At 49.4% G+C, this 115,343-nt stretch carries 104 protein-coding genes, 4 tRNA genes, 3 rRNA genes and 2 pseudogenes (1 of these 113 only partly in view); 34 read left to right on the forward strand and 79 right to left on the reverse strand.

The genetic code is table 11. The annotated features are described in order from the left end of the window. On the reverse strand, window positions 1-1,075 hold the 5' portion of the coding sequence (gene malZ / locus AC0IXI_RS18880; protein ID WP_413498098.1) for a maltodextrin glucosidase. Its footprint begins 743 nt before the window's first position; only the first 1,075 of its 1,818 coding nucleotides appear in the window; it begins with the start codon at window positions 1,073-1,075; its stop codon lies beyond the left edge, outside the window. Window positions 1,076-1,247: 172 nt separating this feature from the next. On the opposite strand from malZ, the gene AC0IXI_RS18885 reads away from it, so the two are divergent. Beyond that, complete coding sequence (locus AC0IXI_RS18885) at window positions 1,248-1,541, forward strand: YicS family protein (protein ID WP_064556978.1); 294 nt, start codon at window positions 1,248-1,250, stop codon at window positions 1,539-1,541. Window positions 1,542-1,587: 46 nt separating this feature from the next. Here AC0IXI_RS18885 and proY read toward each other — a convergent pair whose 3' ends face one another. From proY to phoB, 4 genes are all read right to left on the reverse strand, one after another. After that, entirely contained in the window at window positions 1,588-2,970 is a 1,383-nt protein-coding gene (gene proY, locus AC0IXI_RS18890) for a proline-specific permease ProY (protein ID WP_134184067.1), read from the reverse strand. 71 nt (window positions 2,971-3,041) lie between these two features. Continuing rightward, window positions 3,042-4,364, reverse strand: coding sequence for a branched-chain amino acid transporter carrier protein BrnQ (brnQ, locus tag AC0IXI_RS18895; RefSeq protein WP_471682938.1), 1,323 nt, complete (start codon window positions 4,362-4,364; stop codon window positions 3,042-3,044). A gap of 418 nt (window positions 4,365-4,782) precedes the next feature. After that, window positions 4,783-6,090, reverse strand: coding sequence for a phosphate regulon sensor histidine kinase PhoR (gene phoR, locus AC0IXI_RS18900; RefSeq protein WP_064516561.1), 1,308 nt, complete (start codon window positions 6,088-6,090; stop codon window positions 4,783-4,785). 22 nt (window positions 6,091-6,112) lie between these two features. Continuing rightward, window positions 6,113-6,802: a phosphate response regulator transcription factor PhoB gene (gene phoB, locus AC0IXI_RS18905; RefSeq protein WP_064516559.1), complete on the reverse strand. Its 690-nt coding sequence runs from the start codon at window positions 6,800-6,802 to the stop codon at window positions 6,113-6,115. A 211-nt stretch (window positions 6,803-7,013) separates the two neighbouring features. On the opposite strand from phoB, the gene sbcD reads away from it, so the two are divergent. Both sbcD and sbcC read left to right on the forward strand, forming a co-directional pair. Beyond that, the gene (gene sbcD / locus AC0IXI_RS18910; protein WP_134184069.1) at window positions 7,014-8,231 is read left to right on the forward strand and encodes an exonuclease subunit SbcD; all 1,218 of its coding nucleotides are present in this window, start codon (window positions 7,014-7,016) and stop codon (window positions 8,229-8,231) included. Then, window positions 8,228-11,383, forward strand: coding sequence for an exonuclease subunit SbcC (gene sbcC, locus AC0IXI_RS18915; RefSeq protein WP_471682939.1), 3,156 nt, complete (start codon window positions 8,228-8,230; stop codon window positions 11,381-11,383). Before sbcD ends, sbcC begins: the two co-directional genes overlap by 4 nt. 58 nt (window positions 11,384-11,441) lie before the next feature. Here sbcC and mak read toward each other — a convergent pair whose 3' ends face one another. Continuing rightward, the gene (mak, locus tag AC0IXI_RS18920; protein WP_064516553.1) at window positions 11,442-12,353 is read right to left on the reverse strand and encodes a fructokinase; all 912 of its coding nucleotides are present in this window, start codon (window positions 12,351-12,353) and stop codon (window positions 11,442-11,444) included. A 125-nt stretch (window positions 12,354-12,478) separates the two neighbouring features. On the opposite strand from mak, the gene rdgC reads away from it, so the two are divergent. Then, window positions 12,479-13,390, forward strand: coding sequence for a recombination-associated protein RdgC (rdgC, locus tag AC0IXI_RS18925; protein ID WP_064516551.1), 912 nt, complete (start codon window positions 12,479-12,481; stop codon window positions 13,388-13,390). Between the two features lie 85 nt (window positions 13,391-13,475). On the opposite strand, the gene ppnP is transcribed toward rdgC, so the two are convergent. From ppnP to AC0IXI_RS18950, 5 genes are all read right to left on the reverse strand, one after another. After that, window positions 13,476-13,769, reverse strand: a complete 294-nt coding sequence (gene ppnP / locus AC0IXI_RS18930; protein WP_034457894.1) for a pyrimidine/purine nucleoside phosphorylase — start codon at window positions 13,767-13,769, stop codon at window positions 13,476-13,478. Between the two features lie 80 nt (window positions 13,770-13,849). Further along, complete coding sequence (locus AC0IXI_RS18935) at window positions 13,850-14,527, reverse strand: AroM family protein (protein WP_134184075.1); 678 nt, start codon at window positions 14,525-14,527, stop codon at window positions 13,850-13,852. A gap of 279 nt (window positions 14,528-14,806) precedes the next feature. Beyond that, complete coding sequence (locus AC0IXI_RS18940) at window positions 14,807-14,998, reverse strand: YaiA family protein (protein ID WP_064516547.1); 192 nt, start codon at window positions 14,996-14,998, stop codon at window positions 14,807-14,809. A 44-nt stretch (window positions 14,999-15,042) separates the two neighbouring features. Further along, window positions 15,043-15,567 carry a shikimate kinase AroL gene (aroL, locus tag AC0IXI_RS18945; protein ID WP_064516545.1) on the reverse strand — a complete coding sequence of 175 codons (525 nt, stop codon included), beginning with the start codon at window positions 15,565-15,567 and terminating at the stop codon, window positions 15,043-15,045. Between the two features lie 79 nt (window positions 15,568-15,646). Further along, window positions 15,647-16,108: a YaiI/YqxD family protein gene (locus AC0IXI_RS18950; protein WP_413498102.1), complete on the reverse strand. Its 462-nt coding sequence runs from the start codon at window positions 16,106-16,108 to the stop codon at window positions 15,647-15,649. Between the two features lie 159 nt (window positions 16,109-16,267). Here AC0IXI_RS18950 and proC point away from each other — a divergent pair, with 159 nt between their 5' ends. Continuing rightward, window positions 16,268-17,077 carry a pyrroline-5-carboxylate reductase gene (gene proC / locus AC0IXI_RS18955; RefSeq protein ID WP_134184079.1) on the forward strand — a complete coding sequence of 270 codons (810 nt, stop codon included), beginning with the start codon at window positions 16,268-16,270 and terminating at the stop codon, window positions 17,075-17,077. A gap of 33 nt (window positions 17,078-17,110) precedes the next feature. On the opposite strand, the gene adrA is transcribed toward proC, so the two are convergent. The 5 genes from adrA to AC0IXI_RS18980 all read right to left on the reverse strand — a co-directional run bounded on the left by adrA (window position 17,111) and on the right by AC0IXI_RS18980 (window position 21,369). Beyond that, complete coding sequence (gene adrA / locus AC0IXI_RS18960) at window positions 17,111-18,223, reverse strand: diguanylate cyclase AdrA (RefSeq protein ID WP_424221261.1); 1,113 nt, start codon at window positions 18,221-18,223, stop codon at window positions 17,111-17,113. A gap of 108 nt (window positions 18,224-18,331) precedes the next feature. After that, window positions 18,332-18,646, reverse strand: coding sequence for a PsiF family protein (locus AC0IXI_RS18965; protein WP_134184083.1), 315 nt, complete (start codon window positions 18,644-18,646; stop codon window positions 18,332-18,334). 244 nt (window positions 18,647-18,890) lie between these two features. Then, on the reverse strand, window positions 18,891-19,151 hold the full coding sequence (iraP, locus tag AC0IXI_RS18970; protein WP_134184085.1) for an anti-adapter protein IraP: 261 nt from the start codon (window positions 19,149-19,151) through the stop codon (window positions 18,891-18,893). A gap of 228 nt (window positions 19,152-19,379) precedes the next feature. Then, window positions 19,380-20,600, reverse strand: a complete 1,221-nt coding sequence (locus AC0IXI_RS18975; RefSeq protein ID WP_064516533.1) for a multidrug efflux MFS transporter — start codon at window positions 20,598-20,600, stop codon at window positions 19,380-19,382. 70 nt (window positions 20,601-20,670) lie between these two features. After that, window positions 20,671-21,369 (reverse strand): extensin-like domain-containing protein, encoded by a 699-nt coding sequence (locus tag AC0IXI_RS18980; protein WP_471682940.1) that lies wholly within the window; start codon window positions 21,367-21,369, stop codon window positions 20,671-20,673. Between the two features lie 133 nt (window positions 21,370-21,502). Between AC0IXI_RS18980 and ddlA the strand changes: the two genes are divergently transcribed. Beyond that, a complete protein-coding gene (gene ddlA, locus AC0IXI_RS18985) occupies window positions 21,503-22,603 on the forward strand; it encodes a D-alanine--D-alanine ligase (RefSeq protein ID WP_422568019.1) in 1,101 nt (366 codons plus the stop codon). A gap of 3 nt (window positions 22,604-22,606) precedes the next feature. Here ddlA and AC0IXI_RS18990 read toward each other — a convergent pair whose 3' ends face one another. Beyond that, complete coding sequence (locus AC0IXI_RS18990; protein ID WP_134184091.1) at window positions 22,607-22,837, reverse strand: DUF2754 family protein; 231 nt, start codon at window positions 22,835-22,837, stop codon at window positions 22,607-22,609. Between the two features lie 272 nt (window positions 22,838-23,109). Here AC0IXI_RS18990 and AC0IXI_RS18995 point away from each other — a divergent pair, with 272 nt between their 5' ends. Continuing rightward, complete coding sequence (locus AC0IXI_RS18995; RefSeq protein WP_064516525.1) at window positions 23,110-23,436, forward strand: DUF2755 family protein; 327 nt, start codon at window positions 23,110-23,112, stop codon at window positions 23,434-23,436. Window positions 23,437-23,524: 88 nt separating this feature from the next. On the opposite strand, the gene AC0IXI_RS19000 is transcribed toward AC0IXI_RS18995, so the two are convergent. Then, the gene (locus AC0IXI_RS19000; RefSeq protein WP_413498107.1) at window positions 23,525-24,634 is read right to left on the reverse strand and encodes a DUF1615 domain-containing protein; all 1,110 of its coding nucleotides are present in this window, start codon (window positions 24,632-24,634) and stop codon (window positions 23,525-23,527) included. Between the two features lie 195 nt (window positions 24,635-24,829). Here AC0IXI_RS19000 and AC0IXI_RS19005 point away from each other — a divergent pair, with 195 nt between their 5' ends. Genes AC0IXI_RS19005 through AC0IXI_RS19015 form a run of 3 tightly spaced genes read left to right on the forward strand, consistent with a single transcriptional unit; the run spans window position 24,830 to window position 28,033 of the window. After that, window positions 24,830-25,285 (forward strand): MarR family transcriptional regulator, encoded by a 456-nt coding sequence (locus AC0IXI_RS19005; RefSeq protein WP_064516519.1) that lies wholly within the window; start codon window positions 24,830-24,832, stop codon window positions 25,283-25,285. Between the two features lie 20 nt (window positions 25,286-25,305). Next, window positions 25,306-26,487 (forward strand): efflux RND transporter periplasmic adaptor subunit, encoded by a 1,182-nt coding sequence (locus AC0IXI_RS19010; protein WP_424221256.1) that lies wholly within the window; start codon window positions 25,306-25,308, stop codon window positions 26,485-26,487. Window positions 26,488-26,497: 10 nt separating this feature from the next. Beyond that, entirely contained in the window at window positions 26,498-28,033 is a 1,536-nt protein-coding gene (locus AC0IXI_RS19015; RefSeq protein WP_424221255.1) for a DHA2 family efflux MFS transporter permease subunit, read from the forward strand. A gap of 36 nt (window positions 28,034-28,069) precedes the next feature. Here the strand turns inward: AC0IXI_RS19015 and sbmA are convergent, their stop codons facing one another. From sbmA to lpxP, 3 genes are all read right to left on the reverse strand, one after another. Beyond that, window positions 28,070-29,287, reverse strand: coding sequence for a peptide antibiotic transporter SbmA (gene sbmA / locus AC0IXI_RS19020; RefSeq protein WP_471682941.1), 1,218 nt, complete (start codon window positions 29,285-29,287; stop codon window positions 28,070-28,072). A gap of 98 nt (window positions 29,288-29,385) precedes the next feature. Further along, a complete protein-coding gene (locus tag AC0IXI_RS19025) occupies window positions 29,386-29,907 on the reverse strand; it encodes an isochorismatase family protein (protein ID WP_471683253.1) in 522 nt (173 codons plus the stop codon). 56 nt (window positions 29,908-29,963) lie between these two features. Beyond that, window positions 29,964-30,890 (reverse strand): kdo(2)-lipid IV(A) palmitoleoyltransferase, encoded by a 927-nt coding sequence (lpxP, locus tag AC0IXI_RS19030; RefSeq protein WP_471682942.1) that lies wholly within the window; start codon window positions 30,888-30,890, stop codon window positions 29,964-29,966. A gap of 396 nt (window positions 30,891-31,286) precedes the next feature. On the opposite strand from lpxP, the gene AC0IXI_RS19035 reads away from it, so the two are divergent. Both AC0IXI_RS19035 and ampH read left to right on the forward strand, forming a co-directional pair. Beyond that, the gene (locus AC0IXI_RS19035) at window positions 31,287-31,574 is read left to right on the forward strand and encodes a hypothetical protein (protein WP_471682943.1); all 288 of its coding nucleotides are present in this window, start codon (window positions 31,287-31,289) and stop codon (window positions 31,572-31,574) included. A gap of 171 nt (window positions 31,575-31,745) precedes the next feature. After that, entirely contained in the window at window positions 31,746-32,903 is a 1,158-nt protein-coding gene (gene ampH, locus AC0IXI_RS19040) for a D-alanyl-D-alanine-carboxypeptidase/endopeptidase AmpH (protein WP_471682944.1), read from the forward strand. A 34-nt stretch (window positions 32,904-32,937) separates the two neighbouring features. Here ampH and AC0IXI_RS19045 read toward each other — a convergent pair whose 3' ends face one another. The 4 genes from AC0IXI_RS19045 to proB form a co-directional block, all read right to left on the reverse strand. After that, window positions 32,938-33,558 carry a helix-turn-helix domain-containing protein gene (locus tag AC0IXI_RS19045; protein ID WP_471682945.1) on the reverse strand — a complete coding sequence of 207 codons (621 nt, stop codon included), beginning with the start codon at window positions 33,556-33,558 and terminating at the stop codon, window positions 32,938-32,940. A gap of 132 nt (window positions 33,559-33,690) precedes the next feature. Then, complete coding sequence (gene ehaB, locus AC0IXI_RS19050; RefSeq protein WP_471682946.1) at window positions 33,691-36,633, reverse strand: autotransporter adhesin EhaB; 2,943 nt, start codon at window positions 36,631-36,633, stop codon at window positions 33,691-33,693. A 501-nt stretch (window positions 36,634-37,134) separates the two neighbouring features. Further along, on the reverse strand, window positions 37,135-38,388 hold the full coding sequence (gene proA, locus AC0IXI_RS19055) for a glutamate-5-semialdehyde dehydrogenase (RefSeq protein ID WP_134184105.1): 1,254 nt from the start codon (window positions 38,386-38,388) through the stop codon (window positions 37,135-37,137). A 10-nt stretch (window positions 38,389-38,398) separates the two neighbouring features. Continuing rightward, complete coding sequence (gene proB, locus AC0IXI_RS19060) at window positions 38,399-39,502, reverse strand: glutamate 5-kinase (protein WP_064516501.1); 1,104 nt, start codon at window positions 39,500-39,502, stop codon at window positions 38,399-38,401. Between the two features lie 295 nt (window positions 39,503-39,797). Between proB and AC0IXI_RS19065 the strand changes: the two genes are divergently transcribed. After that, entirely contained in the window at window positions 39,798-40,898 is a 1,101-nt protein-coding gene (locus tag AC0IXI_RS19065) for a porin (RefSeq protein WP_134184109.1), read from the forward strand. A gap of 46 nt (window positions 40,899-40,944) precedes the next feature. Here the strand turns inward: AC0IXI_RS19065 and crl are convergent, their stop codons facing one another. The 3 genes from crl to gpt all read right to left on the reverse strand — a co-directional run bounded on the left by crl (window position 40,945) and on the right by gpt (window position 43,283). Beyond that, complete coding sequence (gene crl / locus AC0IXI_RS19070) at window positions 40,945-41,346, reverse strand: sigma factor-binding protein Crl (RefSeq protein ID WP_064516497.1); 402 nt, start codon at window positions 41,344-41,346, stop codon at window positions 40,945-40,947. A 57-nt stretch (window positions 41,347-41,403) separates the two neighbouring features. Further along, a complete protein-coding gene (gene frsA / locus AC0IXI_RS19075; protein ID WP_064516494.1) occupies window positions 41,404-42,651 on the reverse strand; it encodes an esterase FrsA in 1,248 nt (415 codons plus the stop codon). A gap of 173 nt (window positions 42,652-42,824) precedes the next feature. Further along, complete coding sequence (gpt, locus tag AC0IXI_RS19080; protein ID WP_034457839.1) at window positions 42,825-43,283, reverse strand: xanthine phosphoribosyltransferase; 459 nt, start codon at window positions 43,281-43,283, stop codon at window positions 42,825-42,827. A 265-nt stretch (window positions 43,284-43,548) separates the two neighbouring features. On the opposite strand from gpt, the gene pepD reads away from it, so the two are divergent. Then, window positions 43,549-45,006: a beta-Ala-His dipeptidase gene (gene pepD, locus AC0IXI_RS19085; RefSeq protein WP_410371896.1), complete on the forward strand. Its 1,458-nt coding sequence runs from the start codon at window positions 43,549-43,551 to the stop codon at window positions 45,004-45,006. Between the two features lie 44 nt (window positions 45,007-45,050). On the opposite strand, the gene dinB is transcribed toward pepD, so the two are convergent. From dinB to AC0IXI_RS19125, 8 genes are all read right to left on the reverse strand, one after another. Beyond that, a complete protein-coding gene (dinB, locus tag AC0IXI_RS19090) occupies window positions 45,051-46,106 on the reverse strand; it encodes a DNA polymerase IV (protein ID WP_471682947.1) in 1,056 nt (351 codons plus the stop codon). Window positions 46,107-46,214: 108 nt separating this feature from the next. After that, window positions 46,215-46,439 carry a (Na+)-NQR maturation NqrM gene (gene nqrM, locus AC0IXI_RS19095; RefSeq protein ID WP_034461602.1) on the reverse strand — a complete coding sequence of 75 codons (225 nt, stop codon included), beginning with the start codon at window positions 46,437-46,439 and terminating at the stop codon, window positions 46,215-46,217. A gap of 11 nt (window positions 46,440-46,450) precedes the next feature. Beyond that, on the reverse strand, window positions 46,451-47,674 hold the full coding sequence (gene nqrF, locus AC0IXI_RS19100; RefSeq protein ID WP_413498129.1) for an NADH:ubiquinone reductase (Na(+)-transporting) subunit F: 1,224 nt from the start codon (window positions 47,672-47,674) through the stop codon (window positions 46,451-46,453). Between the two features lie 12 nt (window positions 47,675-47,686). Further along, entirely contained in the window at window positions 47,687-48,283 is a 597-nt protein-coding gene (gene nqrE, locus AC0IXI_RS19105) for an NADH:ubiquinone reductase (Na(+)-transporting) subunit E (protein WP_034461600.1), read from the reverse strand. A gap of 6 nt (window positions 48,284-48,289) precedes the next feature. Continuing rightward, window positions 48,290-48,928: an NADH:ubiquinone reductase (Na(+)-transporting) subunit D gene (locus AC0IXI_RS19110; protein WP_081908371.1), complete on the reverse strand. Its 639-nt coding sequence runs from the start codon at window positions 48,926-48,928 to the stop codon at window positions 48,290-48,292. Beyond that, window positions 48,921-49,715 (reverse strand): Na(+)-translocating NADH-quinone reductase subunit C, encoded by a 795-nt coding sequence (locus AC0IXI_RS19115; RefSeq protein ID WP_134184122.1) that lies wholly within the window; start codon window positions 49,713-49,715, stop codon window positions 48,921-48,923. The genes AC0IXI_RS19110 and AC0IXI_RS19115 overlap by 8 nt, the downstream gene beginning before the upstream one ends. Next, a complete protein-coding gene (locus tag AC0IXI_RS19120; RefSeq protein WP_134184124.1) occupies window positions 49,708-50,946 on the reverse strand; it encodes an NADH:ubiquinone reductase (Na(+)-transporting) subunit B in 1,239 nt (412 codons plus the stop codon). Before AC0IXI_RS19120 ends, AC0IXI_RS19115 begins: the two co-directional genes overlap by 8 nt. 3 nt (window positions 50,947-50,949) lie before the next feature. Next, on the reverse strand, window positions 50,950-52,293 hold the full coding sequence (locus tag AC0IXI_RS19125) for a Na(+)-translocating NADH-quinone reductase subunit A (protein ID WP_422569802.1): 1,344 nt from the start codon (window positions 52,291-52,293) through the stop codon (window positions 50,950-50,952). Window positions 52,294-52,778: 485 nt separating this feature from the next. Between AC0IXI_RS19125 and dpaA the strand changes: the two genes are divergently transcribed. Beyond that, complete coding sequence (gene dpaA, locus AC0IXI_RS19130) at window positions 52,779-53,516, forward strand: peptidoglycan meso-diaminopimelic acid protein amidase (protein WP_413498131.1); 738 nt, start codon at window positions 52,779-52,781, stop codon at window positions 53,514-53,516. Here the strand turns inward: dpaA and AC0IXI_RS19135 are convergent. Together AC0IXI_RS19135 and lpcA are read right to left on the reverse strand one after the other, a co-directional pair. Then, window positions 53,487-54,254 (reverse strand): class II glutamine amidotransferase, encoded by a 768-nt coding sequence (locus AC0IXI_RS19135; protein WP_034493585.1) that lies wholly within the window; start codon window positions 54,252-54,254, stop codon window positions 53,487-53,489. The two genes, dpaA and AC0IXI_RS19135, sit on opposite strands and share 30 nt — an antisense overlap. A gap of 67 nt (window positions 54,255-54,321) precedes the next feature. Continuing rightward, the gene (gene lpcA, locus AC0IXI_RS19140) at window positions 54,322-54,903 is read right to left on the reverse strand and encodes a D-sedoheptulose 7-phosphate isomerase (protein WP_064516752.1); all 582 of its coding nucleotides are present in this window, start codon (window positions 54,901-54,903) and stop codon (window positions 54,322-54,324) included. A gap of 212 nt (window positions 54,904-55,115) precedes the next feature. Here lpcA and fadE point away from each other — a divergent pair, with 212 nt between their 5' ends. Continuing rightward, complete coding sequence (gene fadE, locus AC0IXI_RS19145) at window positions 55,116-57,560, forward strand: acyl-CoA dehydrogenase FadE (protein WP_471682948.1); 2,445 nt, start codon at window positions 55,116-55,118, stop codon at window positions 57,558-57,560. Window positions 57,561-57,658: 98 nt separating this feature from the next. After that, window positions 57,659-58,426, forward strand: a complete 768-nt coding sequence (locus AC0IXI_RS19150; RefSeq protein ID WP_064516475.1) for an amidohydrolase — start codon at window positions 57,659-57,661, stop codon at window positions 58,424-58,426. Here AC0IXI_RS19150 and uraH read toward each other — a convergent pair. The 4 genes from uraH to AC0IXI_RS19170 form a co-directional block, all read right to left on the reverse strand. After that, on the reverse strand, window positions 58,423-58,755 hold the full coding sequence (gene uraH, locus AC0IXI_RS19155) for a hydroxyisourate hydrolase (RefSeq protein WP_471682949.1): 333 nt from the start codon (window positions 58,753-58,755) through the stop codon (window positions 58,423-58,425). The two genes, AC0IXI_RS19150 and uraH, sit on opposite strands and share 4 nt — an antisense overlap. After that, a complete protein-coding gene (gene hpxK, locus AC0IXI_RS19160) occupies window positions 58,752-60,506 on the reverse strand; it encodes an allantoate amidohydrolase (RefSeq protein ID WP_471682950.1) in 1,755 nt (584 codons plus the stop codon). Before hpxK ends, uraH begins: the two co-directional genes overlap by 4 nt. Next, window positions 60,506-61,747 carry a pyridoxal-phosphate-dependent aminotransferase family protein gene (locus AC0IXI_RS19165; RefSeq protein WP_422569806.1) on the reverse strand — a complete coding sequence of 414 codons (1,242 nt, stop codon included), beginning with the start codon at window positions 61,745-61,747 and terminating at the stop codon, window positions 60,506-60,508. Before AC0IXI_RS19165 ends, hpxK begins: the two co-directional genes overlap by 1 nt. A gap of 213 nt (window positions 61,748-61,960) precedes the next feature. Continuing rightward, window positions 61,961-62,800 carry a MurR/RpiR family transcriptional regulator gene (locus tag AC0IXI_RS19170; protein ID WP_064557636.1) on the reverse strand — a complete coding sequence of 280 codons (840 nt, stop codon included), beginning with the start codon at window positions 62,798-62,800 and terminating at the stop codon, window positions 61,961-61,963. Window positions 62,801-62,916: 116 nt separating this feature from the next. Here AC0IXI_RS19170 and AC0IXI_RS19175 point away from each other — a divergent pair, with 116 nt between their 5' ends. Genes AC0IXI_RS19175 through hpxZ form a run of 4 tightly spaced genes read left to right on the forward strand, consistent with a single transcriptional unit; the run spans window position 62,917 to window position 66,473 of the window. Beyond that, entirely contained in the window at window positions 62,917-64,503 is a 1,587-nt protein-coding gene (locus AC0IXI_RS19175) for a gamma-glutamyltransferase family protein (protein WP_471682951.1), read from the forward strand. A gap of 10 nt (window positions 64,504-64,513) precedes the next feature. Next, window positions 64,514-64,702, forward strand: a complete 189-nt coding sequence (hpxX, locus tag AC0IXI_RS19180) for an oxalurate catabolism protein HpxX (RefSeq protein WP_413498143.1) — start codon at window positions 64,514-64,516, stop codon at window positions 64,700-64,702. Continuing rightward, window positions 64,699-66,084: an AtzE family amidohydrolase gene (locus AC0IXI_RS19185; protein WP_424221245.1), complete on the forward strand. Its 1,386-nt coding sequence runs from the start codon at window positions 64,699-64,701 to the stop codon at window positions 66,082-66,084. Before hpxX ends, AC0IXI_RS19185 begins: the two co-directional genes overlap by 4 nt. Before the next feature lie 5 nt (window positions 66,085-66,089). Beyond that, window positions 66,090-66,473 (forward strand): oxalurate catabolism protein HpxZ, encoded by a 384-nt coding sequence (gene hpxZ, locus AC0IXI_RS19190; protein ID WP_034461580.1) that lies wholly within the window; start codon window positions 66,090-66,092, stop codon window positions 66,471-66,473. Between the two features lie 54 nt (window positions 66,474-66,527). Here hpxZ and puuE read toward each other — a convergent pair whose 3' ends face one another. Next, the gene (gene puuE, locus AC0IXI_RS19195; RefSeq protein ID WP_413498145.1) at window positions 66,528-67,484 is read right to left on the reverse strand and encodes an allantoinase PuuE; all 957 of its coding nucleotides are present in this window, start codon (window positions 67,482-67,484) and stop codon (window positions 66,528-66,530) included. Between the two features lie 31 nt (window positions 67,485-67,515). Further along, entirely contained in the window at window positions 67,516-68,253 is a 738-nt protein-coding gene (gene hpxA, locus AC0IXI_RS19200; RefSeq protein WP_064556887.1) for an allantoin racemase, read from the reverse strand. A 245-nt stretch (window positions 68,254-68,498) separates the two neighbouring features. On the opposite strand from hpxA, the gene AC0IXI_RS19205 reads away from it, so the two are divergent. After that, entirely contained in the window at window positions 68,499-69,992 is a 1,494-nt protein-coding gene (locus tag AC0IXI_RS19205) for an NCS1 family nucleobase:cation symporter-1 (RefSeq protein ID WP_064556885.1), read from the forward strand. 44 nt (window positions 69,993-70,036) lie between these two features. On the opposite strand, the gene AC0IXI_RS19210 is transcribed toward AC0IXI_RS19205, so the two are convergent. Next, a tRNA-Asp gene (locus AC0IXI_RS19210) sits at window positions 70,037-70,113 on the reverse strand. Between the two features lie 133 nt (window positions 70,114-70,246). After that, entirely contained in the window at window positions 70,247-70,978 is a 732-nt protein-coding gene (gene dnaQ, locus AC0IXI_RS19215) for a DNA polymerase III subunit epsilon (RefSeq protein ID WP_134184147.1), read from the reverse strand. Between dnaQ and rnhA the strand changes: the two genes are divergently transcribed. After that, window positions 70,932-71,507: a ribonuclease HI gene (rnhA, locus tag AC0IXI_RS19220; protein ID WP_166671959.1), complete on the forward strand. Its 576-nt coding sequence runs from the start codon at window positions 70,932-70,934 to the stop codon at window positions 71,505-71,507. The genes dnaQ and rnhA overlap by 47 nt on opposite strands. Here the strand turns inward: rnhA and AC0IXI_RS19225 are convergent. Further along, entirely contained in the window at window positions 71,455-72,222 is a 768-nt protein-coding gene (locus AC0IXI_RS19225) for a methyltransferase domain-containing protein (protein WP_471682952.1), read from the reverse strand. The genes rnhA and AC0IXI_RS19225 overlap by 53 nt on opposite strands. Before the next feature lie 36 nt (window positions 72,223-72,258). Between AC0IXI_RS19225 and gloB the strand changes: the two genes are divergently transcribed. Both gloB and mltD read left to right on the forward strand, forming a co-directional pair. Continuing rightward, window positions 72,259-73,014, forward strand: coding sequence for a hydroxyacylglutathione hydrolase (gene gloB, locus AC0IXI_RS19230; RefSeq protein WP_134184151.1), 756 nt, complete (start codon window positions 72,259-72,261; stop codon window positions 73,012-73,014). A gap of 70 nt (window positions 73,015-73,084) precedes the next feature. Continuing rightward, window positions 73,085-74,443: a murein transglycosylase D gene (gene mltD, locus AC0IXI_RS19235; RefSeq protein ID WP_064516404.1), complete on the forward strand. Its 1,359-nt coding sequence runs from the start codon at window positions 73,085-73,087 to the stop codon at window positions 74,441-74,443. Window positions 74,444-74,506: 63 nt separating this feature from the next. Here the strand turns inward: mltD and AC0IXI_RS19240 are convergent, their stop codons facing one another. From AC0IXI_RS19240 to AC0IXI_RS19250, 3 genes are all read right to left on the reverse strand, one after another. After that, window positions 74,507-75,274, reverse strand: coding sequence for a class I SAM-dependent methyltransferase (locus AC0IXI_RS19240; RefSeq protein WP_471682953.1), 768 nt, complete (start codon window positions 75,272-75,274; stop codon window positions 74,507-74,509). 70 nt (window positions 75,275-75,344) lie between these two features. After that, on the reverse strand, window positions 75,345-76,148 hold the full coding sequence (locus AC0IXI_RS19245) for an endonuclease/exonuclease/phosphatase family protein (protein WP_034461607.1): 804 nt from the start codon (window positions 76,146-76,148) through the stop codon (window positions 75,345-75,347). Window positions 76,149-76,298: 150 nt separating this feature from the next. Further along, the gene (locus AC0IXI_RS19250; protein ID WP_064516401.1) at window positions 76,299-77,474 is read right to left on the reverse strand and encodes an MFS transporter; all 1,176 of its coding nucleotides are present in this window, start codon (window positions 77,472-77,474) and stop codon (window positions 76,299-76,301) included. Window positions 77,475-77,578: 104 nt separating this feature from the next. Between AC0IXI_RS19250 and yafC the strand changes: the two are divergent. Further along, window positions 77,579-78,492: pseudogene (gene yafC, locus AC0IXI_RS19255) on the forward strand (DNA-binding transcriptional regulator YafC). On the opposite strand, the gene dkgB reads toward yafC, so the two are convergent. The 8 genes from dkgB to gmhB form a co-directional block, all read right to left on the reverse strand. Beyond that, window positions 78,489-79,292, reverse strand: coding sequence for a 2,5-didehydrogluconate reductase DkgB (gene dkgB, locus AC0IXI_RS19260; protein WP_471682954.1), 804 nt, complete (start codon window positions 79,290-79,292; stop codon window positions 78,489-78,491). The pseudogene yafC and the gene dkgB sit on opposite strands and share 4 nt — an antisense overlap. Before the next feature lie 176 nt (window positions 79,293-79,468). Beyond that, a tRNA-Asp gene (locus tag AC0IXI_RS19265) sits at window positions 79,469-79,545 on the reverse strand. A gap of 63 nt (window positions 79,546-79,608) precedes the next feature. Then, window positions 79,609-79,724: ribosomal RNA gene (rrf, locus tag AC0IXI_RS19270) — 5S ribosomal RNA — on the reverse strand. A 112-nt stretch (window positions 79,725-79,836) separates the two neighbouring features. Next, window positions 79,837-82,745: ribosomal RNA gene (locus AC0IXI_RS19275) — 23S ribosomal RNA — on the reverse strand. Window positions 82,746-82,951: 206 nt separating this feature from the next. Beyond that, window positions 82,952-83,027 (reverse strand) — tRNA-Ala (locus AC0IXI_RS19280). A gap of 113 nt (window positions 83,028-83,140) precedes the next feature. Then, window positions 83,141-83,217: transfer RNA gene (locus AC0IXI_RS19285), tRNA-Ile, on the reverse strand. Between the two features lie 69 nt (window positions 83,218-83,286). Continuing rightward, a 16S ribosomal RNA gene (locus AC0IXI_RS19290) occupies window positions 83,287-84,828 on the reverse strand. The 16S, 23S and 5S rRNA genes sit together here with 3 tRNA genes alongside, the layout of an rRNA operon. A 397-nt stretch (window positions 84,829-85,225) precedes the next feature. Continuing rightward, window positions 85,226-85,792 carry a D-glycero-beta-D-manno-heptose 1,7-bisphosphate 7-phosphatase gene (gene gmhB / locus AC0IXI_RS19295; protein WP_064516372.1) on the reverse strand — a complete coding sequence of 189 codons (567 nt, stop codon included), beginning with the start codon at window positions 85,790-85,792 and terminating at the stop codon, window positions 85,226-85,228. A 190-nt stretch (window positions 85,793-85,982) separates the two neighbouring features. Here gmhB and metN point away from each other — a divergent pair, with 190 nt between their 5' ends. The 6 genes from metN (at window position 85,983) to proS (ending at window position 91,575) form a co-directional block, all read left to right on the forward strand. Then, window positions 85,983-87,014, forward strand: coding sequence for a methionine ABC transporter ATP-binding protein MetN (gene metN / locus AC0IXI_RS19300; RefSeq protein ID WP_064516370.1), 1,032 nt, complete (start codon window positions 85,983-85,985; stop codon window positions 87,012-87,014). After that, window positions 87,007-87,660: a methionine ABC transporter permease MetI gene (locus tag AC0IXI_RS19305; RefSeq protein WP_064516368.1), complete on the forward strand. Its 654-nt coding sequence runs from the start codon at window positions 87,007-87,009 to the stop codon at window positions 87,658-87,660. Before metN ends, AC0IXI_RS19305 begins: the two co-directional genes overlap by 8 nt. A 44-nt stretch (window positions 87,661-87,704) precedes the next feature. Continuing rightward, complete coding sequence (gene metQ, locus AC0IXI_RS19310) at window positions 87,705-88,520, forward strand: methionine ABC transporter substrate-binding lipoprotein MetQ (RefSeq protein ID WP_064516366.1); 816 nt, start codon at window positions 87,705-87,707, stop codon at window positions 88,518-88,520. A 114-nt stretch (window positions 88,521-88,634) separates the two neighbouring features. Further along, the gene (gene rcsF, locus AC0IXI_RS19315) at window positions 88,635-89,039 is read left to right on the forward strand and encodes an Rcs stress response system protein RcsF (RefSeq protein ID WP_064516364.1); all 405 of its coding nucleotides are present in this window, start codon (window positions 88,635-88,637) and stop codon (window positions 89,037-89,039) included. Further along, window positions 89,036-89,743 (forward strand): tRNA (N6-threonylcarbamoyladenosine(37)-N6)-methyltransferase TrmO, encoded by a 708-nt coding sequence (gene tsaA / locus AC0IXI_RS19320; protein WP_134186964.1) that lies wholly within the window; start codon window positions 89,036-89,038, stop codon window positions 89,741-89,743. Before rcsF ends, tsaA begins: the two co-directional genes overlap by 4 nt. A gap of 113 nt (window positions 89,744-89,856) precedes the next feature. Continuing rightward, window positions 89,857-91,575, forward strand: a complete 1,719-nt coding sequence (gene proS, locus AC0IXI_RS19325) for a proline--tRNA ligase (RefSeq protein WP_064516359.1) — start codon at window positions 89,857-89,859, stop codon at window positions 91,573-91,575. 64 nt (window positions 91,576-91,639) lie between these two features. Here the strand turns inward: proS and nlpE are convergent, their stop codons facing one another. The 3 genes from nlpE to AC0IXI_RS19340 are packed head-to-tail and all read right to left on the reverse strand — an operon-like array spanning window position 91,640 to window position 93,335. Further along, the gene (gene nlpE, locus AC0IXI_RS19330; RefSeq protein WP_064516394.1) at window positions 91,640-92,335 is read right to left on the reverse strand and encodes an envelope stress response activation lipoprotein NlpE; all 696 of its coding nucleotides are present in this window, start codon (window positions 92,333-92,335) and stop codon (window positions 91,640-91,642) included. Between the two features lie 38 nt (window positions 92,336-92,373). After that, complete coding sequence (gene arfB / locus AC0IXI_RS19335; RefSeq protein WP_064516357.1) at window positions 92,374-92,793, reverse strand: alternative ribosome rescue aminoacyl-tRNA hydrolase ArfB; 420 nt, start codon at window positions 92,791-92,793, stop codon at window positions 92,374-92,376. Next, window positions 92,793-93,335 carry a YaeQ family protein gene (locus AC0IXI_RS19340; RefSeq protein ID WP_064516355.1) on the reverse strand — a complete coding sequence of 181 codons (543 nt, stop codon included), beginning with the start codon at window positions 93,333-93,335 and terminating at the stop codon, window positions 92,793-92,795. Before AC0IXI_RS19340 ends, arfB begins: the two co-directional genes overlap by 1 nt. Before the next feature lie 204 nt (window positions 93,336-93,539). On the opposite strand from AC0IXI_RS19340, the gene AC0IXI_RS19345 reads away from it, so the two are divergent. Together AC0IXI_RS19345 and rof are read left to right on the forward strand one after the other, a co-directional pair. Continuing rightward, window positions 93,540-93,740 carry a YaeP family protein gene (locus AC0IXI_RS19345; RefSeq protein ID WP_034460828.1) on the forward strand — a complete coding sequence of 67 codons (201 nt, stop codon included), beginning with the start codon at window positions 93,540-93,542 and terminating at the stop codon, window positions 93,738-93,740. Beyond that, the gene (gene rof, locus AC0IXI_RS19350) at window positions 93,727-93,987 is read left to right on the forward strand and encodes a Rho-binding antiterminator (protein ID WP_034460830.1); all 261 of its coding nucleotides are present in this window, start codon (window positions 93,727-93,729) and stop codon (window positions 93,985-93,987) included. The genes AC0IXI_RS19345 and rof overlap by 14 nt, the downstream gene beginning before the upstream one ends. A 48-nt stretch (window positions 93,988-94,035) precedes the next feature. Here the strand turns inward: rof and AC0IXI_RS19355 are convergent, their stop codons facing one another. The 18 genes and pseudogenes from AC0IXI_RS19355 to frr form a co-directional block, all read right to left on the reverse strand. Further along, window positions 94,036-94,347: a c-type cytochrome gene (locus AC0IXI_RS19355; RefSeq protein WP_134186970.1), complete on the reverse strand. Its 312-nt coding sequence runs from the start codon at window positions 94,345-94,347 to the stop codon at window positions 94,036-94,038. Further along, on the reverse strand, window positions 94,347-95,654 hold the full coding sequence (gene tilS, locus AC0IXI_RS19360) for a tRNA lysidine(34) synthetase TilS (protein WP_471682955.1): 1,308 nt from the start codon (window positions 95,652-95,654) through the stop codon (window positions 94,347-94,349). Before tilS ends, AC0IXI_RS19355 begins: the two co-directional genes overlap by 1 nt. Window positions 95,655-95,717: 63 nt before the next feature. Beyond that, window positions 95,718-96,107 carry a VOC family protein gene (locus tag AC0IXI_RS19365; RefSeq protein ID WP_134186974.1) on the reverse strand — a complete coding sequence of 130 codons (390 nt, stop codon included), beginning with the start codon at window positions 96,105-96,107 and terminating at the stop codon, window positions 95,718-95,720. A 56-nt stretch (window positions 96,108-96,163) separates the two neighbouring features. Beyond that, complete coding sequence (locus AC0IXI_RS19370; RefSeq protein WP_064556832.1) at window positions 96,164-98,305, reverse strand: lysine decarboxylase LdcC; 2,142 nt, start codon at window positions 98,303-98,305, stop codon at window positions 96,164-96,166. Between the two features lie 155 nt (window positions 98,306-98,460). Further along, window positions 98,461-99,419 (reverse strand): annotated as a pseudogene (accA, locus tag AC0IXI_RS19375) (acetyl-CoA carboxylase carboxyl transferase subunit alpha). 12 nt (window positions 99,420-99,431) lie between these two features. Further along, window positions 99,432-102,914: a DNA polymerase III subunit alpha gene (gene dnaE / locus AC0IXI_RS19380; RefSeq protein ID WP_471682956.1), complete on the reverse strand. Its 3,483-nt coding sequence runs from the start codon at window positions 102,912-102,914 to the stop codon at window positions 99,432-99,434. Between the two features lie 38 nt (window positions 102,915-102,952). Then, a complete protein-coding gene (gene rnhB, locus AC0IXI_RS19385) occupies window positions 102,953-103,549 on the reverse strand; it encodes a ribonuclease HII (RefSeq protein WP_064516342.1) in 597 nt (198 codons plus the stop codon). Continuing rightward, on the reverse strand, window positions 103,546-104,694 hold the full coding sequence (lpxB, locus tag AC0IXI_RS19390; RefSeq protein WP_413499495.1) for a lipid-A-disaccharide synthase: 1,149 nt from the start codon (window positions 104,692-104,694) through the stop codon (window positions 103,546-103,548). The genes rnhB and lpxB overlap by 4 nt, the downstream gene beginning before the upstream one ends. Further along, window positions 104,695-105,483 (reverse strand): acyl-ACP--UDP-N-acetylglucosamine O-acyltransferase, encoded by a 789-nt coding sequence (lpxA, locus tag AC0IXI_RS19395; RefSeq protein ID WP_064516338.1) that lies wholly within the window; start codon window positions 105,481-105,483, stop codon window positions 104,695-104,697. It lies immediately after the preceding gene. 3 nt (window positions 105,484-105,486) lie between these two features. After that, window positions 105,487-105,942: a 3-hydroxyacyl-ACP dehydratase FabZ gene (gene fabZ, locus AC0IXI_RS19400; RefSeq protein ID WP_064516336.1), complete on the reverse strand. Its 456-nt coding sequence runs from the start codon at window positions 105,940-105,942 to the stop codon at window positions 105,487-105,489. A 116-nt stretch (window positions 105,943-106,058) separates the two neighbouring features. Then, window positions 106,059-107,084 (reverse strand): UDP-3-O-(3-hydroxymyristoyl)glucosamine N-acyltransferase, encoded by a 1,026-nt coding sequence (lpxD, locus tag AC0IXI_RS19405; protein ID WP_154151412.1) that lies wholly within the window; start codon window positions 107,082-107,084, stop codon window positions 106,059-106,061. A 3-nt stretch (window positions 107,085-107,087) separates the two neighbouring features. Further along, on the reverse strand, window positions 107,088-107,588 hold the full coding sequence (skp, locus tag AC0IXI_RS19410; RefSeq protein WP_134186986.1) for a molecular chaperone Skp: 501 nt from the start codon (window positions 107,586-107,588) through the stop codon (window positions 107,088-107,090). Window positions 107,589-107,709: 121 nt separating this feature from the next. Beyond that, window positions 107,710-110,124 carry an outer membrane protein assembly factor BamA gene (gene bamA, locus AC0IXI_RS19415; RefSeq protein ID WP_064516330.1) on the reverse strand — a complete coding sequence of 805 codons (2,415 nt, stop codon included), beginning with the start codon at window positions 110,122-110,124 and terminating at the stop codon, window positions 107,710-107,712. 32 nt (window positions 110,125-110,156) lie between these two features. Then, window positions 110,157-111,509 carry a sigma E protease regulator RseP gene (gene rseP / locus AC0IXI_RS19420; protein ID WP_134186988.1) on the reverse strand — a complete coding sequence of 451 codons (1,353 nt, stop codon included), beginning with the start codon at window positions 111,507-111,509 and terminating at the stop codon, window positions 110,157-110,159. An 11-nt stretch (window positions 111,510-111,520) separates the two neighbouring features. After that, complete coding sequence (gene cdsA / locus AC0IXI_RS19425) at window positions 111,521-112,378, reverse strand: phosphatidate cytidylyltransferase (protein WP_064516326.1); 858 nt, start codon at window positions 112,376-112,378, stop codon at window positions 111,521-111,523. Between the two features lie 18 nt (window positions 112,379-112,396). Continuing rightward, window positions 112,397-113,149, reverse strand: a complete 753-nt coding sequence (ispU, locus tag AC0IXI_RS19430) for a (2E,6E)-farnesyl-diphosphate-specific ditrans,polycis-undecaprenyl-diphosphate synthase (RefSeq protein WP_064516324.1) — start codon at window positions 113,147-113,149, stop codon at window positions 112,397-112,399. A 186-nt stretch (window positions 113,150-113,335) separates the two neighbouring features. Further along, window positions 113,336-114,535, reverse strand: a complete 1,200-nt coding sequence (ispC, locus tag AC0IXI_RS19435; RefSeq protein WP_064516390.1) for a 1-deoxy-D-xylulose-5-phosphate reductoisomerase — start codon at window positions 114,533-114,535, stop codon at window positions 113,336-113,338. A gap of 109 nt (window positions 114,536-114,644) precedes the next feature. Further along, window positions 114,645-115,202: a ribosome recycling factor gene (gene frr / locus AC0IXI_RS19440; RefSeq protein ID WP_471682957.1), complete on the reverse strand. Its 558-nt coding sequence runs from the start codon at window positions 115,200-115,202 to the stop codon at window positions 114,645-114,647. Window positions 115,203-115,343: the final 141 nt, after the last annotated feature.

The following is a 115,343-nucleotide window of genomic DNA, read 5'->3' on the forward strand; positions in this document are numbered from 1 at the left end:
TGGTAATGCCCGTGACATGCAGGAAGTTATTCCTCGCCCCACCAGCCTCACCGAGCATATGCACCACATCAAGCCGCCAGCCGTCGATGCCCCACGGCTCACGTAACCAATGGCGCACAATACTATCTTCCCCCTGGTAAACCTCATCGACCAACGAGGAAGACTGATAATCCAGTTTCGGCAAGCTGGAATAGCCAAGCCAGTCGAGCGCATGCCCCTCTTGGTTATAGCTGTAAAAATCACGCCATGGAGATTGTGGATTGTGGCTCGCCCCCTCTCCATGAGTTTGCTGCCTGTCAAACCACTGATGCGTATCACCACTGTGGTTAAACACGCCGTCCAGCATCAGGCGCATGCCGTATTTCTGAGTATTTTTACGCAGGCGCAAAAAGGCGTGATCGCCGCCGAACTGCACGTCTACGTGACGATAATCCTGAGTATCGTATTTATGTACGCTCGGCGCGGTGAAGATAGGATTGAGATACAGCGCGGTGACACCCAGCTTTTTCAGGTACGACAGGTTTTCGCTAATCCCATCCAGATCGCCGCCATAAAATGTCGATCCGCCGGCATCTCCACTGAGCGGTTCATCCCAATTGCGCAAAATGATGTCGCGTTTTGCCGCATGGTGATAATAAACCTGATCCTGCTCTGGCGTGCGTTGCTCACTACGCGCAAAACGATCGGGGAAAATTTGATAGAAGATCTGATCCTGTACCCATTGCGGGCCGTCATCCGGAAGATCGATCGCAAACTGCTCAAGTCTTGCAGGCGGAATTGATCTCAAACCTTGCGGTGTTAGCCAGCGCTGTTTATCCAACCACAGCAGCTTGAAGCTGTAGCGTCGGCGCGGCTGCCCTTCGGTTAGATCAATCACACCGCGCCATGCCACCACACCTTCTTCCGGAGCCACTTTTTGGCGCGTCATCTGTATTGAGGTTTCTTCATTATCCTTTTCGTAACGCAGAACTACACGTTGCGGTAAATCATCGCCAGAAACCCACAATGTGATGTACAACTTGTCTTTACGTGTTTGTATGAAAGGGGGCACCGGAAGGTGCCATGCATTCAACATAATCGTATCCCCAGAAAATTTATTGCCGCCACCTTGCCACAGCGTAGCTGGCTATCACTCATCGTTGCTATTTTTATTGGGGGATGAAAGCGGGGGATGAGAAATTGAGCCGTTTGCTTAATAAGTTAGCGCTACCTATAGTGAGAATATTCTCACCGTTCAGGAGACCGTTATGTCTATCGTCCGAAATATTACTCTGCTTCTTTGTGTGGTCTGGTCTGCCAATTCTCTGGCAAATTCGGCTTACGAATCTCTGCAGTTTGGCAAATATAAACAACAAATTATCAGCGACTTAAAGAAGGCTTGCCACCCGCAGAAGAAAACATCTGATGAGGTCTGGGCGAATAAAATCCTCTCTAATGAGGATAATAAAGCCTATATCCGTGATGCGAGGATTGCTCTTGAGCGCAATAACGAGAAAAACTACTGGGATGCGATAAGCAAAGTGGAATGCCCGGAGATGTAAGCAGCAAGGTGGATTTCGCTTACGCTAGTCCACCTGACAACGGTGATTAAACTCCGTTGCTGCTTTCGCTTGCGGCGAGTATCTGGCGGCGTTTGAATAGCCAACCGATCAACAGCAAAACTATCCACACACAGCCAACATACAGCGAAATGCGGGTGTCCGGGTGCCAGCCGATAAGCGCGATAATAAACACCAGGAACACTAGCCCGACTGCTGTGGTCGCAACGCCACCCGGAACCGGGAATTTCAGCGCCTTTGTTTGTTCTGGTGAAAGTTTGCGACGGAAAGCGATCTGCGACAGCAAAATCATTATCCATACCCACACGGTGGCAAATGTTGCCAACGACGCAATCACCAGGAAGACGTTTTCCGGAATCAGATAGTTGAGCACTACCGCCAGTAGCAGCGCACAGCACATCACTAATACGGTGACCCACGGAATACCGTTACGTGAGGTTTTGGCGAACACTTTCGGCGCACTACCCTGCTCTGCCATACCATGCAGCATACGGCCTACACCAAATACGTCACTGTTAATGGCAGAAAGCGAGGCGGTGATAACAACAAAGTTCAGAATGCCTGCCGCAGCCGTTATCCCCATATGCTGGAACGTCAACACGAACGGGCTACCTTCCGTCCCAACCTGGTTCCACGGGTAAATCGACATGATGACAAACAGCGTGCCCACATAGAACACCAGAATGCGTAAAGGAACAGAGTTGATCGCACGTGGAATCGACTGCTGCGGGTCTTTCGCTTCACCGGCAGTAATGCCAATGATTTCAATACCGCCGTAAGCAAACATCACCATCTGCAACGACATAATCATGCCTATCCAGCCATTGCTGAAGAAGCCGCCATTGCTCCATAAGTTATGAATACCTGTTGGCTTGCCGCCGTTACCAATACCCCATACGATGATGCCAATGCCGGCAGCAATCATGATAATGATGGTGGCAACCTTGAAGAATGAGAACCAGAACTCCAGCTCGCCGAACACCTTCACGCTCATCAGGTTAATGGCACAAATAATCAGCACCACACTCAATACCCAGACCCAATGGGGCACTGCGGGGAACCAGAGCCCCATATAGATACCGAAGGCGGTAACATCTGCAATCGCCACAATCAGGATCTCAAAACAGTAGGTCCAGCCAGTGATATATCCGGCTAATGGGCCAAGGTTGTCTTGCGCATAACGGGAGAATGAACTGGCTGAAGGGTTATGAACCGACATCTCGCCGAGTGCACGCATAATGATATATGCCGCCACCCCGCCAATGATGTAAGCCAGCAATACACTTGGGCCAGCCATTTTAATTGCGTCTGCCGAGCCATAAAACAGCCCGGTGCCAATTGCCGAACCCAACGCCATAAAGCGTATGTGCCGGGTACTCAAGCCGCGCTTGAGTTTATTAGCGTTTTCCATTGATTCCATACCTGCTTAACAATAAAAAAAACCACGGAGCTAAGCCCCGTGGTTGAACATAATTTTAATTTTTAGTGGGCGGCGGATGCCACCTGTCGCCCTGCGGCGCGGTCCCAAATGATGGCAATAACCACCATGATGACCGTTGGTGCTAGCCATGCCAACCCTTGATCAGCAAGCGGCAAACGCGCCGTCCACGCTGGTAAAATATCACTGATTGCCGAAGCTTTAATCCCATCAAGGATACCGAACAAGGTACTGATGAGCATCGCCGGAGCGATAACGCGAGTTGAATTATGCCACCACGGACGGGTGAAACTCAGTACCACCAGCGCAATACACGGTGGGTAAATTGCCGTCAGCACTGGAATCGAAATCTGAATCAAATGGCTCAGGCCGAGGTTAGAAACCACCATCGAGAACAGGCCAAGGATAAACACCAGCGAGCGGTAAGACAGCGGCAGAAACTGGCTGAAGAACTCAGCACACGCGCAAGTCAGGCCAATCGCCGTTACCATGCACGCGAGGAAAATCAGCGCGGCAAGGAAGAAGCTACCGGCACCACCGAAGGTATGAGCAACATACGCATGCAGAATTGCGGCACCGTTCGCGTTTTGATCGCTAACCAGCGATGCGCTGTCAGAACCCAGGCGGAACAGTGCTAAGTAAATAAGCGTTAAGCCGATACCTGCAATCAGGCCAGCCCAGATGGTATAGCGCGTCAGTAAGCGAGATTCAGTAACGCCACGTGAACGCGCTGCGTTAACAATGACAATCCCAAAGACCAAAGATGCCAGCGTATCCATGGTCAGATAACCATTGACGAAGCCGTTAGAAAACGCCGCATGTTGGTACGCTTCAGTTGCGGTGCTGATACCACCAGCAGGCCACAGAATCGCACCGACTGACAACGCTAACAGCGCGACAATTTTTACCGGAGCCAGCACATGACCAACGGTATCCAACAATTTGCCCGGATACAAAGAGATGGCCATAACAATGGCAAAATAAACCAGGCTGTAGATAAACAGAGCAAGTTCACTGCTGCCAACCAGCGGCGCAATCCCCACTTCGAAGGAGACAGTCGCTGTACGAGGTGTCGCAAACAGTGGTCCAACGGCCAGATAACAAACGGTGGCCAACAGCACACCGGCACGGCGGCCGATTGGCGAGCTCAGGCTATCAATACCACCACCAACACGAGCGATAGCGACAATAGTCAGAACGGGCAGGCCAACTGCGGTGACCAGGAAGCCAAGGGAGGCAATCCAGACATGCTCACCAGCCTGTAAACCCACCATTGGCGGGAAAATGATATTGCCTGCTCCGACAAACAGCGCAAAGGTCATAAAGCCCAGTGCGAGGATGTCTCGAGATTTCAAATGATGAGTCATAAAATTTATACAGCCTGTGGATGTGTGGTGTTGAAAGTTTTGAAAATATTCAAATTTTTATACGGGTTAACTCGGCATAAAAGCGGCAATTGGTAGTTACGACAGCGGAAAATCCTTTCCTGGATCGGTGGAGAAGAATAGTTGTTTGAATTACCACTCAAATCCAGTCGGTCTACCAATTACAGGGGCGCAATTAAAACGCTTATAGCGTTTGAAGGCAAGAAGGGATCCAAAAACCAGATTGATATCCTTAAATTAGCCAGAAAGTTAGAGGATAAGTTTATCCATCAGAAAATATCATGGTCGTTTGTGCGGTCAAATTACAACCAATCGAGGATTATTGATTTACATCTGAGCAAAAAAAACACAGACCAGAAGACTGGCCTGTGGAAAGTTTTTTTGACACAGCCAGAGCAAGCTACTCTGGCTGAACCACTTTTTCGTTAACGATAAGACGCTCAGGCAGTACAAAGGAAAAGGTCGTTCCTTTACCCGGCTGGCTTTCAATATGAAGACGCGCATCATGATGGCTCAAGGCATGTTTCACTATCGCAAGCCCCAGCCCGCTGCCACCGGTTTGCCGTGAACGCGCTTTATCCACGCGGTAGAAACGCTCGGTCAGGCGTGGAATGTGTTCGGCTGAAATGCCCGGTCCCGTGTCCGCAACGCTAAAGCACGCCCCACCCGCAGCCCGTTTCCAGCTCACGGTAATATGTGTGCCATCTGGTGTATGGTTTACGGCGTTATAAACGAGGTTTGAAATCGCACTGCGCAATTGTTCTTCATTACCAAACACTTTTAAAGCCGGATCAATATCAAACTGTAACGTCTGTCTTTGCTGGCTGAGAGTTTGCGCTTCGCGCTCCACCACACGCAACATCAGTGGCACATCAATCTTTTCATTGAGCACCATCGCGGGTGCAGCTTCAATTTTTGACAACGTGAGAAGCTGCTTAACCAGCCCTTCCATACGCGAGGTTTGTTCGCGCATCGTGCCCAACGCTTTCTCGCGCAGCGGGCCTTCAAGGGTTTGATCCTGCATCATCTCCAGATAACCTTGCAGCACCGTTAACGGTGTACGCAGTTCATGGCTGACGTTGGCAAAGAAGTTGCGACGCGCCCCTTCAAGCTGGTGCATCTGAGTCACATCACGCGCCACCAGCAGCCACTGTTCGTCGCTATAAGGCATTACGCGAAATTCCAGATGGCGGCCATTATTGAGTACCAGTGTCAGCGGGCGAGCAAAATCTTTCTGCGACAAATAGCGGGTAAATTCAGGGTAACGCAGCAAGTTAAGGATGTTCTGCCCGTTATCATCCGGCCAGCGCAGTCCCAATAATTGTTGAGCAAGTCCATTACACCAAAAAATCGTCCCTTCTTCGGTGGTCAGTACGACCGCATCGGGCAATGATTCTGCACCGCTACGAAAGCGCTTAATCAAATTGCCTAATTCTTTTCGGCGCTTTTTATTACGCAGTTGCATCTGATGCAGGCCGTACAACAGCGGGTCCCAACTCCCCCGCCCCGGCGGAGGCGTCATGCTACGATCAACCCACAACCACCACGACAGACGTAGCAGATTCCAGAAATGCCAAACCAGCAGCCCAGTGACTGCCAGTAATAAAAACCAAGGTAAATGGCCAAAAATAAGGCCTAAAATGACGGCCGGTATACAACAGAGCACCAGCTCCAGTACCAGCCTTTTCCATGACAACCGTTCCAGCACGCGTCACTCTCCTGATAAGGAATTAAAAGCGGGTTGAGAACCGATAACCCGTACCGCGTACTGTTTGTACCATTCTGTCATGTCCACTATGTTCGAGCGCTTTGCGTAACCGACGAATATGTACGTCAACCGTTCGGTCTTCGACATAAACATTGGTGCCCCATACATGATTGAGCAATTGTTCACGGCTATACACCCGCTCCGGGTGTGTCATAAAGAAGTGCAGTAGCTTAAATTCTGTTGGCCCCATATCCAATGGGTTTTCCCCGGTCATCACGCGATGCGACGACGGGTCTAGAATCAGCCCCTGCATATCGATCACTTCTTCTACCGCCATCGGAGAGATACGGCGCATCACAGCTTTAATACGCGCCACCAACTCTTTCGGAGAAAACGGCTTAGTAATATAGTCATCGGCCCCGACTTCGAGACCTCGCACACGGTCTTCCTCTTCCCCACGCGCAGTCAGCATCATCACCGGTATATCACGCGTCATAGCTTCACGTTTCAGGTGCTTAATAAACTGAATACCGGAGCCGCCTGGCAGCATCCAGTCCAGCAGAATCAGATCGGGGAAAGGTTCGATAAGCAAGTTCACTGCACTGTCATAATCTTCCGCTTCAACTGGCTGAAAACCGTTTTGCTCAAGCACAAAACTGACCATCTCGCGGATTGGAGCTTCATCTTCTACGACCAGAATGCGTTTCGCCATGATTTGTCTTGTCCAGGGAATAATTATTGTTGTTTCAATGCGGTGCCATTATGCGTCAGATTTATGACAGATTTATGAAAAAAATGACTGTTCAGCAACCCATCAATTTCATTTATGACACAGAGACATATGCCGTTTTCGCCTTGCCCCTGCATCTTCAAGGGCGACGTGTATATAATCGGGACTTCATTTTTAAGCCACCGGACAGGTCATGCGCATAATTCACACATCAGACTGGCATCTTGGTCAAAATTTTTATACCAAAAGTCGCGGTCCTGAGCACCAGGCGTTTCTTGAATGGCTGCTCAAAGCTGCCGTTGAAAATGATGTGGATGCCATAATCGTTGCGGGTGATATTTTTGATACCGGCTCACCGCCAAGCTATGCGCGAGAACTGTATAACCGCTTTGTGGTGCAACTCCAGGCGACGGGATGCTCGCTCGTGGTGCTGGCAGGAAACCATGATTCAGTGGCGACGCTCAACGAATCCCGCGAGCTTATGGCCTGCCTGAATACATATGTGATTGCCAGTGCCCGCCATGATGCAAGCCAGCAAGCTATCCGGCTCAATACCAAAAGCGGCCAGGCGGGTGCGATTCTGTGCCCAATCCCGTTTTTGCGCCCACGCGATATTCAAAGCAGCCAGGCGGGGCTGTCCGGCCATGAAAAACAGCGTTCTTTAATGGAAGCCATTAGCGAACATTATCAGCAGTGTTATCGCGCAGCCTGCGATTTGCGCGCTGACGCGAAGCTGCCGATTATCGCCACCGGGCATTTAACGACCGTCGGCGTGACAAAAAGCGATGCAGTGCGTGACATCTATATTGGCACGCTTGATGCCTTCCCGGCGCAGCATTTCCCGAATGCCGATTACATAGCGCTTGGCCATATTCATCGTGCGCAATTAATTGGCGGCACCGAACATATCCGTTACAGCGGTTCACCTATTCCGCTAAGTTTTGACGAAACCGGCAAGACCAAGAGCGTTTATCTGGTTGAGTTTGCCGAGGGTAAACTTCATGAGGTCACCCCACTGACTGTTCCAGTTAGCCAGCCGTTAGCGGTTATCAAAGGCTCGCTGTCTGAAATTGAACAGCAACTAGAACAGTGGCGCGATGCCCCGGCAGAACCCAAAGTGTGGCTGGATATCGAAATCGCCACCGATGAATACCTGCATGATATGCAACGCCATATCCAGCAAATCACCGAAACGCTGCCAGTAGAAGTGGTGTTGCTGCGCCGTAGCCGTGAGCAGCGCGAACGCGTTATCGCCCAGCAGCATAAAGAAACCCTGAGTGAACTCACCGTTGAGGAAGTTTTTGAACGCCGCCTGGTTCAGGAAGAGACCACCGAGGAGCGTGCGCAGCGCTTGCGCACCCTGTTTGCTCAAACCGTTGCCAGTCTGCATGACACGGAGGAACAGGCATGAAAATCCTTAGCCTACGGTTAAAAAACCTCAACTCCCTGAAAGGGGAATGGAAAATTGATTTCACCAGCGAGCCTTTTGCCAGCAACGGATTGTTTGCTATAACCGGGCCAACTGGTGCGGGGAAAACCACGCTGCTCGATGCTATCTGCCTCGCGCTTTATCACAAGACGCCGCGCCTCAATACCGTCTCACAGTCGCAAAATGATCTGATGACTCGCGATACAGCCGAATGTCTGGCGGAAGTGGAGTTTGAAGTAAAAGGTGTTGCCTACCGCGCATTCTGGAGCCAGAACCGGGCACGCAACGCGGTAAACGGCAATCTACAAGCCCCGCGTGTGGAGCTGGCAGAAGTAGCCAGCGGCAAAATAGTCGCCGATAAGGTCAAAGATAAGCTCGAGATCACCGCCAAATTGACCGGGCTGGATTACGACCGCTTTACCCGTTCGATGATGCTATCCCAAGGGCAGTTCGCTGCCTTTTTAAATGCCGATGCCAATGACCGTGCCTCGCTGCTCGAAGAACTGACCGGCACTGAAATTTACGGCACCGTTTCTGCGGCAGTGTTCGAAAATCATAAAAATGTGCGCAGCCAACTTGAGAACCTGCAAGCCCAGGCTGCGGGTGTAGCGTTATTGAGCGAAGAGCAGCGCCAGCAGCTTGCTGAGAGTTTGCAGGCACTTACTACTGAAGAAAAAGTACAGCTTGCAGAACAACTTAAACTCCAGCAACACCAGCAGTGGCTCGGCCTGCTTTCACAGCTCACACAGAAGCATACACAGACCCAACAGGCCTTGAATGCTGCAACCCTCGCAATAACAGAGGCGGCACCGCAGTTAGAAAAACTCACCCGAGCGCAACCCGCAGAAAAACTGCGCCCGGACTGGAAACGGTTACAGGAATTACAAACCACTCTACAAGCCACGCGCATTAAAACTGAGGAAGTGAACACTCGCTTACTTCAGACAAAGGCACGCCGCCAGCAGACACGGCTCGCAGCAGCAAGCCAGGCTGCAAAACTGACTGAAGAGGATACTCAGCTTCAGGATTGGCTGAAAACCCACGGACATTTTCGCTTGTGGGGGGCAGAACTGGCAGGCTGGCGCATGGCTTTCAGCCAGCAACAGCGTGATGCCACTCAGCTACAAACTTTGCAACGAGATATCGATGCCAGCCAGAAAAAACTCGCTCTGCTGCCTGTCATTGAATTGTCTCTTAGCGCAGATGAAGTTAGTGCTCATTTACAGACGACGATTGCCGCGCGCCCTCAGCGCCAGAGGCTTGCAACGCTTCAACCGCAGCTCTCCTCATTACTCAAGCGCAAAGCTCTTCAGCAACAAGAGCTCGCCATTCTTGAGAAACAGATTACCGAAGGCGATGCGCAGCTGGTGCTTAAACGCCAGCAATATAAAGAACGCCGCCAACATGAGAGTGATTTGGAGAAAGTATGCGAATTGGAAAAACGCATTGTCAGCCTGGAAGCTGAACGCGCCCTTTTGCAACCTGAGCAACCTTGCCCACTGTGCGGCTCCACGCAACACCCGGCGGTCGCTGATTACCAGGCGATACAACCAGGTGAAAACCAGCAGCGCCTGGATAAATTAAAACTGGAAGTAGCAAGCCTTGCAGAAGCGGGCTTTGCGATGAAAGGCCAGCTTGATACACAGCGCAAACAACGTGAAAACCTGATTCATACCATCAAGACCCTGGATGAAGAAGAAAACGAGCTGCGCGCTCACTGGCAACAACTGTGCGCCAGCCTGCAATTGGTGCTGGCACCCGAAGATGATATTCAGCACTGGTTCGAAAGTGAGGAGCAGCGCGAACAGCAGCTGCATCAGCTTAGCCAGCGCATTGTGCTGGAAGAACAGCTAACTCAGGCGAAAGTCCAGCATCGTAAACTTGCCGATGAAATTGCAACCCAACGCGAAGCGCTGAACACAGCCCTGGAAAATGTTGGCCTGCAACATCCCGCTCACGGTGAAGAAAATAACTGGCTGGCGCAGCGACAGCAGGAATCGCAACTCTGGCAGCAACGCAGTGAACAGTTACCGCGTTTGCAGCAACAACTGGCAAGCCTTGAGGGTGTGTTAAATGCCTTTATTGACGATGGCACCGTGCCAGCGTTGCTATCCGAAAGCGAACAAATCGCAGCATTACAAAACTGGCACCAGCTGCACAGCGATTGCATTGCCCTGGAAAGCCAATGGCAAACACTGCAACAGCAACTGCAGCAAGAGGAAACTCGTGTTGCTCAGGCAAACGCGCAATTCCTAAGTGCGCTTGCCGCAAGTCCCTTTACCGACGTGGAATCATTCCAGGCGGCGTTGCTGGATGAAAATGAACGCCAGATGCTTGAGCAGAAAAAACAGCAGCTTGAGCAACAACACCAGCAGCAAACCGTGCTCTGCCAGCAGGCTGAGAAAGCGCTAGCGGAGCATACTGCTGCTCGCCCGCAAGCACTGGCGGAAGATACACAGCTGAGCGAGCTGCAAGAACAGTTAGCCCATTGCAACCAGCAGTTGCGCGAGAACACCACTCAGCAAGGCCAGATTCAGCAGCAATTGCGCCACGATGCTGAAAACCGCCAGCGCCAACAAGGGCTGATGCAGGCCATTGTAGAGTGCCAGCAGCAAGTTGAAGACTGGGGTTATCTCAACGCGCTGATTGGATCAAAAGAAGGCGATAAATTCCGTAAGTTTGCCCAAGGGCTGACGCTAGACAACCTGGTATGGCTTGCCAACAACCAGCTCAACCGACTACACGGGCGCTATTTGTTGCAACGCAAAGACAGCGAAGCGCTGGAATTACAAGTGGTGGATACCTGGCAGGCTGATGCGGTGCGTGACACGCGTACACTTTCTGGTGGCGAGAGCTTCCTGGTCAGCCTTGCGCTGGCACTGGCGCTCTCCGATCTGGTGAGCCATAAAACGCGTATCGACTCGCTATTCCTGGATGAAGGCTTTGGCACGCTGGACGCCGAAACGCTGGATACCGCGCTAGATGCGCTGGATACGCTTAATGCCAGTGGAAAAACCATTGGCGTCATCAGCCACGTCGAAGCGATGAAAGAACGCATTCCAGTACAGATTAAGGTGAAGAAGATTAACGGGTTAGGCGTGAGTCGCCTGGCGAAGGAGTTTGCTGTCGGTTGATTTTTGCGGATGACGCTGCGCTTACCCGATCTCCGAGCGCAGCGTCATAGGCCCGCTTTTATTTCTCTAATGGCCACAACCATGCAGCACCACGTACACCGCTGGAATCACCGTGCACCGCTTTACGAATTGGGGTTTCGCACTCGCCACCAAATACCCACGGTTTCACTAGCTGCGGCACCGTTTTGTACAAGCGTTCGTTATTGCTCATCCCACCGCCCAATACAATCACATCGGGATCAAGAATATTGACGATGTGCGCCAGTGATTTTGCGAGACGCATTTCATAACGCGCGATCGCCAGTTCAGCGACCGGATCTTGTTGATCGACTAAATGCATGATCTCATTGCCTTTGAGCTTTTTCCCGCTCAGGCGATGGTAATCGGTGCCAAAGCCGGTACCGGAAATAAAGGTTTCGATGCACCCTTGTTTGCCACAGTAGCAAGGCACTTCCTCGCGAAAACGCAGCTCGTCTTCGTCCATCCAGGGCAATGGGTTGTGCCCCCACTCGCCCGCAGTACCATTGCCACCAATCAAACTGCGGCCGTTAATGGCGATACCTGAGCCACAGCCGGTTCCGATGATCACCGCAAAGACAATCGCTGCCCCTGCTGCTGCACCATCTATGGCTTCGGAAACCGCCAGGCAGTTGGCATCGTTTGCCAAACGCACTTCACGGCTTAGCGCATTGCATAAGTCTTTGTCGAAAGGTTGGCCATTGAGCCAGGTTGAGTTGGCATTTTTTACCACTCGGGTATAGGGCGAGATTGAGCCTGGGATACCAACGCCGACCGTTCCCTTCTCACCAGTGGCCTCTTCAGCCAGGCGAACCAATTCAGCAATGGTGCCAATGGTTTGCTGATAATCATTTTTCGGTGTTGGCAGGCGATGACGGAAAAGTTGTTTACCATCATCCGCCAGTGCGATCACTTCTGTTTTTGTTCCACCTAAGTCGATACCAATGCGCACAGCGATGCCCTCATTTAATTAGTGTTATCAACAGAATAGAAGTGTGGCCCTGTAAAGGCAATGAAACACAGCGGCTGATTCGCTATCATGCCCGCTGCGTTTAACTGACAGTCCGGGAAATAATCATGCTGTGGTTCAAAAATTTAATGGTTTACCGTTTAAGCCGTGACATCACGCTTTCAGCGGATGAGATGGAAAAACAGTTGGCCGCGTTTACTTTCACCCCATGCGGTAGCCAGGATATGGCGAAGACCGGCTGGGTGTCGCCAATGGGTTCGCACAGCGATGCATTAACCCATGTAGCCAACGGGCAGATTGTGATTTGCGCCCGTAAAGAAGAAAAAATTCTCCCGGCTCCGGTGATTAAACAAGAACTGGAAGCGAAGATCAGCCGTCTTGAAGCCGAACAAGCTCGTAAGCTGAAAAAGACCGAGAAAGATTCTCTGAAAGATGAAGTGCTGCACTCTTTACTGCCACGTGCTTTCAGCCGTTTCAACCAAACCATGATGTGGATCGATACCGTCAACGGTTTGATTATGGTCGATTGTGCCAGTGCTAAAAAAGCTGAAGATACGCTGGCACTGCTGCGTAAAAGCCTCGGTTCGCTGCCTGTTGTGCCACTGGCGCTGGAAACCCCTATTGAACTGACGCTGACTGAGTGGGTACGTTCTGGCGACGTGCCTCCGGGCTTTGCGCTGATGGATGAAGCCGAGCTTAAAGCTATTCTTGAAGGCGGTGGTGTAATTCGCTGCAAGCAGCAGGATTTGGTTTGTGATGAGATTGCCGCCCATATCGAAGCCGACAAAGTGGTAACCAAACTGGCTCTCGACTGGCAAGAACGTATTCAGTTTTTGATTGCTGATGACGGTTCGATTAAGCGCCTGAAGTTTGCCGATACGCTGCGCGATCAAAATGAGGATATTGACCGTGAAGATTTCGGTGCTCGTTTTGATGCAGATTTTATTCTGATGACGGGTGAACTGGCGGCGTTGATTAAGAATCTGGTGGAAGCTCTGGGCGGCGAAGCTCAACGCTAATATTTTTCAGAAGATAATGTTTTACCCTAAATAATTCGAGTTGCAGGCAGGCGACACACCTGCAACTTGAAGTATGACGGGTAAATTATTTATCAGCTAAATAACGGCAAAGATACGACGTAGGTTCAGCGACTTGTAAATGGAATTCGCTGTGTCCTGGGACGTGGAACACGGTGCCCGCTGCATAAGTTTTCCACTCGGTTTCACCCGGAAGTAAAACGTGTAATGCACCACTGATGACGGTCATTTCTTCTGGTTGAGCCGTGCCGAAAGTATATTCACCTTCAACCATAACCCCAACACTCGCGCGGCCAGTGCTGCTGCTTGTAAAACCAATAGACTTCACTTTACCGGAAAAGTACTCATTACTTTGAAGCATGACCAGGCCCTTTTTAAAATAGTTGAAAAAACAATATAGAGGGGAACTTGAGAGCCTGTCACGCAAATTATTACCCGCCGTTAAGCGAGCAATTCTGACGCTAAACGCGCAATCAACACGTTCGATAACAATACCGGGACATCTAAGGATTTTTGCAACAAATCGCGATGTTTTTGATGGAATCCAAGGCAGTCCAGCACCAAAACATCTGCACCACTCTCTACCAGTTTCTTCCCTGCATCGATAAGCTCTTGATCAGTTCCATGAACAGGGTTAGCCAGTTCATACAACGGCTCAATGGGTAATAACTCCCATTTTTTGTTCTGATATTTCATCATTTCGGGAACGGGCAGAATGATACCGACCTGGTGCCCATCGACTATTGAAGCCACAAGCGGGGGGATAATTCGCTCAGGCTCCAGCAAAATACCTTTACGCACCGAGAGATTGGCTAAGCGGTGTGTGCTCATCAATAAAATGACATCGAAACCCTGGTTATCCAGCACCTCAATAACACTTTGCAACGCTCGTTCTACTTTCTGCTTCCCCACGTAAGCCAAAACGTTACCGGTTAACAGCGTCAGAAGTTGTTCTTCATCGGGTGACGGTGAAAATTCCTCCATCACTTCGTCATAAGAAAGATTACCTAACAGACTGAAAGTTTTAATTTGTTCTTCAGAAATATGGTCTGTGAGTAGCGGCAGTATTTCACTGACCGGAACGACACCGATGGTGAGAATTGCCAATGTTTGTTTCATGTTTCGTTCCGCCCTTGTCCCATATCAGTCCTTCGCTACTGCACTGGTATCTTTCCTGTGAATGATACTCTGCTGAAGGTCGCTCAATAATTAACCACAAAGCGTAGCAGCATATTTGCAGAGCATCTGCCGGAATATTCAACGAAACGTCAACGACATCTTTACAACATCACGATAATGATTTGTTAACAACAAGATTGAACGAAAGGTGTGATTAATGACCAGGTCATTGAGTTAACTCGAAAAAGAGGGGGTAATCATGGCGTCCATGCCGAGGTATTACGTTTTTTGCGGATCTTCATAACGCCGCTTCGCATCCAGCGCTTCTTTTTCTGTTTCGTGTTCACTAATCAGCGTATCAGGATGTGGATGGTCGGCACGGAGTTGATACCAGGTCACTGTTTGGTCTGTTGCACCTTTTTCAACTGCAACAACACGCGCTTCCCGAGGATATGGAGGATTGCTCGCCATCGCTCTTCCTTTGGTGATGAATGAGCGTTAAGTATAGCCAGGAATCAGCTGGCGCGAGCCGTACGCAGAGCCGTTAGTATTGCCTCGACAATTTCAGCCGGAGGGCGAGTCGCATCAACGACATGGTGTGCAGCCTGGTTGTATAACGCTTCCCGTGCGGCAAGAACTTCAACGATTTCATCGGTGATCGGCCGCCCTGTCAGGGTTGGGCGTTGGCCTTCTTCCGGGAAGGCTTCTAAACGCGAAGCCAGAATTTGCGCCGGTGCGCGCAGGTAGATAACCACGCCATGCTCGCGCATAAACTGCCGGTTACTTTCAGCAAGAACCATACCGCCACCAGTGGCGATAACCGTCCCTGGAGCTGTGACACTTTGCAGTGCGCCCGACTCGCGGCGACGAAAACCTTCCCAGCCTTCTTGCGCCACAATATCGGCAACGCTCATATTGGTGCTTTCTAAAAGGTAGTGGTCGGTATCGACAAAGTTACAGCCCAATGCCTGCGCTAATGCAACACCGACGGTTGTTTTGCCACAACCTCGCGCGCCGACTAAATAAATGGGTTGAGTCATCGGTGGCTAATCCTTAGAAGTCCGCCAAAGGTTGTCATCATACCAGCAAGCTAGTACGTGGAATAGAATTACATCGGTATTAAGCGCTTTTTGAACGTCCAGCGGCAAGCAGCCATTTTTCCAGTTCATTGGCAAACATCTGGCGGTCGCGCTGATTAAGACTATCAGGCCCACCGGTTTGCACTCCACTGGCTCTTAATGTATCCATAAAATCGCGCATCGTCAGGCGCTCACGGATGGTAGCAGGTGTGTAAAGCTCACCGCGAGGATTTAACGCAATCGCCCCCTTTTCCAGCACATCCGCTGCGAGCGGTATATCAGCCGTGACCACTAAGTCACCTTTTTCACAACGGCGCACAATTTCGTTGTCAGCCACATCAAAACCCGTCGCGACTTGCAGGGTACGAATATAGCGTGAAGGTGGGGTTTTCAGCCCCTGATTGGCTACCAGAGTTACCACAATTTGCACACGCTCAGCCGCACGAAACAGCACTTCTTTTATGACTTTTGGACACGCATCGGCATCCACCCAAATTTGCATGACGACTCCTGGTTGTCAGTGGGAATGGGACGATCTTGCCGTGCTTTTCCGTCAATCGCCAACTTTATCTTTGCTTGCTGTTTCGCCTGGACGTAGCGTGAGCGCCTGAAAGCACGGTAAGCTATGCTCATCACACAACTCAAAAGATGGAGTGAGACTTTGGATAAGAAAATTGGATTTATTGGTTGCGGCAACATGGGAAAAGCCATCCTGGGTGGCCTGATAGCCAGTGGACAGGTACTTCCAGGTAATATCTGGGTCTACACACCGTCGCCCGATAAAGTGGAAGCCTTGCGCGACCAGTACGGTATTAATGCGGCGCAAAGTGCGCAGGAAGTGGCGCAGATCGCCGATATCGTCTTCGGCGCAGTTAAGCCAAATGTGATGCTAAAAGTTCTGGGTGAAGTTAATTCCAGCCTGAATAAAGATAGCGTGGTGATTTCAATTGCTGCAGGCGTTACGCTGGATTCGTTGGCTAAAGCATTAGGTCATGACCGCAAAATTATCCGCGCTATGCCTAACACGCCAGCATTAGTGAATGCAGGCATGACCTCAATTACGCCAAACGCTCTGGTTACTTCAGAAGATATTGCCGATGCGGTGAATATTTTCCGCAGCTTCGGGCTTGCCGAAGTCGTCTCTGAAAACATGATCCACCCAGTCGTTGGTGTCAGTGGTTCAGCACCGGCTTATGTCTTTATGTTTATCGAAGCAATGGCTGATGCCGCTGTGCTAGGTGGAATGCCTCGCAAGCAAGCGTATCAATTTGCAGCACAGGCAGTGATGGGTTCGGCCAAAATGGTTCTTGAAACAGGCCAGCATCCTGGTGAGTTGAAAGACATGGTGTGTTCACCGGGCGGTACAACGATTGAAGCGGTAAAAGTTCTGGAAGAGAAAGGGTTCAGAGCCGCAGTGATGGAAGCCGTAGTGAAATGTATGGCCAAATCCGAGCACTTAGGTAAATCATAATTTGTCTGCCCTCTCCTGTAATGGGAGAGGGTTTTAAGCCGCAATATCGGCGACCTCAGTGCGGCTACGTCCCAGATTTTTGGCTTTATATAACGCCACATCGGCCGCTTTTAACCATTCGCGATAATTAACCATACTTTTATCAAACTCCGCCACTCCGACGCTTATGCGCAGCGAAATACGCGGTGCATGAGGTATGCGAAACTCTTCAAGATATTCCCGTACTCGTGCCATCGCCTGTATTGCGCTTTCTTGAGCCGTGCCGGACATAATTACGCCAAACTCGTCCCCACCAAAGCGCCCGATAACATCGGTAATACGCAGAGTCAGTTGCAGATGCTCGGTAAGCGCCAGAATAGCCTCATCCCCCACATCGTGCCCGTATGAGTCATTGATTGATTTAAAGTAATCAATATCAATGAGTAACAAAGTGGCACTACGCTGGTAACGCTGGCAGTTATCATACTCACCATGTAGCAGGTGCTCCCAGTGGCGGCGGTTATATACACCCGTCATGCCATCACGAGTGCTCATGTGCATTAAACGCCGTTTATGTTCGGAGAGTTTGAGAGCAGTTCGGTAACTAACCAGGCCAAAGTAAGTCGGGTAAATCAGCAGGAGTGGCAGGCAAATCCATACTTGTGATGGCATGGTTTGCAGATTGAGCGGTATCTGAGACAAACCCAACGTCAGCAAGCAACTCAGTACAATTACCCCCAAGCCACCGAGGAACAATTTCAATCCGCCACAACCGACGTTGTTCATACACAATATTGCGAGAATTAGCGCTGATGGCAAAGCATTCAACCCCATCACCGCAATCCACACGCCACCCATCAAAGAATCGACCATTAAGTTACGGATTTCAGCTCGGGCGGGATCGGATGCACGATCTGCAGTTTGCCATGCGAAGTGGGGCCAGATAAAACTATAGGCGACCAGTAGCAACCACCACCACCCCGACACTGGTTGCATAACGAGCACCGAGGAAACACAGAAAAAACCGGTCGCTAATCCTATGATTCGAGGGATATAAAGTCGTCGGGCAAATCGTCGCGCGGAGCGATGCCGGTCGTCATCAAGGTACGTTGAGCTATCCATAAATCCCCCAGGAAGCCATCTTCCAGAACTGTATTCATCTTTCATGATAATTAGGAACATTCTGAAATATTTGCCGTAATTATAGAAAGTTTAATCCGGGGGAAAGTATGATTTTATGAGTGAGTCAGCTAACCGACTCACCCATTTAGGCTATCAGGATTGTTTTTTCAGGCAATTACTCATAAATGTTTTTCGTGTATCGCCGGATAATGTTTTTTTGCCTGCTTCAGCATTACAGTCTTTCATTTTCTGCTGCTGCGGCGTCAGACTTTTATCTGCTGGCGCTGACTGACTATTTTTCAGGCAATTGCTCATATACGTTTTACGGGCGTCCCCTTTTAGAGTTTGAGAGGTCGCTTGTTGGTTACACGACGTCATACGTTGCTGCTGCGGCGTCATCGCTTTATCTGCCGCCGCAGCCGACCCCATAACACCCGCCAGTAACACCATTATCAATACAGTTTTCATAGCACCATCCTTTTTATTGTGGTGAATTAATTTTGGTCTGTAGTTGGGAAAATGGCGAACCAGCAGGCCATGTATTGTTCAAGCGGAGCGATAAAGCACCGCATTGGCACCAGGTTTCAGGGGGGATTAAAATGTACCAGGTGAGGTAAGATAGCTGGATGCTGATTGACTTTAGTTATTCTAATTAATAATAAGAAAATAAATAATGTGAAACTCCCACAAGAGAAATCAAGAATAGATCAAATCAAATAGTTGGAGGAGTCAATAATCGCGATAAATATTGTTTAAGCAAACTGGTATCATCAGTAGTCACTGAATCATCAGGTTGAGTTTCATTTAAAGCATCTTCAATATTTGTGATTATTGCTCGTCGTTCGCTGCCCTCCATTCTTTCGAGCATGGCGAAAATCACTATTTCCAGGGCTTCTATCTGTGCAACAAACTCTTTTGACTCTTCTTCTTTTTCAGCGAGTTTAGCCAGTAACTCAGAAATAAGGTTTTTCATAGTTCTAACCGCCAGGGATTTGAAGCATGACGTTAGCATTATGATTTCAGATTTCCTAGAGGGTGCAGTGACTATTTTTATATGACTTGTTAAATATGTGCCGGAGCCCAAAAAATATCATCAGGCAACTATTCCGACACTTAAATGGATGACAACTACTATAGCAATCTCATGACTGCCTATTTTTTGAGCAGGCAATAAAAATAGCTTCCGGATAAATGGAATATATTATGACCCAAGCTGTTTTCTCTGGGCATCTTGTTGGTTTTTACGCCGCAACATTACCGCCAACTGCCAGACATTCAGCAATACAACCAACGCGGTAGCAAGAAATACCCAACGGTAACCCGCCATCGCGGAAACGCCGGCCCCCATAAGCGGCCCAACAACGTTCCCAAGATACATAAAGGACTGATTATACCCAAAAATCCTTCCTGTAACTTGGTCACTGGAATACTTAACCAGCAAAGTTTGAACCGCGGGTAACATCGCGCCATCTGCAAAGCCAAGTAAAAAGCGCAATACAGCCAATTGCAGCGGTGATGTTACCCACGACATAGCAAAAAATAATATCACTGCAAAGATTAGCGTCGCCATTAATACTCTGGCGGTGCCGATTCTGTCTCCCAGCTTGCCTAATCTGGGGGCGGAAATAAGAGCTGATATCCCAGGAACAGCAGCAATAAAACCACTAATGAATGCAATATTATTGCTTTCAGGGGAAAGATGCTTGATGAAAAGGGCAAGTATTGGCCCGACGGAACCATTACAAAGTTGAATGACCATCGTGGTGACGAACAGACTTATCATTAATTTAGGATAAGGTAATGACGCAAACACGGCTTTACCCGATAGCCGATCGGCCTTGCTAATATTGGGACGAGCGCCTTCTTTTATCAGAAATAACGTCACTAAAAAACTTACCATCAACAATGCAGCAGTGACGTAGAAGACCATCCGCAACCCAAGGGTATCAGCCATATATCCACCCAAAAGTGGACCAACAATAACACCACTGATTTGTGCAGTGGAAAGTGTACTTAATGCCCAGCCACTGCGTTCTCTTGGAACCTGGGAAGCCACCAGCGCCATCGCATTTGGAATATACCCAGAAGTTAACCCCATCACTGCGCGCAAAATAAAGAGTTGCCAAACATTAGTGGCAAATGCCTGTAGCAAAATAGCGACCGCCATACCCAGAGAAGCACGCAGCAGCATTAATTTTCGGCCTTTGCGGTCAGCAAGGCTTCCCCACATCGGAGACACAATGGCGGACACCAGAAACGTCACACTAAAGGTCAGACCCGACCACATAGATAACGCTTCGTGAGAAGTCACACCAAGTTGTTCTACATAAAGCGGTAAAAACGGCAGTATTTGGCTAATGGCAAGCCCGGTAAAAAAACAACCGAACCACACCGAGATAATGTTGACCTTCCAGGATTCCATACCGTGCACGCTTTATTAGTGGGATAAAAAGATCAGCTGAATAATGTGAAGTTTATCATACAAATTAATTTTATCGACAAAGCCCGTAGCCTCGCATTCCCATATGAAAATGATTGGCATGAGCAGCGTTATATTCGGGCCCCAACGCATTGCCAAAAAATGAACAACTGTTTTCGAATACCACATGTAGATATTCACGCCCCTTCCCTTTACCTTTCCAGTCTTTCAGGACACTAATTTGTTGCTGATTGGCAAAGCTAAAACCGCTGATATCCAGCGCATCTGCTGTAGCATGCTCACTGCGCCGCGCACCTTCACGATTGTAGATATTTCGACAGGCAAAACTCCCCAGATGGTTAATGCGCGTAAGCTTGCTGCCCATTTCAGCTTGTGCCAGCGGAACGGCGCGTTGATGAATAAACATCGTGCTGCTTAGCGCAAGCGAGCAACTTGCCAGAAAGCTACTGCTAAGCCCTACGCTGCCAAAATCCACCACCCTAACTGCGCCAGTTAGTGGGCAATTACCTTGGGTATCCGCAGAATTGCGGAAATTTATCTGTCCACGCGCCTGCGCCTGCTGCAACAACGCAAGACATGCTTGCGGATCGTTTACCATCTGGCGCAATTTGTAGCGTGTAACCTGCGTTGGTGGATCATCAATTGATAGTGGCGTAAAGGGATTGTACTGCGCAGGCAGGCGCTGATAGAACCAGAACCCCACTGCGGCCATCATGGCTATAACAATCACAATTTTCACTCCGTTCACCATCCTTTCACCTGATTTTGTTTACGGAATAATCATTATAGAAGCCGGTCGGTTTTAAGCGGCAGGAAGCACATGAATCCTCGTTATGAGCGTGGTATGTTGTCCGCCTTTGTACTGTTTAAGGATGGATTTTGGCATGGCAAAACTGCGGGTTGGTATCGTGTTTGGGGGCAAGTCAGCTGAGCACGAAGTATCATTACAGTCGGCGAAAAATATTGTCGACGCCATTGATAAATCAAAGTTTGAAGTCGTGTTATTGGGCATTGATAAACAAGGCCAGTGGCATATCAATGATGCGTCCAACTATCTGTTAAATGCAGAAAACCCGGCATTAATCGCTCTGAATCGCTCAGGGACAAATGTTGCCGTGGTGCCTGGTCAAACAGAAAACCAACTGATTGAATCCTCCTCCGCTGCGTTTTTAGCGCCTGTAGATGTCATTTTCCCGATTGTTCACGGCACGTTGGGCGAAGATGGCTCTTTGCAAGGTATGCTGCGCATGGCTAACCTACCATTCGTTGGCTCCGGTGTGTTGGGTTCAGCCGTAAGCATGGACAAAGATGTCACTAAGCGTCTGTTACGTGACGCCGGTATGAATGTTGCCCCATTTATTACCCTCACCCGTTCAAACCGAAACAAAACCAGCTTTGCCGAAGTCGAAGCAAAACTTGGCCTGCCATTGTTCATTAAACCTGCCAACCAGGGTTCCTCCGTGGGCGTCAGCAAAGTAAATACCGCTGAGCAATATGAAACGGCAGTCACGTTAGCCTTCGAGTTTGACCATAAAGTTGTGGTGGAAACCGGCATTAAAGGCCGTGAGATTGAATGTGCTGTATTGGGTAACGATGAGCCACAAGCGAGTACCTGTGGTGAAGTGGTGGTAAGCAATGATTTCTACTCTTACGACACCAAGTACATTGATGATAAAGGCGCGCAAGTTGTTGTTCCTGCGTCAATCCCGGAAGATATTAACGACAAAATCCGTGAGATTGCAGTACGTGCTTATCAGGCACTGGAATGCAGCGGAATGGCGCGAGTTGACGTATTCCTGACAGCTGATAATGAAGTGATTATCAATGAGATCAACACACTGCCAGGTTTTACTAATATCAGCATGTATCCAAAACTGTGGCAGGCAAGCGGTTTAGATTATCAGACACTGATTACCCGTTTAATTGAACTGGCTCTTGAGCGCCACCTACAAGATTGCGCTCTGAAGAGTTCGATTACTGCCTAAGCCTTACTCTTTCGCCGTCTCCGTATCCTCGGGTTCCGGACGACGGCGAATAATAAACCCAGCCAGCCAGAAACAAATTACCCAGGTCACAAGCCCAACAGCATAATTTTGCCAGCCTTCGGTTTTAAACCCCAGCAAGCCAATCACACCATTCAAAATAAAGATCAAACCAATCGCTACAGCGTAATAGTGCCAGTCACGGCGCATTTTTAAAGAGAGTGTTTTCGCAGACATGGTGCAATCCGTCAGGGCAAAAAGAGGACTTATTGTGGCACAGGCCGTGGCGATAAACCGCACGTTAATACGGGCTAAACAGAATATTGTTACGCAAATTTCACCTAAGTTAAAAATATGTGATCTCAAACATATATTCACAAACCAGGAGCATTCCGCCCGTTAAATTACCAACAATCTGATATTGACAACCCATATGACCTGCCAAACTCAACGCAATTGAAGTAGCAGGCCCCAGCCTGAATCGTTTTACTGTTGCATGGGAGGTCGTGATGGCTGATATGAGTTTGTCGAAACAGGTTGTTCCTGTAATAACCACGATTTCAACAACGAAAGCAGAGGGATCTACCCAGAGTAATCTGGCTTACGCTGTGTTCATTTTGTTCTGCTTTTGGGTCGGTACGCAGATACTGGGTTTGATAGTTCACTCTCCTGGAGTGCTTGAACATCTCGCGCAGGGAAATGATGCGTCGCGTCCGCACATTGAAATGGGATTCGCAGTAAGCACTGTATTTGGTCTGGTGCCATTCCTCGCGGGATGTGCGGTAATCGGTTTGATTAGCCTTGTGCTAAAATTCTACCAACGCCACCATTTTTAAAGGTGTCTTATCCAATGCCGAGTCGAAAACTTCGTTCGTAGGGCGGGTAAGCAAAGCATCACCCGCTTAGCCGCCCTACCAGTCTGACTTACAATTTCATACACGCCGCACGCCGCTCATCAACCCGCTTTGCAAACCATGCTGTCGTCAAATTACGAGTAATTTTCGGACTCTCAAGCGTAATACCCGGCAACATTTCACGCGGCAATTTCTTGCCCACTTTTTTCTCTGCTATCGCATAAACCTGCTGGTATAAGTCCGTTTTCTCAAAATCTATACTGTCACCTTTCTCCAGCGCACGATGAATCTGGCTTTCACTCATATCGAGTTTGCCTGCCAGTTTCCTTACTGCCAACTCAGTGCTGCCTGCTTTATCAGTGTTGTAGAGAATTAAATCGCCATCCAGCGCTAGTTTTACACCGGTAGCCTTACTGACCGCACTCTGGAATGCAGCATTACGACTGGCATACCATCCCGCATTGAAGTCGGCAAAACGATATAGCGGCTGAGTATAATTTGCCGGGTAATTCAGCAAATGATAGGTACCGAACCATAATCCACCACGCCGAGTGAACACTTCCTGGCGCACTGTGCCCTCCATCTTCCACGGGTAACCTGAAGTGTGCTGCTCAGCAAAAGCAATGCTGACTTGCATTGGCCCACCAGTGTGTACCGGGTTCAGATTGCCGAAAAGTTTCTGCCCCATTGGCACCATGTCGATAAAATCATCAAAGATCGCGCTCAGTTGTCCTTCTGTTTTCACATTATCCAGGCGCTCGCTGTAGCTCTTCCCATTTGGCGATTTAATTAATAACGCGGTGTGGACCAGAAAAACCGGGATATGCATTTTCTCAGCGCGACGGTCGATCTCCTTCCAGGCAATTTTGCTCAGATTTGGAACCACCGGGTCAGCAACCAAATTGGATTCCTGCTGTGCCACTGCCAGTACCGAGCAAATATTCTCTTCGCTAGGTGCAATATTCTGGCTCTTGAACGTGACCGCTAAATCTTTCGCCCAACTGTTGCGGTCTTTCATGCTGGCAGGGATTTTTTGCTTCACTACACTTTCAACATCAACAGGTTTTTGGGTTTCCGAAACAGAGGGTGTGCTTTTAGTGGTACACCCCGCCAGGACAAAAATAGCACCAAGGCCGAGGGCAAATAGCCCATGCTGTCTGCTTAAAGTGATTATGGTCATAACGTTCCGTTGTAATTGTTTTCTAAGGCAGGATGAAACAATAGCAGTTCTGCCATCTGCCGTTTATCAGAGATTGACTGATAAATACTGAGGGCCACCGGCTCGCTGACATAAAGTGCGATCTTCTTGACACAAACTTGACACTTGGTTGCCTGGTCAGTAATTTCACATGTAATTACTGACCAGGCAAATATCATGAAAAACAATCCGGGTATTATCGATAACAAATTTCATCTCGGTTTGCTTATCCACCTTGCGAACCAGTTTAAAGACCAGCTTATCAGCCAGTATTTCTCTGGTATGGATATTACCGCCGCACAATTTAAGGTGCTGATTAATATTTATAAAGGTGTCACAAGCCCGGTCGAAATCAGCAAAACTCTGGTGATGGATGCTGGCGCAATGAGCCGCATGGTTGATCGTATGGTCAAACGCGAACTGATCGTTCGCTCCCCAAATCCACAAGATAAGCGCCAGGTGATTCTGGCTCTGACCGACAAAGGCCTGATTATTTGCGACCATTTTCAAAACGAAGCGCTAACCTCAATTATCAGTGACCTCACCGCACGCCTGACGCAGGAAGAATCCCAACAGCTGGTTAAACTCATTACCAAAATGCTGCCGGATGAAATTACTGCGCCACATTGCTAACACCGTATAAAGGCCAAAAGATGGAAACCACCCCAGAAGTGCACGTTCAGCGCTCCAGTAAACGCAAACGTAACTTTATTATTCTTATCCTGATTCTCGTGCTGGCAGCCGCGGGCTGTCTGGCATGGTATTTCTTATATGCTCGTTATTACGAGTCTACCGATGACGCCTATGTAAACGGCAACCAGGTGGCGTTAACGCCACAGATTGGTGGCACAGTGACTCAAGTCACTGCTGACGAAGGAGACTTTGTCGAGAAAGGCCAGCCACTCGTGTTGCTTGACCCAAGCGATACCAAAATTGCACTTCAGCAAGCAGAAGCAAACCTTGCCAATACCGTGCGCCAGGTTCGCGGTTTGTACAGCACGGCTGATAATTACCGCGCTCAGGTCGCAGCAAAACAGGTTGCTCTGCAAACTGCACAAAACGACTATGCGCGCCGCCAGAAAATTTTCTCAACCGGTGCAATTGCGGCTGAAGATCTCTCGCATTATCGCGATGCAGTATCTAGTGCACAAAGTGATTTGGCTGCCGCACAACAAGCGTTACGCACCAACCTTGCGATGGTTGATGACACGGTGATTGATAGCCACCCTGAAATCAAAACCGCAGTGGCGACACTGCGCCAGCGTTATCTTGATAATGCGCGTACCACCATTGTTGCCCCTGTCAGTGGCTATGTTGCGAAACGCGCGGTGCAGTTAGGAATGAGAGTGACCTCCGGTACAACATTACTTGCCATCGTGCCACTGAATGAGGTTTGGGTTGATGCCAACTTCAAAGAAAGCCAAATGAGCACCATGCGCCTTGGGCAAAAAGTAACGCTTAGCGCCGATCTCTACGGCGATGATGTTGAGTACCACGGAACCATTGAAAGTCTGGGAATCGGCACCGGCAGCGCGTTCTCTTTGTTGCCAGCCCAGAACGCCAGCGGTAACTGGATCAAAATCGTTCAGCGTTTACCTGTGCGCATCACGCTTGACCCGCACGATATGCAGAAGCACCCGTTGCGTGTTGGCTTATCGATGAATGCCCGTGTAGATATTCGCAACAATGAAGATGGCCATCTACTGCCACAACAAACCGTTAGCACGCCTCGCTTTACCACCGATGTTTATAAAGACTCGCTGGAAGCGGCAGATAAACTTGTGGCAAAAATCCTTCATGACAACAGCAATGCGGTAGCTTCAAGCGCCCATTAAGAGAGACGTTATGCAAGATAAAGCCGCATTTACGCCTCCCAACATGTGGCTGGCGGTGCTCGCGCTATCGCTGGCGACCTTTATGCAAGTGCTGGACTCCACCATTGCAAACGTGGCGCTGCCGACCATTGCAGGGAACCTTGGTGTAAGTGCCGATCAGGGCACATGGGTTATCACTTCGTTTGCGGTGTGTAACGCCATTGCCTTGCCGCTGACTGGCTGGTTCACACGGCGTTTCGGCCAACTTAAGCTATTTATTGGCTCAGTGGTGATGTTCACCCTCACCTCGTTCCTGTGCGGCTTTGCCCACAGCATGACCGAACTGATTTTCTTCCGCGCGCTGCAAGGTTTTTTCGCCGGACCCATGTTCCCGATGTGCCAGACATTACTTCTGGTTATCTTCCCTTCGAGCAAACGCAGCATGGCGCTGGCGCTGCTGTCGATGGTGACGGTCGTTGCGCCAATCGTGGGGCCGATTACCGGTGGCTGGATAACGGATAACTACTCGTGGCCGTGGATCTTCTATATCAACGTACCGATCGGGATATTTGCTTCGATAGTCGTCTGGACGCAACTGCGTAGCCGTGAAGAAACCACGACTCATTCGCCCATCGACTATATCGGTATCGCTCTGCTCGTCCTCGGTGTTGGGCTATTGCAGGTAGTTCTGGATAAGGGAAACGATCTCGACTGGTTCGCCTCGTCGCACATTATTATCATGTCAACGATCTCAGCTATCTCGTTGGTGTCGTTTGTTATTTGGGAATTGGGTGAGCGTCATCCGATTGTTAACCTGCGTCTGTTCAAGGACCGCAACTTTGCCATCGGTACGATTTCTCTGACGCTGGGCTACGCCGCGTTCTTCGCCATCAACATCATTTTGCCCCAGTGGCTGCAAACGCAGATGGGCTATACGGCTATCTGGGCGGGTCTTGCTGCCGCGCCAATGGGGGTGTTGCCGTTAATGATGACACCGATTATCGGGCGCTACGCCAGCAAGTTCGACTTGCGTATTCTGGCCTCACTATCGTTCCTGACCATGGGGGCTTCGTGTCTTATCCGTGCGCAGTTCAATACCGATGTCGATTTCCGCACCATCGCAGAAGTGCAGCTGTTTATGGGGATTGGCGTAGCCTTCTTCTTTATGCCAATTACCACGATTGTGCTGTCGAACCTGAATGGCGCACAAGTGGCAGAAGGTTCCGGTCTGGCTACCTTCTTCCGCGTGCTGGGTGGTTCTTTTGCGTCATCACTCACGACGTGGATTTGGTCACGCCGTGAAGTGTTCCACCACGCCAATCTGACCGAGAGCGTGTCGATTTATAACCCTTCAGCGGTTGATTATCTGGATAAAATGGGTGGCGCGACGCAGCAGCATCTGGCGTTTGTAGATAAGACCATTGAGCAGCAAGCCTACATGATGTCGACCATCGACTACTTCTGGATTTTAGGTTGGGGGTTTATGGCGCTGATTGTAGTTATCTGGTTCGCACGGCCACCGTTTGTACGTTCGGGCGCACCAAGCGCGCCATCTGTGGGGCATTAAATCAATCTGGCGGGAATACCCGCCAGATTTCTCTTTTTATACCGACTCACCTGCCGCTTCTACCGGAATATCCTGCAACGTGCGCTCAAAGCTGCGCAGACGTTTATAGATAGACATCAGCTCAACTAGCGTGGTCCACGAGCTAATCAAATACTGGAATGAACCACGAACCTGACCAAACACGTTGGTGATTTGCGTCATCAGGCCAAGCGTTATAGTCCCCGCCACAATCGATGGGAAGAGCAGAAACAAGCCGAACACATTATCAACCTGCAAGTAGAGAATACGGGCAATGTTGAAGTACATGTAGTGGAAATAGAGTCGGAAATAGTTTCTGCGCACGCCATCAAACAGCTCTTTTACTGTTGGTGGAGAAGCACGACTTGGGTCATCCTCGCCGTAGACCAGCTCTTTACGATACGCCGCTTCAACACGCTGATTTTTGAACTCAAGCCCTGGCAGTTTAATCCCTACCACAGCCAGCAACCCTGTTCCCAGAAGTGACCAGATAATGGCAGCAATCACCAGACCGTAAGGAATATGCCCAACGATCGGTAAATCTGGAACGTGAGCTGACAGAGTGACTAACACTGGCAGGAAGGCAATTAAGGTCATAATCGCGTTAATAAAGCTGACACCCATATCTTCGAGAGTGGAGGCAAAGCGCATGGTATCTTCCTGCACACGCTGTGCGGCACCTTCGATATGGCGCAGCATCTGCCAGTTATCCATGTAGTATTCGTTCATTGCGGTACGCCAGCGGAAGACATAGTGGCTGACGAAAAAGTTATTCATCACGCCAACAATCACCGCAATCAGTGCAATACCGAGAAATACGCCAACTTCATGATAGAACTGCTCAATAGTCACTTTATGGGGAGAACTGAGCGCAGTCTGGATTAAATCGTAGAATGGGGCATACCACGCATTCACCGCCACCCCTACTTCCACCAGGAACCAGGTCACGAAAATAATCAGCGAGGAGCCAAGAATAGACCAATACTGCCAACGATGCGGGCTGTAGATAAACCAGAATAGTGCAAACATACCCACGCAAAGAGCGTAATAGGCGTAAAACACCAGATAGCCCATCGACCAGAAACGAGCAGCATTGATTGGCACTTCGCCACTTGCGCCAGTGATATGCTCAAGCCAGTTGCCTCCACCAGCCTGCCAGAAAATAACGGCGATCATTGCCCAGATAAAAGCCGATAGGAAAAAAGCTGTCGGGCGTGGGAAAAACGATTTAAACATTACAACACTCCTGAAAACACACTCTTATTGTTATAACTTTCCCGGAAAAATAAGGCTTACTGAATGTTGTATCAAGAGATGTAAGGGTTAGTGCAGCTCTACCACTGTTCGAGGATTTCTGCGGTAGATTTTACCCGCAGGGTATTTCCTGGAATCGTAAAGTTACGCCATACATCGTTGTAATGCTCGATCAACACTTCAGCAAGAGCCGCCGGACGATTTGCTGTGGTATGGGCATCAAGGGCAACAGTCATGGCATATCCGCGACTGGCACCGTTTTTAATAGTAGCGTCCACGCAATAATCAGTGGCACAACCACACACCACAAATTCGTTTATTTTGTGGCGTTGAAGCAGTTCATCAAGTTCCGTGCGATAAAAAGCGTCACAGGCTGTTTTGGTTACATACAGCGCATCAGTTGGCTGTATTAGCTCAGGTAACAAATCAAACGCCGCGCTCCCCTGCTCAAAACCAGGTTCTGTATGCTGGATGAAAATAACTTTTTCTGCGGCATCGATCAGTTGGTTAATACGAGTCGTGCAGGTTTCGCGGTTAAAACGTGGGGCATCAAATACCCCATTTTGCATATCGATAACCATCAGTACACGTTGGGCAGGCATCATTAAGCTCTCAATGAACAAGGAAGTCATGAGCGTAGCATAAGCCTGGTTTTACTTTAAACCGTGTAAAGTTTGGGCTGACCGTCAGGCCGGGTTTTAAAGCGACGATGCAACCAAAGGTACTGTTCTGGCGCACGCATAATTTCATGCTCAATCTTACGGTTCATATACGCCGCTGCGGCTTGTTCATCATCGAGCGGGTAATCATCCATCTCTGGCCCAATAACCAACTGATAACCTGAACCATCAGATTTACGGTACAGAACAATTGTAAGAAGCACGGGCTTCGCCAGACGGGCAATAGTGTAAGTCCCGTTGGTGGTTGCTGCCTGCGGTACAGCGAAGAAGGGTGCAAATGAACTGCCTTTTGGGCCGTAATCCTGGTCAGGTGCAAACCACACCGCTTCACCGGACTTAAGCGCCTTCACCATGCCTTTCAAGTTGCGTCTGTCGATCATGGCTTTATTGGAACGGGAGCGACCGCGAGTTTGCACAAACTCCATCGCTTTATTGTTATGTGGGCGATACATCGCCATCATTGGTCGGCAAAGGCCCATGACGCGGCCACCTAATTCCAGCGACATGAAATGCACGCCAATGGCCAGAACGCCTTTCCCTTTATCACAAGCTGCGGTGATGTGTTCAAGGCCGCTAACATCAAACCATTTCCGAACCCGTGCATCAGACCAAAACCAGGCCATTCCTGTTTCAATCAACCCCATCCCCAACGAGGAGAAATTCTGCTTAACGAGTTCTTCAATTTGCACTTCGCTATAATGTGGGAAGCAAAGTTTGAGATTCTGGCGAGCAATAGAAACCCGGCGTTTAAGAAAACGCATTGATGCCCGACCAATTATGTCACCCATTTTCAGTAATACGGGATATGGCAGTTGCACCCAAAGCCACAAAATAGCCAGACCAAACCAGGTCAGCCAATAGCGGGGGTGAAGGAGATCTTTTCGGAAAAACGGTTTGCTAGACATTTTCTGCTTCTTTATGCGTAATTGGTGTGTATCGCATAAGGAGTTAAATCATTAGCGGTACAGCGAGGTGCCATCACTAAGACGCCATCTGGTAGTAATAGTTGCAGCACAATAATCAATATTCCGCTGATGATACTCATTTTCTGATCAAGCTATGTATAGGAGTTGTCAGTTTTTTTGCGTATTTCCTACAATTGCATCAACACCAGGCGTTACACGCACATTTCAGCTCAAAAAACAGGCAATAAAAGTCTGGTTTTGGTCTTTCTATGGTAAAACGCAACCAATCACTCAGCCATTTCTGATGAATAAATTATAATCTTTTCACCTGTCGCAAACCGATATTTGTGCCAATACTTATTGGGATTTCCCTACATACTTCAGGAACCTGGCCCTATGAAAAAACTAACATTAGCCTTACTTTCAAGCACTCTTTTGTTCGCATCCGCAGGAGCATTTGCCGAAAACCCAGCTACCAGTACCTCAGGTATGCAGGCTGAGAAAGAACAACTCAATAACCCGGGGCATATTATTGATGACTGCCGTGCAGCTGGAAACGAAAACAAAAAAGGCTGTGAATCAGGCCATGAGATGCGCAAAGAGCATAAAGGCAACGAAAAAATGCTGAAAAAAGGCGGCACAACAGACGACGTTATGCAAAAAGACGTACAAAAAACTAACTAATATCATGTGCACCACGGCGACAAGCAGTGGTGCATTACTGAGCGAAAAACTCGTTGAAATAGCGCGTTACGCTTTTTCTTATCACATTCCTCATTTTCCGCGTTTGCGCAGCGCCATAGAGTAGTATAAATACGATCAATATCGCTTCTCTTCGTTTACGGGTTACCTGCGTTGAAAATTCTTCTCCCGCGCCTTGCGGCGCTCGTTATTGCTGCGCTGCCAATTTTGAGCTTTGCACAAACATCTCCCGATCCTGTTTTTGCTTCCGAGATTGCAGACCGTTATGCCAACCATATCTATTACGGCAGCGGAGCTACCGGTATGGCGATGGTAGTGATTGATGGTAATCAGCGCGTTTTCAGAAGTTTTGGTGAAACACGACCCGGAAATAACGTCCGCCCACAGCTTGACTCTGTTATCCGCATTGCGTCGTTGACCAAGCTGATGACCAGTGAGATGTTGGTAAAAATGTTGGATCAGGGAAAAGTTCAGCTTAATGATCCATTAAGCAAATATGCCCCGCCAGGAGCCAGAGTCCCGACATACAATGGTAACCCCATCACTCTTGTTAATCTGGCTACGCATACAAGTGCCTTACCCCGTGAACAACCCGGCGGTGCGGCTCATCGAACTGTGTTTACCTGGCCGACACGCGATCAGCGCTGGGACTGGCTTGCCACTACAAGTTTAAAGAGCTCTCCAGGCACCATCGCTGCTTATTCAAACCTTGCTTTTGACTTGCTGGCTGATGCGTTGTCTCGAGCAGCAGGAAAACCTTATCCCGCTCTGTTCGAAGAACAAATCACACGTCCACTGGGGATGAAAGACACCACGTTCACTCCTTCACCTGACCAGTGCAAACGCCTGATGGTCGCTGAAAAAGGGGCGAGTCCATGCGATAACACTCTCGCGGCAATTGGAAGTGGCGGTGTTTACTCAACGCCTGATGACATGATGCGCTGGATGCAGCAATTCCTGAGCTCTGATTTCCATCGCCGTAATACCCAAGCAGACAGAATGCAGACGCTGATATATCAACGTACCCAGCTGACTAAAGTGATCGGTATGGATGTCCCAGGAAAAGCAGATGCTTTAGGGCTTGGCTGGGTATATATGGCGCCTAAAAATGGCAGACCAGGCATTGTGCAGAAAACCGGTGGTGGTGGCGGCTTTATCACTTACATGGCAATGGTCCCGGAAAGTAATGTCGGCGTGTTTGTCGTTGTTACTCGCTCGCCATTAACTCGCTTCGTGAATATGAGTAACGGTGTGAATGATTTAGTTTCAGAACTCAGTGGGTTTGCCCCACTGACTAGCCCTGCCTCTTAGGTAGTAAAGCAGGTCGGTTCACCGACCTGCTTTTTTAATAGCTAGTCGGTAAGCGATTGACTTTTTTAAGCTTGCCTTTATCCATCTCAATATAATTACCTTTGCGTAGAGCAGATAAAATTTCCGCAATAACTGAGCGTGATATTTTAGTTCTTTTTTGTACAAACGTTATGACACCGGTACGCTCACGTAATTCAGGGCTCCATGAGTCCATAATGAGTAAGGTTGCTCGAATTTGAGAGTACTTTGTTGCGCCAATGAAACGAGCATCGCGGTTTTCAAGACTATGCAGAAGGAAGGTTGTCCAGTGACAAACCGGCTGCCAAAGTTTATTTTTTTCAATGATTTCAAAAGCATGTCTTATAGGAATAGTAAATCCATGACAATCGGTTTGAGTAATTACCCGGTATTTAAACTTAGAGGGCTTTAATATATTCGCCAGACCAATACATGTTGGCGCTGAAATAAGATCCATCAATAGATCATCCATTTCTCGATGTAGTACAATCGCCCCCTCACTAAAAAATAAAATAAGTTGTTCGTTATTTTCATTGAACATGCTTAATTCACTGTCTGCCGGCAAATTGAAGCTCTTACCCGCGTCCACCAACCTGCTGCGAATAGCTTCGAGCTGGGTTAATGGTTTCATATACATATCGATATTCCTTTATCTTAAGAGCCACAAGAAAATGCCTGTCTCTATTCGAGACAGGCATTTATTACTGCTAATTTATTCAGATTAGATATGGTTCATATTATCGTTTGAACCACATTATTCATTATATTATTACCAGATGTATTTAACACCAACATTTGCTGACCAATCCTGATCAACATCGCCACCACCGAGATAGTTAGTGTCAGCATAAGCTGCGAAGTTTTTGGTGAAGCTGAATTGACTACCCAGACCTAAACGTACAGCAGAACCTTCAACGCCATTGTCGATGTCATCACCGTTGACCTTAGCACTGTTGCCGTTTGAATCATCATAGACGTATGCCACTTTAAAGTAAGGAGTCAGAGCTTGATCACCATAGTTGAAGGTGTATCCCGCATCCATACCCAGCTCATAACGCATGCTGTCATATGACTGACTACCCACTTTCATATCATTGCTAAGCTGGTAGTTGTCGCCATCCTGGAACAGACCAGAAATAGAAGCATAAGGAGTCAGGTAACCTTCCTTGCTGAGTTGCATGTCGTAACCCAGTTTCATGCCAAAGCCCCAAGCATCGGAAGAAGCATCACCGCTCACCGCAGCGCCATTGCTCATGGTTGCAGTCAGATCATTGCTGTAATGGCTATAGCTCAACGTAGAATCCAGGAAAATATTGTTCTGGAAACGAGCTGAAGAGTAGATACGAGCAGATTGGCTGTCTTGATCGACATTACCGCTGTTATCGCTAATGCTACCTTTCGCAAAGCCTGCTGCTGCACCGACAGTCCATTTAGCAGAGTTGCCGTCGATCTGCTTATCCAGACCAACCATGATGCCATTAACATCTTGATCGTAGTTCAGCGTACCGTTATCGCCAGAGAAGCCACCGCCGATATAAGTAACCCATGCACCACCTGTATCACCATTTGGTGTATGGCGACCATTCGCCAGACGAGTCGCCAGAGCGTCTTGTTCCAGATTCCAGGTATTAGTGTTAGCTGAAGGGATGCTTAACGCCATATTAGCGTAATCAGTCAAACGATCCTGCTTCAGAACTACAGTATTACCTTTCTGCTCAGCTTGGTAGGTATAGGCACCCAAGTCAGCTTTATTAGCAGCAGAGAAGGTTGCACTGCTGTTATTGTCGTTAACATAGACCAGCTCATTACCTTTATAATCAGCAACAGAACCGGTACCAGTCGCGTTGTCGATACGCACTTTATAGTTACCAGTAGCAGCAGCTACGACGCCACCTACGTTATCAACTTCGTTTTGACCTGCTTCTGTCTGATTTGTGTCATAAGCGTCGCCATTACCAATAATGGTCAGGTGACCATCAGAATTCATAGCGATAATACCGTAGCCGTAGTTAGACTTAGAGGTATCGTTGGTGCGATCATTGCTCAAATCAGCATCAAGCACATAACGGTTACTGTGAATGTCGAACGCACCTGCATGGATGTTGCCTGCACTATCAGTTGTGCTAGTTACGTTCAGTACATCAGTACGGAACGAACTAATATTAGACTGATTAGTTTTCACATCAAAAAGACCATTGTTGGTCACAGTGATTGTGTTTGCATACAAAGCAGCATCAGCCGTAGTCCAGCCCGCAGACACATCACTAGCAAGAGATACTGTACTATTATTGATAGTCAGAGAATCTGTTGCAACATGACCATCTTCACCGATATTCAGAGAAGAACCGCCGGTCAAAGCAATAGAGTCAGAAACCAAGGAAGAATCTACTACATTTACCCGAGAACCGCTGTTGATGCTTAACGTATCAATCAGAGATGCTTTAGTCGTATCCCATTCTGAACCGCCATTCAACGTAACATTGAACAGACCGCTCTGATAAACTTCGTTACCAGCAACGTGACCTTCATTGTATGCAGTATCAGGATTATCGATACCAATAGTTGATGATGGCCACAAGCTGTTAGCTGTGATATCGATCAATCTTTCAGTTGCATCGGTACCTGATGCATAAGTGTCATAAACACCATCGCCATCAGTATCAACCTGATGTACGGACATTGCTGCGCCGACCCATTTGCTACCATTATTCAGGGTAACATCCATACGGTCGGTACCATCCCAGCCGTTAGTATCAACACTGGCATCTGTATCGCGATAAGAATCAGCACCATTTGGGAAGAAGTTCTCATCAAAGTTACTTGAGAAGAGAACATCACCCATCAGCGTGGAATTGCTGAGGTTAACTGTTGTCTGCATGGCATTGTCAACATACGGGCTAGCAATTGCAGAGATCGCAATATCATCACGAGTAGCAGTGTTGCTATAATCACTTGCATTACCGGTATTACCAAACCAGCCAGATGTACCTTCATCTGTCCATGAACCTGAAGTCACGGTAGAATCGGTTACACTAATTGTGTTATTGAACACTTCATCGCTATTTACGCCAGTGCTAACAGTGTTGTCATCAATATCTTCCCACTCATAACCCTGAGTCAGCGTAATACCCGCAATGTGTGAGTTATTTTTAATGGTAAGATCAACTTCCTGATCCAGAGTGATGGCTGTACCCATATTGTATACATCTACAACATGTGAATCTGCTGCATCATTATACGTACCGTTGTAGGTATAGTGTTCGTAGTTGTCATCAATCGTTGAATTATCAATGTTCAATGCCAGACGATCGTAGACATAACCAGTAGTGCGGCCGTCAACACAATCAGTGTTCATACAATCGGAAGTTATCATACCGTGAATGGTACTATTTGCGATTGTCAGACTATTGTTATTGGTGTTGGTAGAAATACCATCGTCCAGGTAATACGTGGAAATAACACCATTTACGGTAGATTTATTGATTACTGGGTAAATATCACCATTGTAAACACTGTCAGTACCATAGTTATTCCAGCCCGCATATCCCTTATAGTAAACACCGTCAGCGAAAGTAGAATCATTATAGTGAACGAAAGTATTATATGTCGTACCTGAGATATCATTACTTGCAGCATGTGCCTGAGAAGCAATTGCCAAAGTGCAGGCTAATGCAAGTTGTGATACAACGAGTTTCTTTTTCCAAGAGTGCATTTGTCATCCCTCCTCAGGGACTAGATCTTATGTTGGTCCATCAATAGTCAATGCAGTAAGTAGTAAACGGTAACCACTAATACATGTAACGTCATTAGTGGCGAAGATTATTATGTGCCGATAGCAAATCGTTCAATTAATTTCTTTAGTAAGTATGAAAAAGGACAAACATGACAAACATGCTGCAAGCATTTATGGCCAGTAATTACTTACATATTAACGACATGCAAAAATAAAAAACAAATCATATATAAAATGAATCAATAAATTTTATTAATATATTATTTAAATGAAGAGAGTTAACATTAGGTTAGCTTGATGTATAATATCGATCACATGTAAATAACTGATGGCTTTTATACGCGGAAGTACAGGATTGAAGAGTAGAGATATTGATTCATTTAATATTCAAATGTGCCAGGTGCATTTAATTTCTGAAAGTGATGGGTAATACATATAAGCTTATAATTTCCAGATTTATATGTATTACCTTTATATCAATTATTCACGAATAGTATCGTCGCCGAACCCTATCCATTTATAAGTCGTTAGTGCTTCAAGACCCATTGGACCACGGGCGTGAAGTTTTTGCGTACTTACAGCCACTTCAGCGCCTAAACCAAACTGGGCGCCGTCGGTGAAACGCGTTGAAGCATTCACGTAAACAGCTGAAGAATCGACTTCATTCACAAAGCGATTCGCGTGGCTTAATGTACGCGTCAGAATTGCATCTGAGTGCTGTGTGCCATGCTGCCGAATGTGATCGATAGCGTCATCGATATCAGCAACAACTTTCACATTCAGATGGAGTGACAACCATTCATCGTCGTAATCTTCTGCTTTCACTGGCAGCACTTCTGCCGGGCCGTTTTGCAAAAGCAGCAACGATTTTTCATCCGCATGTAATGTAACGCCAGATTCTGCCATTTGCTTACTTAAAGCCGGTAGGAAAGTTTCGGCAATTTCTTGATGTACCAGCAAAGTTTCCACCGTATTACAGGTACTTGGGCGTTGTGTTTTCGCGTTTACGATGATTTTCAACACAGGAGTAAACTCCGCACTTTCATCGACAAAAATATGGCAAACACCGATACCACCCGTTATCACAGGAATGGTGGATTGCTCACGGCAAAGTTTATGCAGACCAGCACCACCGCGCGGAATTAACATATCTACGTAGCGATCCATGCGCAGTAACTCGTTCACCAAGGCGCGATCGGGGCTTTCAATCGCCTGAACTGCCGCCCCAGGTAAACCGCACTCCATTAGAGCTTGCTGAATAACTTTTACTGTCGCGGCGTTTGTACGCCATGTTTCTTTACCACCGCGTAAAATCGCTGCATTACCTGTTTTTAGACACAATGAGGCTACATCAACCGTTACGTTAGGGCGGGCCTCATAAATTACCCCTACGACACCTAATGGAACACGGCGACGTTCGAGACGCAGGCCACTATCGAGCAAGCCCCCATCAATCACCTGACCAACAGGATCGGCCAGATTGCAAACCTGGCGAACATCATCTGCGATGCTTTTCAGACGTGAAGGTGTTAGTTGTAGGCGATCGAGCATTGCTTCGCTCAAACCATTGGCTTTTGCTTCAGCTAAATCCTGCTCATTGGCCGTTAAAATACCTTCAGCCTGTTCTTCCAGATAATCTGCAATTCGTTCCAGCGCACGATTTTTTTCGCGACTGGAGAGCAGGGCCATCTGATAAGAAGCCGCTTTAGCGGCTTTGCCCATTTGTTCCAGCATTGCCTGCTCCTTAATTAACAATCATATCATCACGATGAACCGCCACTGGGCCATATTCGTAGCCAAGGATTTCACCGATCTTTTGAGAGTGATGGCCCGCAATACGCCGTAAAGCATCGCTGTTATAGCGGCAAACCCCATGGGCAATATCACGCCCTTCGAGGCTACGAATGCGAATTACTTCTCCACGGGAGAAGTTGCCTGTTACATTTTTGATCCCCTTCGGCAGTAAAGAACTACCTCGTTCAAGAATCGCGGCCAGCGCGCCATCATCAACCGTAATTTCACCGGCTGGTGGTGCACCAAATATCCAGCGCTTACGATTTTCTAATGGGGACTGCTGCGCATGGAAACGTGTTCCGACAGGAGTCCCCGCCATCACATCACCAATAACGCCAGGTTTGCTTCCTGCAGCAATCACAACATCTATGCCAGCGCGGCAGGCAACATCCGCAGCTTGTAATTTAGTACCCATACCGCCGGTCCCAAGCCCGGAAACACTATCACCGGCGATGGCGCGCAGCGCATCATCAATGCCATGGACTTCTTTAATTAATTCAGCGGCTGGATTATTACGTGGGTCAGCAGTAAATAACCCTTGTTGATCTGTCAGCAGGAGCAGCTTATCGGCACCCGCAAGAATAGCGGCCAGCGCAGAAAGGTTATCGTTATCGCCGACTTTGATTTCTGCCGTCGCAACAGCATCGTTTTCATTGATTATAGGTACAATATTGTTGTCCAGCAGCGCTCGCAGGGTATCGCGTGCATTCAGGAAACGTTCGCGATCTTCCATATCGGCCCGCGTGAGCAGCATCTGCCCAACATGAATGCCATAGATAGAAAATAGCTGTTCCCAGAGTTGGATCAGCCTGCTTTGCCCTACGGCGGCCAGTAATTGTTTCGACGCAATAGTTGCGGGGAGCTCGGGGTAGCCCAAATGCTCACGTCCTGCGGCAATCGCCCCAGACGTCACAATAACGATACGGTGCCCGGAGGCATGAAGTTGTGCACATTGGCGCACCAGCTCAACAATATGAGCCCGATTCAGGCGGCGTGAGCCACCGGTTAATACGCTCGTGCCTAGTTTTACCACCAGCGTCTGGCTGTCACTCATGATTCTCTGCCGTGTTAGCGAAATTGGAAATTTAAAATGCCAAATGACGTTGTAACAGGAGTCGTGGTGAATGCCAACTGCCCCGGCACGGAAAACGGTTAACTTCGCGTAAACGATCGATAACCCTAACGGCAAATTTTGACAATTTTATGACAAATATAAATTATTACGTTTATTTAAACTTTCTCTTACCATGTCATAAAACTTTCATCTCAAGGCGATAAAACTCTCTGCGTTTTTTAACGGGATATTTCCCGATTAAATTTTAGCGCGCATACATCATTGGGATGAGAAAATGAAAAAAAGCACACTGGCATTAATGGTATTGGGTTTTCTGGCGTCATCAACTTCTTCGCAGGCAGCGGAAATTTATAATAAAGATGGCAATAAACTCGACCTTTACGGAAAAGTAAAAGCAGAACACTATTTAAGTGATAATAACGCTGTAGATGGCGATCAATCTTATGTCCGTTTGGGGTTTAAAGGCCAGACTCAAATTAACGACCAACTAACTGGTTTCGGGCAGTGGGAATATCAAGTTGCCGCTAACAAAGCCGAAGGTGATGTTAATACAACCAAAACTCGCCTGGCATTTGCTGGGTTAAAAGCGGGTGATATTGGTTCATTTGATTATGGTCGTAACTACGGCGTATTGTACAACATCGCTTCCTACACCGATATGATGCCAGAGTTTGGTGATGATTCTTACACCAAAACCGATAACTTTATGACTGGCCGTGCTAATGGTGTTGCGACCTACCGCAATAACACCTTCTTTGGTCTGGTTGATGGACTGAAACTTTCCCTGCAATATCAAGGGAAAAACGAGAACGATGGCCGTGCAACCAGTAAACAAAACGGTGACGGTTTTGGTACTTCACTATCTTATGACATTGGTGATACTGGCCTGACAGTTGGTGCTGGTTACGCCAACTCCAACCGTACTTTGGCACAGAAAAACCAGGCTTACGGCAAGGGTGACAATGCCGAAGCCTGGACTACCGGCGTTAAATATGACGCGAATAAAGTGTATCTGGCTGCAATGTATGCCGAGACACGTAATATGACGCCAATTTCTGGTACAGCATCAATTAATGGAATAAATAGTAACATTAGTGGCTTTGCAAATAAAAACCAGGCATTCGAAGTTATTGCACAGTATCAATTTGATTTTGGTCTTCGCCCATCACTGGGTTATGTCCAGTCAAAAGCTAAGGATATTGAAGGGATCGGTGATGCCGATCTGGTGAAATATATCGATGTCGCGGCTACTTATTACTTTAACAAAAACATGTCTACTTATGTTGATTACAAAATTAACCAACTCAGTGATGACAATGCATTAAATCTGAATAGTGATGATGTTGTTGCCATCGGTATTGTTTATCAATTCTAATTAGAAAAAGAAAACCCCCATCCTTGATGGGTGGGGGTTTTTTATTTCAGGCCGAAAGCTTTACTGGTTTTTCTGCAAAGTTTTCTGCGGGCACCAAATCCAGACCCAGAGTGCTTAATAACTCGCGCAGCCGCTCATGGAAACCACGCAGTGTTTGCTCAAGTCTTTCATCTACTTCTTTGTCTTTTGCTGCTGTTGCAGTCCACTTACCATCTTTGTCGAACAGACCAAAATGGTATGTATAGGTAAATTGCTTTTCCTGCGCTTCCAGTTCCATCCACCAGCCCCAGAATTCACGTTTTTCTGGTGCAGGCTTCACATTAACGCACACAGCCAGGCAATCGAAGAAGAAACGGTTATCTTCACATTGCTCTTCCCGGATATATGGGCCAAGCGAGGCGAATTTTTTAATCAATCTACTTTTCGGGTGTCCACTCGGTAACGTCATTGCGATCTCCTGTTGTGAAGCAACTGTTTTACCAAATCAATGAAATTTAGCAAATCATTAACGTAATCTCTGCTTGATCCATCCGGTAATTTCTTTCAGCGCTTTGTCAAAGTTGCGATACACCGGGTTAAACGGGATCGCTAGCAACTTACCATCCGCAGATGACGAAGTGATTAAACGAGAGTCTTCTTCAGGGCTGAATGGATCGTTTGCCCAATAACCAGATAACATTGGCGTTGGGCAATGGCGCCCTAGCAGTCCCTGAGTTTTTAATGAATAGCGATTCAACTCCACACGCAAGGCGCTATCTGATGCATCATTCATCCCAAGGCGACTCGCCAGTACATCAATATACATCTCCGGCACTTGTGCCTGACGGGATGCATCGCTCAGTAAGCTATGAACAACAGGTCCAAGGCATGCCACAGCTTTCAAACGTGGTGCTTCAATATATCCCAGCCGTACCGCTACGTTAGCTCCAAACCGGAAGCCAAACGCCGCTACACGAGTGTGATCGACCCACGGAATATTCGGCAACGCCTTCAGAACGTGCTGGTGTAAAAGACTGGAATCCTGAGTCAGTTTCCATTTTGAAGAGAAGCCAACCGATGGCATATCGATGGTCAACATCGCCATACCTTCAGGTGCAAAATATTTATCAAACAAGTTGTAATAATCGCTTTGCAAAGCGTCAAGGCCACCGCAAATTAACACAGTCGGAAATGGCCCCTGCCCTTCTTTTGGAAGGTGTAAGAATCCGGTTATTGTTCCGCCACCAGGAATTGGGAATTCAAGTTCGCGCAAGCCTCCGGAAAGACGCGGAGCCGCTTCTTCATACGCGCGATTTGCCAGAACTTGTGCCTGTTCTGCAAGTTGATCACCTTTCAGATGCGGGTAGGCTGCAATGCTATAAAGATTAGCGGCCTGTAACCAATACTTGCCACTAAGTACCTTGTCTGTTTCCTGGTTAGCTCGCTGTTGCCATTGCATCGCTTGCTTTGACCATTCATAGATCCAGTTCCCACCACGATAGCCAATGACCGTATCAAATAACTCATCATTGGTACGTTCGGCCTGGCAAATGGCAATTCGCGACTGTACTTCGAGGATTTCGAGAGGATCGACACCGCGCCAAACCCAGAGCAGGCGGTTGATCATACGGTACCACTGAGGGGCTGTTGCACCGTCCAGAGCAGACTGAATAACGGGGGCAGCTTGATGCTTAGCGCGCCGAACCAGAGTTGAAGTTTCGGGGTGCTTAAATCGTGGTTTAAACAGGGTTTCGCTAAGATTGGCCTGTGACATCGTTTCTGCCTCCATACAAACGTCAGGAATGAGGCTATTGTACTCTGTCAGCATCCAAATAACACAAACGCCCGGCTATGCCGGGCGTAAATCACTGCAAATACTTAAACTACCAATAACCTAAATCATTTGAGCTGTAGCTAACGCCACTGTGACTCGAAGGATGACGGCTATTAACGACCAGCTAAAGGTGGCACGAACACAACGCCCATATCCCACGGCTGTTCAATCCAGGTATCTTGCGGGATATCGATAACGTAATCATCAACCAAAGGCTGGCCAGCAGGCTTGGCGAAGATAGTGACGAAATGCGCTTTTGGATACATTTCGCGGATAGCAACAGCGGTACCGCCAGTGTCTACCAGGTCATCGATAACGATGAAGCCTTCACCATCACCTTCAGCACGTTTCAACACGGTCAGCTCACGCTGGTTGTCGTGGTCATAGCTGGAGATGCATACGGTATCAACATGACGAATCCCCAGTTCACGTGCCAGCAGTGCGCCAGGAACCAGGCCGCCACGGCTAACAGCAATAATGCCTTTCCACTGTTCAGCAGGAAGCAGACGGCTTGCCAACTTACGCGCGTGAATCTGCAACATGTCCCAGGTGACGATGTATTTTTCGCTCATGTGAAATTATCCCAGCCAGTTATTAACGGCTTAAAAATGTTCAAAGGGGTTTTGGTTGCGCGAGATTATAGAGATCTGACGCACTAAAAACCAGTACTGTAGGCCTGTATCCCTCGTTTTTACGTGCTTTAGGTCGTCACAGCCTTAGTTATAGTGGTATTCTCAGGCCAGCGCACAATGCTTACTTGTGTTGTATTTCATTAAGATCAATCCTGCGCTCTGCGAACCAAAATTGTCAGCAGAGTCGATGTCAAGGAGACTTATCGTGTCTGAACTGTCTCAATTATCTCCGCAGCCGCTGTGGGATATTTTTGCCAAAATCTGTTCTATTCCGCATCCTTCTTATCATGAAGAACAACTCGCGGAACATATTCTGTCCTGGGCAAAAGAAAAAGGCCTGCATGTTGAGCGCGACCAGGTTGGTAATATCCTGATCCGCAAACCTGCAACAGCTGGTATGGAAAACCGTAAAGCGGTCGTCCTGCAAGCTCACCTTGATATGGTGCCGCAGAAAAATAACGACACTGTCCATGATTTCACAAAAGACCCGATTCAGCCGTATATCGACGGCGAGTGGGTTAAAGCGCGCGGCACTACGCTGGGTGCGGATAACGGTATCGGTATGGCATCTGCATTGGCAGTGCTGGCTGATGATTCCGTGTCTCATGGCCCGTTAGAAGTCCTGCTGACAATGACCGAAGAAGCGGGTATGGATGGCGCTTTTGGCCTGCAAGCTGGCTGGTTACAAGCTGATATCCTGATCAACACCGATTCTGAAGAAGAAGGTGAGATCTATATGGGTTGTGCTGGCGGGATTGATTTTATCTCCACGCTGCCACTGCAACGTGAAGCGATTCCAGCAGGTTACGAAACCTACAAGCTGACCATCAAAGGTTTGAAAGGCGGCCACTCTGGCGCTGAAATCCATTTGGGTCTGGGCAATGCAAACAAATTACTGGCGCGTTTCTTGTTCGCTCACGCAGCAGAACTGGATGCTCGTCTGATTGATCTGAACGGCGGTACGCTGCGTAACGCAATCCCTCGTGAAGGTTCAGCTATCCTTGCTGTACCTGCCGATAAAGCTGCACAACTCAAGCAACTGGCAGCGCAGTTCTTGTCAATTCTGCAAAATGAGCTGGGTGCCGTTGAGAAAAACACCACCGTTCTGGTTGAAGCGACCAACACAGACAAATCTGCGCTGACAGTAAAAAGCCGCGAAGCTTTCATTAACTTGCTCAACGCAATGCCGAATGGCGTTATCCGCAATTCCGACGCTGTAAAAGGCGTAGTGGAAACCTCACTGAACGTGGGTGTGGTAACAATGACTGATGAAAGCGCAGAAATCATCTGCCTGATTCGTTCACTGATTGATAGCGGCAAAGATTATGTGGTTGGCATGCTTCACGCACTGGGTCAGCTTGCTGGCGCAGAAAGTGTTGCAAAAGGCAGCTACCCAGGCTGGCAGCCGGATGCAAAATCCCCGGTAATGGCTCTGGTTCGTGAAACTTACGAAAAGCTGTTCAACAAGACGCCAAACATCATGGTTATCCATGCCGGTCTGGAATGTGGTCTGTTCAAGAAGCCTTATCCTGAGATGGATATGGTGTCTATTGGGCCGACCATTACAGGTCCACACTCGCCTGATGAACAAGTTCATATCGCAAGCGTTGGCCAATACTGGATTCTGCTGACTGAGTTACTGAAAGCGATTCCTGTTAAGTAAGCCAAATACGTGTAGATCAAAACCCTTTCATTGAGAGGGTTTTTTTATATTCCCAGAACCAGTTGGCGCTCCAACTGCGGGTCCAATAACGTGACATGCAGCCCCACCAGCCTTACGCCTCGCCCTCCCCGGCGCTCTTCCCATGTTTTCTTCGCCGTTGCGATTAAATCGGCTTTATTTAGCTGCGGCCAGACATGTTCCTGAGTGGTTTGCTGGAAATCATTAAACTTGAGTTTGACTCCCTGACGAGCAATCAATAGATCTGGTTTCACCTTTTTCAGACGTCGCTCAAGCTCCTCGTACAGCTGTTCAATAATGAGTTCGCACTCCTGCCACGTATGAATATCTTCAGCCAGCGTTTTCTCAACGCCGACGGATTTTCGCTGCCGCTCGTTATTTATCTCACGCTCATCAATTCCCTGGCTGCGTTCCCACAACACACGCCCAAACTTTCCAAAACGTTTGAGCAACGAAGCTAAATCTGTGTTCTGCACATCAGCACAGGTGCGTAACCCGAGACTTTCCAGCTTGCCGGCTGTGACTTTACCAACGCCTGGAATTTTGCCGAGCGGCAAGGTTTGCAAAAATGCAGGAATTTCTTCTGGAGTGATGACGTATTGCCCGTCGGGCTTATTAAGGTCTGACGCTATTTTCGCGAGAAATTTGACCGGAGCGATCCCCGCTGAAGCGGTGAGATTAAGTTCATCTGAAATGGTCTGGCGAATTTCTTTCGCCATGAGAGTGGCCGAACCGTGGCAATTAATGCTTGCGGTCACATCCAGATATGCTTCATCCAGAGACAGAGGTTCAATAAGCGTGGTGTAGCGGCTAAATATTTCGCGGATATGGTTGGAAGCTTCTTTATATGCGTCAAAGCGCCCAGGTAAAAGTGTCAGATGCGGGCACAATTTGAGTGCCATGGCGGTCGACATTGCGCTGTGCACGCCAAATTTACGTGCTGGGTAATTTGCGGTACTGATAACTCCACGTCGCTGCGCGCTGCCGCCAATAGCCAGCGGGATATCCCGCAACTTGGGGTTATCGCGCATCTCCACGGCTGCAAAAAAGCAGTCCATATCAACATGAATGATTTTACGCATACTTTTTTACACCAGAAATTTCACTGGATAAGTATACAGTTAATTAATGAGAGGGGGAAAGTCTGTATCAAAGAAATCCTCCCGACAAAGCGGGAGGATTTAAGAGGCTTATATGATGCGGTTTTGCTGAATTTTTGCCAGTCGTTCGGCTTTCGCCATACGCTTTTTACGCGCATCGCAAGGCTCAGGACAGTTGCAAACCTTCTCCATACCGAGTGCTGCAATGCCGCCACAGCTACCCTGAAGCGCTTTGCGCTTCACGATAACTCCCAGTGACATACCAAATATCACCAGCAAAAATATAACGAAGGTGGCTAAAAATACCGTCAGCATAATAGCTCCCGTCAGCCGCCAAAGTCGTCGAGCATGATGTTGTCATCCTCTACGCCCAGGTCTTTGAGCATTTTAATCACCGCGGCGTTCATCATCGGCGGCCCACACATATAGAATTCACAATCTTCTGGGGCCGGGTGGCTGCGAAGATAGTTTTCCAGCAATACGTTATGGATGAAACCGGTGTAACCCGTCCAGTTATCTTCAGGCTGCGGATCAGAAAGCGCCACATTGAAGTTAAAGTTCGGGTTTTCTTGTGCCAGTTTTTCAAACTCTTCTTCGTAGAACATTTCACGCAACGAACGCGCACCGTACCAGAAGCTGATTTTGCGCGTGCTATGCAGGCGTTTAAGCTGATCAAATATGTGCGAACGCATTGGCGCCATACCGGCACCACCGCCGATAAACACCATTTCTGCATCCGTATCTTTGGCAAAGAATTCACCAAACGGCCCAGAAATTGTCACTTTATCGCCTGCTTTCAGCGACCAGATATAGGAGGACATAATCCCAGGAGGTGCATCTGGCACATTTGGCGGCGGCGTAGCGATACGCACGTTCAGCATGATAATGCCTTTCTCATCCGGGTAGTTCGCCATGGAATAGGCGCGAACACAGGGTTCTTTCACCACAGATTTGAAACGGAACAGGTTAAATTTATCCCAGTCACCACGGTATTCCTGCGGAACATCGAAGTCCTGGTAGTTAACTTCGTGAGGTGGGCTTTCAATCTGGATGTAACCACCCGCACGGAACGGCACCACGTCACCATCAGGAATACGTAACTTGAGTTCTTTGATGAACGTCGCTTTGTTATCGTTGGAGATAACTTCGCATTCCCATTTTTTAACACCGAAGATCTCTTCCGGCAGCTCAATTTTCATGTCCTGCTTAACCGCAACCTGACAGGCAAGACGGCAGCCCTCTTTCGCTTCACGTTTGGTGATATGCGAAAGTTCGGTAGGCAGAATATCACCCCCACCTTCTTTAACGGTTACACGGCACTGCCCGCAAGAACCACCACCACCGCAAGCTGAGGAGATAAAAATCCCCTGGCTTGAGAGTGTGTTGAGCAGTTTGTCACCCGCCGGAGCATGGAACTGCTTGTCTGCTTCGTTGTTAATCTCGATCAGCACATCACCGGAGTTAACAAGCTTTGACTTGGCAAACAGAATCATCAGCGCCAGGGCCAAAACAATAAGCGTGAACATCACCACGCCAAGAATAATTTCCATACCTTTCCGCCCTTATAGCTGCACACCGGAGAATGACATGAAACCCAGTGCCATCAATCCAGTGGTGATAAAGGTGATTCCTAAGCCACGCAATCCTGCGGGCACATTGGCATATTTCATCTTCTCGCGAATACCAGCCATCGCGACGATAGCCAGCATCCAGCCCACACCGGAACCCACGCCATAAACGATGGATTCGCCGAAGCTGTAATCACGCTGCACCATAAACGATACGCCACCGAAAATGGCACAGTTAACGGTGATAAGCGGCAGGAAGATACCCAGCGCGTTATAGAGTGCCGGGAAGAAACGATCGAGGATCATTTCAAGGATTTGCACCAGCGCTGCAATCACACCAATGAAGGTAATGAAATTCAGGAAGCTGAGGTCAACACCTTCAACCAATGCACCGTCGCGAAGCACAAGGTTATAAACCAAGTTATTCGCCGGAACAGCAATCCCTAAAACAACGGTAACCGCCACACCCAAACCAAATGCCGTGGAAACCTTCTTGGAAACCGCCAGGAAGGTACACATGCCAAGGAAGAACGCGAGAGCCATGTTTTCAATAAACACGGCACGCACAAACAGACTAATCATATGTTCCATAGTCAGTTAGTCCTTTTCCTGCTGCGCAGGCTTCAGCGTACGCAGTGCCCAAATAAGCAGGCCGATAATGAAGAACGCACTCGGCGCCAGCAGGAACATCCCGTTTGGCTGGTACCAGCCACCGTTTTGAACCGTTTCAAGCACCGTGATACCAAACAGTTTGCCGCTACCTATCAGCTCACGTAGAAAACCAACCAGCAGCAGTATCACGCCATAACCCAGGCCGTTTCCGATACCATCCATGAAGCTTGCCAGCGGTGGCGACTTCATGGCGTAGGCTTCGGCACGCCCCATCACAATGCAGTTGGTGATGATCAGGCCGACGAATACAGATAACTGCTTGGAAATTTCGTAAGCATAAGCACGCAGAATCTGATCTACGACGATAACTAACGAAGCAATGATCGCCATCTGTACGATGATTCGCACACTGTTTGGGATCAGGTTACGGATCATCGAGATGAACATGCTGGAGAACGCTGTCACCACCGTTACCGCAATGGTCATTACGAATGCTGTTTCCAGCTTCGTTGTTACAGCCAGCGCCGAACAGACACCGAGTATTTGCAAGGCAATCGGGTTGTTATCCACAAGAGGACTAACCAGTACCCGTTTGACCTCTTTCATGTCTGAAATATCAGCCATTGTTGAGCGCTCCTTCACGTACTTGTTTCAGGAAGGGACCAAAACCGAGTTCACCCATCCAGAAATCAAAAGTGTGTTGTACACCGTTTGCTGTGAGCGTGGCACCGGATAAACCATCTACCCCGTACTCATCCCCCTGACGCGCACCGCCTTTCACAACACGAATTGCAGGCTTGCCATTATCATCAAGCAGTTTCTTACCAATCCACTGCGCACGCCAGTTCGGGTTTTCAACCTCACCGCCCAGGCCCGGGGTTTCACCCTGGTCGTAGTAAGTGATTCCTTTTACCGTACGGCCATCGGTTTGCAGAGAAACAAAGGCATACATCATCGACCACAGACCTTTGCCATACACCGGCAAGACAACTTCCTGGATTTTGTTTTGCTCATCTCGAACCAGGTAAATCTCAACAATATTGCTGCGATTTTTTATCCCGGCACGATCGTCTTCAGGCGCAAGTGTCGTGCTCAGGTTAGGGTCACGCAGTGCTGCTGCCTGGTCGAATTTTGACGAGTCTTTATCCAGCAACTCGCCACTTTTCAAATCCAGCAAACGCGGTGTAATACGCGATTCAAATACTGCTTTGACATCTTCACCTGTCATTTTTGGTGTTGCTAAGCCCGCAACATCAAGAATGTTACGTTGCTTATCGAGGGCTTTTTGCTCCTGCTGGCGAGCTTTCAGCCCAACAGCAGAACCCGCTACCACAACGGAGCACACCAGGCAAAGCACCAGCACCACCAGCAGTGTTCTGCCAATGCTATCGTTACTTTTTACTTCAGCCACGCGACTTCCTCCGCTTGATATTGGCTTGCACCACCAAGTAATCGAACAACGGTGCAAAGAGGTTGGCGAACAGAATCGCCAGCATCATTCCTTCTGGATAGGCCGGGTTTACAACTCGAATTAATACACACATCACGCCGATGAGTGCCCCATACCACCATTTACCTTTGTTGGTAAACGAGGCCGAAACTGGGTCGGTCGCCATAAACATCATGCCAAAAGCAAAACCACCTAGTACCAGATGCCAATACCACGGCATGGCGAAAAGTGGGTTGGTTGCAGAACCGATGAAATTAAACAGCGTTGCTGTGGCAATCATACCGAGCATAACACCCGCCACGATGCGCCATGAGGCGACACGACCAAACAGGATAATCGCCCCACCGATAAGGATCATCAGCGTTGAGACTTCACCAATCGAACCTGGAATGTTGCCAAGGAAGGCATCCATCCATGTCACAGGTTGGCCCGAAACAACATTGACTAATGCTTCACCGCCGCCATGGGACCACTGGGAAAGCGGCGTTGCGCCAGAGAAACCGTCAGCCGCGGTCCACACCAAATCACCAGAAATTTGCGCAGGATAAGCAAAGAACAGGAATGCACGGCCAGCCAGCGCGGGGTTGAGGAAGTTACGGCCTGTTCCACCGAAAATCTCTTTAGCGATAACCACACCGAAACTGATACCGAGCGCGGCTTGCCACAAAGGCATAGTGGGTGGCACCACCAGCGCAAACAGAATTGAAGTAACAAAGAAGCCTTCGTTAATTTCATGTTTGCGGATGATAGAGAACAGAACTTCCCAGAAACCACCTACCAAAAATACGGTGATGTAGATTGGCAGGAAGAAAACTGCCCCAAGCGTCATCATGCTGAGCCAACCAGCATCAGGCGTAAAGTTCACCCCCAGCCACTGCGCGATAACATAATGCCAGTCAGATGAAATCACCTGCTGGAGTTGTTCAGCACCGTACATTTTGTTCAGGGCTGGGATGGTTTGCAGCCCGACGTTGTACATGCCCCAGAACATCGCCGGGAACACCGCGAACCACACCAGGATCATCATGCGTTTCAGGTCGATAGCATCACGAACGTGGGAGGCGCCTGGCGTAACGATACCTGGCGTATAGAACAGTGTCGCCGTCGCTTCAAAGAGCGGGTAGTACTTCTCTAGCTTTCCGCCTTCCGTAAAATGCGGTTCTAGCTTTTCAAATAAATGCTTCAAGCCCATGACTTATCCTTCCTGCTCGATGCGGGTTAATACCTCGCGTAGCACCGGGCCATACTCATATTTCCCCGGGCAAACGTAGGTACAAAGCGCCAAATCTTCTTCATCCAGCTCCAGACACCCCAGCAATTGAGCGCTGTCAGTATCTCCTGCCAGTAAGTCGCGCAATAACATCGTGGCCAGAATATCCAGCGGCATGACACGTTCATAGTTGCCAATTGGCACCATTGCGCGTTCGCCACCATTGGTATCGGTTGAGAAGTTAAATAGTTTGCGCTTCAGGAAGTGGCCAACTGTGGTGCGTGTAATCGAATATTTATCGGCTCCCGGCATTACCCAGCCAAACAGTTCTTTTTCACGCCCTTCTTTCAGAACCGTGACCTGCAGGTGGAAACGACCAAGCCAGGCTCGAGGGCCTACTGCCATGGTTCCACTTAAAACAGAACCGGATACGATGCGGTTTTCGCCTTCTTCCAGCTCACCGGCTGTGAGCACTTCCAGAGAGGCTCCCAGGCGAGTGCGAATCAGGCGTGGTTTTTTAACCTGTGGGCCGGCTAACGCAATAACGCGTTCAGTCCACAATTCACCTTCAATAAATAATTTGCCGATGGCAATCACATCCTGGTAGTTAAGATGCCATACCGTTTTTTGCAGGCTAACAGGTTCCAGGAAGTGAATGTGTGTGCCCACTAACCCGGCAGGGTGAGGACCGGCAAATTCATTAAACGTCACTTGTCCGGAAGCATGGCCGCCCAATTTACCGCCACCTGCCTGGCATACATGGACTTTTCCATCAGTCAGCCGTGACAACAGTGTTAAGCCCGCATCAAACATTTCGCGATGTGCGCGAATAATGGGTTGCGGATCGACTGCCAGCGGGTTGGTATCAATGGCGGTCACAAAAATGGCCGCGGGAATGCTCGCAGGTTGCGGTGCTTTACTGAATGGTCGCGTACGAAGTGCAGTCCATAGGCCAGAAGATAGCAGCTGTGCCTGAACAGTTTCACGCGGCAATTTGCCAAGGTTTTCTGGTGCAAACCGTTCAAAAACGACCTGTTCATCACCCTGAACCTCAATAACCAGAGATTGCAGTACGCGACGTTCACCACGATTAATCGCCTTTACCGTTCCACTCGCAGGAGCGGTAAAGAGCACGCCAGGGTTCTTTTTATCTTCGAAGAGAGGCTGGCCTTTCAATACCTTGTCACCTTCCTGCACAAGCATAGAAGGGCGCATGCCGACATACTCTTCACCGAGCAGGGCCACGAAAGGTATCGCAGGGCCGTCATGGATTTGCTGTTCCGGCAAACCGGCAATAGGCAAGTCCAGACCTTTTTTGATTTTTATCATAAGGTTATCACGTTTAAAATTGGCTTAAACATACCGACAAAAAACTGTAGCCGACAACGGATGGGTTGAATTAACGTTCAACCGATGCGACACATAAAGCGGTGAAAACAGGAAACGCATCCATTCACTATTGCGAGAGGGAGGTATAAGTCGCCCCGACAAGCGGGACAACTGACTTATGGATAGTTTCCGTTCATATCCGCAGGTCAACATTCGGCGGGGATTTTAGCATCATTAGAGGCTAGAAGGGGCACAAAACAACACACAGATATGCAGCTATGCGAGCTGTTACGCAAAAAGCGAATCCTTCCCCTTTTCAGAAGTATTGTATAAAGTCCAAATTAATAGCGTTACACCCCCTGCGTTGGGCTTGCGAAAATTCAGAACGATGCTAATGTGAGCGCTCCTGATACAGAGTATTCTGATTTTGGGTCTCTTTTTGCCGTCCTGGCATTTGGTATAAGTTTTTCAAGGAATAAAGCAGTATGCGTAAGATCGCACTCATTATTGCGATACTTCTGATACCGTGCATGTCGTTTGCCAGCTTATTAAGCGGCAACACGTCCAACACGCCTGTCAGTAAAGAATTCAAGCAACAACTCATGGGCTCTCCTGTTTATATTCAAATATTTAAGGAAGAGCGCACGCTAGAGCTATATGTGAAGATGGGCGAGAAGTTCCAATTACTCGACAGCTATAGCATCTGTAATTATTCCGGTGGGCTAGGTCCTAAACAACGTCAGGGTGATTTTAAAAGTCCTGAAGGTTTTTATAACGTGACCCGTAGCCAGCTAAAACCTGATAGCCGCTTCTATAAAGCCATTAATATTGGCTTCCCGAACGAGTTTGATCGCCAGCATGGTTATCAGGGTCAATATCTGATGATCCACGGTGCTTGCGTCTCTATTGGCTGCTATGCCATGACCGACACCAACATTGATGAGATCTTCCAGTTTGTTACCGGGGCTTTAGTCTTTGGTCAACCAAGCGTGCAGGTGAGCATTTATCCGTTCCGCATGACAGATGCCAACATGGAACGCCACAAGTACTCTTATTACATCAACTTCTGGAAACAGCTGAAGCCGGGATATGACTACTTCACGGCGAATCACCAGCCGCCAGGCGTGTCGGTAATTAGCGGTAATTATGTGATAAGCAAACCGGTTGCGCCTACGACACAACCGCAGTTGGCATCAAACTACGCGCTCCCCGAGACAAAATAATTCCGACTCCCCTGGTGCAATCTTGTGCCAGGTTTCGTTACCTGTAAGAGGTTGAGTCGCAATCACAGTGACCACATCATTGAGTGTGGTCTCTTCCTGAAAATCGATTTCCACATCCTGATCCAACAGTTTTGCCACACCAAACGGTGCCCGTCGGGTTATCCAATATAAATTGGTGGAGCAGAACGCCATCACGTAGCGCCCATCCGACAGCAACATATTGAACACGCCCTTCTCACGCAATTGCACCGCAAGCTCTGTAATATAGCGAAACACCGCTTGCATATTGCCTGGCGTGCGTGGATAACGCTGCGTCAGCTTATGTAGCAGCCAGCAAAATGCTTGCTCGCTATCGGTTTCGCCAATCGGTCGGAACGGGCCGGTATCGAGTGAACGATGCCCTTTGAGCTGGCCATTGTGCGCATAAGTCCAGTTACGACCCCATAACTCGCGTGTAAAAGGGTGGGTATTTTCAAGCGCCACTTTGCCGCGGTTAGCCTGACGAATATGCGCGACCACTGAACAAGATTTGATAGGGTAATCCTGCACAAGCTTTGCGATAGGTGAGTTAAAACTCGGTTGCGGATCTTTGAACGTACGACATCCCTTACCTTCATAGAAAGTAATGCCCCAGCCGTCTTTATGCGGCCCCGTTCCTCCGCCACGCTGCACCAATCCGGTAAAGCTAAAGCAAATATCCGTAGGTACATTGGCGCTCATCCCGAGCAGTTCGCACATTTTAACCTCCCACCACTAAACTACCCTCACCCAGTCCCCCTCCCTGAGGGAGAGGGAACAGAGCTACTTAAGCTTTAACCATCTCTTTTTCAATCAACTGAATCAGGATATGAATCACTTTGATGTGTATTTCCTGAATGCGGTCAGCGTAGCCAAAGTGTGGAACACGAATTTCGACATCCGCTGTTCCATCCATTTTTCCGCCGTCTTTACCGGTCAGGGTAATGACTTTCATGCCTTTCGCACGTGCAGCTTCAATGGCTTTAATCACGTTACCGGAATTACCCGAAGTGGAGATCCCCAGTAGCACATCGCCTTCACGTCCTACCGCTTCAATGTAGCGAGAGAAGATGTACTCGTAGCCAAAATCGTTGCTCACACAAGAGATGTGGCTGACATCAGAAATCGCGATTGCCGGGTAGCCTGGGCGATTTTCACGGTAGCGACCTGTCAACTCTTCAGCAAAGTGCATGGCATCACAATGTGAGCCACCATTGCCGCATGACAGCACTTTGCCACCTGCTTTAAAGCTATCAGCTAGCAATACTGCCGCGCGCTGAATAGCATGAATGTTAGCGTCATCTTTCAGGAAGTTAGCCAGCGTTTCAGCCGCTTCATTCAATTCATTACGAATAAGATCCTGGTACATGAGGATGTCCTTCAGTATTTTTCGATTGATTAACCCCAGCAGTTTACCGGATAGCGCGAGAAGCGCCATATCCTCCTGCTTTTGCTGTTCCGTGCGGTAACAATGTGAGCTGAGTTGTAATTATTTTGTGAATATATTGCTAAAAAAACCACATGAACTAAAACCAATACATCCAAGTGGTCAGACCTCCTACAAGCAAGGGAGTTTCCTTTATGTTGATTTTGAGTATTGTCGCAACCGTCGTTCTCCTCGGTGTGCTTTTCTATCACCAGGTCAATTTGTTGCTCAGTAGCGTAATTCTACTGGCGTGGACAGCCGCGCTTGGCTTTGCTGGTATCTGGTCTATCTGGGTACTGGTTCCACTCGCGATAATTCTGGTACCGTTAGTCTTAACCCCAATGCGTAAATCTCTGATTTCCGCTCCGGTTTTCCGTAGCTTCCGCAAAGTTATGCCGCCGATGTCGCGTACTGAGAAAGAAGCTATCGATGCCGGTACAACCTGGTGGGAAGGCGATCTGTTCCGTGGCAAGCCGGATTGGGAAAAGCTGCACAACTATCCGCAGCCTAAACTGACTGAAGAAGAACAAGCCTTTATCGACGGCCCGGTTGAGGAAGCGTGTCGCCTGGCAAATGACTTCCAAATCACACACGAAATGGCAGATTTACCGCCAGAGCTGTGGGCTTATTTAAAAGAACATCGTTTCTTCGCGATGATCATCAAGAAAGAGTACGGCGGTCTTGAGTTTTCGGCTTACGCACAATCTCGCGTACTGCAAAAACTGTCTGGGGTTTCCGGGATACTAGCGATTACCGTCGGCGTGCCTAACTCATTAGGCCCAGGCGAATTGCTGCAACATTACGGTACTGACGAGCAGAAAGATCACTACCTGCCACGCCTGGCTCGTGGGCAAGAGATCCCATGCTTTGCGCTGACCAGCCCGGAAGCTGGCTCAGATGCAGGTGCGATTCCTGATACCGGCGTTGTCTGCATGGGCGAATGGCAAGGTCAGCAAGTTCTCGGTATGCGTCTGACCTGGAACAAGCGCTACATTACGCTCGCACCAATTGCTACCGTTTTAGGCCTGGCATTTAAACTGTCTGACCCGGATCACTTGCTGGGCGAAGAAGAAGATCTCGGTATTACCTGTGCGCTAATCCCAACTCACACGCCGGGTGTGGAAATTGGTAAACGCCACTTCCCACTTAACGTGCCATTCCAGAACGGCCCGACTCGCGGTAAAGATATTTTCGTCCCGATTGATTACATCATCGGTGGCCCGAAAATGGCCGGCCAGGGCTGGCGGATGCTGGTGGAATGTCTGTCTGTTGGCCGTGGCATTACTCTGCCATCCAACTCCACAGGCGGTTTAAAATCTGTGGCGATGGCAACGGGTGCTTATGCCCATATCCGTCGTCAGTTCAGAATCTCTATCGGTAAAATGGAAGGCATTGAAGAACCACTGGCACGTATCGCGGGTAACGCATATGTGATGGATGCTGCCGCTTCACTGGTGACCTACGGCATTATGCTTGGAGAGAAGCCTGCTGTTCTGTCAGCTATTGTGAAGTACCACTGCACCCACCGTGGCCAGCGCGCCATTCTTGATGCAATGGATATTCTCGGCGGTAAAGGCATTATGCTGGGCAATTCCAACTTTGTGGCACGTGCCTATCAGGGTGCACCTATCGCGATTACCGTGGAAGGCGCAAACATCCTGACGCGTAGCATGATTATATTCGGCCAGGGTGCGATTCGTTGCCATCCGTATGTGCTTGAAGAGATGACTGCCGCGCAAAACAATGATGTTAACGCGTTCGATAAGCTGCTGTTTAAGCATATCGGCCACGTGGGTAGCAACAAAATGCGTAGCCTGTGGCTCGGTCTGACCAACGGCCTGACCAGCGCCACCCCGACCAAAGATTCCACCAAACGTTACTACCAGTATATGAACCGACTGAGCGCCAACCTGGCGTTGCTGTCAGACGTGTCCATGGCGGTATTGGGCGGCAGCCTTAAGCGTCGCGAGCGTATTTCTGCTCGTCTGGGTGATATTCTGAGCCAGTTGTACCTCGCTTCATCGGTGCTGAAACGCTATGACGACGAAGGTCGTAACGAAGCTGACCTGCCACTGGTTCACTGGGGCGTTCAGGATGCGTTGTATCAGGCAGAACAAGCGATTGACGATCTGCTGCGTAACTTCCCGAATGCGTATGTGGCTGGCATGTTGCGTGTCGTTATCTTCCCGCTGGGTCGTCGTTACGATGCACCATCTGACAAGCTGGATCATAAACTGGCGAAGATCATGCAGATCCCATCGGCAACCCGCTCGCGCATTGGTCGTGGCCAGTATCTGACGCCAAGCGAGTTCAACCCGGCAGGTCTGCTGGAAGAAGCACTGATGGACGTCATGGCTGCAGAGCCAATCCACCTGCGCATCTGCAAAGAAACCGGGCGGAACCTGTCATTTACTCGCCTTGATGAACAAGCGAAACAGTGGCTGGCTGAAGGGAAGATCAACGCAGAAGAAGCGTCGATCCTCACTAAAGCTGAAGCAAGCCGCCTGCGCAGTATTAACGTCGATGAGTTTGAGCCAGAGGAGCTGGCGACCATGCCGGTTAAGGTGCCGGAAAAGCATCGTAAAATTGAAGCGGCATAAGCCCTCCACCTCTCTATACTAAACCCGCTTCGGCGGGTTTTTTATTCTTAACTCATGCTAAAGTGAATGAAACACTGCTTATCATGAGGCTTCCGATTGTGTCTGGTTTGAAAATTACCGTTCTGCAACAACCGCTGGTCTGGATGGATGGCGGGGCAAACTTGCGCCATTTCGATGTGCAGTTAGATACTATTCATGGTCGCGATCTGATTGTCTTGCCGGAAATGTTCACTACCGGTTTCGCGATGGAAGCAGCCATTCAGTCGCTTGCTGAAGAGGAAGTGATTGACTGGATGCAGTTCAAAGCCCAGCAAACTCAGGCCATGATAGCCGGCAGTGCCGCGCTGCAAACCGATCGCGGGCCGGTGAACCGTTTCTTATTGGTACAGCCTGACGGCAAAGTCCATTTCTACGATAAACGCCATCTATTCCGCATGGCTGATGAGCACCACCATTACCAGGCGGGTAACGAGCGGGTCATCGTCGAGTGGCGTGGATGGCGCATTCTGCCGCAGGTTTGTTACGACTTGCGCTTCCCGGTGTTTTCTCGCAATCGCAATGATTATGACCTGGCGTTATACGTTGCTAACTGGCCTGCCCCGCGCTCCCTGCACTGGCAAAGTTTGCTTGTGGCCCGCGCCATTGAAAACCAGGCCTATGTCGCGGGTTGCAACCGCGTGGGCACCGACGGAAACGGCCATCATTACCGTGGTGACAGCAAGATCATTAACCCGCAGGGTGAAATTCTGGCGAATGGCGAAGCCCATCAAGCGATGCGCCTCGATGCCGATTTATCGTTGATTGCACTGCAAGAATACCGCGAGAAGTTCCCCGCATGGCAGGATGCCGATCCGTTTAGTCTTTAACTCCCTCGGTACGTCGACCACGACCACGGGGAAATCAAAAACGGCAGGTGATAATGCCCGCCGTTTTGCGGTATCACGAAGTCAATTTGCGCGGTAGGGTAAAGAGTTTCCCGCTGTGTCACGGCAAAGTACAAACCAATTTCCGCCGTCAGCCGATACTGCCCGCAAGCCAAATCCTCGCAGAACGCTTTTAGACGCCCATCCGCATCTGTAGCGCCCTGGGCTAACGCCTCCCAGCGGCCATCAATCAGCTGCTCAAGGCGAATCACCACCTCAGCCGCCGGTTTCCCTAACGCGGTATCCAGAACATGAGTACTTAACTGGCTCATTGGGCAAAGACTCCTTCGAGACGTAGTAACGTGATTTGGCGTAATTGCTCCAGCGCTTCAACTTCTTCCTGCGCGGGGGAATTGTTCAGGCGGCGTTGGAGTTCAGCGAGAATATCTTCACCGCAGCGCCCTTTCGCACGAATAAGAAACACGCGCCCAAACCGCTCTTCATATTGAGCATTACCCTGCGCCAGCGCGAGCGTTAACGCGCTGTTTTGGGTGTCTACAGCCGATTGCTCACCTTTAGATAAAGCCGCTTCTTTGCCGCTGCCCTGTGCTTTTTCACCAATCCGTGGATGTGCACAAAGTGCCTGTTCCAGTTCAGCACTTCCCCATTCATGAGTGAGCTGTGAAGCATAATGCTGCAATACCTCGACGGTCGAATACGGACGAGCGGCAACGACATTTTCAGCCCATGCGGGTATCGCAACACAAGGGGCAACAAGGCTCAGAGCTTCCTGCACAGGCGCATCGTTAAATTCAGCTAAAACACTTTTCGACGCCAGCGCAACGACAGCCTGCGCATAGGCCTGCACGGCCTGCATAACATCGGCCTCAAGAACCAACTCCGCCGGATGGTGGCTAATGCCACGGTCGCAACGCACAAACAGCATGCCTACCGGCCACTGTTCGGCAATGGCAATTGCATCATGCCCCGCGCCACTTGGCAGTGACAAACTCAACCCCTGCACCGCAGTAATGGCGGATGTTAACTGGTGCTGCAAACGGGCGTCACAAGGTGTGGCAGGAATCGAATAATAGGTTTCAGCACTGAAGGTCATGCCACGCTCGGCTGAAATCTCATGCGCCTTGCTTAATAAGTTTTCCAGCAATGCTTCAAGACTTGAATCCACGGGGCTGCGAATATCCAGCGTGAGCTGAATTTCACCAGGAATGACATTCGCGGCACCCGGTAAACAGTGCAAGGTTCCCACGGTCGCCACGATATCCGGGGAATAAGCGCGGGTTGCGCCTTCGACATACACCATCCAGGCGGCAGCGGCGGCGAGTGCATCCTTACGAATGTTCATTGGCACCGTCCCCGCATGCCCCGCCTCACCCACAAAGCAGCATTTCAAACGGCGCGCGCCGTTGATGGCTGTCACCACACCCAGAGCAAGATCCTGCTGCTCCAGCACCGGACCTTGTTCAATGTGCAGCTCAAGATAAGCACTGAAATCTTCCGGGTTGCGCCTGGCCGCATGAATACGCGCAGGGTCAAAGCCCGCATTCGCCAGGGCCTGAGCAACGCTAATTCCCGCAGCATCAACACATGCCAGCCAGTTGTCAGGCCAGGTTCCGGTTAGCCCCCGACTGCCTAATAATGTGATACCAAAGCGAGTGCCTTCTTCGTCACCAAAACCGACAATTTCAATCGCTTGCTCTAATTGAAGCTGGTGTTCATGGAGAAAGGCGACAACTTCCAGTGCGGTTAATACGCCTAACATGCCATCGTAACGCCCGGCATTGCGCACCGTATCCAGATGTGACCCCAGCAAAATGGCCGGAGCGCCTTCCCTTTTCCCTTCATAGCGCCCGCAGATATTGCCCACCGCATCCTGCCAGGTGGTCATGCCAATTTGTTCCATCCAGCGCGCCACCAAATGGTTAGCACGCAGATGCTCATGCGAAAGATAGACCCGGGTAAGTTGGTCTGGCGTTTCGCTAATTTGCGCCAGTTCATCCGCTCGCTGCATCACGCGCTTAGCGGCAATGCTGGCCTCGGCGGCATTCATCACAAGTTTTACCATCAGCTTTTTCCTTGTGAATAAACATCCCATGCTGCCTGCATTGCTGCACCTTGCGTCGTTTTGAAACCCAGGCGGTTCAATACAGCTTCAAGTGCTGTCAGCGTTTGCAGCACGCAATCTTTACGCGCGTTGTAGCCCATGGTGCCGATGCGCCAGATTTTGCCTTGTAGCGGGCCAAATGAGGTGCCGATTTCGATATGGAAATCTTCCAGCAGCATTTTGCGCACTTCTTCACCGTGGACAACGGACGGGATCACCACGCCGAGTACATTATTCATTTTGTGTTGCAGGTTGCCGAACGTTTCCAGCCCCATGCCCTGAATCCCCGCCACTAGCGCACGGCCATGCAATTCGTGGCGAGCGATCCCTACATCCAGCCCTTCTTCCAGCATAATGCGTGCGCACTCACGGGCGGCAAATAGCATGCTGGTGGCTTCGGTATGGTGGTTAAGGCGCTCTGGCCCCCAATAATCCATCACCATGCCGAGATCGAAATAATTCGAGTAGATCATTTCGTCGTCGCCATCCTGGTGCGCGGAAGTTCGGATCCCCTCCTCCACACATTTACGGCGGCGAATGACTTCTTCCATTTGCGCGCTGAGGGTTATCGGTGAGCTGCCAGACGGGCCGCCGAGGCATTTTTGCAGGCCTGCGGAAACAGCATCCAGCCCCCACGCATCCGTTTCCAACGCGTTGCCACCAAACGAGGCGGTCGCATCGGTATAAAACAGCACGCCATGGCGGCGACAAATGTCACCTAACTCAGCCAGTGGTTGCAGCATCGTGGTTGAAGTGTCGCCCTGAACGGTTAACAGCAAACGCGGTTTCACCGTTTTAATGGCATCTTCGATTTGGTCGGGCGTGAAAACCTCGCCCCACGGAACTTCAATGGTATGAACTTCAGCACGGCAACGACGTGCTATTTCACATAATAGGTGGCCGAAACGCCCAAACACCGGCACCAGAACTTTGTCACCCGGGCGAATGGCAGATAACAAAATAGCCTCAATGCCAGAACGGGAAGTCCCGTCGACCAGCATCGTCCAGCGGTTTTGCGTACGGAAAAGCTCACGATACAGCACCATCACTTCATTCATATAGCCAGTCATTACCGGGTCATACTGCCCAATCAACTGGCTCGCCATTGCCCGCAATACCCGTGGATCCGCGTTAATTGGCCCAGGACCCATCAATAAACGGTGTGGCGGATTAATTTGCGTGAAGTGCTGAATATCGAACATGGCATTTCCTTTTATTCATTCATGAAACAAAAGATTCTTTAATAAACATGTTGCAACTAATGTGCCACTCATTTACCCCAATGGCAAAGCAAGGGATATGAATAATCTTCGGCTTCATTCTTCATTGGCAATCAGATAACACTGGCGCGGCCACAGCCCGGCAATGAACCACAATGGTTCCCACGACCTGTGCAGCCGCACCATTTCAGTGCGCTAGCGCTGTTCCAGCTCATCAAATTCGGCGTACAACTCCGCAATATGATGGATACGCTGGCGACCGGTACTTAATGCTTCGTGCAGTACCGCGTTAGATAACAGATTGACCAGGCTCATTGCGCTGCTGTAGCTGTCGAAGGCAGAAACGCTGTCGAGTGGCGCGGCAAAATGCCAGCGGCAATACGGTGTCAGGCCAGAACCTTGCGCTTCACTCATCACCAGCAGCGGCACCTGGCGCTTATGCAGATTTGCCAGCAAAGGTTTGATGATGCGCGGCCGCCTGCGAAAAGCGATGGCGATAACACAATCGTGCTCGCTAATGTCCACCACCTCTTCAGCCAGCGTCTGGCCGGGCTGCGGCAGTAACCAGACATCGCTACGAATCTGTAACAGCTGTTGGCGCAAGTGCATCGCAACGGGCCATGAGTTTCTTAACCCGATGATAAAGACTCGTTTTGATGTATTAAGCGCCGTGACAACCTCGGCAAATTGTTGCGTATCAAGCAGACTTATCCATTGCGTTAGATTGGCCATTTCCTGCTTGTAATGCCGCGCCAGTAGCGTGTTACCTTGTACCGCATCACGGTTTTCCGTCAGCGGCATTCCGCTCTGGCGTAGCGTGCGCAGCTCTTCACGCATATCTTTATAACGATCATAACCAAGGCGCTTAAACAGGCGGCTTACCGTGGCTTTTGATACACCCGAAAGGCGGGCAAGTTCTGCACTGTTGTAGCTAATCAGGTCATCAAAATGATCGACAATAAACGCAGCAACACGCTGTTCCTGAGGAGAAAGCTGCTCGTATGTCGCTCTTAGGCGTTCATCTAGTTGTTTCATCATGACCTCTGTAACTTTTGTTTCACTCGAGCCTGGCACAGTGAAACTAATCGAGTCAACCTGGAACATCTCTTGCTTAGCTCTCTACCCAGGCTTCCATTCTGAGAGATAAAACGATGATGCAAAGCAATATGGCACCTTCAGGCATGGCGGTCACTCCGCACCATTTAGCCAGTGAAACTGCATTATCCGTGTTGCGCCATGGTGGTGATGCCATCGAGGCGATGGTGGCAGCGGCGGCAACGATCGCCGTGGTTTATCCCCACATGAATGGCATTGGCGGTGATGGTTTCTGGTTGATTGTACCGCCAGAAGGCGAACCGATTGCGATTGATGCCAGTGGTGCTGCGGGCTCGCTCGCCTGTCTGGAGTTCTACGCAGGTGAAAGCGCTATCCCGCATCGTGGACCTAAATCCGCGTTAACGGTGCCTGGAACCCTCAGCGGTTGGGATGAGGCGTTAAAAATCGCAGCACAGCTTGGCGGCGGGCAACTGCCGCTCTCACGTTTACTGGCCGATGCGATTCGCTACGCGGCAGACGGTATTCCGGTCACGCAATCTCAGGCGCTGGCGACGCACAGTAAATATGATGAACTGGTCAATATTGCCGGGTTTGCCGAGACCTTTTTAGAACGCGGTGAAATTCCCCGAGCGGGTAGCCGCTTCACCCAACCACGTCTTGCACAAACGCTGACGCGCCTGACCGTGGAAGGGCTTGATAGTTTTTATCGTGGGCCGTTAGCCGCGCTAATCGCCGAAGAGTTAGCGGATTTAGGCATGCCGATAAATTTGCAGGATCTCGCGGCACAGCGTGCTAAACGCCGTATTCCTCTGCATCTTAGCCACCAGCAGGGTGATATTTATAATATGACCCCGCCGACGCAGGGCCTGGTTTCGCTGGCGATTCTGGGGATAACCGACCATTTAGATATGGCGCAGGCCAACGAAACTCAAACCGTTCATCGCATCGTTGAGGCCACCAAAAAAGCATTCGCGCTGCGCGATAAATACATCACCGACCCACGCCATATCACCACATCAATTCAAAGCTTGCTGGAGCATGCACCGCTCACCGCTCTTGCCGCAGAAATTGATGACACCAAAGCGGCCAACTGGGGAACCGGCAAAGGCCCTGGCGACACCGTCTGGATGGGGGTAATTGATAGCACCGGGCTGGCGGTGTCGTTTATTCAAAGTATTTATCACGAGTTTGGCAGCGGCGTGGTGCTGCCTAAAAGCGGTGTACTGTGGCAAAACCGTGGGGCTGCGTTCAGCCTCAAGCCAGATAGCCTGTTAAGCCTGGCACCCGGTAAACAACCGTTCCATACACTGAACCCGGCAGCTGCACGGCTTGCCGATGGCAGAACCATGGTTTACGGCTCAATGGGTGGCGACGGGCAACCGCAAACGCAGGCGGCGATTTTTACGCGCCATGTGATTCAGGGCATGCCGTTACAAGAAGCGGTGTCCGCACCACGCTGGTTGCTGGGCAGAACATGGGGGCAAGCCTCTGACAGCCTGAAATTAGAAGGCCGATTCAGCCCAGAAACTTTCGCCGCACTGCGTGAGCTGGGACATGAAGTCGAAGCGCTGCCAGATTTCAGCGAGGCAGTGGGTCACGCAGGTGCCATTGTGCGCCACACCAACGGCATGCTTGAAGGCGCATACGACCCACGCAGCAATGGCAGCGCCGCAGGATTCTAAGGAGAAAGATATGACATCACAAACCATCAACTGGCCCGCATACATTCAGATAATGGAGCAATTGCTTAACGTCCCGCTGGATGAAGCTCGCCGTAAAGAACTGGAAGTGCAACTGACGCGCATGGCCGGGCTGGCTGAACCGCTGATGGATTTCCCGTTACCACAACGCCTGGAAGTCGCCGGGGTTTACAAACTATGAATCCACTTTCTATTCGCGACATTCAGCAAGGGTTAGCTGGTGGCGAATTTTCAGCTCAGGAACTGGCGCACCTGACGCTGGCCAAAATAGCGCAATCTAATCCTGAAATTAATGCGTTTACCGAAGTCACCTCAGCGCGTTTGTTGCAAGAAGCCGCAGCCATTGACCAAAAGCGCTCACGTGGGGAAACGCTTCCGCCGTTGGCAGGCGTGCCCTATGCCGTAAAAAATCTCTTTGATATTAAAGATGTAACAACGCTTGCAGGTGCCGAGCTTTTTAGTACCCAGCCCGCGGCACACGATGACGCTTTTGCCATCAAACAACTCAGTGCCGCCGGTGCGATGCTTTCAGGTGCACTGAATATGGATGCCTACGCATACGGGTTTACCACCGAAAACAGTCACTACGGGGCAACCCGAAACCCCCATGACCTGACGCGAATTGCAGGCGGTTCATCCGGCGGTTCAGCCGCAGCCGTCGCCGCTGGAATGGTCAACTTTAGCCTCGGCACTGATACCAATGGTTCGATTCGGGTTCCGGCTTCGCTATGTGGAGTCTTTGGTCTGAAACCTACTTTTGGCCGTCTCTCGCGTAGCGGCAGCCAGCCTTTTGTTGCCAGTCTCGATCATATCGGCCCTCTTGCACGCAGCGTGGATGATCTGGCGCGGGTTTATGATGCGCTCCAGGGAGTTGATCCTGCCGATCAGTTCCAGGCAGCCCGCAACATTGAACCGGTCGCCGATAAGCTCAAGCAGACGGTGAGTTTACGCTGTGCGGTGTTGGGGGGATTTTTTGATAGCTGGTGTGATGATGACGCGAAAACGGCGGTCGCAACCGTCGCCCATCGGCTTGAAGCACTGGAATGTATTATCTTGCCAGAAGCGGAACTCGCCCGTTCGGCAGCATTTTTGCTTTCTGCTGCGGAAGGGGGAAACCATTATTTACCTGCTTTGCGCGAACATGCTGAACGCTTCGAACTCAATTCCCGCGAGCGCCTTTTAGCAGGCGCAATGACGCCATCAGCCTGGTACACTCAGGCGCAGCGCTTCCGGACATGGTTCCGCGATAATACCCTGCCGCTCTTTGAAAAGTATGATCTGCTTATCGCCCCGGCAACACCGCGTTGTGCCACACTGATTGGTCAGCAAACCATGCGTATCAACGGCGCTGATCTTCCTGTCAAAGCCAGTATGGGCATGCTGACGCAGCCTATTTCTTTCCTCGGTTTACCGGTAGTTACGGTGCCGTTAATGACTGCAAGCGGGCATCCCATTGGCGTGCAGCTGATTGCGCCGCCATGGCGGGAAGATATCTGCTTGCAAGCCGCCCATCTACTTGAAATACAGGGTATGCTGGTAGGGAAAACTCACCAGGTAAGGTAAATACTATGATGCGTGACAATATCGATCGCCCGGCAATCGTCAATGAGGTGAGTGCCGCATTTTACCGCTACGAACAGGCGTTGATCAGCAACGATGTTGCGGTCTTAGATGAATTGTTTTGGGCCGATCCCCGCACCGTTCGCTTTGGTGCGAGTGAAAACCTCTACGGTATTGATGAGATAAGAGCGTTCAGAAATGCCCGTTCGTCACAAGGGTTAGACCGGCTTTTGCAAAACACCACTATCACCACTTACGGCGATGATATGGCCGTTGCCAGCACTGAATTCACCCGTGAAGGAAGCGACAAAATTGGCCGTCAGATGCAAACCTGGGTCAAATTTCCGTATGGCTGGCGAATTGTCGCAGCACATGTCAGCGTGATGAGCTAAAGACTGTGGGCGGGAAACGAAACGTCACCCGCCGCCACATCATCTATTCACTATCTATTCACTAAATGGATGCGTCTTCGCCCAGTGCTCGGCAATTTCCTGACGACGGCAAATCCACACGTCATCATGCTGCTGCACGTAATCGAGAAAACGCTGCAACGCTCTGAAACGACCCGGCCGCCCAAGTAAACGGCAGTGCATACCGATAGACATCATTTTCGGCGCCGTTTCCCCCTCTTCGTACAACACATCAAAACTGTCTTTCAGATAGGTGTAAAACTGCTCGGCGGTATTGAAACCTTGCGCAGTCGCAAAGCGCATATCGTTAGCATCCAGCGTGTAAGGCACCACCAGATGCGGTTTTATCGAGCCATCGCTACAGGTGACGTTGCTCCAGAATGGCAAGTCATCGCCGTAATAATCGCTGTCATAAAGGAAGCTGCCATTTTCTGCCACCAGCCTGCGCGTGTTCGGACTATCGCGGCCGGTGTACCAACCGAGCGGTTTGCTGCCGAACAAATCTTCAAGGATTTCGATGGCCTGGTGCATATGCTGGCGCTCAGTTGCCTCATCCAGATTTTGATAGTGGATCCAGCGCCAGCCGTGGCTTACCACGTCGTAATCTGCCGCTTTTATCGCGTCAACAATTTCAGGGTTACGCGCCAGCGCCATTGCTACGCCAAATACCGTCATGGTCAGGCCGCGTTTTTGGAACTCATTATGGATGCGCCAGAACCCGGCACGAGAACCGTATTCATAGAGCGAATCCATCGACATATGGCGATCGGGGAAACTTGCAGCACCGATGATATCGGAAAGGAATTGTTCCGAGCCACTGTCACCGTGCAGAACGTGGTTTTCACCGCCCTCTTCAAAATTGAGAACGAACTGCACAGCAACGCGGGCATTATTCGGCCACTGCGCATGGGGTGGCTTACCCGCATAACCTTTCATGTCACGCGGGTAGTTTTCAGTGAAGTGATAGTTTTTAGTTTTCGGTACTTCATTCATGGTTCGGTTCCTTATGAGCCGAGCCAGAATATCAACTCAGCATGTCAAAACAGCCGGATAACGGCTTTTTATTCGGATACGCAAGGTCGCCGTGTTTACTGGTTCCAAGCCCAAGCGCGATGAGGGACTCCACCATTTTCACCGCAGCAGTGACGCCATCAATCACGGGAATGCCGAGTTCAGCGGTCAGTTCCTGGGCTAGATTTGCCATCCCGCCACAACCGAGCACAATCGCTCCGCTGTTATCTTCTTTCATGGCTTGTATACAACGCTCGCGTACCTTCATCTGAGCAAGACCCGTGCCATCTTCCAGGGCCAGCACCGGTAAATCGATCGCATGCAGTGCGGCGCAGTGGTGCTCGAACCCATACTGGCGTAATAAATGACGCGCGATGATTACGGTGCGCGGTAACGTGGTGACGATAGAAAAGCGTGTCGCCACCAGAGTCGCGACGTGCATCGCGGCTTCTGCAATGCCAACCACCGGGCCGCTGGCGAGTTCACGCGCGGCCAGTAAACCGGGATCGCCAAAACACGCGATGACATGGCCACTCACGCCCTGCTCTTTACCCAGTTTGATTTGCTCAAGCACACCGATAGCCGCGACCGCTTCATCAAAATGCCCTTCTATAGATTCCACACCCTGTGTTGGGCAAACCGCGATGATTTCGCTGGAAGGGGCAGCGACACTGCGTGCCGCTTGCGCAATGGTGTGCGTCATCGCCACGTTAGTATTGGGGTTGATAACCTGAATCAAATGTTTCGTCATACTCATTCCTTTTGGTTTACTCCCCGATGGTCAGCACCATTTCCGGGCATAAAAATGTTTTTTTGCACTATCAGTGCACAACTCATACACGATGTAATAGCGCGTAGAGCCTCAATATACGCCGATAGCGCTCTTAAACGCCTCTGTATTCTGCCTGCTTGCTGAAAAATAAAACCTGGCCCGGTTCATGCAACAAAGGTTTCATACAATCCGTCAGCATCTGTTTTTATTAGGGAGCAGATATCATGCCAAGCACTGAACACAACACGACTACGATGACCGATAGTGCCAACTCAGGGTACAGCCCACGCCTGTGTAATGAGGATCTGGCACCCACGCGTAACCAGACATGGTCCTGGTACAATATTTTTTCATTCTGGATGTCCGATGTGCACAGTATGGGCGGCTATGTGGTCGCAGCCAGCTTCTTCACACTGGGGTTGGCAAGCTGGCAGGTTTTACTTTGCTTGCTGGTAGGGATTTGCATTGTGCAACTGTGTGCGAACCTGGTCGCGAAACCGAGCCAAATGGCAGGCGTACCTTATGCGGTGATTTGCCGCCAGGCATTTGGTGTATTTGGTGCCAATATTCCGGCCGTGATTCGCGGGTTAATCGCCTTTGCCTGGTACGGTATCCAGACTTATCTGGCGGCAAATGCTTTGATGCTGGTTATGTTGAAATTCTGGCCGTCGCTTGCACCAATGACTACCGGGCATTTCCTCGGCCTGTCGCATCTCGGTTGGGTTTGCTTTGGCATTATGTGGGTGCTGCAGGCGATGGTGTTCTGGCACGGCATGAATGCTATCAAACGATTTATTGATATCGCAGGGCCGGCGGTATACATCGTGATGATGGCGTTGGCGGGCTGGATTTTGTATCAAACCGGTTTTGATGGAATTTCGTTTACGCTTGCCAGCAAACAACTCTCTTCTGGTGAGCAGGCCTGGCAAATGCTGACCGCAACCGCGCTGGTGGTTTCATACTTCTCCGGTCCATTGCTGAACTTCGGTGACTTCTCGCGCTACGGCAAAAGTATGCAAGAGATCCGTCGTGGTAACCGCTGGGGTCTGCCGTTTAACTTCCTGCTGTTCTCCATCGTGACCGTGGTGATTGTCTCCGGCACACAATCACTGTTTGGCCGCATGATCACCGACCCTATCGAAACGGTCAGCCATGTGGGCAATAGCCTCGCGATGGCAATTGGTTTACTGACCATGATTACCGCCACTATCGGTATTAATATCGTGGCGAACTTCGTATCACCTGCTTTCGACTTCTCAAACTGCTCACCGCAGAAAATCAGCTTCCGTACCGGTGGGATGATTGCAGCCGTGGGTTCTGTTCTGCTGACACCGTGGAACCTGTTCCAGTCACCGGAGCTTATCCACTACACGCTGGATGTGCTGGGGGCGTTCATTGGGCCGCTGTTCGGTATCCTGCTGACTGATTTCTACATCATCAAACGCAGCAAAATTTATGTCGATGACTTGTTCGATGACACGCCAAAAGGCCGCTACTGGTACAAAAGTGGTTTTAACCCAAAAGCGATTCTCGCGCTGCTGCCTTCGGTTGCGGTTGGTTTAATCATCAGCTTTATCCCTTCGTTACACGAAGTGGCGAACTTTAGCTGGTTTATCGGCGCATTCATGAGTGCAGGCTGTTACCGCTGGCTGGCACGGGCAGATAAAGTGAGTGACGCTGTGGGATACAATGGGCAGGTTGTTGTTTCGAAGGAATAAAACGACGAAAGCCTGAATCATTTCTGATTCAGGCTTTCTGATTGTGGCGGAACGGACGGGACTCGAACCCGCGACCCCCTGCGTGACAGGCAGGTATTCTAACCGACTGAACTACCGCTCCGCGTTTGTTCCCCGTCGGGAACGAGGCAGATAATACGTATAGGGCTCATGAGCGTCAACGTTTTTTCTTATTAAACTAATCGTTTGCCGTTAATTTCACCCAAACGGTGTTTTTTAATACATTGCAGCTGTTTTTATATACGCCAAAGGCAACTGCCGCCCTTCTTTTCCACCAGGTCGAGTCGCGATTCATGCGCTTCTAGTTCTGCATCACTGGCACGAATAACTCGTATACCGGAGCTACGGCGCACAACACGCTGAATCCCATTGTCTCCGTTACGCTGCTGCACATCCCCTTCCATCGCAAACTTCAGAGAAGTTTGCCCGCCCGTCATCATTAAATAGACGTCGGCAAGGATTTGGGCATCGAGCAATGCGCCGTGCAACGTTCGTTTGCTGTTATCTATTTCATAGCGAGAGCAAAGCGCATCAAGGCTGTTACGCTTGCCCGGGAACATTTTACGCGCGAGTGCGAGGCTGTCGGTAACTTTGCAGAAGGTATTGGTTTTGGGGATATCGCGTTTGAGTTTGCCGAACTCATAATCCATAAACCCGATATCAAACGATGCGTTATGGATGACGAGCTCTGCGCCGCGAATATAGTCCATAAACGAATCAGCAACCTGGTCGAAGGTTGGTTTGTCTGCCAGAAACTCATCGGCAATTCCATGCACACCAAAGGCTTCCGGGTCTACCAGACGATCAGGTTTCAGGTATACGTGGAAATTATTACCCGTCAGGCGGCGGTTGATGACTTCAACCGCACCGATTTCTATAATGCGGTGCCCTTCATAGTGCGCACCGATTTGGTTCATACCGGTGGTTTCTGTATCGAGGACGATCTGTCGTGTAATTGCTGTGCTCATAGCGCTCGTTTATGTCAGACTTGGTTTTTTAATCACAGGAAGTCTACCAGAGATGCGCAAACAGGTAGAAATTTTCACCGATGGCTCTTGCCTTGGTAACCCGGGCCCGGGTGGATATGGTGCTATTTTACGCTATAAACAGCACGAAAAAATTTTTAGCGTCGGCTTTCGCCTGACCACAAACAATCGCATGGAAATGATGGCGGCAATCGTTGCACTTGAGGCATTGGTCGAACCTTGTGACGTTGTGCTCAGCACCGACAGCCAATATGTTCGTCAGGGTATAACCCAATGGATTCATAACTGGAAAAAACGTGGCTGGAAAACGGCCGATAAAAAACCAGTCAAAAATGTCGATTTATGGAAGCGACTGGATGCGGCCTTAAGCGAGCACAAAATTAGTTGGGAATGGGTGAAAGGCCATGCCGGTCACCCTGAAAACGAACGTTGTGATGAACTCGCCCGTGAAGCAGCTTCTAATCCAACTCTCGAGGATGTGGGTTATCAGCCAGAGACGGCGAAGCCTTAGTTGTTGCACTAAATTGCCGTGTCGCCCCCACAGCTGAGCGGATTTGCGTTTTTGCTTTCCGGCTTTTCATTGGATTGAGCGTAAGGGGCAATGTCCGCTTACGCGCCACAATGACATGCATGCATCCCAACGCAGGAAGATGGGTACTGAGCATTTTCCCACCTTGTTTACTCCAGGGTAAAACCTGGAAACTGCGTTGGTGCATCACTTCAAAATTCAGCAATGCCAGCCAATCGAACATCCTCATTGGCGTAAACATTCGGCAGCGATATGGCGCACGTTTGCGGATAAATGGCACGACTTTGCCTAAACCTAATAAACTCACCGGGTTGAAACTGCTGATAATTAGCCAGCCATCATCAATGAGTACCCGGTCAGCTTCACGCAATAACCCGTGCGGATCCTGGCACCACGGCAATGTATGAGCCAACATACATGCATCGACTGATTTACCCGCAAAAGGTAAATACAGCGGATCGGCATTCACCTGGAGCCGTTCACCTTGTAAGGCAACATTCACCTGGTGTGAAATAGCACAAGCTTCAGTATTAATTTCAGTGCTTAAGTTCCCTATCTTCAGCAGATGGAAACCAAACATTTTGGCGAGCCATGGCTGGAGTTGGCTTTCCAGAGCCTCACGGTAGTACTCGCCCCATGGCAGTTCTCCCCAATGATGAGGCGAAATGAAATTTTCAGGTATCCTTGCCGGTTTCATCACTACCTACTTAGCGCAATTCAGAGAGGTTGAATTATGAATCTTAACAGTATTTCTGCGTTCCAGGATAACTACATCTGGGTTCTGAATGATGAGCAAGGCAGATGTATCATCGTCGACCCGGGCGATGCTCATCCAGTATTAAAAGCCATTGAGGATAACCACTGGCAACCAGAAGCTATTTTACTGACCCACCATCACAACGACCACGTTGGCGGCGTAAAAGAACTTCTCAAAAAGTACCCAGGCCTTGTGGTATACGGCCCCGAGGAGACACAAGATAAGGGAACGAACCGGGTAGTTAAAGACGGCGATCTGGTCAATATTTTGGAGTATGAATTTACTGTAATTGCCACACCAGGTCACACTTTAGGACATATCTGTTTCTATAGCGCACCTTATCTTTTTTGCGGCGACACGATGTTTTCTGGCGGCTGCGGCAGGCTTTTTGAAGGCACTGCAAATGATATGTTTGATTCTTTTCAAAAGCTTAACAAGCTACCCGGTGACACGTTAATTTGTTGTGCTCATGAGTACACTCTTTCAAACATGAAGTTTTCCTTATCTATCCTTCCAGACGATGAGAAGTTAAACCGATACTGTCGAAAAGTTAATGAGTTACGCGCAAAAAACCAATCAACATTGCCGAGTTCTTTAGCAAATGAGCGCGAAATAAATTTATTCCTTAGAACGGATGATATTGATTTAATAGATAAAATTAACAAAGAAACAAACTTGCAACAACCACGGCAAATTTTCGCCTGGTTACGGACAAAGAAGGATAGTTTCTAAATTTTTGGTTGTGTTGTTTTAAAGTGGAAGGTATTCTTGCTCGTCTTTTAAGCAACCATTTGACACACACATGAAGGCAAAAGCGATATTACTCGCCTCTGTTTTGCTTGTGGGGTGCCAGGCGTCAAGGCATGACGGCAACATCCAACAGCACGCACAGAGTCTGTCTGCAGCTGGTCAAGGTGAAGCAGGAAAGTACACAGGTTCGCGATGGATGGACGATGGGACATACCTCGCGGATAACCAAAACTTGTGGAACTTCATTGGCGACGAGCTAAAGATGGGGGTACCGGAGAATATCCGGATCCGCGAACAGAAACAGAAGTACCTGAAGAATAAGAGCTATCTCCACGATGTAACATTACGGGCAGAGCCGTATATGTACTGGATTGCCGGGCAAGTTAAGAAACGTAACATGCCAATGGAACTAGTACTGCTACCCATAGTGGAGAGCGCTTTTGACCCCCACGCTACATCTTCTGCAAATGCCGCTGGCATCTGGCAGATTGTACCGAGTACGGGTCGAAATTATGGTTTAAAACAGACCAAAGCATACGATGCACGTCGTGATGTAGTGGCTTCGACCACTGCCGCACTCGATATGATGCAGCGTCTGAACAAGATGTTTGACGGCGACTGGTTATTAACCGTGGCGGCGTACAACAGCGGCGAAGGTCGTGTACTGAAGGCAATGAAAGCGAATAAAGCTCGTGGCTTACCTACGGATTTTTGGTCGCTTTCACTGCCACGGGAAACCAAAATTTACGTACCAAAAATGTTGGCTTTGAGTGATATTCTCAAAAACAGCAAAAAGTACGGTGTACGCTTACCAACTACTGACGAAAGCCGTGCATTAGCACGTGTAGAAGTCAGCGATCCGGTTGAGCTTACGCAGGTTGCCGAAATGGCTGGTATATCATTAAGCACGCTGAAGACATTCAACGCCGGGGTGAAAACCTCGACCGTTGGCAAGAATCAACGTTATGTAATGGTACCTAAAAAGCATGCCGATCAGCTAAAAGCCTCTTTGGCTTCTGGTGAAATTGCAGCAGTGCAGCCTCGGCTATTTGCTGATAACCGCAGTACTGCAGGTGGCAGCAAATCTTACCGTGTTCGTTCAGGTGATACCTTATCGAGCATTGCTTCACGCTTAGGCGTGAGTGCAAAAGATTTGCAAAGCTGGAACGGCATACGCGGCGCACACATTAAAGTCGGCCAAACACTCAGCGTCAAAAATGACGCACAGAGTTTAGCTAAGAACGATAGCATCACTTATAAGGTGCGTAAGGGTGACTCGTTGTCGAGTATCGCGAAACGTCACGGTGTGAACATCAAGGATGTTCTGCGCTGGAACGACGATACAGACGATCTGAAACCTGGAGATCAGTTGACGCTATTCGTTAGCAACAACTCTACACCTGATACTTGATTGTTAATCAAAGAAAAAGGCACCTTTTTAGGTGCCTTTTTTATGTCTGATGCCCGCACTGAACTACACTCGCTTTGCTTCCAGCATAATAATGTCACTGATGAATGAACCATCGGCCTGCAATTCAAAGTAATGCTGCACTTCATCCGATGCGCTCTTTTGATAGATGCGAATAGCTTCAGCCAGCGCGACTGGTGTTCTCATTCTGGAAATCCAGGATGTGAACTCCAGATTCAACCGGTCACATAACAGGTTTTGCGAGACCAAGCCCGCATCATTAAACAGGCTCAACCACTCGCCACTGGAATAATTCCGAACGTGCGAGGTATCGCGCAATGCTTCAACCGTTTGCAGCCAGATATCGAGAACTGGATGGCCTGGGGACATCACATCCATAAAAATAACTACACCACCAGGTTTCAGGACTCGTTTTACTTCACGCAATGCTTTACCAACATCATGCCAGTGATGAGCTGAATAGCGGCTAATCACCACATCAAAAGAGCCATCATCAAATGGCAACACTTCTGCATAACCCTGTTGAGTCGTAATGTTGAAGATGCCACGCGTTTTAGCAGCATCATTGACCACACTCAGCATCTGTTCTGAGAGATCATAAGCAATCACCTCTTTCACCTGAGCGGCCGCAATAAAGCTCGCATGCCCTGCCCCACACCCCATATCGAGCAAGCGTGCATTAGGAAAATCTGCCAGACGCGCGCTCAGACGCTCCAGATCGCGACCAGCAGCGTGCACAGCACTTGTCAGATAGGCACTGGCTTGCGAGCCAAACTGTTGATCGACTTTGTCATGGTGAGATTGTGTTGTCATGTTATTGTCCTTGCAGATGATTGTAAGTAAGGGCAGCACATAGTCTGCCCAATGGCAGACCTGACTTACCTTACTTCAGCTCAGGTTTGCCGGGACGGAATTCGACTAGTAGAGGATTGTGATCGGACGCACGGGTCACCAAAACAGAGGCTTCTGCAACGTTCAAACCACGGTAAAACACGAAATCAAGTGGACGACCGAAAGCACGGCGGCGATGGTCATCAGTGAAGCGCACTTCCCGCAAAGTCATTTCACGAGCGAAGCGGTAAAGCGCATTCATGCGTGGACGGCTCCAGGCGTTAAAATCACCCGCCATAATAACCGGCCCATTATGGTGGCCAATTTGATCGCCAATTGGCCCAAGCTGCTTACTGTAGACATCGACACCGAGACTGAAATTGACCGCGTGGATATTCACAACCATCAACAGCCGACCATCAGGCAGTGGATATACGGTCACTAATGCGGATTTAGACAAGCGTAAAATCGGCTCACGTTCACGTAGTGGGCAACAATAAACAGGATGAGCAGCGGAAAGTGTCATAACACCCGATGGGTGTTGAGGCAGGACAAATGCCGGAACCTGGTCGGCAGCCAGATAATTACTGGTGGCAAACTTTACCAGCTCAGGGGTAGTCTGAGCCTCCTGCAATAAAACAAGATGAGCATCTTTACCGAAGTTTTGCAGTACAGAAAGCCATTCTGCACGCTGCTGTTTGAAGATATTCCACACCAATACTTTTAGTGAGCCTTCACTTGGTAAAGGTTCCCCGGGCGGCAATGCCTGACCAATAGTTGCAAACGAGCCAGGAGGCAGAATGCGTTCCGCTGGCTGACCGGCAACATATCTCATGGCATAAGTATTTTTGCGCACGTTTTTACTAATGACCTCTGTAACCAAAGAAGCCTCCAAATCGAAGGCTGTCTTTCAGTTATAGGGACTTTAGTGTCGAGTTTCAACGACCAATTCAAACCATTGACGAACAAGACGGTAAGTAATTGCTAACAGCCTTGTTCTGAGTGACTAACTGATAGCAACTTCACGACGTGTATCTAGTCGACCACTGATGGTAATTAAGAACAGTGCACCAACAACAATTACGGCCCCAATCCACGGAGTCTGAGCTAAACCAAAACTTTGAACTGTTTGACCACCAATAACAGATCCTAATGCAATCCCGACGTTAAAAGCGGCAATATTCAGTCCAGAGGCAACATCCACTGCGTTTGGCGCATATAACTCTGCTTTCTGCACAACGTACACCTGCAATCCCGGTACATTACCGAATGCAAAGACGCCCATAATTAGCACCGTCACTAAAGCGCCAATATGTGAACTCGCAGTAAATTGGAAGACCAGTAGTAATGCGGCAAGTGCTGCAAAGATGAATTTTAACGCTGGTACTGCTCCATGACGGTCGGCAAGTTTCCCGCCCCAGATATTACCGATAGCCACAGAGACACCGTAGCCCAGCAAAATCCAGCTCACTGCCGCTGGTGAGTAACCCGCAAGGTTTTGCATCATCGGAGCCAGGAAGGTAAATGCGGTAAACACACCGCCGTAGCCCAAAGCTGTTATCGCGTAAATGATCAATAGGCGGGGATGAGTCATCACTTTCAGTTGATCTTTTAAGCTGGCAACTGCACGTGTTGGAATATTTTTTGGAATCAGAATCGTGCTACTGATCAAGGCAATAACACCAATAGCTGAAACGGCGAGGAATGTTTCACGCCATCCGAAATGCTGGCCGATAAATGTTCCGAGGGGCACACCTGTAACCAATGCAACGGTTAAACCACCAAACATAATGGCGATTGCGGTAGCAGCCTTTTCTTTAGGTACCAGACTGGTTGCAATAGTTGAACCAATTGAGAAGAAAACACCGTGTGCAAGGCCGGTTAACAAGCGAGCCACAACCAGCGTTTCGTAGTTTGGCGAAAGCCACGCTAACAAATTCCCCGCGGTGAATAGCGCCATCAAACCAATCAGCAACTGTTTACGAGGAAGTTTCCCTGTCAGAGCCGTCAAGACAGGGGCGCCAACAGCCACGCCCAATGCATAAATTGAAACCAGCAGCCCAGCAGAAGGGAGCGAAATTGAAAGTTGATCAGCAATTGTTGGCACTAATCCAACAATGACAAACTCAGTAGTACCGATTGCGAATGCACTGATAGTCAGTGCCCAAAGCGCCAGAGGCATGATTTACTCCATAACGGGTGTCTTTTGATGACACGCAGTATGGCGTGATGGTTAAATAACAAAAATATGCAAAATATCAATAGAATATTGTCTCAGGAGCAATAATGAAGGCCACCTCAGAAGAACTGTCGATTTTTGTCGCTGTCGTAGAAAGCGGGAGTTTTAGTCGCGCAGCAGATCAACTCGAGTTGGCGAATTCAGCAGTGAGCCGCTCGGTAAAGAAATTAGAGATGAAATTAGGTGTAACCCTGCTTAATCGTACAACGCGCCAATTGAGTCTCACAGAGGAAGGCGAGCGTTACTTCCGCCGTGTTCAACAGATTTTGCAGGAAATGGCTGCTGCAGAAAATGAGCTGATGGAGACCCGACAAAGCCCGCGTGGTTTACTACGCATCGACGCTGCAACGCCTGTCATGCTTCATCTTTTAATGCCGCTGATTAAGCCCTTTCGTGAGCGCTATCCGGAGGTGACACTTTCCCTCATCTCATCTGAGACATTTATTAATTTGATTGAGCGAAAAGTCGATGTAGCGATACGAGCAGGCACTTTGACAGACTCAACGTTACGGGCGCGGCCTCTTTTTTACAGCCGTCGTAAAATCATTGCCTCACCGGAATATTTAGCGCAGTTCGGTATGCCACAATGTGCTGAGGATCTTCAGGATCATATTTGTCTTGGTTTCTCCGAAACGGAGAGCCTGAATAAGTGGCCAGTTGCACAGGCCGATGGGCTGCGTTATGACATCATACCGGGAATAACATCGAACAGTGGAGAAACACTCAAACAGCTTTGCCTCACCGGGAATGGTATCGCCTGTCTTTCTGACTATATGATTAATAAAGAAATTGCTGAAGGGACATTCGTAGAGTTACTGGCAGACAAACTATTGCCTGTAGAAATGCCATTTAGTGCAGTGTATTACAGCGATCGCGCCGTTAGCAGCCGCATTCGGGCGTTTATCGATTTTCTAAGTGAGCACGTTCAACAGCCCCCGCAGGGGCTGTGATGGAAAATTAATCCCAGTCTGGAGCCAAACCTTCTGGGCTAACCAATCGATCGTTACAGTCCAGTTCACTTATAGCAATCATATCTTCCTCATCTAGCGTGAGAGTCTGCGCCTGGAGATTACTTTGCAGATTCTCACGTTTTGTAGATGAAGGAATCACCGCATAACCCAACTTCATTGCCCATGCCAGGATGACCTGCGCAGGAGTTGCATTGTGCTTTTGAGCAATGCGGCATATCAGTTCATTTTCCAGAGCTTTACCATAAGCCAACGTCATATAAGAGGTGATATGGATGTTATGTTCATGTGCCCAATCAACGACTTTACGGTTGTGCAAATACGGTGAAAGCTCAATCTGGTTGGTCGCTATATTTTCAGCCCCCACCGCATCAACAGCCTGCTGCATCAGGTCTATAGTGAAGTTAGAAACACCTATATTGCGCGTCAGCCCTTCTTTTTTTGCTTCCAGTAAAGCCTGCATAAATTCAGCTACCGGGACAGCATCGTTTGGTGATGGCCAGTGAATTAGAGTCAAATCGATATAATCTGTACGCAATTTGCGCAGACTTTCTTTCAAGCTTGGGATTAATTTCTCTTTATTAAGATTCTCGATCCAGATTTTGGTGGTGATAAACAGCTCACTACGTGCAACACCACTTTCTTCAATCGCCTGTCCCACAGCAGTTTCATTATCATAAATTTGTGCTGTATCGACCGCGCGGTAACCTAATTCAAGCGCTGTTTTTACTGATGCGATAACTACGTCGCCTTTTAAACGGAAAGTACCTAAACCAAATGCAGGAATTGTCATTATTAACCTCGTTGGGAGATATATCTTTGTCTTTCGAGGATTATGAAGGGTTTAACTTTGGTGAAAAAGATGGATAAATGCAGAAGATAATTGCGTAAAAAGCAATAATAGAGAAAATTTCATGAGTTTTAGGCACGAAAAAGCCCTGAGTCTAGAAGACTCAGGGCTTAATTAAGTGGCGGAACGGACGGGACTCGAACCCGCGACCCCCTGCGTGACAGGCAGGTATTCTAACCGACTGAACTACCGCTCCACCGAATTTCTTTCTTATTACCACCAGATGTCACATTCTGGCTTTTACTGCTTTGAATTTAGAGCCTGGCAGTTCCCTACTCTCGCATGGGGAGACCCCACACTACCATCGGCGCTACGGCGTTTCACTTCTGAGTTCGGCATGGGGTCAGGTGGGACCACCGCGCTAGTGCCGCCAGGCATATTCTGTTTCATCAACCGTCATGCTATTCACACAACCATCGACTTAAAATCTCGGTTCAAGCTGAAAATCAAATGCTTAGTCTCTCAACCAAAACACCTTCGGTGTTGTAAGGTTAAGCCTCACGGATCATTAGTACTGGTTAGCTCAACGTATCGCTACGCTTACACACCCAGCCTATCAACGTCGTAGTCTTCAACGTTCCTTCAGGGGAATCAAGTTCCCAGGGAGAATTCATCTCGGGGCAAGTTTCGCGCTTAGATGCTTTCAGCGCTTATCTTTTCCGCATTTAGCTACCGGGCAATGCCATTGGCATGACAACCCGAACACCAGTGATGCGTCCACTCCGGTCCTCTCGTACTAGGAGCAGCCCCCCTCAATTCTCCAGCGCCCACGGCAGATAGGGACCGAACTGTCTCACGACGTTCTAAACCCAGCTCGCGTACCACTTTAAATGGCGAACAGCCATACCCTTGGGACCTACTTCAGCCCCAGGATGTGATGAGCCGACATCGAGGTGCCAAACACCGCCGTCGATATGAACTCTTGGGCGGTATCAGCCTGTTATCCCCGGAGTACCTTTTATCCGTTGAGCGATGGCCCTTCCATTCAGAACCACCGGATCACTAAGACCTGCTTTCGCACCTGCTCGAGCCGTCACTCTCGCAGTCAAGCTAGCTTATGCCTTTGCACTAACCTCACGATGTCCGACCGTGATTAGCTAACCTTCGTGCTCCTCCGTTACGCTTTAGGAGGAGACCGCCCCAGTCAAACTACCCACCAGACACTGTCCGCAACCCGGATTACGGGTCTACGTTAGAACACCAGCCATTAAAGGGTGGTATTTCAAGGTTGGCTCCACAAGAACTGGCGTCCTCGCTTCAAAGCCTCCCACCTATCCTACACATCAAGGACCAGTGTTCAGTGTCAAGCTATAGTAAAGGTTCACGGGGTCTTTCCGTCTTGCCGCGGGTACACTGCATCTTCACAGCGATTTCAATTTCACTGAGTCTCGGGTGGAGACAGCCTGGCCATCATTACGCCATTCGTGCAGGTCGGAACTTACCCGACAAGGAATTTCGCTACCTTAGGACCGTTATAGTTACGGCCGCCGTTTACCGGGGCTTCGATCAAGAGCTTCAGCTTGCGCTTAACCCCATCAATTAACCTTCCGGCACCGGGCAGGCGTCACACCGTATACGTCCACTTTCGTGTTTGCACAGTGCTGTGTTTTTAATAAACAGTTGCAGCCAGCTGGTATCTTCGACTGCCTTCAGCTCCATCCGCGAGGGACTTCACCTACCGACAGCGTGCCTTCTCCCGAAGTTACGGCACCATTTTGCCTAGTTCCTTCACCCGAGTTCTCTCAAGCGCCTTGGTATTCTCTACCTGACCACCTGTGTCGGTTTGGGGTACGATTTGATGTGACCTGATGCTTAGAGGCTTTTCCTGGAAGTGCGGCATTTGTTACTTCAGTACCGTAGTACCTCGTCATCACACCTCAGCGTTAGATAAGAGTCCGGATTTACCTAAACTCTCCGCCTACATGCTTAAACCGGGACAACCGTCGCCCGGCTAACATAGCCCTCTCCGTCCCCCCTTCGCAGTCACACCGAGTACAGGAATATTAACCTGTTTCCCATCGACTACGCCTTTCGGCCTCGCCTTAGGGGTCGACTCACCCTGCCCCGATTAACGTTGGACAGGAACCCTTGGTCTTCCGGCGAGCGGGTTTTTCACCCGCTTTATCGTTACTTATGTCAGCATTCGCACTTCTGATACCTCCACCTACCCTCACAGGTAAGCTTCGACGGCTTACAGAACGCTCCCCTACCCAACAACGCATAAGCGTCGCTGCCGCAGCTTCGGTGCATGGTTTAGCCCCGTTACATCTTCCGCGCAGGCCGACTCGACCAGTGAGCTATTACGCTTTCTTTAAATGATGGCTGCTTCTAAGCCAACATCCTGGCTGTCTGTGCCTTCCCACATCGTTTCCCACTTAACCATGACTTTGGGACCTTAGCTGGCGGTCTGGGTTGTTTCCCTCTTCACGACGGACGTTAGCACCCGCCGTGTGTCTCCCGTGATAACATTCTTCGGTATTCGTAGTTTGCATCGGGTTGGTAAGCCGGGATGGCCCCCTAGCCGAAACAGTGCTCTACCCCCGAAGATGAGTTCACGAGGCGCTACCTAAATAGCTTTCGGGGAGAACCAGCTATCTCCCGGTTTGATTGGCCTTTCACCCCCAGCCACAAGTCATCCGCTAATTTTTCAACATTAGTCGGTTCGGTCCTCCAGTTAGTGTTACCCAACCTTCAACCTGCCCATGGCTAGATCACCGGGTTTCGGGTCTATACCCTGCAACTTAACGCCCAGTTAAGACTCGGTTTCCCTGCGGCTCCCCTATACGGTTAACCTTGCTACAGAATATAAGTCGCTGACCCATTATACAAAAGGTACGCAGTCACCCCATAAAAGAGGCTCCCACTGCTTGTACGTACACGGTTTCAGGTTCTGTTTCACTCCCCTCACCGGGGTTCTTTTCGCCTTTCCCTCACGGTACTTGTTCGCTATCGGTCAGTCAGGAGTATTTAGCCTTGGAGGATGGTCCCCCCATATTCAGACAGGATACCACGTGTCCCGCCCTACTCTTCGAGTTCACAGCAAGTGCATTTTTGTGTACGGGAGTATCACCCTGTACCCTGCGACTTTCCAGACGCTTCCACTAATGCACAAACTGATTCAGACTCTGGGCTGTTCCCCGTTCGCTCGCCGCTACTGGGGGAATCTCGGTTGATTTCTTTTCCTCGAGGTACTTAGATGTTTCAGTTCCCTCGGTTCGCTTCGTTAAGCTATGTATTCACTTAACGATAGTGCAACGAATTGCACTGGGTTTCCCCATTCGGAAATCGTCGGTTATAACGGTTCATATCACCTTACCGACGCTTATCGCAGATTAGCACGTCCTTCATCGCCTCTGACTGCCAGGGCATCCACCGTGTACGCTTAGTCGCTTAACCTCACAACCCGAAGATGTCTCGTAAGACACACTCGTATGTTGTGAAAATTTGAGAGACTCGAACACACTTCTATTCCTTTCTTATTACGGAGAAAGGAAACAGTGTGTCGTTTCAATTTTCAGCTTGTTCCGGATTTTTAAAGAGCAAATACTTCTCAGCACACTGTTAAACAGTACACTTAGAAGTATTGGGTGAGCATGAAATGATGGTGGAGCTAAGCGGGATCGAACCGCTGACCTCCTGCGTGCAAGGCAGGCGCTCTCCCAGCTGAGCTATAGCCCCATCGATTTCGTAAAACCTTTGATTTACCTTTAACTTCTCTTCAGGCAAGGCGCGTCACCGCGAAGCATACTAAAGTATGTGAGCGGGGTCGCAACACAGCATGGAGAGAAGTTTGGTAGGCCTGAGTGGACTTGAACCACCGACCTCACCCTTATCAGGGGTGCGCTCTAACCACCTGAGCTACAAGCCTATAAGGTTTTACTGCTCGTTTTCTATCAGACAATCTGTGTGAGCACTACGCGGGTTTGTATCTTTTAGGTAAGGAGGTGATCCAACCGCAGGTTCCCCTACGGTTACCTTGTTACGACTTCACCCCAGTCATGAATCACAAAGTGGTAAGCGCCCTCCCGAAGGTTAAGCTACCTACTTCTTTTGCAACCCACTCCCATGGTGTGACGGGCGGTGTGTACAAGGCCCGGGAACGTATTCACCGTAGCATTCTGATCTACGATTACTAGCGATTCCGACTTCACGGAGTCGAGTTGCAGACTCCGATCCGGACTACGACGCACTTTATGAGGTCCGCTTGCTCTCGCGAGGTCGCTTCTCTTTGTATGCGCCATTGTAGCACGTGTGTAGCCCTACTCGTAAGGGCCATGATGACTTGACGTCATCCCCACCTTCCTCCAGTTTATCACTGGCAGTCTCCTTTGAGTTCCCGGCCGAACCGCTGGCAACAAAGGATAAGGGTTGCGCTCGTTGCGGGACTTAACCCAACATTTCACAACACGAGCTGACGACAGCCATGCAGCACCTGTCTCACAGTTCCCGAAGGCACTAAGGCATCTCTGCCGAATTCTGTGGATGTCAAGAGTAGGTAAGGTTCTTCGCGTTGCATCGAATTAAACCACATGCTCCACCGCTTGTGCGGGCCCCCGTCAATTCATTTGAGTTTTAACCTTGCGGCCGTACTCCCCAGGCGGTCGACTTAACGCGTTAGCTCCGGAAGCCACTCCTCAAGGGAACAACCTCCAAGTCGACATCGTTTACGGCGTGGACTACCAGGGTATCTAATCCTGTTTGCTCCCCACGCTTTCGCACCTGAGCGTCAGTCTTTGTCCAGGGGGCCGCCTTCGCCACCGGTATTCCTCCAGATCTCTACGCATTTCACCGCTACACCTGGAATTCTACCCCCCTCTACAAGACTCTAGCTTGCCAGTTTCGAATGCAGTTCCCAGGTTGAGCCCGGGGATTTCACATCCGACTTGACAAACCGCCTGCGTGCGCTTTACGCCCAGTAATTCCGATTAACGCTTGCACCCTCCGTATTACCGCGGCTGCTGGCACGGAGTTAGCCGGTGCTTCTTCTGCGAGTAACGTCAATCACTGCGGTTATTAACCACAATGCCTTCCTCCTCGCTGAAAGTACTTTACAACCCGAAGGCCTTCTTCATACACGCGGCATGGCTGCATCAGGCTTGCGCCCATTGTGCAATATTCCCCACTGCTGCCTCCCGTAGGAGTCTGGACCGTGTCTCAGTTCCAGTGTGGCTGGTCATCCTCTCAGACCAGCTAGGGATCGTCGCCTAGGTGAGCCATTACCTCACCTACTAGCTAATCCCATCTGGGCACATCTGATGGCAAGAGGCCCGAAGGTCCCCCTCTTTGGTCCGAAGACGTTATGCGGTATTAGCTACCGTTTCCAGTAGTTATCCCCCTCCATCAGGCAGTTTCCCAGACATTACTCACCCGTCCGCCGCTCGTCACCCAGAGAGCAAGCTCTCCTGTGCTACCGCTCGACTTGCATGTGTTAGGCCTGCCGCCAGCGTTCAATCTGAGCCATGATCAAACTCTTCAATTAAAAGCTTGATTTGCTTCAACTCGTGAAGCGGTGCTCAAAAATTAACTTTCGTAATAATTCAACTAAATGAATTACTGCTTGGTCACTCTTCAAGACTTGATATTTTTTTGATACCCGGAGGTATCTGAGATATCAATCCTGCGAGTGCCCACACAGATTGTCTGATAAATTGTTAAAGAGCAGTGAGTTAGGCGCTTTCGCTTGCTAACTCGAGGTGGCGTATATTACGCTTTCCTCTTTCAGAGTCAAGCGTTTATTTTCGCTTTTCGTCTGGCTGACAAGCCGGTTTGTAAGCCGTTGTGCCGTGTCAGTGGAGGCGCAGTATAGGGATTTTCTGGAAGCTGACAACCCCTATTTTCAAAATAATTACCAACCGCGCTCTTTTTAATCGTTCCGCTTATTTTTGGCGCGATTTTATCGCTTTTGGCAGGTCTGCGAGGCTATTAATGACAAAATCAGCCGCTGCTTCACTTTGTTCAGTGACTGGCTTGCCGGTACGAACCAACACTTTTGTCCCTACATGTGCCGCTGCAGCTGCCTGCATGTCTTCCAATTTGTCGCCAACCATATATGAAGAAGCCATATCTATATGAAGGAACTCTTGAGCGGAGAGCAACATGCCCGGTTGTGGTTTGCGGCAATCACAGGTTTGGCGAAACTCTTCTACTATTGCCTCTGGGTGATGCGGGCAATAATAGATGCCATCAAGATCAACACCACGGTCTGCTAACGACCAGTCCATCCATTCAGTGAGATTTTCAAAATCATCTTCAGTAAACATGCCACGAGCAATGCCTGACTGGTTGGTGACGAGAACTAATGCATAGCCCATTGCCTTTAACTCACGCATTGCATCAATTACACCCTCAATGAACTCGAACTGGTCCACTTCATGAACGTAGCCATGATCCACATTAATGGTGCCATCACGATCAAGAAAAATAGCGGGAACAGACTGTGCCACTTGGAAACTCCTGAAACTGGGATTATTAGCTGTAGTATCGCATGATTTCTTATCCTCGCGGGAACAGACAATCATTCGCAGATTGATTTAGACGTCTGGATGCCTTAACATCCATACTGATGACGGTCATCGCCCGTTATCGGCAGCAGAAAATGCCACGGCTTACACTCATACGATAATAAATAACCTAATGATTAAACTTTCGAATATCACCAAAGTGTTCCAGCAAGGAAGCCGCAGCATACAGGCGCTGAATAATGTCAGCCTGCATGTTCCTGCTGGGCAAATTTATGGCGTGATCGGCGCATCAGGTGCAGGGAAAAGCACACTCATACGCTGTGTAAACCTGCTCGAACGCCCAACTCAAGGTTCAGTACTGGTCGATGGCCAGGAGCTGACTACGCTTTCTGAAGGGCAGCTGACTAAAGCTCGCCGCCAGATTGGCATGATTTTCCAGCACTTTAATTTGCTCTCTTCCCGTACTGTTTATGGCAACGTTGCATTGCCTTTAGAGCTGGATAATACGCCACGTGAAGAAATTAAGCGCCGCGTGTCTGAATTACTCGATTTAGTCGGCCTGAGCGAAAAGCACGATGCATACCCAGCTAACCTGTCCGGTGGGCAAAAGCAGCGTGTCGCGATTGCTCGCGCTCTGGCAAGTAATCCAAAAGTCCTGCTGTGCGATGAAGCCACCAGCGCACTCGATCCCGCAACGACACGCTCGATTCTGGAACTTCTGAAAGATATCAACCGCCGTCTTGGCCTGACTATTCTTTTAATTACTCATGAAATGGATGTTGTTAAACGCATCTGTGATTGCGTTGCGGTCATTAGCGACGGTGAGTTAATAGAACAAGACACCGTAAGCGAAGTGTTCTCTCATCCAAAGACACCGCTGGCACAACAGTTCATTCAATCCACTTTGCATCTGGATATTCCGGAAGATTACGCACAGCGTTTGAGCGCCGATAAAAGCGAAACAACGGTTCCTTTACTGCGCCTGGAATTTACCGGCCAGTCTGTTGATGCTCCGCTGCTTTCCGAAACCGCCCGCCGCTTTAATGTGAACAGCAATATCATCAGCGCGCAGATGGATTACGCTGGAGGCGTGAAGTTCGGCATTATGCTGTGTGAGTTGCACGGAGAACATCAAGATATGGACGCTGCTATCGCATACCTGCAGCAGCAACATGTAAAAGTAGAGGTGCTGGGTTATGTCTGAGCCAATGATGTGGTTACTGTTAAAAGGCGTGTATGAAACGCTGGCGATGACGTTTGTGTCTGGCTTCTTTGGTTTCGTTCTTGGGTTGCCTGTTGGTGTGCTCCTCTATATTACACGTCCGGGGCAAATCAGTGCGAACGCGAAGGTTTATAACAGCCTTTCAGCGTTAGTGAATATCTTCCGTTCTATCCCGTTCATTATATTGCTGGTATGGATGATTCCATTTACTCGTACCATTGTCGGGACCTCAATTGGTCTGCAGGCTGCTATCGTGCCATTAACTGTAGGTGCCGCACCATTCATCGCACGTATGGTTGAAAACGCCTTGTTAGAAATCCCGTCGGGCCTGATTGAAGCTTCACGCGCAATGGGTGCCACACCAATGCAGATCATTCGCAAAGTTCTGTTGCCAGAAGCACTACCGGGTCTGGTGAATGCTGCAACCATCACGCTGATTACCCTGGTTGGCTATTCTGCTATGGGTGGTGCGGTTGGTGCCGGTGGCTTAGGTCAGATTGGTTATCAGTACGGTTATATCGGTTATAACGCTACCGTGATGAATACGGTATTAGTGTTATTGGTGGTATTAGTGTATTTAATTCAATTCTCAGGCGATCGTATCGTCCGGGCAGTGACTCACAAATAATACGTTCAACACAACATCGTTTTTACACATAGTAAGGAAGGGATATGTCTTTTAAATTTAAAACCTTTGCGGCAGTTGGTGCTCTGATTGGTTCTCTGGCACTTGTGGGTTGCGGTCAGGACGAGAAAGATCCAAACCATATTAAAGTTGGCGTCATCGTTGGTGCTGAACAGCAGGTTGCTGAAGTTGCGCAGAAAGTCGCAAAAGAGAAATATGGCCTGGATGTTGAGCTGGTTACCTTTAACGATTACGTTCTGCCTAACGAAGCACTGAGCAAAGGCGATATCGATGCTAACGCCTTCCAGCACAAACCATACCTGGATCAGCAGATCAAAGATCGTGGTTACAAACTGGTAAGCGTAGGCAACACATTCGTATACCCAATTGCTGGTTACTCCAAAAAAATCAAATCTCTGGATGAGCTGCAAACTGGCGCACAGGTCGCTCTGCCAAACGATCCAACTAACCTTGGCCGCTCTTTACTGCTGCTACAAAAACAAGGTCTGATCAAACTGAAAGATGGTGTTGGCCTGCTGCCAACCGTTCTGGATGTCACCGAGAACCCTAAAAACCTGAAGCTGGTTGAGCTGGAAGCACCTCAGTTGCCACGTTCTCTGGACGATGCTCAGATTGCTCTGGCTATCATCAACACCACTTACGCAAGCCAGATTGGCCTGACCCCAGCGAAAGACGGTATCTTCGTTGAAGATAAAGACTCTCCATACGTGAACATGATCGTATCCCGTGAAGACAACAAAGACGCTGAAAATGTGAAGAAATTCGTTCAGGCTTACCAGTCTGACGAAGTTTACGAAGCAGCAAACAAAGTCTTCAACGGCGGCGCAGTAAAAGGCTGGTAAGTTTCCATTCTTCTATTTTTGCGTAAATAATCTAAGACGGGCTTATGCCCGTCTTGTTATTTGTGCGAGAGCTTGGTTCAATAATCGCGTTTTATCATTCATTGAGGAAAAATTATGCGTGCTTTACCGATCTGTTTATTAGCAGTCATGCTGAGCGGCTGTACGATGCTAAGCAGATCCCCTGTTGAACCTGTTAAAAGCACTGCAACAACACCGGCACCTGAGCCTGTTAAACCAAAGCCAGTTCGTCCGGCCCCCGTAAGAATTTATACCAATGCTGAAGAGTTAGTAGGTAAGCCTTTCCGCGATCTTGGCGAAGTCAGCGGCGATTCATGCCAGGTTAGTAATCAGGATTCGCCACCAAATATCCCAACAGCCCGTAAACGCTTGCAAGTTAACGCATCAAAAATGAAAGCAAACGCCGTGTTATTGCATAGCTGTGATATTACCAGTGGTACTCCTGGGTGCTATCGTCAGGCCGTTTGTGTTGGGTCTGCGTTAAACGTTTCGGCAAAATGACAGCCTTTAGTTTTGAGCAAATCGGCGTTATTCACTCTCCTTATAAAGAGAAGTTTGCCGTTCCCCGCCAGCCTGGTTTAGTGACTGATGGCGGTGGCGAGCTGCATTTACTGCCTCCGTATAATGTGGCAGATGCTGTTCGTGGTCTTGAAGGCTTTAGCCATCTATGGCTTTTGTTTGTCTTTCATCAAACGATGGAAGGTGGCTGGCGCCCGACGGTTCGCCCGCCGCGCCTGGGTGGGAATGCGCGTATGGGCGTCTTTGCTACTCGCTCGACTTTCCGCCCCAATCCCATTGGGATGTCGCTGGTTGAGCTGAAAGGTATTCGTTGCCAGAAAGATCAGGTCATTTTGCAGTTAGGCAGCCTGGATTTGGTCGACGGCACGCCGGTCGTTGATATCAAACCTTATTTGCCGTTTGCTGAAGCGATACCAGACGCCATGGCGGGTTATGCGCAGCATGCTCCCGCAGCCGATATGCCGGTTTACTTTACCGCTGAAGTGCAGCAGCAATTAACGGTGCTGGATAAACGTTACCCTTATATTGAGCGTTTCATCCGCCAGGTGCTCGCACAAGATCCTCGTCCAGCCTATCGTAAGACAGAAGATGTGGGGAAAACCTACGCCGTTTTATTGCTGGATTTTAACGTTCGCTGGCGTGTGACCGACGAAGGTTCAGAAGTGTTTGCAATTGAGACCCGTTAATTTATCGCCCTTCTCTTTTGACATCCCTGCCACACTGGTAAACTAAAACACTTATTTTGCATCAGGCTACTCAGGTAGCCAGTTATCTGCCGTTCAAATGGAACCGTAACAACATGCGTACTAGCCAATATCTGCTCTCCACACTGAAGGAGACACCAGCCGACGCTGAGGTCATCAGCCACCAACTGATGCTGCGTGCCGGGATGATCCGCAAACTCGCTTCTGGTTTGTATACCTGGTTGCCGACCGGTCTGCGCGTCCTGAAAAAAGTCGAAAACATCGTGCGTGAAGAGATGAACAACGCCGGTGCCATCGAGATGTGCATGCCCGTGGTTCAGCCCGCAGATTTGTGGCAGGAGAGTGGTCGTTGGGAACAGTATGGCCCAGAGCTGCTGCGTTTTGTTGATCGCGGCGATCGCCCATTTGTTCTCGGCCCAACTCACGAAGAAGTCATCACTGACCTGATTCGTAATGAGCTGAGCTCTTACAAACAACTGCCACTGAACTTCTTCCAGATCCAGACTAAGTTCCGTGACGAAGTGCGCCCACGTTTCGGCGTCATGCGTTCCCGTGAATTCCTGATGAAAGATGCTTACTCTTTCCATACTTCTCAGGAATCCCTGCAGGAAACTTATGATGCAATGTATCAAGCCTACAGCAAAATCTTCACCCGTATGGGTCTGGATTTCCGTGCAGTAGAAGCAGATACCGGTTCTATTGGTGGCAGCGCATCTCACGAATTCCAGGTACTGGCACAGAGCGGTGAAGACGATGTTATCTTCTCAACTGATTCTGATTTCGCCGCGAATATTGAATTTGCTGAAGCCGTTGCTCCAGCAGGTGGTCGTGCTGCACCCACTGTTGAAATGACGCAGATCGATACGCCGAATGCAAAAACCATCGCCGAGTTGGTTGAGCAGTTCAATCTGCCAGTTGAGAAAACAGTGAAGACTTTGATGGTCAAAGCTACCGAAGGTAGCGCTTATCCGCTGGTTGCTCTGCTGGTTCGTGGCGATCATGAACTGAACGAAGTTAAAGCAGAAAAACTGCCGCAAGTTGCCAGCCCACTGACTTTCGCGACCGAAGAAGAAATTCGTGCCGTCGCTAAAGCAGGTCCAGGTTCACTTGGCCCAATTAATCTGCCAATCCCTGTTGTTATCGACCGTACCGTTGCCGCAATGAGTGATTTCGCGACGGGCGCAAACATCGACGGTAAACACTTCGTTGGCGTTAACTGGGAACGCGATGTTGCGCTGCCAGAAGTTGCTGATATTCGTAACGTGGTGGAAGGCGATCCTAGCCCGGACGGTAAAGGCACTCTGCTGATTAAACGCGGTATCGAAGTGGGTCATATCTTCCAGCTCGGCACCAAGTATTCTGAAGCGATGAAAGCCTCTGTTCAGGGTGAAGATGGCCGTAACCAGACGCTGACAATGGGTTGCTACGGTATCGGTGTGACTCGCGTAGTGGCTGCTGCAATCGAGCAGAACAACGACGAGCGCGGCATTGTCTGGCCAGATGCGATTGCACCTTTCCAGGTTGCGATTCTGCCGATGAACATGCACAAATCTTTCCGCGTGAAAGAACTGGCTGAAGAGCTGTACTCAACTCTGCGTGCCAAAGGCATCGACGTATTAATGGATGACCGTAAAGAGCGTCCAGGCGTGATGTTTGCCGATATGGAACTGATTGGTATTCCACACACTGTCGTTATCGGCGATCGCAACCTTGATAGCGAAGAAGTTGAATACAAAAACCGCCGTGCAGGCGAGAAGCAGATGATCAAAACCAGCGAAATCATTGATTTCTTATTGGCGCAGATTCCACGCTAACTCTGACGCATAAAGAAAAAGCCCCGCTAAGCAATTAGCGGGGCTTTTTTATATCCACGGTTTATCAATCGTGACAGCTTTTCTTAGGCTCAAATTTAGCTGTTCTGTCAGCAACGACGGTTTTCTTCAACTCGCCGCTATCTGGTGATGCCTGCAAGGTAAAGTGCGCATCAACCACCAGCAACACCGGCTGGTAATCCTCACCCCGCGCTGCCGCATATCCACGTTCCAGTTCTGCGTTACTGGCCACAGGGAATGTTTTCCCGGTGGTGCAATCCTGGAAAATTGCCGCATCAGCCATGTATTTGTACATGCCTTTCATGGTCATTGGCGTTGCAGGTAACGCTTCTTTACTCGGCGTCAGAGTGTAATTGAGCTGAGACTCAATCGAATTACCTGCCCTGTCCAACATCTCCAGGTTATCGCCTTTCGGGCGGAAATAGAGCTTTTCACCGTCACGTTCAGTGAGAACAAGTTTATCCGCCGTACGCGCCCAGCTACCGTAAGATGCAAATACTGCCGGTTCTTTTGCGTCCTGATAACGTTGGTTCATCACCCAGGTGCCGTCTTTTTCCAAAAACAGCGACGTTTCAATCCCTGAACAATCCGCACAAGGTAAAACCCCTTTATAACTTTGCTGCATTGGCTGTAGTTCTGCGGCTTGAGCCGGCTGTAACGTTTGAACTTCAGCCCGGTTATTACAACCAAAAAGTGCAAACAAGCTGCATACGGCAACTGCCGACAATAGAATCTTTTTCACCATCTCTTCCCTCTTCTGGTCAATATCTTTGCCGTTCGTCACTCAGGGCGACGGACTTTTCCACGCAATGATTTCGTCGTTGATTTTTGTGATTTCGATGCCAGACGACGCTCTTTTGACGCGCGCGTAGGTCGCGTCGCTCGTCGGCTTTTCTGCTCAACGGTTAATTCCTGAATCAATGAAATAAGCCGTGCGACTGCCGCTTCACGGTTCATTTCCTGACTACGGTATTCTTGTGCCTTAATTATCACCACGCCATCAGGCGTAATCAAATGGTGACTTGCCGCCAGCAAGCGTTCTTTATAATACTCTGGCAGGCTGGAGGCACGAATGTCAAAACGCAAATGGATAGCTGTTGAGGTTTTATTCACATGCTGACCGCCCGCTCCCTGCGCGCGGATAGCCGTAATAGTGACCTCAGTGTCCGGTATAGCTACCGCTCGTGACACCACTATCATCAATGATGCTGCCAGGCCGTGAAATGAATTTCGAGATTATTCTCAGCATCAGATAACCAGATAGCGCCATCCTGAATGGTAGCCTGCAAGTTCATCGAACGTGTACCAAACTCACACAGCTTCGCCAGTTGCTCATCATCCAGATACCAGATAGACAAGTTTTGGTATTGCTTGAGTTTGTTCTGATGCTGCTGCCACCAGACTTCCGCAGCACGGCTGTTATAGGTAAACAGCGCCACTTGCGCAGATTGGCTACAGGCTTTTTTCAGACGTTTTTCTTCTGGCAGGCCCAGCTCAATCCACAGGTCGATACCCATATGATCGTTACGCTGCCAGATTTCCGGCTCGTCTTCAGCACTTAAACCACGGCTAAATTGCAGGCGCTCGTTGGCGTATTTAATCCATGCCAGCAAACGCAGCATCATACGTTCTTGCGTTTCCGAAGGATGGCGCGCAAGCGTCAGGTTGCTATCCAGGAATTGATTGCGATCGAGATCGGCAACATTCACCATCGCTTTATAGATTGTCGCTTTTAACGCCATCACACTTCTCCACACGAATAAGGCGCTCATTGTAACGAAAACCCCGCTAAAACGCTGTTATGTATTCACTCAAGTAGCGAGTTGGTCTGCTGATATCGGTTTCACTGCTGTGGTATAGTCACCTTGCTAAACAGAGTTTATCTTCGTAGGCTTAACTGGCATCACACGATTAAGTCTGAGTTCGGGACTCTGAAAGGAGGGCGTGTGGAAAAGTATTGTGAATTAGTACGGCGGCGCTATGCGGAAATAGCCAGCGGAGATTTGGGTTACATTCCCGATGCACTGGGTTGCGTATTGAAAGTGCTGAATGAAGTGGCTTCCAACGAAGCACAACCAGAATCGATTAGGGAACAGGCGGCGTATGCTGCCGCGAACTTACTGGTGAGCGATTATGTCAATGAATGATGCCTATCAACCCATCAATTGTGATGATTATGACAATCTCGAGCTCGCCTGCCAGCATCACTTATTATTGACGCTGGAGTTAAAGAGCGGAGAAGTTTTCAAGGCGAAAGCCAGTGACCTGGTGTCTCGTAAAAACATCGAATATCTGATTCTCGATGATGCCGGAGCCACTCGCGAAGTTCGTCTCGATAAAATTACCAGCTTCAGCCATCCTGAAATTGGTACTGTCGTAGTTAGCGAGTCCTGATACGCAAAGTATCCGCATATGCGGGCAGCCATGAGCTGCCCGTTTTTTTTACGGTTTCATTGAGGCGTAGTAAGCCGCCAGATTACTTATATCTTCATCGGAAAGGCCGCTCACATAAGCCTTCATCACTTCCGCTTGCCCACCGCTGCGCTCACCTTTTTTATATGCCTTCAACGAGTGTTCAAGATACGCCTCGTTTTGCCCGGCAAGATTCGGGTACATCGGCACGGACACTTTCCCCGTCGCACCGTGGCAGGCCACACACATCATTGCTTTCTGCTCACCAGCGGCTGCGTCACCTTTTGCCAGTACCGGTTGGCTACACAACAACACTCCAGCCAAAATAATCATTCTTTTCATTATTGATTCTCCTTTTGCCAGTCGACACGCCAGCATGATTGTTCCGTTGCAATGCCTTCCCGGGTGACAAAAACACCCAGTGCTGCAATTAATTGCTCACCATAAAATAGCAGCGGCGTTCTTTCGCGCAGCCAGGGTGGAATACCTGACTCCTGCCAGATTTTTTTCAAACTTCGACCTCGTTCGCGCCCAACAATATGGAACTGTCCGGAAGCCTTAAAGCGTAAGGTAACAGGCTCGTTATCGTGAGGTGCCCGAATTTCCTGTCCACACGGCGCACATAAAAGCGTGCCCAGGCCGTCAGGCAACGTGAGTGGTGCAAAAGGTGCCGGCCAGGAAATGATTTCATCACCCAATCCGTTCATCAAAGGCAGCCAGTACAGCGCCCCCTGATAACGGCGAACTTCGTAAGCGCCAAATCTCAGGCGAGGAGTGGCATCGTCACGGCTGGTCGCAACTTCACCCCACAAGCGCGCTAAAGCAGCCCGTGATGGCATGGCGGCTTTTTGCCGGGCAAACCAACGGCGTAACAACGCGGCACGTCGGATATCGCTCAGGGACAGCAGAGGCTCAATCAGTAATGAGCCATCATCCTGAATCAGCGCATTGAGTTGTTCGGCAAGTAGCTCATCAAGTAACTGCTCTTGCTCGCCACACAGTTCAGCGCTACGAGCAACGCTTTGCGGGAAATGCGGCCAGCGCTGCTGGATTTCAGGAATGACCCGCAACCTCAAGAAATTCCGGTCGTAGCTATCATCCTGATTACTTTCGTCTTCTATCCACGTTAGCTGGTGTTCATTCGCCCACGCTTCCAGATCTTTGCGCGTTTGCCCCAGCAGCGGTCGGATTAATTCTGTCTCACCAAACGGCAAACGTTCTGGCATTGCGGCCAGCCCCGCAGGGCCACTCCCCCGCTTCAGGGCAAGTAAAAACGTTTCACACTGGTCATCAAGGTGCTGCGCCGTCAGCAACACTTCGTCTGGCCGTATTGTTTCAGCCAGCGCCTGATAACGTGCTGCTCGCGCGTGGGCTTCAAGGCCCAATCCCTCGTCTGCGAGTTTTACGCGTTTGACTTCAAACGGCACGTTCCATTGCTCACAAACTTGCTGGCAATGTTCTGCCCATTCATCAGCATAGGGGCTTAAACCATGATGAATATGCATGGCGCGAATCTGGAGGTTTGCGGCCTGCGTATCGCGAAGCATAACCAACTGATGGAGCAAAACCGTGGAATCCAGGCCACCACTAAACGCCACCAGCAAATTCGGGTGCGGTTGCAATAATTTGATGAGAGGACGAAGTGGCATAGTCAGTAACTTGAATAAGGTTTTGCCCGGCACGTTACCGGGCTACGAGAAGAGAGGCAAGCGTTACTGCTGGTATAGCTCAAGAGGCAAGCCATCGGGGTCGTTAAAGAAAGTAAAACGCTTATTGGTGAACGGATCGATACGAACCGGCTCACACTTCACACCATGCTTCTCAAGGTGAACAATCGCGCTGTCGATATCGTCAACGCTAAACGCCAGATGACGTAACCCACAAGCCTCTGGGCGACTCGGCCTTGCTGGCGGGAACGGGAAGGAAAATAGCTCAATGACATATTGCCCGTTCAATGCCAAATCACCTTTCCATGAATCCCGTTCTTCACGATAGGCTTCCGCTTGCAGCGTAAAGCCAAGAATATCGCAGTAAAAATGCTTACTGGTTGGGTAATCCGACGCGATGATAGCGATGTGGTGAACTTGCTTTAAACCCAGCATAAATGCTCCTTTTTCTTTTTCGCACGGTAACTATCATGCATCGGTAAATCAATACGCTACACCGATTTTAGGACTCGTACTCTGTAGATGCCATCCTCACCCAGTTTGGCTCCGTGAATGTCGGTTTCAAACCCAGGATAGTGCTCTCCCACAGAACACAGCATCAGCAGGAAATCGAGCACTGCCCGACTTTCATTGGTGATCATCTCACCAGGCATCACCACCGGCACACCGGGTGGATACGGCAGGATCATGTTTGCTGAAACGCGATTAAGCAATTGTTCGATTTCTACCGTTTCAACGTTACCTTTCACTTGCTGTTGATACGCCTTGTGCGGCGTCATTTTCATTTCCGGGAGCACATCAAAAGCACGCAGCATCAGGTCAGAAAGATTATGCTGCTTAATCAATTTGTGGATGCCTTGCGCCAGGTCCTGGATACGCATATTGCGATAAAAATCAGGATCTTCAGCATACAAATCCGGCAGCATGTTTTTCACACGCAAATTGAGGTCATACGAGCGTTTAAACTCCGTCAAACCACGCAACAAACTTAACGCCTTGGTTTTGTCTATCCCAATGCTAAACAGGAACAGCAGGTTATATGGCCCTGTTTTTTCGACGACCACACCGCGTTCATCAAGGAACTTCGCCACCAGTGCCGCGGGAATGCCCTCATCAGCCATCGTCCCTAACTCATCCATGCCTGGCGTCAGAATGGTGACTTTTATCGGGTCGAGGTACATATGGTCAGCATCGGCATCTTTGAAACCGTGCCAGTTCTCTTCGCCGGGCGAAATCGGCCAACAGGCGGCTTCATCAATAAATTCCGGCTGCCAGATATCGAAGAACCAGTCCTCTGACTCTTCTCGCAGGCGCTGAACTTCACGACGGAAATGCAGCGCACGCTCTACCGAACGGTTAATCAACCGCTTGCCGGGGTTGCCTCGCAGCATTGCTGCCGCCGTTTCAATGGATGCCACCAGCGGATAACTTGGCGATGTAGTGGTATGCATCATGTAGGCTTCGTTGAAAGTTTCCTCGTCGTAGTCACCTTTAATATGAATGAGGGATGCCTGCGACAACGCTGCCAGTAATTTGTGTGTGGACTGGGTTTCGTAAATCACTTTCCCCGGCACGCGATCGCCACTCATACCGCTTTTACCCTGATAAATAGCGTGGAAGTTGGTGTACGGCACCCAGGCGGAATCAAAGTGGATCGAGGGTACATCGAGAGTCTGTTTGATAAATTCGGTGTTATACAGCAAGCCATCGTAAGTCGAGTTGGTGATAACCGCATGCACCGGCCACTGGGCATTTTCCGTCGCAGCAACTTTCGCCTCGATACTCTCGCGCATAAATTCACGCTGCGGAATGCCGCCCAAAATCCCCAGCGCGTTGCGTGTCGGTTTTAACCAGATGGGTACCAGGTCGGTCATCATCAGCAAATGGGTCAGCGATTTGTGGCAGTTACGGTCAATCAGCACCGTGCTGCCGGAAGGTGCGGCATACATACCCACGATTTTATTCGACGTGGATGTGCCGTTGGTCACCATATAACTCTGCTCCGCACCAAAAGTACGGGCGATATATTCCTCAGCTTCCAGATGTGGGCCAGTGTGATCGAGTAACGATCCCAGTTCCGTCACCGAAATAGAGACATCCGCTTTAAGCGTGTTCGCGCCAAAGAAGTCATAGAACAAACAGCCAACCGGGCTTTTCAGATAGGCGGTGCCCGCCATATGCCCCGGCGTGCAGAAGGTATATTTCCCTTCGTTCACATAGTTGAACAATGCTTTGGTTAACGGCGGGGTGATGTTGTCGAGATATTCATTGGTGTACTGACGGATGCGCAGGGCGATATCGTCTGCCGCACTGAGGGCGTATTCAAAGAACCACAGCGCCATGCGCATTTCGTTGACACTGACATCCAGCGAAGAGTGTGTGTTGATAAACGCATACAACGGCAGATATTCATTCAGCGCATTAATTTCGCTGCATAAATCCAGGCTGTATTCATCCCAGTCAAAAATGACGCCGCAGATACGCGGGTTATGTTCGATTAGTTTCAGCAGGTCGGTACTGTTGGTCGGGTAAATCAGGCGAAAACCCTGAACTTCCAGCGCCTGGTGGAGTTCTTTGATTGGCTCGTCTTTGTAGAAAACGCCATGCGGTCCCATGATTGCAATAATATTCAACGCTTACCTCCTGGAAAAAAACCTTCAGGTAAGCATAGTTTATTGAAAAGTGGCTGAGGACAAGTGCAGAGGTGTAAAGCTTCTTAAAGTGTGGGATTCAGATAATAAAAAAGGCCAGAATTTCTTCTGACCTCCTTCTTCAGTGCATCAAGCTATTATGCGTAACCGTAACTCATCAGACGGTGATAACGACGAGCCAACAGCTCTTCGGTATTCAACACGTCCAGATCGGCAAGATCGGCCAGCAATTGCGCTTTCAGTGAAGCGGCCATTGCTTCCACGTTACGGTGTGCACCGCCCAGTGGTTCAGGGATCACGGAATCAATCAGCTTCAGCTCTTTCAGGCGTGGCGCAATGATACCCATCGCTTCTGCAGCGATTGGTGCCTTATCAGCACTTTTCCACAGAATTGACGCACAACCTTCCGGAGAGATAACGGAATAGGTGCTGTACTGCAGCATATTCACTTTATCGCCCACGCCGATTGCCAACGCACCACCAGAACCACCTTCGCCGATTACGGTACAGATGACCGGCACTTTCAGGCCAGACATTTCACGTAAGTTGCGAGCGATAGCTTCTGACTGGCCGCGTTCTTCTGCGCCCACACCAGGATAAGCCCCAGGGTGTCGATGAAGGTAATGATTGGCATTTTGAAACGCTCAGCCATTTCCATCAAACGCAGTGCTTTACGGTAGCCTTCTGGTGCTGGCATACCGAAGTTACGGCGGATTTTCTCTTTAGTCTCACGGCCTTTCTGATGGCCAATGACCATAACAGGACGACCATCAAGACGCGCAATGCCACCAACAATAGCTTTATCGTCAGCATACGCACGGTCACCCGCAAGTTCATCGAACTCATCAAAAGCGAGACGCAGGTAATCAAGCGTATACGGGCGCTGCGGGTGACGCGCCAGTTGAGCAATCTGCCATGCTCCTAAATCGGCGAAGATTTTACGTGTGAGTTCTACGCTTTTTTCACGCAGGCGCTGCACTTCTTCGTCGAGATTAATATCTAACTTTTCGTCCTGACGGCTAACTGCAGTCAGGGAATCAATTTTCGCTTCCAGCTCTGCAATCGGCTGTTCAAAATCGAGGAAATTCAGACTCATAATATTCCTGTATTAGTCAAACTCCAGTTCCACCTGCTCCGATCCTATCAGCGTGCGAAGCTCATTGAGCAAACGATCGCTTGGGGATACACGCCATGCTGCGCCAAAACGCAAACGCGCACGTGCATCCGCTCTCTGATAGTAGAGATGTACTGGAATGGTCCCCGAACGATGGGGTTCCAGAGACTGACGGAGACGGTTCAAAAGCTGGTCATCAATTTGCCTGTCCGTCAGCGAGATAGCAAGCCCACGCGCATACTTTTCGCGGGCCTCGTCTATATCCATAACTTCGCGAGCAGTCATTTTAAGGCCACCGCTGAAGTCATCAAAGCTGACCTGTCCGCTGACGATCAGGATACGGTCTTTTTCCAACAGATGCTGGTACTTTTCTAACGCATCTGTGAATAGCATCACTTCCAGGCGACCAGAACGGTCATCCAGAGTACAGATGCCAATGCGATTGCCGCGCTTGGTAACCATCACCCGCGAAGCAATCACCAGACCCGCAGCTGTGGTCATTTTACCACGTTCTGTCGGGTGCATCTCTTTCAGGCGCATGCCACCGACATAGCGCTCAATTTCTTTCAGATACTGGGTAATAGGATGCCCCGTCAGGTATAACCCTAACGTTTCACGCTCACCATCCAGCACCACTTGTTCAGGCCATTGCATTACGCTGGCGTAGGACTGCTCAACCTGCTCAGGTTCATCGGCCAATACACCGAACATATCCACCTGGCCGATGGCTTCGGCTTTCGCATGTTGGTCAGCCGCTTTAAGTGCATCAGGCAACGCATTCATCAGTGCTGCGCGATGCGGCCCAAGGCGGTCAAACGCCCCGGACATCACTAATTTTTCAAGAATGCGTTTATTGAGTTTTTTAACGTCAGCACGCGCACACAGGTCGAACAGCTCGCGGAAATAACCGCCCTCGTTACGCGCCTCAATTATCGCTTCAATTGGGCCTTCACCGACACCTTTAATCGCGCCGATACCATAAACGATTTCCCCGTCGCCATTAACGTGGAAATGGTACAGCCCGGAGTTAATATCAGGTGGCAGAATTTTCAGGCCCATGCGCCAGCATTCATCCACCAGGCCGACGATTTTCTCGGTGTTATCCATATCAGCGGTCATCACCGCCGCCATAAACTCTGCCGGATAGTGCGCTTTTAGCCACAGCGTCTGGTAAGAAACCAGGGCATAAGCGGCTGAGTGAGATTTGTTAAACCCATAGCCGGCAAATTTCTCTACCAGGTCGAAGATCTTAATCGCCAGTTCACCATCAATACCACGCGATTTCGCACCATCTTCAAAACCGCCACGCTGCTTCGCCATTTCGACCGGGTTCTTTTTACCCATCGCACGACGTAGCATATCCGCACCACCGAGCGAGTAACCCGCCAGCACCTGTGCAATCTGCATAACCTGTTCTTGATACAGGATAATGCCGTAGGTCGGTTCAAGTACCGGTTTCAGGCTTTCATGCTGCCATTGAATATCCGGATAAGAGATGGCTTCACGCCCGTGTTTACGGTCGATAAAGTTATCAACCATGCCCGATTGCAGCGGGCCGGGGCGGAACAGCGCAACCAGTGCGATCATATCTTCGAAGCAGTCAGGCTGCAGACGCTTGATAAGATCTTTCATGCCGCGGGATTCTAGCTGGAACACCGCAGTGGTTTCCGAGCGTTGTAGCATGTCGAAGCTTTTCTTGTCTTCGAGCGGGATTGCCGCGATATCAATCGGTTCTAAACCTTGCTTTGCCCGACGCGGGTTGATCATCTTCAACGCCCAGTCGATGATGGTCAGCGTACGCAAGCCGAGGAAGTCGAACTTCACCAGGCCCGCATATTCCACATCGTTTTTATCGAACTGGGTGACCGGGTTTTGGCCCTGGTCATCGCAATAAAGCGGAGCAAAGTCAGTAATTTTGGTTGGTGCAATAACCACGCCGCCAGCATGTTTACCAGCGTTACGCGTGACACCTTCAAGCTTACGCGCCATATCAATAAGCGCTTTAACTTCTTCGTCAGCTTCATACATTTCGGGAAGCTGCGGTTCAACTTCAAACGCTTTGGCAAGCGTCATGCCAGGATCTGGCGGGATCAGTTTAGAAATCCGATCGACAAAACCGTATGGGTGCCCCAGTACACGGCCCACATCGCGGATAACCGCTTTTGCCGCCATGGTACCAAAGGTAATAATCTGTGATACCGCTTCGCGCCCGTACATTTCGGCGACGTGGTCGATAACCCAATCGCGTTTTTCCATGCAGAAGTCGATATCGAAGTCGGGCATCGATACACGTTCCGGGTTAAGGAAACGTTCGAACAACAGGTCAAACTCTAGCGGATCAAGATCGGTAATCTTCAGAGCATAAGCCACCAGTGAACCCGCACCAGAACCACGGCCAGGCCCTACCGGCACGCCGTTGTCTTTGGACCACTGGATAAATTCCATCACGATCAGGAAGTAGCCCGGGAACCCCATCTGGTTAATAACTTTTAGCTCAATATCCAGACGCTCGTCGTACGGCTGCCTTTTCACCGCACGCTCTTCAGGATCTTTGAACAAGAATTCCAGACGATCTTCGAGCCCTTCTTTAGACTTCATCACCAGGAAGTCTTCGGTAGACATCTCACCGGTTGGGAATTGCGGCAGGAAATATTCGCCAAGGCGCACTGTAACGTTACAGCGTCTGGCAATTTCTACGCTGTTTTCCAGCGCTTCCGGGACGTCCGAAAACAGCTCGCACATCTCCTCTTCGGTACGCAGATACTGCTGCGAAGAGTAGTTACGCGGGCGTTTAGGATCATCAAGGGTAAAGCCATCGTGAATAGCAACGCGGATTTCATGGGCATCAAAATCTGTAGACTCAATGAATCTTACGTCGTTCGTTGCAACAACCGGCAAACCACGTTCATCCGCTAAAGCGACAGCGGCATGCAAATAACTTTCTTCGTCAGGACGACCAGTACGAATCAATTCCAGATAGAAGCGATCGGCAAAATATTGCTGATAAAATTCCAGGCACAAATCAAGCTGTGCTGTATTTCCACGCAACAAGTTTTTGCCAATATCCCCCATGCGCCCGCCAGAAAGAAGGATCAGCCCTTCATTCAGTTCGGCAAGCCACGCTCGGTCGATAATGGGGCCTGCAGCACCGTAACCACGCTGGTAAGCCTTAGAGATGAGCAATGTCAGGTTTTGATAACCGACATTGTTTGCAGCAAGTACGGTTAAATGGCTGAGTTCATCACCCAACAATTCATTCGCAACGTTAAAATCAGCACCAATGATCGGCTTAAGCCCTGCGCCGTGCGCAGCACCATAGAATTTCACCAGCCCGCAGAGGTTGGTAAAATCAGTGATAGCAATTGCTGGCATACCCATCGCCGCGGCTTTCTTCACCAGCGGTGCTGTTTTTGCCAGGCCATCAACCATGGAGTAGTCGCTGTGCACCCTAAGGTGTACGAAACGTGGTTCAGCCATTTCTCATTCCGTTTAGATGTGTAACGTACGTCCGCAAATCAGGACGCCAGTCCGAGAGCGCGTTTGACCGGAGCAAAGCTACGACGATGATGTTCAGTCGCACCATGCTCTGCTAGCTTTTCCAAATGGAAAGCTGTGGGGTAGCCCTTATGTTGGGCAAAACCGTATTGCGGGAAGGAGAGATCAAGCTCTGCCATTTCACGATCGCGCGTCACTTTGGCAATTATTGATGCCGCACTGATTTCTGCAACCCGACTGTCACCTTTAACTACGGCCAGAGAAGGCATCGGTAATGCAGGGCAGCGGTTGCCATCAATCAGTACATATTCTGGAGCCACGCAAAGGCCTGCAACCGCACGCTGCATCGCAAGCATTGTGGCGTGCAAAATATTTAGCTGGTCAATCTCTTCGGGCTCAGCACGCCCAAGACTCCAGGACAGTGCTTTTTCGACGATTTCATCATAAAGCGCGTTGCGGCGTTTTTCAGAAAGCTTCTTCGAGTCGGCAAGGCCAATGATAGGCTTCGCCGGGTCGAGGATCACCGCAGCGGTGACGACTGCACCAACCAACGGGCCACGGCCGACTTCATCAACACCCGCAACCAGGTGCGTATGAGGATAAATAAATTCAATCATTGTGCGAGCTCCAGCACAGCATCGGCCGCCTGTTCATCGGCATTACAACGAATCTGCTGATGCAGTTCACGGAAGGTGTCATGCATTTGATGGCTCTGCGCGCCGTCTTCCAGCAACGGACTCAGCGCCTGCGCAAGTGCATTTGGCTCGCACTCTTCCTGCAGCAATTCTTTAACCAGTTCACGTCCAGCCAGTAGATTTGGCAGTGAAACGTAATCGGTTTTCACCAGTCGCTTCGCCAGCCAGAAAGTAAATGGCTTCATGCGATAGCCCACCACCATCGGGCATTTCGCCAGCATGCACTCAAGTGCCGCAGTACCTGATGCCAGCAATGCGGCATCGCTTGCCACCATCGCTTCGCGCCCTTGCCCATTAAGCAAATGCATTGTCAGGTCAGGCGCGACTTCTGCTTTGATACGCTCAAACTGCTCACGGCGTTTGGCATTAACCAAAGGAACGACAATTTCGAGCCCCGGGAAACGCTCACGCAGCAAAAGAGCTGTTTTCAGGAAATCCGCGCTGAGCATTTCAACTTCTGCCCCACGGCTCCCCGGTAATAGTGCCAGGCATTTCGCATCAGGGGAAATACCCAGAGTCGCGCGGGCGGCATTTTTATCAGGATCAAGCGGCATGGCATCCGCCATGGTATGACCGATAAACCGGCAAGGAACATTAAATCTATCGTAAAACGCTTTTTCGAAAGGCAGAAATGCGAGCACTAAATCCGTTGCTCTGCCAATTTTGAAAACGCGTTTTTGCCGCCATGCCCAAACGGAAGGGCTGACGTAATGAATGGTGCGAATACCCTGCTTCTTAAGATTGCCTTCAAGCGTGATATTGAAATCAGGCGCATCGATGCCGACAAAAACGTCTGGCTGCAATTCGGTGAAACGGCGCGTGAGATCGGCTCGGATATGCAATAAGCGACGCAGGCGACCGAGCACTTCAACAATGCCCATCACCGCCAGCTCTTCCATCTCATACCAGGCTTCACAGCCTTCAGCCTGCATCAGAGGCCCGGCAACACCAACAAAGCGAGCATCAGGATGACGAGCTTTCAGAGCACGAATCAGACCAGCACCAAGAATATCGCCGGAAGTTTCTCCGGCGACCAGGGCAATCGTAAGCGGACGACCAGGTTTCATTTAGCGAATCAGACCACGAGTTGAACGTTCAAAGAATTCAACAAATGCGTTCACTTCTGGATGCTGCTCGGCAATCGCAGCAATTTCAGGCTTCGCTTCTTCGAAGGTTTTCCCGCTGCGGTAGAGAATCTTATACGCGTTGCGAACAGCGTGAATAGCTTCTCTGGTAAAGCCGCGGCGTTTAAGCCCTTCGATGTTTACACCGAATGGCGTTGCGTGGTTGCCCTGCGCGATAACATACGGTGGAACATCTTGTGCCACACCGGAACAACCACCCACCATCACGTGTGCACCGATAATGCAGAACTGGTGCACAGCGGTCATGCCGCCAATGATTGCGAAATCATCAACGGAAACGTGACCAGCAAGAGTTGCGTTATTTGCGAGGATACAGCGGTTACCGACTGTACAATCATGCGCCACGTGAGCGTTGACCATCAGCAGGTTATCGCTACCCACCTTCGTCAAACCACCGCCCTGCTCTGTTCCGCGATGGATGGTGACGCTTTCACGAATGCGGTTGCGATCGCCAATTTCCACACGAGTTGGCTCACCGGCATATTTCAGATCCTGGTTAACTTCACCAATGGAAGCGAACTGATAAATCTCGTTATCACGGCCAATAGTCGTATGACCATTTACCACAACATGGGATTTCAGAACGGTACCTTCACCGATTTCAACATGCGGACCAACAATACAAAACGGACCAATATGAACGTTAGCACCAATAACGGCACCGTCTTCCACAATGGCAGATGGATGAATAAAGGCGGATTTATCAATCACGTATTAACTCTCCCGGCTGCGGGCACACATCATAGTTGCTTCGCAGACAATTTTACCGTCAACAGTTGCCACGCCTTTAAAGCGCGTCAGACCACGGCGGGTTTTCTCGAAAGTAACTTCCATGACCATCTGGTCACCAGGTACGACAGGACGTTTGAAACGCGCTTCATCGATACCAGCAAAGTAATAAAGCTCACCAGGTTCCAGTTTCCCTACGCTTTTGAACGCAAGAATACCGGTGGCTTGCGCCATCGCTTCAAGAATCAGCACACCCGGGAAAATCGGTTTACCAGGGAAGTGGCCCTGGAAAAACGGCTCGTTTACTGTGACATTTTTTACTGCACGTAAAAAACGCCCCTCTTCAAAATCCAGCACGCGGTCTACCAGCAAGAACGGGTAACGGTGTGGCAGAAGTTCCAAAATCTCTTCGATGTGCAGAGTATGAGTGTCGGTAGTCAAGATACTCTTCCTGTCTAAATGTACCAAATGACAATAATAACACGGCCTGCGACTATCTCGGGATAGCTAGCAGGCCGCAAATCAGTAAGCACTAACGCGTCTTGGGCGGGTGACTTTTAGTCTTGTTGATTGATTTTTTTCTCAACGGATTTCAAGCGTTTGCTGATCTCGTCGATATTCATCACCAACGCGGCTGTTTTACGCCACACTTTGTTCGGCTGTAGTGGAATACCTGAGGAGTAAACCCCCGGCTCTGTGATAGGGCGCATTACCATGCCCATTCCAGTCACGGTGACTTTATCGCAGATTTCCATATGGCCATTGATAACACTGGCACCACCAATCATGCAGTAACGGCCAATTTTCAGGCTGCCTGCCATGATCACACCGCCAGCAACAGCAGTATTGTCGCCAATCACAACGTTATGTGCAATCTGGCATTGATTATCAATGATAACACCATTGCCAATAATCGTGTCGTCTAGTGCGCCACGGTCAATCGTCGTACAAGCACCGATCTCGACACGATCGCCAATAATCACGCGACCAAGTTGGGGGATCTTCACCCAATTGCCACGATCGTTAGCATAACCAAAACCATCTGAACCGATGACGGTACCGGACTGAACCAGGCACTGTTCACCGATCTGGATTTCATGGTAAATCGACACATTCGCCCACAGGCGTGTGCCAGCACCAATTTTGGTATGTTTACCCACGAAACAGCCAGGACCAATCACGACGTTATCACCAAGCACTACACCAGATTCGATAACCGCATTGGCGCCAATGGCTACGTTATTACCCAACGTCGCAGTTGCATCAATCACTGCACTTGGTGCGATGTTTTGAGCAGGTTGCGGCGTGGAATCAAGGATTTGCGCCATGCGAGCATATGTGAGGTAGGGATTCTTCACTACCAATGCCGCGCTATGTGCGAAAGGGAGGTCGGCTTCAGTCATAACGACGGCAGAAGCCTGGCAAACAGCCAATTGCTCACGGTAACGTGGGTTAACCATGAACGTAATTTGGCCAGCCTGGGCCGTTTGCATAGATGCAACGCCGGTGATGACGAGATCGCCATCACCGTGCAAATCTGCATCCAACTGCTGGGCTAAATCAGCCAGTCGAATTGAAGACATTACTTATTTAACCTGTTTCAGAACATCTGAAGTGATGTCTTTAACACTGCTGCCAGCATAAGCAACGGTGTTAGCATCCAGAACTACGTCGATGCCTTTGTCGTCAGCAACTTTCTTCACTGCGCTCTGAATACGAGTAACCAGTTTGCCACGCTCTTCGTTAGAGCGACGTTGACGATCTTGTTCGAATGCCTGAGCTTTAGTCTGGAACTGCTGACGTTGAGCCATCAGATCTTTTTCAGCTTTGCTGCGGTCAGCAGCTTTCATGGTAGAACCATCGCGTTGCAGCTTTTGCATTTTGGACTGCAGGTCGCCTTCCATATTCTGCAACTCGCTTGCGCGGCCTTTAAACTCGTTTTCAAGAGTTTTAGACACACCGGTGCTCTGTGCTACCTGTTGGAACAGGTTGCCCATGTTTACTACAGCAATGCTGTCAGCTGCTTGAACGCTGGCAGATGCAGCCATAGCGAGGCCAAGACCTGCGGCAAATAACCACTTTTTCACAATAAACTCCTTACCATCCCGAATGTGTCCGAAGACACTCTTTTTTGCGTGTGCCAGTTCTGCATTTAGCGAACTGGCATCAACGCTACACTGCTTTTATGCATTCCTTCGCACAGAACAGTTACCAGGTTTTACCAATGTTAAACTGGAACTGTTCCGCTTTGTCGCCTTCGTACTTCTTGAACGGTTGGGCATAAGAGAAGACCAACGGCCCCAGCGGTGACATCCATTGCAATGCGATACCTGCTGACATACGAATATTACTTGGGTCACTGTAGTCCGGAATCCCGTCTGCAGAATACTTGGTATTATCCCAGTTAGTATCCCAAACAGTACCCATGTCCATGAACACGGAAGTACGCACAGAGTTCGCGTACTTCTCGCTCAAGAACGGCGTTGGCGTGATAAGTTCAAGACTTGCCACTGCCATTGCGTTACCACCGACTGCATCGTCAGAACTACAAACTTCAGTTGACGAAGCTTTGTTACAGTTATCTGTATCATTGCCGCCGTAATAAACAGCTTTAGGACCAATGTTATTTGACTGGAAACCACGAACAGTACTGGAACCACCGGCATAGAAGTTCTCATAGAACGGCATTTCTTTGCCGCCAAGACCATCACCGTAGCCCCAACGAGTACGTCCTAACATGACCCAGGTATGATCCTCATCAATTGGGAAGTAGCTCGCAGTATCCAGAGTCACTTTATAGAACTCGTTATCTGAACCCGGAACGGTCACTTTACCGTTCAGGTTTACGCGTGAGCCTTCTGTTGGGAAGTAACCACGGTCAAGCTTGTTGTACGTCCAACCATAGTTCAGCGTGAAGTCATCTGCAGCAAAACCATTGTCATCAGATGATGTGCTAGCCGATTGACCAACAGAATCCAAATAACGCCACATCGCAACCTGTGGCTGCATGTTGGACAGGTCGTTATGCACGTAACCTAAGCCCAGACGCAATGTGTTGTTTTCGTTAACCGGGAAGCCAAGCGTTCCGTCCACACCATAACTTGTGTTGGTGTAGTCAGAAAGATCCGCGTCATCAGCTTTAAAGTCATTGTAGAAGAGACGGCCACCGAGGCTCACGCCATCAACTGTAAAGTACGGATCGGTTACCGACAATTCAGCATATGTCTGATAATCGTTTTTGGTACCGTTGATACCAACCGAGTAGCCTGTTCCTAACCAGTTATCCTGTTGGACACCGACCTGGAAACTGATACCACTTTCAGTACCGTAACCCACACCAAAGTTGAAACTACCGGTGTTGCGCTCTTTAACTTTGTAGACCACATCAACCTGGTCAGGGCTACCTGACACACGTTGCGTATCAACATCTACAGTTTCGAAGTAACCCAAACGATTCAGACGATCTTTACCTGAGTTCACAAGATCGCTACCCAGCCAAGTCCCTTCCATTTGGCGCATTTCGCGACGCAGGACTGAATCTTTACTGGTGTCGTTGCCTTCAAAACGAATTTTACGCACGTAGTAACGGTTACCAGAATCAACGTTCACATGCAGTTTAACGGTCTTATCTGCATCGTTGATTTCAGGTTGTGTCTGCACTCGTGGATAGGCGTAACCATAACGACCCAACAATTTCTTGATGTCGTCTTCCATCTTGGTCACTTTGGTGCCGTTATAAAGCTCACCTGGTTTGAGTTTAGTCAGCGTTTCAATTTCTGCTGAGTGCCCTGCCAGATTACCGTTCACCGTCACGCCAGCAATCTTGTATTGATCGCCTTCTGTAACGTTGATGGTCACGTAAATGCTTTTCTTATCAGGCGTCAAACTGACCTGAGTCGAATCGATGTTAAAGCGTGCATAACCGCGATCCAGATAGTAACTGCGCAGCGTTTCGAGGTCGCCGGCCAGCTTCTGTTTCTGGTATTTACGGTCACCCACCACGTTCCACCATGGCACTTCATCGCGCAACTGGAAATGCGAAATGAGTTCATCAGTCGTAAACGCATGGTTGCCGACGATGTTGATTTGCTGAATTTTGGCAGAAACGCCTTCCTGGAATACCAGTTTCAGGTCAACACGGTTACGCGGCAATGGCGTAACAACGGCTTTCACGCTGGCACTGTACTTACCAACGCTGTAGTAGAAATCTTCCAGCCCTTTTTCAATATCAGCCAGGGTCGTTCTATCCAGTGATTCGCCGACACGCACACTAGAAGCCTCGAGGTTCTGCTTGAGCATGTCGTCCTTCACGGACTTGTTACCGGAGAAGGTAATACTCGCGATTGTCGGGCGTTCTTTCACCTGAACAACTAACGTTTCGCCATCACGAAGTACCCGGACATCTTCGAAGTTCCCGGTAGCAAACAGTGAACGAATAGTATTACTGATATCCTCGTCAGAGACAGTATCGCCTACGCGAACCGGCATGCTGAGGAGGGCCGCACCGACGGCGACTCGCTGCAGGCCTTCGAAATGAATATCCTTCACCACGAACCCGTCTGCACCGTATACGGTGGCGCTGCTAAACAGCAGCGACGCTATGAGCAACTTTTTCATCGCCATCGTTGTTATGCGTTCTTCCTAACCTATTCTCTCTAAAACCGAGAGAAATCATTGAAAAGTGCAAGCCCCATCAACAGCACCAGCAATATAGAGCCAATGCGGTAACTAAAGTCTTGAACTCGCTCGGAAACCGGCCCACCCTTTAGCTTTTCAATCGCCAAAAAGAGCAGATGCCCCCCGTCCAGGACGGGTAACGGAAACAGGTTGATTATCCCCAGATTAACGCTAATCAGCGCCAGGAACATCAGATAGTAAATCAACCCAGATTCCGCTGACATCCCTGCCCCTTGAGCTATAGAGATTGGCCCACTGAGGTTATTCAGTTTGATGTCACCGGTTATTAATTTTCCCAGCATGTTGACTGTAAGCTTCATCAGTTGCCAGGTTTTATCTGTGGCTTCTGCGACAGCAGCAAACGGCCCATACTGGCGTACTGTTTTATACTCATCAGGCAGCGGGATAACTTTTGGTACTACCCCCGCAAACCCTTCAGCCTTCGCTTTACCCGGTTTTGTATCCGGTATCAGCGTTAAAGACAAGAGTGCCCCTTGTCTTTCTATTTCTAGCTCCAGTGGGTGACCTGGATTGTCACGCACCTGACTAACAAATTCTGTCCACTGAGCAAGCGCCGCACCGTTGACTTTAACGATCCTGTCCCCGGCTTGCAAACCCGCTTTGCTCGCTGCGGAATCGGGCTGTACTTCTTGTAATACCGTTTCAATTTGCGGACGGCGAGGTCCGATGCCTAATGAAGTAATCGGATCCTGCTTTTCTGGCTCAAATTGCCAGTGGCGCAAATCAAGCGTTTTCTCACTTTTCAGATTTGAACCTAGTGGTGCCAGCGTAAGATTAACACTGTCATCACCAATCTTTGCCATCAACTCAAGTTGAACCGATTCCCAGTCAGGCGTTTCGATACCATCTATCGCTTTAAGTTCCATGCCTGGTGCAATTTGTGCTTCTGCTGCTATCGAGTTGGGCATTACTTCACCAACAACCGGACGAACACCAGGGACACCGATGATAAACACCAGCCAGTAGGCAAACACAGCGAAGATAAAGTTAGCAATAGGACCGGCTGCAATAATTGCAGCGCGTTGAGAAACGGTTTTGTTATTAAAGGCCTGATGGCGTAGTTCCGGCGTAACCGGCTCAACACGCTCATCAAGCATTTTGACATAACCACCCAGTGGGATCAGGGCGATTACAAATTCGGTACCGTGGCGATCGGAACGACGCCAGAGCGCTTTACCAAAACCAATGGAAAAGCGCTCTACTTTGACACCACAGCGGCGAGCAACCCAGAAATGGCCGAACTCATGCACGGTAATTAATACACCCAGTGCGACAATAAACGCAGCCAAATTCCAGAGTAAGCTCAGCATATAACCTTCCGTTAAATCGTCCTGAATACCAGCAATAACAGACAGGCAAATACCGGTACTGCTGCTGTGAGGCTATCAATGCGGTCAAGGATACCACCATGACCGGGGATCAGGTGACCGCTATCTTTAATCCCTGCTTCACGCTTAAACATACTTTCGGTTAAATCGCCCAATACTGAAGCAAGAGCGGCAATAACCGAACAGGTCAACAGAATAGCCGGTGACACATCCAGATTCGCCCACATGCCGAACAGCACGGAGATAATCGCAGAAGTGAACAACCCACCAAAGAAGCCCTGCCAGGTTTTACCCGGAGACACTTTCGGCGCTAATTTGTGTTTGCCAAACATTTTGCCAAACATATAAGCACCGGAGTCTGCACCCCAGACCAGAACCATCACATACAACAGCCAGATTGAGCCAGTGTAGTGGTTAATATCGTAATGCCAGTTACGTAATACAATCATGCCCCAGAAAAACGGCACAATCGTTAATACGCCAAACAATAGACGCAATGTTTTTGAGTTGCGCCAGATTGATGCAGAACCCGGATAAAACAACACCAGTAACAGCGCGGCAAACCACCAGGCAAGTGATGCCCATAGCGAAGCCTCAATCAACGGAATATGAACCGTACGCTGGTATTCGGGTAATGCATAAAGCATTAATGCCAGTAACAGACCACACAATACAGCAAGCCATACACGTTGAGAACGTGCTTTAAAACCTGCCAATTGTCCCCATTCCCAGGCTGCCAGCATACATACCACGAGGGTTGTAATAGCAAATCCTACTGGTGGAAGCCAGAATAACGCGGCAATAACCACCGGGATTAAAATAAACGCAGAAAGCAGGCGATACTTCAGCAAAAGTGACCCCCAACAGGCTTACTCACTACCAGGTGCTGTGCCGCCAAAACGACGCTCTCGATTTGCAAAAGCATTTAGTGCACCTTCAAAGTCTTGTTCATCGAAATCAGGCCAAAGAACATCGGTGAAATAAAGTTCTGCATAGGCAATCTGCCAAATCAGAAAGTTACTAATACGATGCTCTCCCCCTGTCCTAATTACTAAATCTACGGGAGCCAGTTCATTCATGCAGATTTGCTTACTCAGCATCTCTTCATCAATCTGGTCTGGACGTAGTAAGCCTTCTTGCACCTGTTCGGCAAGATGCCGCACACCTTGAATAATATCCCAACGACCGCCATAGTTCGCGGCAATATTGAGAGTCAAACCTGTGTTGGCACTCGTTAAGTCTTCGGCTTTTTTGATACGTTCTTGCAGGCGAGCATTGAATCGGCTGATATCGCCGATAATACGCAAACGGACATTGTGACGATGCAGACTTTTGACTTCACTGTCTAAAGCCCACACAAACAACTCCATTAGTGCGCTAACTTCTTGAGCTGGACGATTCCAGTTTTCACTACTAAAAGCATAGAGCGTAAGTGCATCTATACCATTATTTGCCGCAAAACTTACCGCCCGGCGAACAGATTTCGCCCCAGCCTTATGGCCGGAAACCCTCATCTTCCCTTGTCGTTTCGCCCAGCGACCGTTGCCATCCATAATAATGGCAACATGGCGCGCGCCATGTTCGGATTGTGTTTCGCTTAATTGTTGGTTTGCAGACAACATAACGCGTAATTATTCCCAGATAAGGATTAAGCGGTACTCAGAATGATCTCAGCTTTTACATAAAAAAGCCGTGCTATAACACGGCTTACCAATCTTTCAGTCAGTTATTCCTGGCCGAAAGATGGCGCAGACTATATCACTGAAGCACAAAGCTAACAAATAGAGGCATATCAGCTGAATAAATAATCATCGAGAAGCGATGCGCGTCACCAAACCTCGGGCAACCTCGCGTGCTTTCGCATCAACAGCAAGAACCTCTTCCACACTCTTCGGCTCAGTCAATTCAACACTATCAAGGACGGCACGATTTAAGGAAGCAATGTCTGTAAAACGTAGCTGTTGTTGCAAGAAAGCCTCAACCACAATTTCATTTGCTGCGTTCAGTACGGTCGTTGCAGCCTGTCCTTGCTCAAATGCTTCCATCGCAAGCTTCAGACAAGGATAGCGATGATAGTCCGGTTCCATAAAGGTGAAAGTGCCGATTTTACAAAAATCGAGCGGTTCAACACCTGACTGCACGCGCTCAGGAAATGCCATGGCGTGCGCGATAGGCGTGCGCATATCTGGAGCGCCTAACTGCGCCAGCACACTACCATCACGATAACGAACCATCGAGTGGATAACCGACTGCGGATGTATCAGTACTTCCATTTGTTTAGCTGAAGCATTGAATAGCCAACGAGCTTCAATGTATTCGAGACCTTTGTTCATCATGGTGGCCGAGTCGACTGAGATTTTACGCCCCATCGACCAGTTCGGATGGCTACAAGCCTGGTCCGGAGTCATTACTGTCAGTTCACCTAACGGCGTCTCACGGAATGGGCCACCTGATCCGGTAAGAATAATCGACGAAACGCCATTACCCTCAAGTTCAGCGTACCCGAGGTTTTGCTGAATTGTTTCCGGTAAACTCTGAAAAATTGCGTTGTGTTCGCTGTCGATAGGCAGAAGCTGTGCGTGGCTTCGTTGTACAGCATCCATAAACAGACGCCCACAAGTCACCAGTGCTTCTTTATTTGCCAGCAAAACTTGCTTACCCGCCGCAATCGCCGCAAGCGTGGGTAACAGACCTGCTGCCCCAACAATAGCTGCCATAACCTGATTCACTTCGTCCAGCGCAGCCATTTCACAAGCCGCCTGCTGCCCCGCCAGAACTTCAGTGCGACTCCCCTGCTCTTTGAGCAAACGGCGTAACTCACCGGCAGAGACTTCATCATCCATTACTGCCCAGCGAGGCTTGAACTCCAGGCACTGCTCAGCCATGCGCGCGACATTTTTCCCGGCAACCAGGGCCGTGACGGAAAACTTATCAGGATTATGACGAACAACGCTGAGGGTACTGGTACCGATAGATCCGGTAGAGCCAAGAATGGTCAGTTGCTTCATGGGACGCTCTGGAGTTTTAGTATGAATAATCAAATAAAAAACGCCGTAGACAATAATCGTGGCATGAGCCACGGCTTGCATACGGCGTTTGATCCGTCATCTCAACGGATTAGAACTGCATCAACTCAGCTTCTTTCTCAGCAAGTGCAGCATCTACTTTCTTGATAGCAGCATCAGTCATTTTCTGAACGTCGCCCTGAGAACGGCGATCGTCATCTTCACTGATTTCTTTATCTTTCAGCAGCGCTTTAACTTTGTCGTTAGCATCACGGCGAACGTTACGAACCGCCACGCGTGCGCCTTCAGCTTCGCCACGTACAATTTTGATCAGATCTTTACGACGTTCTTCAGTCAGTGCAGGTAGTGGAACACGAATGTCAGTACCAGCAGAGCTTGGGTTCAGACCGAGGTCGGAAGTCATGATCGCTTTCTCAACGGCCTGGCTCAGTGAGCGGTCAAACACGTTGATCTTCAGTGTGCGAGAATCTTCAACCGTTACGCTTGCCAATTGGCGCAGTGGAGTTGGGGTGCCGTAATACTCCACAATGATGCCGTCCAGCAGAGATGGTGAGGCGCGGCCGGTGCGGATTTTACTGATTTGGGTTTTGAACGCTTCTACGCATTTTTCCATACGCACTTCGGCATCTTTTCTGATATCGCTAATCACGTTACGAATCCTTGAAAACTGGTTTAGGGCAGACCACACTTCACGCCGCTATGCAGACGCTGCGAGCTAAGTATAGCCCTGTTTATTCATGGCGCCCGTTGGGGTTGCCTGTTAACACTATCTGAAACTGAATCTTACCCT

The sequence above is a fragment of the Buttiauxella sp. AC038 genome (genome assembly GCF_979253565.1).

Bases quoted from the DNA above. Each gene is read 5' to 3' on its own strand.
- AC0IXI_RS18885 (WP_064556978.1), top strand. From the start codon at position 1,248: ATGTCTATCGTCCGAAATATTACTCTGCTTCTTTGTGTGGTCTGGTCT.
- proY (WP_134184067.1), bottom strand. From the start codon at position 2,970: ATGGAAAACGCTAATAAACTCAAGCGCGGCTTGAGTACCCGGCACATA.
- brnQ (WP_471682938.1), bottom strand. From the start codon at position 4,364: ATGACTCATCATTTGAAATCTCGAGACATCCTCGCACTGGGCTTTATG.
- phoB (WP_064516559.1), bottom strand. From the start codon at position 6,802: ATGGCGAAACGCATTCTGGTCGTAGAAGATGAAGCTCCAATCCGCGAG.
- sbcD (WP_134184069.1), top strand. From the start codon at position 7,014: ATGCGCATAATTCACACATCAGACTGGCATCTTGGTCAAAATTTTTAT.
- sbcC (WP_471682939.1), top strand. From the start codon at position 8,228: ATGAAAATCCTTAGCCTACGGTTAAAAAACCTCAACTCCCTGAAAGGG.
- rdgC (WP_064516551.1), top strand. From the start codon at position 12,479: ATGCTGTGGTTCAAAAATTTAATGGTTTACCGTTTAAGCCGTGACATC.
- ppnP (WP_034457894.1), bottom strand. From the start codon at position 13,769: ATGCTTCAAAGTAATGAGTACTTTTCCGGTAAAGTGAAGTCTATTGGT.
- AC0IXI_RS18935 (WP_134184075.1), bottom strand. From the start codon at position 14,527: ATGAAACAAACATTGGCAATTCTCACCATCGGTGTCGTTCCGGTCAGT.
- AC0IXI_RS18940 (WP_064516547.1), bottom strand. From the start codon at position 14,998: ATGGCGAGCAATCCTCCATATCCTCGGGAAGCGCGTGTTGTTGCAGTT.
- aroL (WP_064516545.1), bottom strand. From the start codon at position 15,567: ATGACTCAACCCATTTATTTAGTCGGCGCGCGAGGTTGTGGCAAAACA.
- AC0IXI_RS18950 (WP_413498102.1), bottom strand. From the start codon at position 16,108: ATGCAAATTTGGGTGGATGCCGATGCGTGTCCAAAAGTCATAAAAGAA.
- adrA (WP_424221261.1), bottom strand. From the start codon at position 18,223: ATGAAAGATGAATACAGTTCTGGAAGATGGCTTCCTGGGGGATTTATG.
- AC0IXI_RS18965 (WP_134184083.1), bottom strand. From the start codon at position 18,646: ATGAAAACTGTATTGATAATGGTGTTACTGGCGGGTGTTATGGGGTCG.
- iraP (WP_134184085.1), bottom strand. From the start codon at position 19,151: ATGAAAAACCTTATTTCTGAGTTACTGGCTAAACTCGCTGAAAAAGAA.
- AC0IXI_RS18975 (WP_064516533.1), bottom strand. From the start codon at position 20,600: ATGGAATCCTGGAAGGTCAACATTATCTCGGTGTGGTTCGGTTGTTTT.
- AC0IXI_RS18980 (WP_471682940.1), bottom strand. From the start codon at position 21,369: ATGGTGAACGGAGTGAAAATTGTGATTGTTATAGCCATGATGGCCGCA.
- ddlA (WP_422568019.1), top strand. From the start codon at position 21,503: ATGGCAAAACTGCGGGTTGGTATCGTGTTTGGGGGCAAGTCAGCTGAG.
- AC0IXI_RS18990 (WP_134184091.1), bottom strand. From the start codon at position 22,837: ATGTCTGCGAAAACACTCTCTTTAAAAATGCGCCGTGACTGGCACTAT.
- AC0IXI_RS18995 (WP_064516525.1), top strand. From the start codon at position 23,110: ATGGCTGATATGAGTTTGTCGAAACAGGTTGTTCCTGTAATAACCACG.
- AC0IXI_RS19000 (WP_413498107.1), bottom strand. From the start codon at position 24,634: ATGACCATAATCACTTTAAGCAGACAGCATGGGCTATTTGCCCTCGGC.
- AC0IXI_RS19005 (WP_064516519.1), top strand. From the start codon at position 24,830: ATGAAAAACAATCCGGGTATTATCGATAACAAATTTCATCTCGGTTTG.
- AC0IXI_RS19010 (WP_424221256.1), top strand. From the start codon at position 25,306: ATGGAAACCACCCCAGAAGTGCACGTTCAGCGCTCCAGTAAACGCAAA.
- AC0IXI_RS19015 (WP_424221255.1), top strand. From the start codon at position 26,498: ATGCAAGATAAAGCCGCATTTACGCCTCCCAACATGTGGCTGGCGGTG.
- sbmA (WP_471682941.1), bottom strand. From the start codon at position 29,287: ATGTTTAAATCGTTTTTCCCACGCCCGACAGCTTTTTTCCTATCGGCT.
- AC0IXI_RS19025 (WP_471683253.1), bottom strand. From the start codon at position 29,907: ATGCCTGCCCAACGTGTACTGATGGTTATCGATATGCAAAATGGGGTA.
- lpxP (WP_471682942.1), bottom strand. From the start codon at position 30,890: ATGTCTAGCAAACCGTTTTTCCGAAAAGATCTCCTTCACCCCCGCTAT.
- AC0IXI_RS19035 (WP_471682943.1), top strand. From the start codon at position 31,287: ATGAAAAAACTAACATTAGCCTTACTTTCAAGCACTCTTTTGTTCGCA.
- AC0IXI_RS19045 (WP_471682945.1), bottom strand. From the start codon at position 33,558: ATGTATATGAAACCATTAACCCAGCTCGAAGCTATTCGCAGCAGGTTG.
- ehaB (WP_471682946.1), bottom strand. From the start codon at position 36,633: ATGCACTCTTGGAAAAAGAAACTCGTTGTATCACAACTTGCATTAGCC.
- proA (WP_134184105.1), bottom strand. From the start codon at position 38,388: ATGCTGGAACAAATGGGCAAAGCCGCTAAAGCGGCTTCTTATCAGATG.
- proB (WP_064516501.1), bottom strand. From the start codon at position 39,502: ATGAGTGACAGCCAGACGCTGGTGGTAAAACTAGGCACGAGCGTATTA.
- AC0IXI_RS19065 (WP_134184109.1), top strand. From the start codon at position 39,798: ATGAAAAAAAGCACACTGGCATTAATGGTATTGGGTTTTCTGGCGTCA.
- crl (WP_064516497.1), bottom strand. From the start codon at position 41,346: ATGACGTTACCGAGTGGACACCCGAAAAGTAGATTGATTAAAAAATTC.
- frsA (WP_064516494.1), bottom strand. From the start codon at position 42,651: ATGTCACAGGCCAATCTTAGCGAAACCCTGTTTAAACCACGATTTAAG.
- gpt (WP_034457839.1), bottom strand. From the start codon at position 43,283: ATGAGCGAAAAATACATCGTCACCTGGGACATGTTGCAGATTCACGCG.
- dinB (WP_471682947.1), bottom strand. From the start codon at position 46,106: ATGCGTAAAATCATTCATGTTGATATGGACTGCTTTTTTGCAGCCGTG.
- nqrM (WP_034461602.1), bottom strand. From the start codon at position 46,439: ATGCTGACGGTATTTTTAGCCACCTTCGTTATATTTTTGCTGGTGATA.
- nqrF (WP_413498129.1), bottom strand. From the start codon at position 47,674: ATGGAAATTATTCTTGGCGTGGTGATGTTCACGCTTATTGTTTTGGCC.
- nqrE (WP_034461600.1), bottom strand. From the start codon at position 48,283: ATGGAACATATGATTAGTCTGTTTGTGCGTGCCGTGTTTATTGAAAAC.
- AC0IXI_RS19110 (WP_081908371.1), bottom strand. From the start codon at position 48,928: ATGGCTGATATTTCAGACATGAAAGAGGTCAAACGGGTACTGGTTAGT.
- AC0IXI_RS19120 (WP_134184124.1), bottom strand. From the start codon at position 50,946: ATGGGCTTGAAGCATTTATTTGAAAAGCTAGAACCGCATTTTACGGAA.
- AC0IXI_RS19125 (WP_422569802.1), bottom strand. From the start codon at position 52,293: ATGATAAAAATCAAAAAAGGTCTGGACTTGCCTATTGCCGGTTTGCCG.
- dpaA (WP_413498131.1), top strand. From the start codon at position 52,779: ATGCGTAAGATCGCACTCATTATTGCGATACTTCTGATACCGTGCATG.
- AC0IXI_RS19135 (WP_034493585.1), bottom strand. From the start codon at position 54,254: ATGTGCGAACTGCTCGGGATGAGCGCCAATGTACCTACGGATATTTGC.
- lpcA (WP_064516752.1), bottom strand. From the start codon at position 54,903: ATGTACCAGGATCTTATTCGTAATGAATTGAATGAAGCGGCTGAAACG.
- fadE (WP_471682948.1), top strand. From the start codon at position 55,116: ATGTTGATTTTGAGTATTGTCGCAACCGTCGTTCTCCTCGGTGTGCTT.
- uraH (WP_471682949.1), bottom strand. From the start codon at position 58,755: ATGAGCCAGTTAAGTACTCATGTTCTGGATACCGCGTTAGGGAAACCG.
- hpxK (WP_471682950.1), bottom strand. From the start codon at position 60,506: ATGGTAAAACTTGTGATGAATGCCGCCGAGGCCAGCATTGCCGCTAAG.
- AC0IXI_RS19165 (WP_422569806.1), bottom strand. From the start codon at position 61,747: ATGTTCGATATTCAGCACTTCACGCAAATTAATCCGCCACACCGTTTA.
- AC0IXI_RS19170 (WP_064557636.1), bottom strand. From the start codon at position 62,800: ATGAAACAACTAGATGAACGCCTAAGAGCGACATACGAGCAGCTTTCT.
- AC0IXI_RS19175 (WP_471682951.1), top strand. From the start codon at position 62,917: ATGATGCAAAGCAATATGGCACCTTCAGGCATGGCGGTCACTCCGCAC.
- hpxX (WP_413498143.1), top strand. From the start codon at position 64,514: ATGACATCACAAACCATCAACTGGCCCGCATACATTCAGATAATGGAG.
- AC0IXI_RS19185 (WP_424221245.1), top strand. From the start codon at position 64,699: ATGAATCCACTTTCTATTCGCGACATTCAGCAAGGGTTAGCTGGTGGC.
- hpxZ (WP_034461580.1), top strand. From the start codon at position 66,090: ATGATGCGTGACAATATCGATCGCCCGGCAATCGTCAATGAGGTGAGT.
- puuE (WP_413498145.1), bottom strand. From the start codon at position 67,484: ATGAATGAAGTACCGAAAACTAAAAACTATCACTTCACTGAAAACTAC.
- hpxA (WP_064556887.1), bottom strand. From the start codon at position 68,253: ATGACGAAACATTTGATTCAGGTTATCAACCCCAATACTAACGTGGCG.
- AC0IXI_RS19205 (WP_064556885.1), top strand. From the start codon at position 68,499: ATGCCAAGCACTGAACACAACACGACTACGATGACCGATAGTGCCAAC.
- dnaQ (WP_134184147.1), bottom strand. From the start codon at position 70,978: ATGAGCACAGCAATTACACGACAGATCGTCCTCGATACAGAAACCACC.
- AC0IXI_RS19225 (WP_471682952.1), bottom strand. From the start codon at position 72,222: ATGAAACCGGCAAGGATACCTGAAAATTTCATTTCGCCTCATCATTGG.
- gloB (WP_134184151.1), top strand. From the start codon at position 72,259: ATGAATCTTAACAGTATTTCTGCGTTCCAGGATAACTACATCTGGGTT.
- mltD (WP_064516404.1), top strand. From the start codon at position 73,085: ATGAAGGCAAAAGCGATATTACTCGCCTCTGTTTTGCTTGTGGGGTGC.
- AC0IXI_RS19240 (WP_471682953.1), bottom strand. From the start codon at position 75,274: ATGACAACACAATCTCACCATGACAAAGTCGATCAACAGTTTGGCTCG.
- AC0IXI_RS19250 (WP_064516401.1), bottom strand. From the start codon at position 77,474: ATGCCTCTGGCGCTTTGGGCACTGACTATCAGTGCATTCGCAATCGGT.
- dkgB (WP_471682954.1), bottom strand. From the start codon at position 79,292: ATGACAATTCCTGCATTTGGTTTAGGTACTTTCCGTTTAAAAGGCGAC.
- metN (WP_064516370.1), top strand. From the start codon at position 85,983: ATGATTAAACTTTCGAATATCACCAAAGTGTTCCAGCAAGGAAGCCGC.
- AC0IXI_RS19305 (WP_064516368.1), top strand. From the start codon at position 87,007: ATGTCTGAGCCAATGATGTGGTTACTGTTAAAAGGCGTGTATGAAACG.
- metQ (WP_064516366.1), top strand. From the start codon at position 87,705: ATGTCTTTTAAATTTAAAACCTTTGCGGCAGTTGGTGCTCTGATTGGT.
- rcsF (WP_064516364.1), top strand. From the start codon at position 88,635: ATGCGTGCTTTACCGATCTGTTTATTAGCAGTCATGCTGAGCGGCTGT.
- tsaA (WP_134186964.1), top strand. From the start codon at position 89,036: ATGACAGCCTTTAGTTTTGAGCAAATCGGCGTTATTCACTCTCCTTAT.
- proS (WP_064516359.1), top strand. From the start codon at position 89,857: ATGCGTACTAGCCAATATCTGCTCTCCACACTGAAGGAGACACCAGCC.
- arfB (WP_064516357.1), bottom strand. From the start codon at position 92,793: ATGATAGTGGTGTCACGAGCGGTAGCTATACCGGACACTGAGGTCACT.
- AC0IXI_RS19340 (WP_064516355.1), bottom strand. From the start codon at position 93,335: ATGGCGTTAAAAGCGACAATCTATAAAGCGATGGTGAATGTTGCCGAT.
- rof (WP_034460830.1), top strand. From the start codon at position 93,727: ATGTCAATGAATGATGCCTATCAACCCATCAATTGTGATGATTATGAC.
- AC0IXI_RS19355 (WP_134186970.1), bottom strand. From the start codon at position 94,347: ATGAAAAGAATGATTATTTTGGCTGGAGTGTTGTTGTGTAGCCAACCG.
- tilS (WP_471682955.1), bottom strand. From the start codon at position 95,654: ATGCCACTTCGTCCTCTCATCAAATTATTGCAACCGCACCCGAATTTG.
- AC0IXI_RS19365 (WP_134186974.1), bottom strand. From the start codon at position 96,107: ATGCTGGGTTTAAAGCAAGTTCACCACATCGCTATCATCGCGTCGGAT.
- dnaE (WP_471682956.1), bottom strand. From the start codon at position 102,914: ATGGCTGAACCACGTTTCGTACACCTTAGGGTGCACAGCGACTACTCC.
- rnhB (WP_064516342.1), bottom strand. From the start codon at position 103,549: ATGATTGAATTTATTTATCCTCATACGCACCTGGTTGCGGGTGTTGAT.
- lpxB (WP_413499495.1), bottom strand. From the start codon at position 104,694: ATGAAACCTGGTCGTCCGCTTACGATTGCCCTGGTCGCCGGAGAAACT.
- lpxD (WP_154151412.1), bottom strand. From the start codon at position 107,084: ATGTCTTCAATTCGACTGGCTGATTTAGCCCAGCAGTTGGATGCAGAT.
- bamA (WP_064516330.1), bottom strand. From the start codon at position 110,124: ATGGCGATGAAAAAGTTGCTCATAGCGTCGCTGCTGTTTAGCAGCGCC.
- rseP (WP_134186988.1), bottom strand. From the start codon at position 111,509: ATGCTGAGCTTACTCTGGAATTTGGCTGCGTTTATTGTCGCACTGGGT.
- ispU (WP_064516324.1), bottom strand. From the start codon at position 113,149: ATGTTGTCTGCAAACCAACAATTAAGCGAAACACAATCCGAACATGGC.
- ispC (WP_064516390.1), bottom strand. From the start codon at position 114,535: ATGAAGCAACTGACCATTCTTGGCTCTACCGGATCTATCGGTACCAGT.